This window comes from Nocardia heshunensis (assembly GCF_054782115.1).
Genome location: NZ_BAAGTC010000004.1, coordinates 511,918 through 625,681, shown reverse-complemented (window position 1 = coordinate 625,681; position 113,764 = coordinate 511,918). Strand labels below are relative to the sequence as shown.

The 113,764-nt window shown below is 67.7% G+C and carries 108 protein-coding genes and 1 tRNA gene (3 of these 109 only partly in view); 59 read left to right on the top strand and 50 right to left on the bottom strand.

Annotation, left to right across the window (positions count from 1 at the left end; all coding sequences use genetic code 11):
- The 5 genes from ACYVN4_RS15510 to ACYVN4_RS15490 all read right to left on the bottom strand — a co-directional run.
- Positions 1–164, bottom strand: the 5' portion of a protein-coding gene (locus ACYVN4_RS15510) for a hypothetical protein (protein ID WP_379359375.1). The gene continues 82 nt to the left of window position 1, outside the view; the window shows 164 of its 246 coding nt (coding positions 1–164); its start codon is at positions 162–164; its stop codon lies off the left edge, out of view.
- On the bottom strand, positions 161–1,000 hold the full coding sequence (locus tag ACYVN4_RS15505) for a glycoside hydrolase family 25 protein (RefSeq protein WP_460721575.1): 840 nt from the start codon (positions 998–1,000) through the stop codon (positions 161–163). Before ACYVN4_RS15505 ends, ACYVN4_RS15510 begins: the two co-directional genes overlap by 4 nt.
- A gap of 137 nt (positions 1,001–1,137) precedes the next feature.
- Entirely contained in the window at positions 1,138–1,917 is a 780-nt protein-coding gene (locus tag ACYVN4_RS15500) for a PE-PPE domain-containing protein (RefSeq protein ID WP_460721573.1), read from the bottom strand.
- Positions 1,918–2,272: 355 nt separating this feature from the next.
- Positions 2,273–3,007 (bottom strand): hypothetical protein, encoded by a 735-nt coding sequence (locus ACYVN4_RS15495; RefSeq protein ID WP_460721571.1) that lies wholly within the window; start codon positions 3,005–3,007, stop codon positions 2,273–2,275.
- Positions 3,000–3,227, bottom strand: a complete 228-nt coding sequence (locus tag ACYVN4_RS15490; RefSeq protein ID WP_460721569.1) for a DprA-like winged helix domain-containing protein — start codon at positions 3,225–3,227, stop codon at positions 3,000–3,002. Before ACYVN4_RS15490 ends, ACYVN4_RS15495 begins: the two co-directional genes overlap by 8 nt.
- Positions 3,228–3,358: 131 nt before the next feature.
- Here ACYVN4_RS15490 and ACYVN4_RS15485 point away from each other — a divergent pair, with 131 nt between their 5' ends.
- Entirely contained in the window at positions 3,359–3,625 is a 267-nt protein-coding gene (locus ACYVN4_RS15485; RefSeq protein ID WP_379359645.1) for a helix-turn-helix domain-containing protein, read from the top strand.
- On the opposite strand, the gene ACYVN4_RS15480 is transcribed toward ACYVN4_RS15485, so the two are convergent.
- Together ACYVN4_RS15480 and ACYVN4_RS15475 are read right to left on the bottom strand one after the other, a co-directional pair.
- Positions 3,548–3,796 carry a hypothetical protein gene (locus tag ACYVN4_RS15480; protein ID WP_379359649.1) on the bottom strand — a complete coding sequence of 83 codons (249 nt, stop codon included), beginning with the start codon at positions 3,794–3,796 and terminating at the stop codon, positions 3,548–3,550. The genes ACYVN4_RS15485 and ACYVN4_RS15480 overlap by 78 nt on opposite strands.
- 428 nt (positions 3,797–4,224) lie before the next feature.
- Positions 4,225–5,616 (bottom strand): SpoIID/LytB domain-containing protein, encoded by a 1,392-nt coding sequence (locus ACYVN4_RS15475; RefSeq protein ID WP_460721567.1) that lies wholly within the window; start codon positions 5,614–5,616, stop codon positions 4,225–4,227.
- Positions 5,617–5,935: 319 nt separating this feature from the next.
- Here ACYVN4_RS15475 and ACYVN4_RS15470 point away from each other — a divergent pair, with 319 nt between their 5' ends.
- On the top strand, positions 5,936–8,137 hold the full coding sequence (locus ACYVN4_RS15470; protein ID WP_460721565.1) for an N-acetylmuramoyl-L-alanine amidase: 2,202 nt from the start codon (positions 5,936–5,938) through the stop codon (positions 8,135–8,137).
- Between the two features lie 2 nt (positions 8,138–8,139).
- On the opposite strand, the gene ACYVN4_RS15465 is transcribed toward ACYVN4_RS15470, so the two are convergent.
- Positions 8,140–8,940 carry an HAD family hydrolase gene (locus ACYVN4_RS15465; protein WP_460722687.1) on the bottom strand — a complete coding sequence of 267 codons (801 nt, stop codon included), beginning with the start codon at positions 8,938–8,940 and terminating at the stop codon, positions 8,140–8,142.
- Positions 8,941–9,200: 260 nt separating this feature from the next.
- Between ACYVN4_RS15465 and ACYVN4_RS15460 the strand changes: the two genes are divergently transcribed.
- Genes ACYVN4_RS15460 through ACYVN4_RS15430 form a run of 7 tightly spaced genes read left to right on the top strand, consistent with a single transcriptional unit; the run spans position 9,201 to position 18,728 of the window.
- Complete coding sequence (locus tag ACYVN4_RS15460; protein ID WP_460721563.1) at positions 9,201–10,178, top strand: ABC transporter permease; 978 nt, start codon at positions 9,201–9,203, stop codon at positions 10,176–10,178.
- Positions 10,178–11,104, top strand: a complete 927-nt coding sequence (locus tag ACYVN4_RS15455; RefSeq protein WP_460721561.1) for an ABC transporter permease — start codon at positions 10,178–10,180, stop codon at positions 11,102–11,104. Before ACYVN4_RS15460 ends, ACYVN4_RS15455 begins: the two co-directional genes overlap by 1 nt.
- A complete protein-coding gene (locus ACYVN4_RS15450; RefSeq protein WP_460721559.1) occupies positions 11,101–12,984 on the top strand; it encodes an ABC transporter ATP-binding protein in 1,884 nt (627 codons plus the stop codon). Before ACYVN4_RS15455 ends, ACYVN4_RS15450 begins: the two co-directional genes overlap by 4 nt.
- Before the next feature lie 12 nt (positions 12,985–12,996).
- Complete coding sequence (locus ACYVN4_RS15445) at positions 12,997–14,661, top strand: ABC transporter family substrate-binding protein (RefSeq protein WP_460721557.1); 1,665 nt, start codon at positions 12,997–12,999, stop codon at positions 14,659–14,661.
- Positions 14,662–14,693: 32 nt separating this feature from the next.
- Positions 14,694–16,361 carry an ABC transporter family substrate-binding protein gene (locus ACYVN4_RS15440; RefSeq protein ID WP_460721555.1) on the top strand — a complete coding sequence of 556 codons (1,668 nt, stop codon included), beginning with the start codon at positions 14,694–14,696 and terminating at the stop codon, positions 16,359–16,361.
- A 46-nt stretch (positions 16,362–16,407) separates the two neighbouring features.
- Positions 16,408–18,078, top strand: a complete 1,671-nt coding sequence (locus tag ACYVN4_RS15435) for an ABC transporter family substrate-binding protein (RefSeq protein WP_460721553.1) — start codon at positions 16,408–16,410, stop codon at positions 18,076–18,078.
- Positions 18,075–18,728: a hypothetical protein gene (locus tag ACYVN4_RS15430; protein WP_460721551.1), complete on the top strand. Its 654-nt coding sequence runs from the start codon at positions 18,075–18,077 to the stop codon at positions 18,726–18,728. Before ACYVN4_RS15435 ends, ACYVN4_RS15430 begins: the two co-directional genes overlap by 4 nt.
- An 8-nt stretch (positions 18,729–18,736) precedes the next feature.
- Here ACYVN4_RS15430 and ACYVN4_RS15425 read toward each other — a convergent pair whose 3' ends face one another.
- From ACYVN4_RS15425 to ACYVN4_RS15415, 3 genes are all read right to left on the bottom strand, one after another.
- Entirely contained in the window at positions 18,737–19,987 is a 1,251-nt protein-coding gene (locus ACYVN4_RS15425; RefSeq protein ID WP_460721549.1) for an allantoate amidohydrolase, read from the bottom strand.
- Positions 19,988–20,055: 68 nt separating this feature from the next.
- Positions 20,056–20,415 carry a hypothetical protein gene (locus ACYVN4_RS15420; RefSeq protein ID WP_460721547.1) on the bottom strand — a complete coding sequence of 120 codons (360 nt, stop codon included), beginning with the start codon at positions 20,413–20,415 and terminating at the stop codon, positions 20,056–20,058.
- Between the two features lie 154 nt (positions 20,416–20,569).
- Positions 20,570–21,319, bottom strand: coding sequence for a lysophospholipid acyltransferase family protein (locus ACYVN4_RS15415; protein WP_460721545.1), 750 nt, complete (start codon positions 21,317–21,319; stop codon positions 20,570–20,572).
- A gap of 99 nt (positions 21,320–21,418) precedes the next feature.
- Between ACYVN4_RS15415 and ACYVN4_RS15410 the strand changes: the two genes are divergently transcribed.
- Both ACYVN4_RS15410 and ACYVN4_RS15405 read left to right on the top strand, forming a co-directional pair.
- Positions 21,419–22,285 (top strand): hypothetical protein, encoded by an 867-nt coding sequence (locus tag ACYVN4_RS15410; protein ID WP_460721543.1) that lies wholly within the window; start codon positions 21,419–21,421, stop codon positions 22,283–22,285.
- A gap of 45 nt (positions 22,286–22,330) precedes the next feature.
- Positions 22,331–23,875, top strand: a complete 1,545-nt coding sequence (locus ACYVN4_RS15405; RefSeq protein WP_460722685.1) for a Rieske 2Fe-2S domain-containing protein — start codon at positions 22,331–22,333, stop codon at positions 23,873–23,875.
- A 56-nt stretch (positions 23,876–23,931) separates the two neighbouring features.
- On the opposite strand, the gene ACYVN4_RS15400 is transcribed toward ACYVN4_RS15405, so the two are convergent.
- From ACYVN4_RS15400 to serS, 6 genes are all read right to left on the bottom strand, one after another.
- On the bottom strand, positions 23,932–24,144 hold the full coding sequence (locus ACYVN4_RS15400; RefSeq protein ID WP_460722683.1) for a BP74-related protein: 213 nt from the start codon (positions 24,142–24,144) through the stop codon (positions 23,932–23,934).
- Between the two features lie 86 nt (positions 24,145–24,230).
- Positions 24,231–25,250 carry a MauE/DoxX family redox-associated membrane protein gene (locus tag ACYVN4_RS15395; protein ID WP_460721541.1) on the bottom strand — a complete coding sequence of 340 codons (1,020 nt, stop codon included), beginning with the start codon at positions 25,248–25,250 and terminating at the stop codon, positions 24,231–24,233.
- A gap of 107 nt (positions 25,251–25,357) precedes the next feature.
- Positions 25,358–26,293: a DMT family transporter gene (locus tag ACYVN4_RS15390; protein ID WP_460721538.1), complete on the bottom strand. Its 936-nt coding sequence runs from the start codon at positions 26,291–26,293 to the stop codon at positions 25,358–25,360.
- Between the two features lie 19 nt (positions 26,294–26,312).
- Positions 26,313–27,596, bottom strand: a complete 1,284-nt coding sequence (locus tag ACYVN4_RS15385) for an MFS transporter (RefSeq protein WP_460722681.1) — start codon at positions 27,594–27,596, stop codon at positions 26,313–26,315.
- 109 nt (positions 27,597–27,705) lie between these two features.
- Entirely contained in the window at positions 27,706–29,574 is a 1,869-nt protein-coding gene (locus tag ACYVN4_RS15380) for a putative bifunctional diguanylate cyclase/phosphodiesterase (RefSeq protein WP_460721535.1), read from the bottom strand.
- A 75-nt stretch (positions 29,575–29,649) separates the two neighbouring features.
- Positions 29,650–30,909, bottom strand: coding sequence for a serine--tRNA ligase (gene serS / locus ACYVN4_RS15375; RefSeq protein ID WP_460721533.1), 1,260 nt, complete (start codon positions 30,907–30,909; stop codon positions 29,650–29,652).
- Positions 30,910–31,059: 150 nt separating this feature from the next.
- On the opposite strand from serS, the gene ACYVN4_RS15370 reads away from it, so the two are divergent.
- The 6 genes from ACYVN4_RS15370 (at position 31,060) to ACYVN4_RS15345 (ending at position 36,695) form a co-directional block, all read left to right on the top strand.
- Positions 31,060–32,649: a GMC family oxidoreductase gene (locus tag ACYVN4_RS15370; RefSeq protein ID WP_460721531.1), complete on the top strand. Its 1,590-nt coding sequence runs from the start codon at positions 31,060–31,062 to the stop codon at positions 32,647–32,649.
- A 198-nt stretch (positions 32,650–32,847) separates the two neighbouring features.
- Entirely contained in the window at positions 32,848–33,894 is a 1,047-nt protein-coding gene (locus tag ACYVN4_RS15365; RefSeq protein WP_460722679.1) for a septum formation family protein, read from the top strand.
- A gap of 30 nt (positions 33,895–33,924) precedes the next feature.
- Positions 33,925–34,278 carry a metallopeptidase family protein gene (locus ACYVN4_RS15360; protein WP_460721529.1) on the top strand — a complete coding sequence of 118 codons (354 nt, stop codon included), beginning with the start codon at positions 33,925–33,927 and terminating at the stop codon, positions 34,276–34,278.
- Positions 34,279–34,360: 82 nt separating this feature from the next.
- Positions 34,361–34,672 (top strand): PE domain-containing protein, encoded by a 312-nt coding sequence (locus ACYVN4_RS15355; RefSeq protein WP_452397863.1) that lies wholly within the window; start codon positions 34,361–34,363, stop codon positions 34,670–34,672.
- Between the two features lie 14 nt (positions 34,673–34,686).
- Positions 34,687–35,880 (top strand): PPE domain-containing protein, encoded by a 1,194-nt coding sequence (locus ACYVN4_RS15350; protein ID WP_460721527.1) that lies wholly within the window; start codon positions 34,687–34,689, stop codon positions 35,878–35,880.
- Entirely contained in the window at positions 35,877–36,695 is an 819-nt protein-coding gene (locus ACYVN4_RS15345; protein ID WP_460721525.1) for an ESX secretion-associated protein EspG, read from the top strand. Before ACYVN4_RS15350 ends, ACYVN4_RS15345 begins: the two co-directional genes overlap by 4 nt.
- Before the next feature lie 6 nt (positions 36,696–36,701).
- Here ACYVN4_RS15345 and ACYVN4_RS15340 read toward each other — a convergent pair whose 3' ends face one another.
- From ACYVN4_RS15340 to ACYVN4_RS15330, 3 genes are all read right to left on the bottom strand, one after another.
- On the bottom strand, positions 36,702–37,364 hold the full coding sequence (locus ACYVN4_RS15340; protein ID WP_460721523.1) for a histidine phosphatase family protein: 663 nt from the start codon (positions 37,362–37,364) through the stop codon (positions 36,702–36,704).
- The gene (pheA, locus tag ACYVN4_RS15335) at positions 37,361–38,278 is read right to left on the bottom strand and encodes a prephenate dehydratase (RefSeq protein WP_460721521.1); all 918 of its coding nucleotides are present in this window, start codon (positions 38,276–38,278) and stop codon (positions 37,361–37,363) included. The genes ACYVN4_RS15340 and pheA overlap by 4 nt, the downstream gene beginning before the upstream one ends.
- A 105-nt stretch (positions 38,279–38,383) precedes the next feature.
- Complete coding sequence (locus tag ACYVN4_RS15330; protein WP_460721519.1) at positions 38,384–38,800, bottom strand: hypothetical protein; 417 nt, start codon at positions 38,798–38,800, stop codon at positions 38,384–38,386.
- 108 nt (positions 38,801–38,908) lie between these two features.
- On the opposite strand from ACYVN4_RS15330, the gene ACYVN4_RS15325 reads away from it, so the two are divergent.
- From ACYVN4_RS15325 to ACYVN4_RS15310, 4 genes are all read left to right on the top strand, one after another.
- Complete coding sequence (locus ACYVN4_RS15325; protein WP_460721517.1) at positions 38,909–39,679, top strand: DUF2470 domain-containing protein; 771 nt, start codon at positions 38,909–38,911, stop codon at positions 39,677–39,679.
- A gap of 19 nt (positions 39,680–39,698) precedes the next feature.
- Complete coding sequence (locus ACYVN4_RS15320; protein WP_460721515.1) at positions 39,699–40,493, top strand: CPBP family intramembrane glutamic endopeptidase; 795 nt, start codon at positions 39,699–39,701, stop codon at positions 40,491–40,493.
- A gap of 296 nt (positions 40,494–40,789) precedes the next feature.
- Positions 40,790–42,019, top strand: coding sequence for an LCP family protein (locus ACYVN4_RS15315; RefSeq protein ID WP_460722677.1), 1,230 nt, complete (start codon positions 40,790–40,792; stop codon positions 42,017–42,019).
- Between the two features lie 103 nt (positions 42,020–42,122).
- Positions 42,123–42,671 carry a ferritin gene (locus ACYVN4_RS15310; protein WP_379359306.1) on the top strand — a complete coding sequence of 183 codons (549 nt, stop codon included), beginning with the start codon at positions 42,123–42,125 and terminating at the stop codon, positions 42,669–42,671.
- A gap of 186 nt (positions 42,672–42,857) precedes the next feature.
- Here the strand turns inward: ACYVN4_RS15310 and ACYVN4_RS15305 are convergent, their stop codons facing one another.
- From ACYVN4_RS15305 to ACYVN4_RS15290, 4 genes are read right to left on the bottom strand one after another with little or no spacing between them, the layout of a single operon-like run.
- On the bottom strand, positions 42,858–43,775 hold the full coding sequence (locus ACYVN4_RS15305) for a DUF5926 family protein (RefSeq protein WP_460721513.1): 918 nt from the start codon (positions 43,773–43,775) through the stop codon (positions 42,858–42,860).
- A gap of 54 nt (positions 43,776–43,829) precedes the next feature.
- Positions 43,830–44,597, bottom strand: a complete 768-nt coding sequence (locus ACYVN4_RS15300; RefSeq protein WP_460721511.1) for a glycerophosphodiester phosphodiesterase — start codon at positions 44,595–44,597, stop codon at positions 43,830–43,832.
- Complete coding sequence (locus tag ACYVN4_RS15295; RefSeq protein WP_460721509.1) at positions 44,594–45,667, bottom strand: DUF4328 domain-containing protein; 1,074 nt, start codon at positions 45,665–45,667, stop codon at positions 44,594–44,596. The genes ACYVN4_RS15300 and ACYVN4_RS15295 overlap by 4 nt, the downstream gene beginning before the upstream one ends.
- A gap of 18 nt (positions 45,668–45,685) precedes the next feature.
- On the bottom strand, positions 45,686–46,045 hold the full coding sequence (locus ACYVN4_RS15290; protein ID WP_460721507.1) for a rhodanese-like domain-containing protein: 360 nt from the start codon (positions 46,043–46,045) through the stop codon (positions 45,686–45,688).
- Between the two features lie 311 nt (positions 46,046–46,356).
- On the opposite strand from ACYVN4_RS15290, the gene ACYVN4_RS15285 reads away from it, so the two are divergent.
- On the top strand, positions 46,357–46,968 hold the full coding sequence (locus ACYVN4_RS15285) for a hypothetical protein (RefSeq protein WP_460721505.1): 612 nt from the start codon (positions 46,357–46,359) through the stop codon (positions 46,966–46,968).
- 13 nt (positions 46,969–46,981) lie between these two features.
- Here ACYVN4_RS15285 and msrA read toward each other — a convergent pair whose 3' ends face one another.
- On the bottom strand, positions 46,982–47,662 hold the full coding sequence (gene msrA, locus ACYVN4_RS15280) for a peptide-methionine (S)-S-oxide reductase MsrA (protein ID WP_460721503.1): 681 nt from the start codon (positions 47,660–47,662) through the stop codon (positions 46,982–46,984).
- Between the two features lie 195 nt (positions 47,663–47,857).
- On the opposite strand from msrA, the gene ACYVN4_RS15275 reads away from it, so the two are divergent.
- The 3 genes from ACYVN4_RS15275 (at position 47,858) to ACYVN4_RS15265 (ending at position 50,285) form a co-directional block, all read left to right on the top strand.
- A complete protein-coding gene (locus tag ACYVN4_RS15275; RefSeq protein ID WP_379359299.1) occupies positions 47,858–48,481 on the top strand; it encodes a superoxide dismutase in 624 nt (207 codons plus the stop codon).
- Between the two features lie 250 nt (positions 48,482–48,731).
- Positions 48,732–49,256: a peptidase gene (locus tag ACYVN4_RS15270; RefSeq protein WP_460721501.1), complete on the top strand. Its 525-nt coding sequence runs from the start codon at positions 48,732–48,734 to the stop codon at positions 49,254–49,256.
- Positions 49,257–49,550: 294 nt separating this feature from the next.
- Positions 49,551–50,285 (top strand): TMEM165/GDT1 family protein, encoded by a 735-nt coding sequence (locus ACYVN4_RS15265; RefSeq protein WP_460721499.1) that lies wholly within the window; start codon positions 49,551–49,553, stop codon positions 50,283–50,285.
- On the opposite strand, the gene ACYVN4_RS15260 is transcribed toward ACYVN4_RS15265, so the two are convergent.
- Both ACYVN4_RS15260 and ACYVN4_RS15255 read right to left on the bottom strand, forming a co-directional pair.
- Positions 50,226–50,870, bottom strand: a complete 645-nt coding sequence (locus ACYVN4_RS15260; RefSeq protein ID WP_460721497.1) for a TetR/AcrR family transcriptional regulator — start codon at positions 50,868–50,870, stop codon at positions 50,226–50,228. The genes ACYVN4_RS15265 and ACYVN4_RS15260 overlap by 60 nt on opposite strands.
- A 28-nt stretch (positions 50,871–50,898) precedes the next feature.
- Positions 50,899–51,801, bottom strand: a complete 903-nt coding sequence (locus ACYVN4_RS15255) for an SDR family NAD(P)-dependent oxidoreductase (protein ID WP_460721495.1) — start codon at positions 51,799–51,801, stop codon at positions 50,899–50,901.
- Between the two features lie 236 nt (positions 51,802–52,037).
- Here ACYVN4_RS15255 and ACYVN4_RS15250 point away from each other — a divergent pair, with 236 nt between their 5' ends.
- Complete coding sequence (locus ACYVN4_RS15250) at positions 52,038–52,805, top strand: SDR family NAD(P)-dependent oxidoreductase (RefSeq protein ID WP_460721493.1); 768 nt, start codon at positions 52,038–52,040, stop codon at positions 52,803–52,805.
- A 98-nt stretch (positions 52,806–52,903) separates the two neighbouring features.
- Here the strand turns inward: ACYVN4_RS15250 and ACYVN4_RS15245 are convergent, their stop codons facing one another.
- From ACYVN4_RS15245 to ACYVN4_RS15235, 3 genes are all read right to left on the bottom strand, one after another.
- Positions 52,904–53,104 (bottom strand): cold-shock protein, encoded by a 201-nt coding sequence (locus ACYVN4_RS15245; protein WP_033085228.1) that lies wholly within the window; start codon positions 53,102–53,104, stop codon positions 52,904–52,906.
- 309 nt (positions 53,105–53,413) lie between these two features.
- The gene (gene htpG, locus ACYVN4_RS15240) at positions 53,414–55,369 is read right to left on the bottom strand and encodes a molecular chaperone HtpG (RefSeq protein WP_460721492.1); all 1,956 of its coding nucleotides are present in this window, start codon (positions 55,367–55,369) and stop codon (positions 53,414–53,416) included.
- Positions 55,366–57,015, bottom strand: coding sequence for a TM0106 family RecB-like putative nuclease (locus ACYVN4_RS15235; RefSeq protein ID WP_460721490.1), 1,650 nt, complete (start codon positions 57,013–57,015; stop codon positions 55,366–55,368). Before ACYVN4_RS15235 ends, htpG begins: the two co-directional genes overlap by 4 nt.
- A gap of 178 nt (positions 57,016–57,193) precedes the next feature.
- Between ACYVN4_RS15235 and ACYVN4_RS15230 the strand changes: the two genes are divergently transcribed.
- The 7 genes from ACYVN4_RS15230 to ACYVN4_RS15200 all read left to right on the top strand — a co-directional run bounded on the left by ACYVN4_RS15230 (position 57,194) and on the right by ACYVN4_RS15200 (position 61,689).
- Positions 57,194–57,832 (top strand): DUF6474 family protein, encoded by a 639-nt coding sequence (locus ACYVN4_RS15230; protein WP_460721489.1) that lies wholly within the window; start codon positions 57,194–57,196, stop codon positions 57,830–57,832.
- An 8-nt stretch (positions 57,833–57,840) separates the two neighbouring features.
- Positions 57,841–58,341, top strand: coding sequence for a hypothetical protein (locus tag ACYVN4_RS15225; protein WP_460721487.1), 501 nt, complete (start codon positions 57,841–57,843; stop codon positions 58,339–58,341).
- Positions 58,342–58,391: 50 nt separating this feature from the next.
- Positions 58,392–59,051 (top strand): YcnI family copper-binding membrane protein, encoded by a 660-nt coding sequence (locus ACYVN4_RS15220; RefSeq protein ID WP_460721486.1) that lies wholly within the window; start codon positions 58,392–58,394, stop codon positions 59,049–59,051.
- Entirely contained in the window at positions 59,048–59,584 is a 537-nt protein-coding gene (locus ACYVN4_RS15215; protein ID WP_460721484.1) for a copper resistance CopC family protein, read from the top strand. The genes ACYVN4_RS15220 and ACYVN4_RS15215 overlap by 4 nt, the downstream gene beginning before the upstream one ends.
- On the top strand, positions 59,581–60,546 hold the full coding sequence (locus ACYVN4_RS15210; protein WP_460721482.1) for a copper resistance D family protein: 966 nt from the start codon (positions 59,581–59,583) through the stop codon (positions 60,544–60,546). Before ACYVN4_RS15215 ends, ACYVN4_RS15210 begins: the two co-directional genes overlap by 4 nt.
- Positions 60,547–60,642: 96 nt before the next feature.
- Complete coding sequence (locus ACYVN4_RS15205; protein ID WP_460721480.1) at positions 60,643–61,104, top strand: SRPBCC family protein; 462 nt, start codon at positions 60,643–60,645, stop codon at positions 61,102–61,104.
- Between the two features lie 123 nt (positions 61,105–61,227).
- Positions 61,228–61,689 carry a DUF1707 and DUF4190 domain-containing protein gene (locus ACYVN4_RS15200; protein WP_460721478.1) on the top strand — a complete coding sequence of 154 codons (462 nt, stop codon included), beginning with the start codon at positions 61,228–61,230 and terminating at the stop codon, positions 61,687–61,689.
- Positions 61,690–61,700: 11 nt separating this feature from the next.
- Here ACYVN4_RS15200 and ACYVN4_RS15195 read toward each other — a convergent pair whose 3' ends face one another.
- Positions 61,701–63,905, bottom strand: coding sequence for a serine/threonine-protein kinase (locus ACYVN4_RS15195; protein ID WP_460721476.1), 2,205 nt, complete (start codon positions 63,903–63,905; stop codon positions 61,701–61,703).
- 167 nt (positions 63,906–64,072) lie between these two features.
- Between ACYVN4_RS15195 and ACYVN4_RS15190 the strand changes: the two genes are divergently transcribed.
- Both ACYVN4_RS15190 and rraA read left to right on the top strand, forming a co-directional pair.
- The gene (locus tag ACYVN4_RS15190; RefSeq protein ID WP_460721474.1) at positions 64,073–64,579 is read left to right on the top strand and encodes a nitroreductase/quinone reductase family protein; all 507 of its coding nucleotides are present in this window, start codon (positions 64,073–64,075) and stop codon (positions 64,577–64,579) included.
- Positions 64,580–64,584: 5 nt separating this feature from the next.
- Complete coding sequence (rraA, locus tag ACYVN4_RS15185; protein WP_460721472.1) at positions 64,585–65,076, top strand: ribonuclease E activity regulator RraA; 492 nt, start codon at positions 64,585–64,587, stop codon at positions 65,074–65,076.
- 66 nt (positions 65,077–65,142) lie between these two features.
- Here the strand turns inward: rraA and ACYVN4_RS15180 are convergent, their stop codons facing one another.
- The gene (locus ACYVN4_RS15180) at positions 65,143–65,364 is read right to left on the bottom strand and encodes an RNA-binding S4 domain-containing protein (protein WP_460721470.1); all 222 of its coding nucleotides are present in this window, start codon (positions 65,362–65,364) and stop codon (positions 65,143–65,145) included.
- Between the two features lie 100 nt (positions 65,365–65,464).
- Here ACYVN4_RS15180 and lysX point away from each other — a divergent pair, with 100 nt between their 5' ends.
- From lysX to ACYVN4_RS15165, 3 genes are all read left to right on the top strand, one after another.
- Positions 65,465–68,833 carry a bifunctional lysylphosphatidylglycerol synthetase/lysine--tRNA ligase LysX gene (gene lysX / locus ACYVN4_RS15175; RefSeq protein WP_460721468.1) on the top strand — a complete coding sequence of 1,123 codons (3,369 nt, stop codon included), beginning with the start codon at positions 65,465–65,467 and terminating at the stop codon, positions 68,831–68,833.
- Between the two features lie 120 nt (positions 68,834–68,953).
- Positions 68,954–69,151, top strand: coding sequence for a hypothetical protein (locus tag ACYVN4_RS15170; RefSeq protein ID WP_460721466.1), 198 nt, complete (start codon positions 68,954–68,956; stop codon positions 69,149–69,151).
- A 51-nt stretch (positions 69,152–69,202) separates the two neighbouring features.
- Positions 69,203–69,820: a histidine phosphatase family protein gene (locus ACYVN4_RS15165; protein WP_460721464.1), complete on the top strand. Its 618-nt coding sequence runs from the start codon at positions 69,203–69,205 to the stop codon at positions 69,818–69,820.
- Positions 69,821–69,901: 81 nt separating this feature from the next.
- On the opposite strand, the gene ACYVN4_RS15160 is transcribed toward ACYVN4_RS15165, so the two are convergent.
- The 5 genes from ACYVN4_RS15160 to gltB all read right to left on the bottom strand — a co-directional run bounded on the left by ACYVN4_RS15160 (position 69,902) and on the right by gltB (position 79,287).
- A complete protein-coding gene (locus tag ACYVN4_RS15160; RefSeq protein ID WP_460722675.1) occupies positions 69,902–70,753 on the bottom strand; it encodes a cutinase family protein in 852 nt (283 codons plus the stop codon).
- Between the two features lie 289 nt (positions 70,754–71,042).
- Positions 71,043–72,059, bottom strand: coding sequence for an alpha/beta hydrolase (locus ACYVN4_RS15155; RefSeq protein WP_460721462.1), 1,017 nt, complete (start codon positions 72,057–72,059; stop codon positions 71,043–71,045).
- 57 nt (positions 72,060–72,116) lie between these two features.
- The gene (locus tag ACYVN4_RS15150; RefSeq protein ID WP_379359244.1) at positions 72,117–72,821 is read right to left on the bottom strand and encodes a hypothetical protein; all 705 of its coding nucleotides are present in this window, start codon (positions 72,819–72,821) and stop codon (positions 72,117–72,119) included.
- Positions 72,822–73,072: 251 nt separating this feature from the next.
- A complete protein-coding gene (locus tag ACYVN4_RS15145) occupies positions 73,073–74,542 on the bottom strand; it encodes a glutamate synthase subunit beta (protein WP_460721460.1) in 1,470 nt (489 codons plus the stop codon).
- Positions 74,543–74,613: 71 nt separating this feature from the next.
- Entirely contained in the window at positions 74,614–79,287 is a 4,674-nt protein-coding gene (gltB, locus tag ACYVN4_RS15140) for a glutamate synthase large subunit (RefSeq protein WP_460721458.1), read from the bottom strand.
- An 885-nt stretch (positions 79,288–80,172) separates the two neighbouring features.
- Between gltB and ACYVN4_RS15135 the strand changes: the two genes are divergently transcribed.
- Positions 80,173–82,008, top strand: a complete 1,836-nt coding sequence (locus ACYVN4_RS15135; RefSeq protein WP_460721456.1) for a DUF4407 domain-containing protein — start codon at positions 80,173–80,175, stop codon at positions 82,006–82,008.
- 75 nt (positions 82,009–82,083) lie between these two features.
- Here ACYVN4_RS15135 and ACYVN4_RS15130 read toward each other — a convergent pair whose 3' ends face one another.
- On the bottom strand, positions 82,084–83,652 hold the full coding sequence (locus ACYVN4_RS15130; protein ID WP_460721454.1) for an MFS transporter: 1,569 nt from the start codon (positions 83,650–83,652) through the stop codon (positions 82,084–82,086).
- Between the two features lie 80 nt (positions 83,653–83,732).
- On the opposite strand from ACYVN4_RS15130, the gene ACYVN4_RS15125 reads away from it, so the two are divergent.
- The 5 genes from ACYVN4_RS15125 (at position 83,733) to ACYVN4_RS15105 (ending at position 88,600) form a co-directional block, all read left to right on the top strand.
- Entirely contained in the window at positions 83,733–84,296 is a 564-nt protein-coding gene (locus ACYVN4_RS15125; protein WP_460721452.1) for a TetR/AcrR family transcriptional regulator, read from the top strand.
- 25 nt (positions 84,297–84,321) lie between these two features.
- Positions 84,322–85,197, top strand: coding sequence for a hypothetical protein (locus tag ACYVN4_RS15120; RefSeq protein WP_460721450.1), 876 nt, complete (start codon positions 84,322–84,324; stop codon positions 85,195–85,197).
- A complete protein-coding gene (locus ACYVN4_RS15115; protein WP_460721448.1) occupies positions 85,194–86,246 on the top strand; it encodes a DUF4129 domain-containing protein in 1,053 nt (350 codons plus the stop codon). The genes ACYVN4_RS15120 and ACYVN4_RS15115 overlap by 4 nt, the downstream gene beginning before the upstream one ends.
- A 62-nt stretch (positions 86,247–86,308) precedes the next feature.
- Positions 86,309–87,277, top strand: a complete 969-nt coding sequence (locus ACYVN4_RS15110) for an AAA family ATPase (RefSeq protein ID WP_460722673.1) — start codon at positions 86,309–86,311, stop codon at positions 87,275–87,277.
- Positions 87,278–87,280: 3 nt separating this feature from the next.
- Positions 87,281–88,600, top strand: a complete 1,320-nt coding sequence (locus ACYVN4_RS15105; RefSeq protein ID WP_460721446.1) for a DUF58 domain-containing protein — start codon at positions 87,281–87,283, stop codon at positions 88,598–88,600.
- Here the strand turns inward: ACYVN4_RS15105 and ACYVN4_RS15100 are convergent.
- Positions 88,578–89,384 carry an RDD family protein gene (locus ACYVN4_RS15100; protein ID WP_460721444.1) on the bottom strand — a complete coding sequence of 269 codons (807 nt, stop codon included), beginning with the start codon at positions 89,382–89,384 and terminating at the stop codon, positions 88,578–88,580. The two genes, ACYVN4_RS15105 and ACYVN4_RS15100, sit on opposite strands and share 23 nt — an antisense overlap.
- 74 nt (positions 89,385–89,458) lie before the next feature.
- Here ACYVN4_RS15100 and ACYVN4_RS15095 point away from each other — a divergent pair, with 74 nt between their 5' ends.
- Positions 89,459–90,490, top strand: coding sequence for a stage II sporulation protein M (locus ACYVN4_RS15095; protein WP_460721442.1), 1,032 nt, complete (start codon positions 89,459–89,461; stop codon positions 90,488–90,490).
- Positions 90,491–91,225: 735 nt separating this feature from the next.
- Here the strand turns inward: ACYVN4_RS15095 and ACYVN4_RS15090 are convergent.
- A tRNA-Leu gene (locus ACYVN4_RS15090) sits at positions 91,226–91,308 on the bottom strand.
- 294 nt (positions 91,309–91,602) lie between these two features.
- On the opposite strand from ACYVN4_RS15090, the gene ACYVN4_RS15085 reads away from it, so the two are divergent.
- From ACYVN4_RS15085 to pknB, 7 genes are all read left to right on the top strand, one after another.
- Positions 91,603–93,030: a DUF3662 and FHA domain-containing protein gene (locus ACYVN4_RS15085; RefSeq protein ID WP_460721440.1), complete on the top strand. Its 1,428-nt coding sequence runs from the start codon at positions 91,603–91,605 to the stop codon at positions 93,028–93,030.
- Between the two features lie 208 nt (positions 93,031–93,238).
- On the top strand, positions 93,239–93,706 hold the full coding sequence (locus ACYVN4_RS15080; RefSeq protein WP_033085206.1) for an FHA domain-containing protein FhaB/FipA: 468 nt from the start codon (positions 93,239–93,241) through the stop codon (positions 93,704–93,706).
- Positions 93,703–95,217, top strand: coding sequence for a PP2C family protein-serine/threonine phosphatase (locus ACYVN4_RS15075; RefSeq protein WP_460721438.1), 1,515 nt, complete (start codon positions 93,703–93,705; stop codon positions 95,215–95,217). Before ACYVN4_RS15080 ends, ACYVN4_RS15075 begins: the two co-directional genes overlap by 4 nt.
- Entirely contained in the window at positions 95,217–96,716 is a 1,500-nt protein-coding gene (locus ACYVN4_RS15070) for an FtsW/RodA/SpoVE family cell cycle protein (RefSeq protein WP_460721436.1), read from the top strand. The genes ACYVN4_RS15075 and ACYVN4_RS15070 overlap by 1 nt, the downstream gene beginning before the upstream one ends.
- Entirely contained in the window at positions 96,713–98,188 is a 1,476-nt protein-coding gene (locus ACYVN4_RS15065) for a peptidoglycan D,D-transpeptidase FtsI family protein (RefSeq protein WP_460721434.1), read from the top strand. The genes ACYVN4_RS15070 and ACYVN4_RS15065 overlap by 4 nt, the downstream gene beginning before the upstream one ends.
- A 34-nt stretch (positions 98,189–98,222) precedes the next feature.
- The gene (locus ACYVN4_RS15060) at positions 98,223–99,803 is read left to right on the top strand and encodes a protein kinase domain-containing protein (RefSeq protein ID WP_460721432.1); all 1,581 of its coding nucleotides are present in this window, start codon (positions 98,223–98,225) and stop codon (positions 99,801–99,803) included.
- Positions 99,800–101,695: a Stk1 family PASTA domain-containing Ser/Thr kinase gene (gene pknB, locus ACYVN4_RS15055; RefSeq protein ID WP_460721431.1), complete on the top strand. Its 1,896-nt coding sequence runs from the start codon at positions 99,800–99,802 to the stop codon at positions 101,693–101,695. Before ACYVN4_RS15060 ends, pknB begins: the two co-directional genes overlap by 4 nt.
- Positions 101,696–101,778: 83 nt before the next feature.
- Here the strand turns inward: pknB and ACYVN4_RS15050 are convergent, their stop codons facing one another.
- From ACYVN4_RS15050 to ACYVN4_RS15040, 3 genes are read right to left on the bottom strand one after another with little or no spacing between them, the layout of a single operon-like run.
- Positions 101,779–102,237 carry a dCMP deaminase gene (locus tag ACYVN4_RS15050; protein WP_460721429.1) on the bottom strand — a complete coding sequence of 153 codons (459 nt, stop codon included), beginning with the start codon at positions 102,235–102,237 and terminating at the stop codon, positions 101,779–101,781.
- Complete coding sequence (locus tag ACYVN4_RS15045; protein ID WP_460721427.1) at positions 102,227–102,910, bottom strand: RibD family protein; 684 nt, start codon at positions 102,908–102,910, stop codon at positions 102,227–102,229. The genes ACYVN4_RS15050 and ACYVN4_RS15045 overlap by 11 nt, the downstream gene beginning before the upstream one ends.
- 7 nt (positions 102,911–102,917) lie before the next feature.
- On the bottom strand, positions 102,918–103,559 hold the full coding sequence (locus ACYVN4_RS15040) for an aminodeoxychorismate/anthranilate synthase component II (protein WP_460721425.1): 642 nt from the start codon (positions 103,557–103,559) through the stop codon (positions 102,918–102,920).
- A gap of 149 nt (positions 103,560–103,708) precedes the next feature.
- On the opposite strand from ACYVN4_RS15040, the gene crgA reads away from it, so the two are divergent.
- Both crgA and ACYVN4_RS15030 read left to right on the top strand, forming a co-directional pair.
- Complete coding sequence (gene crgA / locus ACYVN4_RS15035) at positions 103,709–103,975, top strand: cell division protein CrgA (RefSeq protein ID WP_379359200.1); 267 nt, start codon at positions 103,709–103,711, stop codon at positions 103,973–103,975.
- 87 nt (positions 103,976–104,062) lie between these two features.
- On the top strand, positions 104,063–104,506 hold the full coding sequence (locus tag ACYVN4_RS15030; RefSeq protein ID WP_460721423.1) for a PH domain-containing protein: 444 nt from the start codon (positions 104,063–104,065) through the stop codon (positions 104,504–104,506).
- Here ACYVN4_RS15030 and ACYVN4_RS15025 read toward each other — a convergent pair.
- Positions 104,503–105,378, bottom strand: a complete 876-nt coding sequence (locus ACYVN4_RS15025) for a rhomboid family intramembrane serine protease (protein WP_460721421.1) — start codon at positions 105,376–105,378, stop codon at positions 104,503–104,505. The genes ACYVN4_RS15030 and ACYVN4_RS15025 overlap by 4 nt on opposite strands.
- A gap of 27 nt (positions 105,379–105,405) precedes the next feature.
- Entirely contained in the window at positions 105,406–105,933 is a 528-nt protein-coding gene (locus tag ACYVN4_RS15020) for a peptidylprolyl isomerase (RefSeq protein ID WP_460721419.1), read from the bottom strand.
- A 216-nt stretch (positions 105,934–106,149) separates the two neighbouring features.
- Between ACYVN4_RS15020 and ACYVN4_RS15015 the strand changes: the two genes are divergently transcribed.
- From ACYVN4_RS15015 to ACYVN4_RS15005, 3 genes are all read left to right on the top strand, one after another.
- The gene (locus ACYVN4_RS15015) at positions 106,150–106,419 is read left to right on the top strand and encodes a hypothetical protein (protein ID WP_452395160.1); all 270 of its coding nucleotides are present in this window, start codon (positions 106,150–106,152) and stop codon (positions 106,417–106,419) included.
- Positions 106,420–106,433: 14 nt separating this feature from the next.
- Positions 106,434–108,272 (top strand): glutamine--fructose-6-phosphate transaminase (isomerizing), encoded by a 1,839-nt coding sequence (glmS, locus tag ACYVN4_RS15010; protein WP_460721417.1) that lies wholly within the window; start codon positions 106,434–106,436, stop codon positions 108,270–108,272.
- A gap of 77 nt (positions 108,273–108,349) precedes the next feature.
- Positions 108,350–108,529, top strand: coding sequence for a hypothetical protein (locus tag ACYVN4_RS15005; protein WP_460721415.1), 180 nt, complete (start codon positions 108,350–108,352; stop codon positions 108,527–108,529).
- A gap of 3 nt (positions 108,530–108,532) precedes the next feature.
- Here the strand turns inward: ACYVN4_RS15005 and ACYVN4_RS15000 are convergent, their stop codons facing one another.
- The 4 genes from ACYVN4_RS15000 to ACYVN4_RS14985 form a co-directional block, all read right to left on the bottom strand.
- Positions 108,533–109,375, bottom strand: a complete 843-nt coding sequence (locus ACYVN4_RS15000) for an ABC transporter permease (protein WP_460721413.1) — start codon at positions 109,373–109,375, stop codon at positions 108,533–108,535.
- The gene (locus ACYVN4_RS14995; RefSeq protein WP_460721411.1) at positions 109,372–110,367 is read right to left on the bottom strand and encodes an ATP-binding cassette domain-containing protein; all 996 of its coding nucleotides are present in this window, start codon (positions 110,365–110,367) and stop codon (positions 109,372–109,374) included. The genes ACYVN4_RS15000 and ACYVN4_RS14995 overlap by 4 nt, the downstream gene beginning before the upstream one ends.
- Positions 110,368–110,378: 11 nt before the next feature.
- Positions 110,379–110,600 (bottom strand): hypothetical protein, encoded by a 222-nt coding sequence (locus ACYVN4_RS14990; RefSeq protein ID WP_460721409.1) that lies wholly within the window; start codon positions 110,598–110,600, stop codon positions 110,379–110,381.
- A gap of 226 nt (positions 110,601–110,826) precedes the next feature.
- Positions 110,827–111,852, bottom strand: a complete 1,026-nt coding sequence (locus ACYVN4_RS14985) for an adenylate/guanylate cyclase domain-containing protein (RefSeq protein ID WP_460721407.1) — start codon at positions 111,850–111,852, stop codon at positions 110,827–110,829.
- Between the two features lie 182 nt (positions 111,853–112,034).
- Between ACYVN4_RS14985 and ACYVN4_RS14980 the strand changes: the two genes are divergently transcribed.
- Together ACYVN4_RS14980 and ACYVN4_RS14975 are read left to right on the top strand one after the other, a co-directional pair.
- Positions 112,035–112,985 (top strand): ATP-binding cassette domain-containing protein, encoded by a 951-nt coding sequence (locus ACYVN4_RS14980; RefSeq protein WP_460721405.1) that lies wholly within the window; start codon positions 112,035–112,037, stop codon positions 112,983–112,985.
- Positions 112,982–113,764, top strand: the 5' portion of a protein-coding gene (locus tag ACYVN4_RS14975) for an ABC transporter permease (RefSeq protein WP_460721403.1). Its footprint extends 12 nt past the window's final position; 783 of the gene's 795 nt are visible here — the first part of the coding sequence; the start codon lies at positions 112,982–112,984; its stop codon lies beyond the right edge, outside the window. The genes ACYVN4_RS14980 and ACYVN4_RS14975 overlap by 4 nt, the downstream gene beginning before the upstream one ends.
- A protein-coding gene (locus ACYVN4_RS14970) for an ATP-binding protein (protein ID WP_460721401.1) crosses the window boundary here: on the bottom strand, positions 113,754–113,764 show its 3' end. 3,133 nt of this gene lie beyond the right edge of the window; 11 of the gene's 3,144 nt are visible here — the last part of the coding sequence; its start codon lies off the right edge, out of view; the stop codon is at positions 113,754–113,756. The genes ACYVN4_RS14975 and ACYVN4_RS14970 overlap by 23 nt on opposite strands.

The window sequence follows — 113,764 nt, the reverse complement described above, 5'->3', positions numbered from 1 at the left end:
CGCAGGGCCTCCATCATCACCAGCAAAGCGGCTCCCACACCGGCGTATTCGACCGGTGCGAACTGGAACAGCGCGACGGAGACCGCCAGCACATTGACGATTCCGCCGATGACCGAGACCACCGCCTTCGCATTGCGCGCCACGAACGCGCCGGGCACGCTCACGACGCCACCTTGCCCGGATCTGCCTGACCGGCCACGGGGACTTCGAGCAGGTGGGCGACCGCGTCGACCAGGGTCAGGCTCTCTCCCTGCGCATTTCGGCCGAGTTGTGGCCAGCCCTGTCCATCCGGCCCGCGCAATTGCGCCCAAATCTCCAGCACCCTCGAGTAAAGGTCCGTCTGCTGTTCGTCGGTGAGTGCCATGAGAACTCCCTGGGTAGTAGGTGCTGTTCCGAGCAGTGCCCGGAGTTGGTCGAGGGTGCCTGTGAAGGCATTGGCATCCACGCGATGTCCGGCCACGACGGCAGCATCGGTGAACTGGAGAAGGTCGATGGTCTTGCCGCCGAAGCCATCCCAGAATCGAGAGTCGTCGCCCGGATACAGGGCGGACGCGGGGCCGGAGCCGTAGACGTAGCTCGACTGGATCAGGCCGGGCACCCGCGAGAGATCGGGGGAGCCGATCCGCTGCCAGTACCAGCGCGGGATATACGACAGGCTGACGGCCCGACCACGAGCGCGTACCGCGTTCACGAAGGCCCAGAAGGTCTCGATCCCACCGGAATCGGCCTCGAAGTCGACCATGATCGCGGCATCGCCGAGGTGCGCGAGATACAGCTCCGCCTGAGCGTCGACATCACAGTCGTCACGCAGATAGTGGTATCCGGCCACCAGTAATCCGTTGGCGTGCGCGGCATCCCGATACGCGGGCCAGGTGTAGTCGATGAATCCGTCGCCCTCGGTCACCTTCGCGAAGACGAACTGGAATCCCTCGCGGGCGACCTCCGCCAAGTCGACGTCAGGGCCGTTGTTGTTGGATATGTCGATCCCGAAGATTGTCATGGTGTCTCCTCGTGTCCTGCGCCGATGACGAGGGCATGGATATTCAGAGCTCGGTCACAGACCGAACAGCGGCAGGATCAGCGGAAGCAGATCGCCGATGAGCTTGATGAGGTCCTGGGCAATGGTGAGCACGTTGTTCACCTCCTCTCCGGTAGGTCGAAGTCGTTGAGGATGGCCGCCAGGCGATCGCAGTAGCCGCCCTCGAGGTAGGCGATGTTGTGCGCTCCACCCTCGAGGTAGCCGCTCATGAGCGCGGCAGCGCGCGTCCACAGCTCCCACGTCCGCACCGGACGCAGCCACCACCCGAAAGAAGCGGGCTGCCAGCGATTGCGACGCAGACGATCAGCGAGATCGGCGCTCCAGCCGCCGAGTTCGGCGAGACCGAAGGCGGACACCGTGTCGGCGAGCGCACGCAGCGGCGAATCCGCCGGACACGAAGTGATGGCGTCGAGCGGATTCGCGACCTCCCAGATCGGGAACTCGTCGGGCCACGCCGCGCGCTGTCCGTTGATTCCGAATCCAATCGGTCGTTCGTCGATCGAATCACCCTCACGCCGAAGCGGATTCGCGATGTTCGCGGCCCAGGCGATCTCACAGTCGGGGTATTCACCGCGCGCCTTGGCCTCGAGAAACCTGGTCACGACTTGCGCGCCGAGGCTGTAGCCGAGGATTCCGACCTGGTTGGGAGTCGCATGGATTGCCGCCACGAGTGCCGCGACGCCGCGATCGATCGACTGCAGTTCCGAGCATCCATAGAGACCGCGACCCGGGTTGGCGGGCCCGATGGATGCCGGGTAGTCGACATCCGGCCCGATCTCGTACTTGCCCGGATCCAGTCGGCCAGTGACCCTGGTCAGCAGGTTGCGCGGCGACGCGAGCGGTTCCCCGGTGCCGCGGCAGGTCAGGACTGTGATCACACGAAATCACCTTTCGGGCACGCCTTTTCGGGCGGTGGCCGAGGCCGTACCGCCGGGCGGGAGATCGGGAAAGGGACGGCCCCACCCGCGGAAGAAGATGCGGGTAGGGCCGTCGAATGCTTTCGTGGAAATGAAAGCGGCTGAAGCAGTGGGGATCCCGGTGAGTTTCGGGAGAAGGCGCAACTGTGGCGCTGCAATCAGCTTCACGTAAGCGGGTCAGAATGTCAACACCCAAGATCAATCTTCTTGAAACCTGCTGGTAGACAACGATTTATGAACAGACAACGGCCGCCGGATCATGCCGGGAGGCGATGATGCGGCGGCCGTGTCTCGAACAGGGGCCGGTGGGATCGGGTCAGTCGGTCGCCCCGTCCACCACCCGCAACAGGGGCTGATGGACCTCGTTGCGTGAGACGGTGGATTTGCGCCGGCGCACCGGAAACGCGAGGTGCGCATCGAGCACCTCGCCGACGACGAACTGCTCCGGCCAGTCCTTCGCCCACGGACCGGGCACCGGACCGACCCGGCCGGCATCACGCAGCGTCTGAATGCGGCGCACCGTCACGGCACGGAACGGCTCGCCGAGTTCTTTTGCCAGGGTGGCGATTCCCGAAGCATTGAGGCGGGCGCGGCGTGCGGATTCCAGCGCGTCGACGGATACGACGAGCGGCGTCGGGGGTGGGCAGACGATGCGTTCGACCGCGACGACGGCCGCCCGAATCTCGGCCGGAGCGGTTTCTGCGCCTTCGGTCATGGCCAAAGCGATCACCTTGGCGGCCAACCAGCGGGCCAGATCGGGAGTCGCGGTACCTCCCGCGTAATCGATCGCTCGCTGTTCACAGACCAGGCGAACCCAGGAGACCAGCACCCCGTGCAGATGATCGCGCGCGGCGGCCGCGCCCACACTGAAAGGCAGTGGCTGGTCACCGGATCGCGCACTCAGTCGCGTATTGGCGGCACCCAGACGCACCCGTCCGGCGACGGCGTCCTCCAGATCCTCGGCGAGATCCGGTATCCCGCCCAGCAGCGCGACCAGCTCGCGCAATGCCGGCACGTCGATGTAGAGCTGATCCGGGTTGATCTCAGGCATCGGCCGACCCCGATCGCGTCAGCAGCTGCGTGGAATCGCAGTCCAACACCACAGTGACCAACACCAATTCGGCCACGGTGAACGGCGAGGCGGCCGCCAGGCGGGCGGTCAGCACCGCGGCGTCGAGGCCGGTTCGCGCGGCCAACTGCTCGACATCGAGGCCCGCTTGACCCATGGCATGCGCGATGCGGTCGGCCGTCTGTTGATCTAGCAAGTCCATACGGGCCACGCTAAGGTCCAAACGGACCTGTATCAAGTCCGAACGGACCTGTTGCTCAATCGTGACCTTGACGCGACTCCCAGCACATTCACAGCCTGGAGTGTTTGCCCAAATTCCATTTGGACCTCATTATGGTCCGTATGGAACTGCGGGACCTCCACGACGGCATCAACCGCGCGGTGGGCGAGGAGCTGCGCGCTGCCCGGGGGCGGCGCGGCCTGACGAGACCCCAATTGGCCACGGCCTCGGGTGTCGCCGTCAGTACTATCCAGCGCTTCGAGAACGGCGAACGCTCACCGGATATGCATCAGCTCTTCGCGCTATGCGATGCACTCGATGTCTCGCCCATCGAGGTGATGGATCGGGCGGTACAGCTCGTCAAGCGAAGCGGGCAGTAATTCGCCCAGATCCCAGCCGACCGCTTCCGACGCCAGGAAGAGGTCGGCAACGGTGGCCGTGCCGCACACGATGCGCTCGGCCAGTTCGAAATCCAGTCGCGCTGCGACCAGGTCCAACGTTTCAGGATCAAAAATTTGCATGAACCACGCGGCCAATGCATTTGCGGACACGGTGCACTTACCCCTTCCATGAATCCGCCGACAGCGGACCACCAACCATCGACCCGACCGGGTCCTGAAAGACCGCCGACGAGTCGATGGTGGCAAAAGGGCACTACGCCGAGCCTGCTCGACCCCCACGACAGCAACATCCTCCGCGCGGCCCCCATGCCGCGACGGTGCGCACCGACCTACCGCATACATCCACCTGCCCGTGATGCCCTGGGGCACAACACCTTCAATTCAAGGTCAACGACCGGAGTATACACATTGCGACAGGTGGTACTCAGTTTGTCTCTCGCGCAATAAATCCGACTAATACAAGTCGGTGTTATTACCCGCGAGTTCTCGAATGGAATAGCCGGTGGCTCGAATCCGTCATCGGATCCGTCATCCTCTTGCTTTTCGCATTTCCTTGCAGCACAGAGAGACTCGGGGCGCTATTTCTGATTACCAGCGGGCGCGATCTGAACCGTGACGGAGTTCGGGTTAGGGGAGGTGGGCGGGGTCGGGGTGGAGGCGGTACGGGGAGCCGGGGTCGCCGTTGGGATGACCGGCTTGACGGGGAGCTCCGGAGACGCCGGGTCCGGTGCCCAATGCGAGTCGGACAGTAGCGAATTCGGGTCGGCGCTGCCCGGGTTGGGGAAGGCCGGGAGTGGGACATTGACCCGGCTGCGGTTGTTGGGGGTGGGGCGGACCGGGGTTGCCGGGGTGGAATTGCCTGGGACTGCCGGGATTTCGGTGCCGGGGGTCGCGTTGGTGGGGTCGGTATAGGTCGGGTCCGGGGTGACCGCGTCCGGCGCTGCGGGCGTGTTCGGATCCGATTCCGTTGGGGCGGGATTGGTTTGGGGTGGAGTCAGGAAGGGGAGGCCGGGGAGGGCTGGGGTTTGGGCGGCGGGGAAGTCGGTGAGGGCGGGGCCTATTTCCATGGCCGAGGCGGGGGTGGGGAGGCCGCCGTCGGGGGCGGCGGAGTATTCGGCGCGCAGGAGGTGGTTGTCGCGGGTGAGGACCTTGCCGGAGGTGGCCTCGACGGCGGCGGTGGTGCGGGGGTCTTCCTTGTCGGTGCCGAGGTACATCTGACAGTCGGTGGTGTCGCAGGTTTGGGCGTAGGAGTAGCGCTGTTCGGCCAGCGCGTAGGAGCGGGCGGCGATGGCTTGGGCGCGTAGGGCTTCCGCGCCGCCCTGGTCGGCCCAGCCGGGGACCATTTCGGCGGGGACCACGCCCTTGAGGTAGTCGTCGAGGTCGAGGTCGTTGACGGTGCGGGGGGAGCCGTTGTCGAGGGCTACGCCGAGGACGCCGCGGTAGGCATTGCCGCCGCAGATCTCGAGTTGTTCGGCGGCAGGACGGTCGGTGCCGTCGGTGACGGGGTAGGCCCAGGGGTCGTCGGTGGAGCCCTCCCAGAGTTTGGCGCCGTCGCAGCCCTGGGTGATGGTGACGTCCGCGCCCGCGGCGGTGGGCGTCAAATGCGCTGCCTGGCCGGGGATTACGCGCCGGTCGGCGACGTAGAAGACGGAGTCGGAGGCGAGGTCGAGGGTCTTGTCGTCCTGCTCCATGAGGCGGACGCGGACGGTGGTCTGGCCGATATCGGCGAGATCCGCTCCGGCGTAGTAGTTGGCCAGGATGCGATCGGCGGTCCAGCCCGCGACGGCCTTGTCGAAGGCGCCGTTCTGGCTCAGGCCGCGGCCGTGGCCGGCGCCGGCGGTGAAGTGGAAAGCGTTGTCGGGCCAGGCCCAGAGCAGTAGGGCGGTGCCGCCGGTGGTGGCTGCGACAGCGAGGGACAGGGTGAGCAGACCGCGCCTTCTACGGCGCTGCGCTAGGTACCCGTTCGGCATGTCATACCCGTTCTGTCGAGAGCCGAAGCTACATTCGAGTTACCCAAAGCTAAGCCTCAACCATACGTTCAGAGAATGTGACAGTAGGGACTAGTGTGATCGCTGATGCGCCGAGTGGCAAGCTCGCACTCCGGGCGCGGTTAGACGGATTTACCTCGAATGGGAGATGCTCGTGCCGTATCGCAGACCGAAACACGCCATAACGCTCCCGGTTGTCACCGTCCTCGCCCTGGCTGCGCCCGTAGGCATTCTGGCGCTGAGCGATTCCCGAGATGTCCGGGTCACGGACGAAAGCAATCTGGCAGCTATACCTGCACAAATGGCCGAAGTCGCACTTTCTTCGGCACCCGATATCGTCCTGCCGCTGCGCGAACTGACCGGCCTCAACCTCCCCGACCTCCACCTCTCGGATCTGCGGATGCTGCCCCTGCCCAGGGCCATCCAGATCCCGCCGAATCTCATTCCGGGCGTCCAACTACCCAGTGAGATCCCGCTCCCCAGGCTGAATTCCGCGCCCCCGCCGGGAACCGCACCCGCGCTGCCCAGCACGACTCGCCCGGCCGCTCCCGCACTCGCGCCGCAGGCCGCGACGCCCACCACCGCTCCGGCGGCGCCCGCTCTCACGCCGCACGCCGCGACGCCCACCACCACCTATCCGGCCGCGCCCGCCGTCACTCCGCAGGCCGCATTACCCACGCCGGGCAGCACCCCCGCCACCGCCAAGCCGACGGCCCCCGCGGCACCGGCCCTCCCGGGCACGGCGAAGGCGACCGTCCCCGCTGCCGGAGCACCCGGTTTCATTGCCGAGCCCGGCCCCGATGCCGCTCCCGGCGACGAATCACCGGTCGTCCCAGCCGATTCCGAGGCACCGGCCCCGGTCCCCGCCGCCGACGATCCGGCCGCCCCGGGCCCGCACCCGGTGCCCGGTCTGACCGGCGATCTGCGCTCCCCCGCGCTGGCGGCGGGTGCGGTCCCCAACGATCTGGTCGACAAGGTCGGCGCGCAGGTCAAGGAGCTGACCCGCGACACCCCGTTCAGCATGGTGGCCCTCACCGCGCTGGACCTGGCGGGCACCACCACCAAGCTGCGCGCCCAGCGCCCCGACGGCACCTGGGGTCCCTGGTACGACGCCGAAACCGAGAACGGCCGCGACCATCCGGTGCCCGGCCAGCGCCTGGGCACCGAGCCGATCTATGTCGGCAATACCAAGACCGTGCAGATGCTGGTGACCCGCAAGCCGATCGCCGCGCCCGCGGAACCCAAACCGCTGGACGACGGTTCGGCCGATCCGGCGCAGATCAATCTGGAGAAGCTGGCCGCGGTGCTCATCGATCCGGGCCGCGGCAGCATCGACGAGAACCTCTCCACGGTGGCCGCCCCGCTGCCGGGCGGCGGACCGAAGGTGATCACCCGGGCCCAGTGGGGCGCGGACGAATCGCTGCGCTGTGAGGAACCCACCTACGACGACGGCGTCTCCGCGATCACGGTGCACCACACCGCGGGTCGCAACGACTACACCAAGGCCGAGTCCGCGGGCATCGTGCGCGCCATCTACGCGTATCACGCGAAGACGTTGGGCTGGTGCGATATCGGCTACAACGCCCTGGTCGACAAGTACGGGCAGATCTTCGAGGGCCGCTACGGCGGGCTGGATCGCCCGGTCGAGGGCGCGCACGCGGGCGGCTTCAATATCAATACCGCGGGTGTCGCAATCATGGGCGACTACGAGGACGAGGCGCCGACCGACGTCTCCATCCAGGCGGTGGGCAAGTACATCGGCTGGCGGGCGAAGGTGGCCGGCATCGATCCCGAAGGCTCCACCACCATGTACTCCGAGGGCAGCGACTACACGAAATACGCGCTCGGACAGGCGGTCAAGCTGCCGAACGTGTTCGCGCACCGCGATGTCGGCAACACCACCTGCCCCGGTGACGCCGCCTACGCGCTGATGGACAAGATCCGGCAGATCGCCGAGGACGCGGCGGGTGGCGCGAGTGCCGTCGCGCCGACGACGACGCGCACCCGGCCGGGCCAGAACGCGGGCAATACCCAGCCCTCCCCCGCACCCGACGCGAACAGCGGCGGCAACCAGGCGGATCTGGCGGCGCTGGCCGATCTCACCCAGAAGATCATCAACATGCTCGACCGCAGCCCGGTGGCCCGCTACTGGGATGCTCAGGGCCGCGCGAACGGCCCACTGGGACAACCGAAGGCGGCGCCGGTGGCCCTCGCCGACGGCGGCCAGTACGGCGAGTTCTCCAACGGCTACGTGTATTCGAATCCGACCGGCCAGATCTTCTCGGTGGTCGGCCGCATCCTGGAGCGCTTCCTGCAATTGGGCGGCGGCACCGGCATTCTCGGTCTGCCCACCAGCAACGAATATCCCGTCCAGAACGGCATCCGCACCGATTTCAGCAATGGCGCACTGATTTTCAACACCCTGACCGGGATCGTCACCACCGTGTTGAACAACTACGGCGCGGTGCAGGACCCGATCATGCCGAGCGCGTCACCCAAATAGCTTCAGCTCCACCAGCGTTCGAGGGTGCAGGCCACGCCGTCGTCGATATTCGAGGGAGCGACCTCGTCGGCGGCGGCGATGGCTTCCGGGTGGGCGTTGGCCATGGCGACGCCGTGCCCGGCCATGAGCAGCATGGGGACGTCATTGGGCATGTCGCCGAACGCGATCAGCGAGGAGTGCTGCACGCCGAGGCGCTGGGCAATGGTCGCCAGGCCGGTCGCCTTGCTGACGCCGGGGGCCGAAAGCTCGATGAGGCCGTTGTCGGTGGAATAGGTGAGATCGGCGCGCCCGGCCAGCTGCGGTTCCAGCGTCGCGCGCATGACCGCGCTGGAGGTGCCGGGTAGCCGGATCAGCATCTTGATGGCGGGCGCGGAGATCACCTCGGCCCGCGACACCTGGGTGTCGTCCGGATTCAGCCAGGCGTGCTCGTATTCGGGGGAACTCACGAACTGCGGCGTCGCGGCATCGTGCGCGCTGACCCCGACCCGTTCGGCGGCCAGCCCGCAGCCCGGCAGCAGGTGCTCGGCCAGTTCGGCCAGCCAGGTGAGAGTTTCGGTATCCAGCGTGCTCGCGTCCAGCACCCGATCCGCGTCGCTGTCATAGATCACCGCACCGTTGCCGCACACGCACAGGGGCGCGAAACCGAGCTGGTCGACCACCGGACTGATCCAGCGCGGCGGCCGTCCGGTGGCGAGCACGAACGGCACCCCATCGGCTCGGAGGGCATCGATCGCGGCCTTCGTACGGGCGCTCAGCTGCTCACGGTGATCGATGAGCGTGCCGTCCACATCGGAGGCGACCATCTTGGGTTTGGGCAGGTGAAAGAGCGTCACCTACTCCATCCTGCCTCGAGCGCTCACGCCCGCGCCCGTGGATTACGGGCGATGCCGTACAAACGAGACCTTCCGGACACCCACCCCGGTCACCGCGCCCACACCCTGTTGCACTTCGAGAGCCACACGCAATAACACACCGATTGCCGGAGCGTCTCTCATCCGTACCCCGCGTTTACGGTTTCCTGTCCCTATGATCTGGGGTCAGTACTCGACCCCGGAAGGGCATGATGGCCGGTTATCTGCTGCGACGAGCGCTGAACTATGTCGTGCTGCTGGTGCTGGCATCGTTCCTGGCGTTCACGGTGTGCGCGTTCACGTTCACACCGTTGGATCAACTGGAGCAACGCAATCCGCGACCACCCCAATCGGTGATCGACTCCAAGCGCTCCGAACTGCACCTGGACCAGCCGATCCCGGAGCGCTACCTGTCCTGGGCCGGCGGCGTCGTGTTGCACGGCGACTTCGGCAAGACCATGGCCGGGCAGCCCGTGAAGGAGGAGCTGGGTCGGCGGATCGGAGTCAGCTTGCGGCTGCTGGTGATCGGCTCCATCGTCGGCACCGTGCTCGGTGTGCTGATCGGTGCCGCGAACGCCATCCGGCAGTACAAGTTCAGCGACTACTTCAGCACCATCGTGTCGATGCTGCTGCTGTCCACGCCGGTGTTCCTGCTCGCCACCCTGCTGAAATACGGTGCGCTGGAGATCAATCTGGCCACCGGGAAGCAGATCTTCCTCTATACCGGCGAGACATCGGCGACGGCGGTGCACGGCCTGTGGAATCAGTTCGTCGACCGCGCCCAGCACATGCTGCTGCCGACCCTCGGCCTGGCGCTCGGCGCGATGGCGGGATACAGCCGGTACCAACGCAACGCGATGCTCGACGTCCTCGGCAGCGACTTCATTCGCACCGCCCGCGCCAAGGGTCTGACCCGAACCCGCGCGCTGTACAAGCACGGTCTGCGCACCGCCCTGATCCCCATGGCGACGTTGTTCGCCTACAGCTTCGGCGGTCTGGTCACCGGCGCGACCTTCACCGAGAAGATCTTCGGCTGGCACGGCATGGGTGAGTGGCTGGTGGATTCCATCCACTCGCAGGACATCAATGTGGTCCTGTGCGTGACGCTCTTCGCGGGCGTGGTGATCCTGCTGTCGGGCCTGCTGTCCGACATCGTGTACGCGATTCTCGACCCCAGGGTGCGTGTCTGATGACCGAGGTGGAGACCATCATCCAGGGCGCGCCGCAGGTCGCGGCGGCCGGACGCCGCAAACTGGTGTGGCGGCGGTTCCTGCGCAACAAGCTCGCGGTGAGTGCGGGGATCATGCTGATCCTGCTGTTCGTGATCGCGTTCACGGTGCCGCACTTCCTGCCGTACGCCTACACCGATATCGACACCACGGCGAAACTCCAGCCGCCCAATGGAAAACATCTGTTCGGCACCACCTCGCTGGGTGAGGATGTGCTCGCGCAGACGCTGCACGGCCTGCAGAAGTCGCTGATCATCGGTTTCGGCGCGGCCTTCATCTCGGCGATCATCGCGACCATCGCGGGATCGGTGGCCGGGCTGCTCGGGCGCTGGGTCGATCGCGTGATCATGTGGATCGTCGATCTGTTGCTGGTGGTGCCCAGTTTCATCTTCATCGCGTTGTTCGCGCCGAAGACCAAGGGCAACAGCTCGGTGATCCTGCTGGTGGTGCTGATCTCGGTGTTCGGCTGGATGATCTCGGCTCGGATGGTGCGCGGCTTGTCGCTGACCCTGCGGGATCGTGAATTCGTGCGCGCCGCACGGTATATGGGCGCGTCCACCTGGACGATCATCACCACCCACGTGGTCCCGAACATCGCCTCGATCCTGATCATCGACACCACGCTCGCCATCGGCGGCGCGGTCATGTCCGAAACCGGTTTGAGCTTCCTGGGTTTCGGCGTGCAGCCGCCCGACGTCTCGCTGGGCTCACTGATCGGCGACTACTCCAAGAACGCGCTCACCTACCCGTGGACGTTCATGTTCTCCGGCATGTTCCTGGTCCTCATCGTGGTGTCGGCGAACCTCATGGGTGACGGACTGCGCGACGCCTTCGACCCCAGCGCGAAGAAGGCGCGGGCGAAGCAGGCACGAAAGGCCGCGAAATGAGCCAGGATTCGGCCGAAACCCAGGGCCACGAACGGTCCAAGACCACCGCGCCACTGCTGGAAGTCTCGGACCTGCGTGTCTCCTTCCCCGGCGAGGAAGGCCGCGTCGACGCGGTGCGCGGGGTGAACTTCACCGTCAACGACGGCGAAGTGCTCGCCATCGTCGGTGAGTCGGGCTCCGGCAAGTCGGTGTCCTCGATGGCCGTGATCGGCCTGCTGCCCGAACAGGCCCGAGTGCAGGGCTCGATCCGGCTGCGCGGCCGGGAATTGCTGGGGCTGGGCGACCGGGAGATGTCCAAGCTGCGCGGCAGCAAGGTGTCCATGGTGTTCCAGGACCCACTCTCGGCGCTGACCCCGGTGTACCGGATCGGCGACCAGATCGCGGAAGCCCTGCTGGCGCACAAGAAGATGAGCAAGCAGGAGGCGGGCGCCAAGGCGATCGAACTGCTGGATCTGGTCGGGATTCCGGATGCGGCCCAGCGGGCCAGGTCCTTCCCGCACGAGTTCTCCGGCGGCATGCGCCAGCGCGTGGTCATCGCCATGGCCATCGCCAACGATCCCGAACTGATCATCTGCGACGAGCCCACCACCGCGCTCGATGTCACCGTGCAGAAGCAGATTCTCAATCTGCTGCGCAAGGCGCGCGACATCACCGGCGCGGGCGTCATCTTCATCACCCACGACATGGGCATCGCGGCCACGCTGGCCGACCGGGTGGCCGTCATGTACGCGGGCCGGATCGTCGAAACCGCCCCGGCGCAGGAGCTTTTCACCGCACCGCGGATGCCGTACACGGTCGGCCTGCTGGGTTCCATCCCGCGCATGGACGGTCCGGCGCGCACGGCACTGATCCCGATCGTCGGCACCCCGCCCGCCATGCACGCCCTGCCGCCGGGCTGCTCGTTCGCGCCGCGCTGCCCGATCGCGATCGATGACTGCAAGGCGGCCGAACCTCCGTTGCAGGACACCGCTCCGGGGCATCGGGCCGCGTGCATCCGTACCTCGGAGGTGAGCAGCGCGGACCTGTTCACGGCCTACCGCAAGGAGATCGAGCCGCCCGAGGAGGTCGCGTCCGTCGATACCTCGCGGGTGGTCATGCAGGTCACCGACCTGCGCAAGACCTTCCCGGTCACCAAGGGCGTGGTGTTCCAGCGCCGGATCGGTGAGGTGAAGGCGGTCGACGGCATCAGCTTCCGGATTCAGGCGGGCCGCACGCTCGCGCTGGTCGGCGAGTCCGGATCCGGCAAGTCGACGACGCTCACCCAGATCATGGATCTGGTGCGGCCCGAGGGCGGCAGCATCGAAATCCTCGGATACGACATCGCGCGGCTGACCCATCAGCAGCGGCGCGAGATCCGGCGCAAGATGCAGATCGTCTTCCAGGATCCGTCGGCCTCGCTGGACCCGCGGCTGCCCATCTCCGATGCGCTGGCCGAGCCGCTGCGCATCGACGGGCGTTCCCGCGACGAAATCGACCGCCGGGTACCGCAATTGCTCGAGCAGGTGGGCCTGCGCCCGGAGCACTCCGACCGCTACCCGGCCGACTTCTCCGGCGGCCAGAAGCAACGCATCAATATCGCGCGCGCCCTGGCCCTGGATCCGGAGTTGCTGGTACTCGACGAGCCGGTGTCGTCGCTGGATGTGTCCATTCAGGCCGGTGTGCTGAACCTGTTGCGCGACTTGCAAACCGAGCGCGGCCTCTCGTATCTGTTCGTCTCACACGATTTGTCCGTTGTGCGTAATCTTGCCCACGACATAGCGGTCATGTACCGCGGACAGATCGTCGAATACGGACCCGCAGAACGTATCTTCGCCAGTCCCGAGCACGAATACACCCGCGCACTGATCGATGCGGTGCCGGTACCGGTGACAACACGATAGGACGGGTCTCGCATGCGGATTGGACGAGCCTGCACGGCAATGGTGCTGGTGAGCGGTCTGGGGTTGGCGGCCTGCAGTAGCAGTACGCCGGCCCCGACGGGGACCGGCACGCTGGGCATGACCGCGGACGTCAATCCGCATCCGCGCGACGACATCAAGGACGGCGGCAACCTCCGCCTGCCGACGCCGGAGATTCCGGTCAACTGGAACGCGCAGCAGATCGACGGCAATGACGGCGATTACGCGGACATCGAGCGTTTCATGCTGCCGCGCGCCTTCAATACCGACGCTGCGGGCAATCTCAGCGTCAACCACGACTACTTCACCGATGTGCAGTTGACGTCCACGAGTCCGCAGGTGGTGACCTACACCATCAACCCCAAGGCGGTGTGGTCCGATGGCAGCCCGATCACCTGGGAAGACCTTGCCTCCGAGGGCAATTCGCTGAGCGGCAAGAACAAGGACTTCCAGATCGCGATCAGCAACGGTTTCGACCGGGTGGCGAAGATCGAGCGCGGGGTCGACGACCGGCAGGCCGTCATCACCTTCGACAAGGGCTACGCCGACTGGCGGGGACAGTTCTCGGGCAACTCCATGCTGTACCCGAAAGCCGTGACGGCGACCCCGGATTCGTTCAACAAGTCGCTGGTGAACGGGCTCCCGGTGTCCGCGGGGCCGTTCCTGCTGCAGAACATCGACCGCACCAACGGCCTGATCACCCTGACCCGCAACCCGAAGTGGTGGGGCAATACCCCGAAGCTGGACACCGTCACCTTCCGGGCGCTGGACAGCAATGCGTGGACCCAGGACCTGCAGAACAACGAACTCGACGCCGCGCTGCTGCGCACCCTGCCCGATCTGCAGGCGGTTCGCCAGGTGCAGAGCCTGCAGGTTCGGCACGCCGCGTGGAACCGGTGGCGGTACTTCGCCTTCAACGGCGCTCCGGGCTCCATCCTCGCCGATCAGCAAGTGCGCGTGGCCATCTCGAAGGCCATCGACCGGCAACGGATCGCCGACACCCTGCAGAACGGCATCGTCGACAAGCCGCAGCCGCTCAACAGCCAGGTCTTCCTGCGCGGTCAGCACGGGTACCAGGACGACGCCCCCACCTTCGATCCCGCGGCCGCCGCCACGGCACTCGATGCGGCAGGCTGGGTGAAGCAGGGCGACGGCCGCTTCAAGGACGGTAAGAAGCTGACCATCCGCGACGTCTTCGTCCAGGACGACGCGCATCTGCAGGTAGCCAAGCTGATTCAGCAGGATCTGGGCAAGATCGGCGTCGAGATGACCATCGAGCCGCACCCCGCGCAGCGCTTCTTCACCGACATCCTGCAGACGGGCAACTTCGATGTGGCCCAGTTCCTGCTCTCCGGGGACGCCTTCGTCTACAGCAGCCTCCCGCAGGTCTTCGGGTTGTACGCCAACGACATTCAGCTCAACTACGGGCGCGTCGGATCGCAGGACCTGAACGATCTCATCGACCGCACGCTGTCGGAAGTGGATCCCGACAAGGCCATCGCGCTGGCCAACCAGGTCGATCAGCAGGTCTTCGCCGAGGGGCACTCGCTGCCGCTGATACAGGACGAAGGCAACTTCGGGGTACGGTCCGATCTGGCCAACTTCGGGTCGCCCGGACTGGCTTCCTACGACTACACCAGTATCGGGTACCTCAAATAAGACGACAGCCGTCTCGGCGGAAGGAGCGGTCCATGCGGATACGTTCGACCATGATTCGACTCGCGATCCCCATGGTCGCTCTCGGGATGGTGGTGACCGGGTGTAGTTCCAGCGCCAACGAGGGCGGGACCGCGGCACTCGGGATCATCAACAACATCAATCCGCACCCGGTCTCGGACCTGAAGGACGGCGGCAACCTGCGGCTGGCGCTGACCTCGTTCCCCGCGTCGTTCAACGCGCTGCACGTGGACGGCAATGTCGATGACACCGTCAGTGTCATCTCGCCGGCGCTGCCCACGACATTCAACAGCACCGCGGCGGGTGAGCTGAGCGTCAATCACGACTACTTCACCGATATCCAGCTGACCTCGACCAATCCCGAAGTGGTCACCTACACCATCAATCCGAAGGCGGTGTGGACCGACGGCTCGCCCATCACCTGGGAGGACCTGAAGTCGCAGTGGCAGGCCAACAATGGCAGCAACCCCGATTACCAGTCGGCGTCCGTCTCCGGATACGACCACGTCGGCAAGGTCGAGCGCGGCGTCGACGACCGGCAGGCCGTGGTCACCTTCAGCCAGCCCTACGGTGAATGGCAGAGCGTCTTCGGGGTGATCTACCCGAAGGCGGATACCGAATCTCCGGCGGCCTTCAACGATTGGGCACGCAACTCGCTCCCGGTCAGCTCGGGCCCGTTCATGATCACGAACATCGACCGGACCCAGAACCGGATCACGTTGGGCCGCAACCCCAAGTGGTGGGGTGACACGCCGAAGCTGGACAGCATCACCTTCAGCGTCCTCGATTACACCGCGATCGTGCCCGCCATCCAGAACAACGAACTGGACGAGGCCTACGTCTCCGGGCTCGAGGCCGTCACCGGCGCCAAGCAGGCACCCAATGTCGAGATCCGGCGCGCCCCGGAACCGACCTACGGCTTCATCGCCTTCAACGGCGCGCCGGGATCGGTGTTCGAGGACCAGAAGCTGCGAGTGGCCATCGCCAAGGCCATCGATCGGCAGACCATCGTCAACACCAGCCAGCACGGCATCGTCGACGACCCCAAGACCGTGAACAACCACGTCTACATCGACGGTCAGAAGGGCTACCAGGACAATTCGCAGGACGTGGCGTTCAACCTGGACCAGGCGGGCAAGGAACTCGACGCTCTCGGCTGGGTCATGAAGGGTGACGTCCGCGAGAAGGACGGCAAGCAGCTCTCCATCCGCGATGTGATGTACCAGCAGGACTCCTGGGTCGACACCGCCAAGATCATCCAGGCTGATCTGAAGAAGATCGGCGTCAAGATGGACATCCAAACCGTCCCCGGCACCGGCCTTTTTACCAATGTCATCGACCCGGGCAACTACGATCTCGCGCAATGGAGCCGTAGCACCAGCGTGCAGCCGATCGGCGCGTTGAAGCAGTTCTACTACTACGACCCGAAGAACTGGCAGGGCAACAAGTCCCGCATCGGGTCGCCGGAACTCAACGCGGTGATCGATCAGGCTATGGCCGAATTGGATCCGGCCAAGGCCATCGAGCTCGCCAACAAGGCCGACAAGATGATCTGGGACGAAGGGCATTCCATGCTGTTCAACCAGGCGTCCGGCACCCACGCCGTTCGTACCAACCTGGCCAACTGGGGTGCGTTCGGCCTGGCCACCGCCGATTACACCAAGATCGGATTCCTCAAGTAGGCCAGCCCGTCATGACCGCAGCCGGCCGCGGCGAAGGGAGCGTTTCATGTGGATAGGTCCGACCCTGTTCCGACTCGCGATCCCGATCGTCGCGGCCGGACTCGTCGTATCCGGATGTAGTTCGGATACCGGAGGCACCACCGGGAGTGGGGAACTCGGCACCACCAACGACATCAACCCACATCCGGTGTCGGACCTGAAGGACGGCGGCACGCTCCGGCTGCCGCTGACCTCCTTCCCGGCGTCGTTCAACTACCTGCAGGTGGACGGCACCCTCAGCGACACCGCGGCCGTGATCGCCCCGCTGCTGGGTTCGCCTTTCGTGAGCAACGCGGCCAATGAGCTCAGTGTGGACAAGAACTACTTCACCGATGTCCAGCTGACCGGCACCAGTCCACAGGCGGTCACCTACACCATCAATCCCAAGGCGGTGTGGAGCGACGGTTCGCCCATCACCTGGGAGGATCTGCGGTCGGAATTCCAGGCCCAGAACGGTTCCGACAACGCGTACCAGGTGTCCTCGACCGACGGTTACGACCGCATCGACCGGGTCGAGCGCGGGGTCGACGACCGGCAGGCCATCGTCACCTACAAACAGCCCTACAGCGAGTGGAAGGGCATGTTCTCGCCGCTCTATCCGAAGGCGGCGACCGAATCACCGCAGGCGCTCGACAATTGGGCGCGCGATTCGCTGCCGCTGAGCGCCGGGCCGTTCGTGATCACGAACATCGACCGCACCCAGAATCGAATCACCCTGGGCCGCAACCCGAAATGGTGGGGCGACACCCCGAAGCTGGACACCATCGCCTTCAGCGTCCTCGACTACAACGCCATGCTGCCCGCCGTGCAGAACAACGAGCTGGACGTGGCGGCGGCGTCGGGACTCGAAGCGGTCACCACCGCGAAGAACTCACCCGGCGTGGAAGTCCGGCGTGCGCCCGCGCCCGGGTACTCCTTCATCGCGTTCAACGGTGCGCCCGGGTCCATCGTCGAGGATGTGCGGCTGCGCCGGGCACTCGCCAAGGCCGTCGATCGGCAGAAGATCGTCGAGAACTTTCTGCAGGGGGTGGTCGACAACCCGAAGGCGGTCGGCAACCATGTCTACGGCATCGGACAGCATGGCTACCAGGACAATTCGGCACCACTGGCCTTCAACCTCGATCAGGCCGCCAAGGAGCTCGACGAGCTCGGCTGGGTCCGCAACGGCGACGTCCGGGAGAAGGACGGCCGGAAGCTGGTCATTCGGGATGTCATGTACCAGCAGAACTCCTGGGTGGACGATGCCAAGATCATTCAGGCCGACTTCCAGAAGATCGGCGTCAAGCTCGATATCCAAACCGTGCCGGGGCAGGGCCTTTTCACCAATGTGATCGACCCGGGCAACTACGATCTCGCGCAGTGGAGCATCGGCGGTACTTCGTACCCGCTCGGGATCCTGAAGCAGCTCTTCTACTACAACCCGAGCAACTGGCTCGGCAACAAGTCCAAGATCGGATCGCTGGAACTCAACGCGGTCATCGATCAGGCGGTCGCCGAACTCGATCCCACGAAGTCCGTCGAACTCGCCAACCAGGCCGACGCCATGATCTGGGACGAGGTGTGGTCGCTGCCGTTCAACCAGCCCGCGGGCACCGTCGCCGTCCGCAAGACGCTCGCCAACTACGGCGCCTTCGGATTCGCCGACAAGGACTACACCAAGATCGGCTTCCTGAAGTGATCCTGCGAACCGGACATCCGTTGGCCTATCCGGCGTTCGTGACGTTCGGGACCCTGGCGATCATCCTCGTTGGGATCCCGCTCGCCGACGCGGAGCAGGTAGCGGCGCTGGGGACGGTAGGCCTGATCATCCTGGGCTACACCGGTTTTCGGTTCGCCGTCGCGGCGGGGTACCTGCCGACCGGGTTGCCGGGTGGAGAGCCGCGCGAGGCCGCGGTGCGGCGGGTGCGACAGCAGCATCGGCTGCTGAGCCGGTCCTGGCTGGAGTGCACGGTGACGGGCAAACCGGTGTGGCTGCCGGTGTATTTCGATCCGATACTGGTGACATTCACCCAGGAGACGGCCGAAATCTCCGGGCGCACAGTGTCCGTCGACGGAGTTCGGTTGTATCCGGCCGGACGGGTGCGGGATTCGGAGCCGGTGGGGAATCTGGTCGACAATCCGGCGCGGCCCGACCCGGAGGCACTGGGCCGCACCGGAATCGGGCGACGCCTGCTGCTGGACGCGCAGTCGGCGATCGCGGCGCCCTTCATCGGATTGCTGTGGGTATACACGGCGGGCGGAGGCGTGCCGGGGTTCGTGGGTGCGACGGTCGTGGCGGCCGCCGCGTCGATCTGGCTTTCCGCGGTCCGCGGGTCCGACCCGAGCTGACCGCCCGCTTACGGCTCGACCACCCACGCCGCCATCACATCGGCCAGCGCAGACGCACCGGCATGACAGTCCGCCGCCTCGGCGAACTCGGCCGGAGAGTGTGAGACACCGGTCGGGTTGCGCACGAACAACATCGCGGTGGGAACGCGGTCGGAGAGAATGCCGGCATCATGCCCGGCCTGCGTCGGAATCACCGGGATATCGCCGAGATGTGACAGCGCGGCGGCAAGGCGTGCCCGCGGTTCGGCCGGGAAATCGACTATCGGCGTGACAGATTCGGCGCGCACCGCAAGCTCGACACCCTCCTCGCCCGCATGAGTCCGGGCCAACTCGGCGATACGCGCAACCAAGGCATCCAGGGTGGGCTGATCAGCGGCACGAGCGTCCAGCCAGGCCCGCACCCGCGACGGAATCGCATTGGTGCCGTTGGGAGCAACCAGCACCTTGCCGAACGTGGCCACGGCTTCCCGCGCCGCCGCCTCGACCCGCGCGGCCCGCACCGTGGCCGCGAACGGCAACATCGGATCATGCCGATCCACCAGCCGGGTAGCCCCGGCATGATTGGCCTCCCCGTCGAACTCGAACTCCCACCGCCCGTGCGGCCAGATCGCCGAAGCCAACGCCAACGGCCGATCCACCAGATCCAGCGCCCGTCCCTGCTCGACGTGCAGCTCTACAAAGACCCCCACCCGCTCGGTGAGCGTGGCGTCCGCACCCAACGTCCCCGGATCCCGCCCCACCCGAGTCAGCGCCTCCGCCAACGTGATCCCCTCCCCATCCCGCAACCCCAACGCCCGCTCCGGCGCCAACACCCCGGTACTGAGCTGAGATCCGATGCAGGCCACCCCGAACCGCGCCCCCTCCTCATCGGTGAACGCCACCACGGCGACCGGAATGGCGAGCTCGACCCCACGGGCGCGCAGCAGGTCGACGGCGACGAACGCCGACACGATCCCCAACGGCCCGTCGAAGGCTCCCCCGTCCGGCACCGAATCCAGGTGCGAGCCGGTGACGAACGCCCCCTTGGGATCCCCCACCCAGTTGCGGGGCAGCCACCACGCCCACAGATTCCCGTTGCGGTCCTCCTCGACCTCCATCGATCGGTCCGCCGCGCACCCCCGGAACCACTCTCGCAGCGTCAGATCCGCGTCCGACCACGCGTACCTGCGATACCCACCGCTGTTCCCGTCTCGCCCAACGGCCTCGATCTCGCCCCACATCGGATCGAAAACTCGTCCCACGCCCGCCGATTCACCCATGGCCCCGAGTCTGCCCCGCCACGTCCCATCCGACCATGCACCCCGGCCGCCAACGGTCGGTATTCGGGTCAGCGCACGGTGAAGTTCCAGATGCCAGCGCAGGCGCCTTCACGAAACTTGGTATCGAACACCCAACTGCCGTCCGGGGCGTTGAGATTCCAGTTGCCGTCGGGTGACAGCAGGTAGTTCCCGGCGTCGTCCGCGAGGGGCGTAACAGTGCGTGCGGAGATGTCGTAGCCCAAACCGGGCGCGTTTCCGATCGGCGTGCTGTTCACCACGATGTGAATGTCGTTATAGCTGTCGTTCGCAATGGTGAGGCAGGCACCTCGACCAGAAGGGTCGGCGGCGGCTTCCGGAGCGGTTACGGCCAGCGCTGCGGACAAAACCGCGGACACGAGTCCGACACGGGTGACGACGGTCTTCATCATGATATTCCTCTCGAAAGCTCCCCCCGGAGGAGCGCTGAAGTCATTGAGCCCTAAGGTCTTTCGACTTCTGCAACGCTATCCGCGCAACTTTCGAGATCCTCAACGGAAGCTTGGGGTCCCCCAAGCCTCCTGTCGTCGGCCTCGCGTGTCCGCGCTATTCGGGCTGTTGGGCGCGGCGGGCGGCCTTTTCGGCGGCTTCGGCGGCGTCCATGGCGTTGGCCTCGTCGAGGGTGGGGGCGGTGCCGCCGAGGCGGGCGGGGACCCAGTAGGCGCCGGGTTCGTGGGTGTAGTCCTGTTGGAGGTCGAGGAGCATTTCCTGCATGGTCGAGTGCAGTTGCTCGGTGAGGGCGGAGGCGGGTTCGAAAGGCTGGATGGGTTTGCCTACCGCGATGGAGACCGGAGTGTTGGTGCGGCCCAGGCGTTTCGGGTAGCCCTTGGTCCAGACGCGTTGGGCACCCCAGATGGTCATGGGGATGATGGGGACGTTCGCTTCGATGGCCATGCGGGCCGCGCCGGACTTGAAATCCTTGATCTCGAAGCTGCGGCTGATGGTGGCCTCGGGGTAGACGCCGACCAGTTCGCCGGAGCGGAGGCGGCGCACAGCCTCGTGGTACGACTCGGTGCCGGCGCCCCGATCCACCGGAATGTGCTTGAGGGCGCGCATGATCGGGCCGGAGATGGAGTTGTCGAAGACTTCCTTCTTGGCCATGAAGCGGATGTAGCGCTTCGTGGCACGGGCGGGCAGGCCCGCGTACGTGAAGTCCATGTAGCCGGTGTGGTTGATCGCGATGACCGCACCACCGGTCGCCGGAATGTTGTCTTCACCCTTGACGGTGAACTTCAGGCCCTGCAGCGCGAAAATGGTGCGGGCCAGCCCGATGACGGGGTAGTAGACGGGTTCCACAAGTCCGCTAGCGTAGTCGCTGCCCGCGCGGCATCCAGTGATCCAGGTAACAGCAATTCAGTTGATGTGACTTCTCGACACTGAAAGAGGTTCGCAGTAGTGGGAAACGGCCGGACGGCATTGCGTGAACATCTCCGCAAGGGGCTGGTCGGAACGCTGATCATCGGGTTGGCGTGGCTGGCGAACGGCTGTGATTCCAGAGTCGGGATCGAGGGCACGGACTGGGAGGCCGAACCCGACGAGACCGCCGCGACCACCACCCCCGCACCGAGCACGACCGCCACCTCGGTCGACGGAGTGGGAGCGGTGCCGGGTCATCCGGAGGCCGCCGCCGCGGTGGCGCGTTGGGTCGCCGACCTGCGCGGCAAGGGAATCGACGAGGTGGCCGAGCGCTGCTGGACCATGGCACCGCGCAATGTGCGCACGATGTATGCCGACCCGCAGGCCATCCGCGAGGCGCTGACCGGACCCGGCGTGGCCGACGGCACGACCGTGACCTGGCAGAACGCCGCGTTCACCGTCACCGCCCAGGACCGCGACATCGCCACCGGATACGCCTGCCCGCACGTGTATCCGACCGGCGCCGAGCCCGGATCCTCTGCGCCGAATGCCCAGTTCAACGATGCCGATGCACGACACACGGTGCGGCGCTACCTATCCCGCGCGGTCGGCAAGCCGATCGATCCGAGCGACAAGGAGGACGCGTACCCGCTGATCTGCGCGGCGGGCCGCACCTGGGATCCGGACGGGACGGGTAAAGCGATCATGGTGCCGCTGGCGATGAACCCGTCCAAGCCTGGCACGGTAAAGACCTTCGTCGACGATTCCCTCAAGTCGGAGTGGCCGCGCGGCGGCTACATCACGGTCTCCGTCCCGGTCACCACCGGCACGGGAAATCAGACAAAGCAGATATACACCTTGAAGTCCGGCTCCGAGGGTTACTGCATCGGCGACGTCTCGGGCTAGCCAGTACTCTGGGTGGCTGGTAACGGTCAGGGAGGAATGAAGCTCGTGCAGATCACCAGCGTCGGACACGCCGGGTTCCACATCCGAACCGCGGCCGGGACGATCCTCTGCGACCCGTGGGTCAACCCCGCTTACTTCGCATCGTGGTTCCCGTTCCCCGACAACACCCAGCTGGACTGGGACGAGCTCGGCAACTGCGATTTCCTCTATGTCTCGCATCTGCACCGTGATCACTGGGACGCCAAGCACCTGGCCGACAAGGTGAACAAGGACGCCACCGTCCTGCTGCCCGACTACCCGGTGCCGGATCTGAAGCGGGAGCTGGAGCAGCTCGGCTTCACCAAGTTCGTGGAGACCGAGGACTCGGTCAAGACCACCATCACCGGTCCGGGCGGCGACCTGGACATCATGATCATCGCGTTGCGCGCCCCCGCCGACGGTCCGATCGGCGACTCCGCCCTGGTCGTCGCCGACGGGGAAACCGTGTGCTTCAACATGAATGACGCGCGCCCGGTCGACATGGATGTGCTGCACGACGCCTTCGGGCACGTGGACATCCACCTGCTCCAGTACTCCGGGGCCATCTGGTACCCGATGGTGTACGACATCCCGACCAAGACCAAGGCCAACTTCGGCAAGCAGAAGCGGCAGCGCGGCATGGACCGCTGTCGCTCCTACATCGAGCAGGTCGGCGCCACCTGGGTCGTGCCGTCCGCCGGGCCGCCGGTCTTCCTCGACGACGAACTGCGTTACCTCAACGACGATCGCGGCGACGAGGGCAATATCTTCCCCGACCAGATCGTGTTCCTGGATCAGATGAAGATCCACGGCAACGACGGCGGGCTGCTCATGATCCCCGGCTCGACCGCGGATCTGCGTGGCAAGGAACTGACCGCGCTCACCCACCCGGTCGACCCGGACACCATCTACGGCGACAAGGCCGCCTACATCGAGGACATGGCCCAGCGCATGGCCCCCGTGCTGGCCGCCGAGAAGGCGAGTTGGGCTCCGGCCGAAGGCGATCCGCTGCTGCCCGCGCTGAAGGCCAAGTTCGAGCCGATCATGGCGCAGTCCGATCTGATCTGCGACGGCATCGGCTACCCGGTCAGCCTGGTCATGGGCGACGAGACCGTGGTGCTGGACTTCCCCAAGCGGGTCGTGCGCGAACCCGTCGAGGGAGAAGGCAAGCACCGCTACGGATTCCGCATCGCGCCGGAGTTGGTACGCACCGTGCTGCGCGACGACGAACCCGACTGGGTCAACACCATCTTCCTGTCCACGCGCTTCACCACCTGGCGCATCGGCGGCTACAACGAATTCCTCTACACCTTCTTCAAATGCCTCACCGATGAGCGCATCGCCTACGCCGACGGCTGGTTCTCCGAAGTGCACGACGATTCCGCCTCCACCGAACTCGACGGCTGGGAAGTGCAGCGCCGCTGCCCGCACCTGAAGGCGGATCTCTCGAAATTCGGTGTGGTCGAGGGCAATACACTGACCTGCAACCTGCACGGCTGGCAGTGGGACCTGGAATCCGGCCGCTGCAAGACGTCCAAGGGTCACGAGCTGCGCTCGAAGAAGCTGGTCTGACCGGGTGATTCCGGTCGGCACCGCGCGGTGCCGACCGGAAATCCGAGCTCAGCGGGTCAGCCCTGAACCTCGGAGTCCTTCAGCTCACGGGTGAGTCGTGAGGACCACGGACACCACACGCACCCGGGCAGGAATGCGCCGCACGCCTCGTCGAGATTGTCTTCGAGGTATTCGATGCTGGAATCACACACTTCGATCGCCACGGTGAAGAACGAGATGGTGTTCGGGTCGAGCGAGAAATCCCAGCCCGGGTTGTTTCCCTTCGACAGAGCGATCGGGTTAGGCAGGACCTGCTAGTCGATGGTAAGGCTCACAAACCGGATTATTCGTCTAATTCGATTGCGTACCAATGGGTTTAGAGAACCGCCCCGTTTGTTTGCGGACTCGACGGTCGCCCGGTCCGCTTCGCCTGAACTATCAAGTCCCGCACCGCCATCGCACCGCGCGCAACCGGGGCCGCCACCCGGCCCTGCTCATTGATCAGCACCCCCGAGGGCGTGCCCCGCACCCGGTATCGCAGTGCCGCCTCGTTACCCTGCTGCACCAGCATCGGAATCTCACCCAGGCCCTGCTCACGACCCCACGCCGCATGCTCGTCGACATCACCGTTGCCCAGCACCGCGATGGTCAGCGCCGACTCCGACCGCGCCTGCCAGCGCGGCAGCTCCCGCGCGAGGGCGGCACACATCTCACAGTGCGGGTGCACGAACACCAGCAGCAGTGACTTTCCGGGCGAGAGCAATTCATCCAATCCCGCGCGCCCACCGGCGGTATTCAGCACCTCGAATTCCGGTGCGACCGCTCCCGGCGGCAGCCCCTCCCCGCCCAGCGTCGAGAGGACCTGTTCGTCCAATCGCCGCCGCAGCGAACGCAACTCACCCCACAGCGAGACCAGCACCGCCCCGAATCCGGCCGCCACCGCCATCGCGACCGTGTGATCGAGCGGCAGTACCCCGGGTACTTCCGAATCCACCAGCGTCGCCACCACCGTCCACCCGGCCAGGGCGATCAGCACGATATTGCGGATCACGGTGCCGCGCCCGATCGGTGCCGCACTGGCCGCACCGAAACAGGAACAGGACGGCCGTCGGCCCTGCCGCAGCAGCCGCACCACCGCGCCGGTGAACATGCCCAGCAGCAGGATCGCCAGCAGGATCGCGGGCGCGGCCGTCCACGGCGGCAGCATCGCCACCGCCACCAGCGCCTCCACCGCGGGCAGCCCCCAGGCCACCGTCGGTACCCAGGTCAGGGGTATGCCGAACTCCCCCACCGCTTTCCGGGTGCCCGGTCCATCGGCGAACTTTCCCCACGCCGACAGTCCGAATACGACGGCCAGCACCAGACGCGCGGCCCACACCGCGTAGTCGACAGCCATGACCGCACCATCGCACACTCATATGGACGGCGAATTACGAATCCCCCGAACAGCTTTCATACAGAAAGCTGGGAGGTGCCGCCGGACGGGCGATCCGGCACCCGGATTCAGCCTCGTGATCGGGCGGCGGCTGCGACGGCGACGAAGGTCAGCAGGCAGCCGACGACCGCCCAGACGGACAGTCCAGTGCCGGTCGGCGCGACCACATCCAGCACCAATGCCGCCAGCAGTTGGCCTGCCACCGAGGTCAGGCCGAGCAGCAATACTCCGATCCAGCGCACCGTCAGGACCGCGAGTGCCACGAACACGATCCCGATCAGGCCGCCGAGATACAGCCATGGGGCGGTGGGCAATTGCCCGAGTCCGCCGCGATGAACCAGCACCGCGGCCTCGATGACCACCAGCGCGGCGGTGCCGGTCGCGAAGTTCGCGAGCGTCGCTGAGAACGGTCCACCAACCACCCCGACCCGGCCGTTGACCGCCTGTTGCCACGCCACCAGCAGCCCCGCGACCAGCGGCAACACCACCAATAGCACCGACGTCCCGCCATGCCCGAACGAGCCGGATCCATTGCGCCCCACCGCCGCGAGCAGCACCGCCACCAGTCCGAGCGCCGCCGCCGCGATCCGCCACGCCGTCACCGGCGTCCGGCCACCCGGCCCCCACCCCAGCCGATCCACCACCAGACTGCTCACCACCTGCCCCGCCACCGCCGCCACGGTGAAGGTGGTCACCCCGATCGTCGCGACCGTAAGCCCTTGACCCGCAACGAAGAACGCGCCAGAAATGCCGCCCAGCAACTGCCACCACCGCAGCTCGCCCGACCGCAGCGCGACCCGCACTCGTCCCACGCCCGCACGCAGGTGCCCGCTGCAGGCGAACACCACCGCCAGAATCAGCAACCCGCTCCCGAAACTGATCGTCGCGGCGGCGATCCCATCCCCGAGCCGATGCCCCAGCTCACCATTGATCCGCGCCTGCGTCGCCACGGCTACGCCGATGGAACCCCCGAACCCCAACCCCAGCCACCGCCGCAACGCCACCGCCCGATTCTCCCCGGCCCTACTCGCCGCTCCCAACCGACTGCCCGGATTCATCGAAATCCCCGACCGAACCGTGCCGGCCGGGTGCGGGCAGCCAGGTCGGGACCATCGCGGCGGCCAGCAGCAGCGGGATGCCCAGCAGAGCGACCATCACCGGGATCGGGAGCCAGGTGGAGGCCAGGGCCGCGAAGCCGAAGACCAGCAGGGCGATCACCTCCGTGGTGAAGCCCGATACCGAAGTGACCGTGGCGCGAGCCGGACCGGTGATGGCGTCCTGCAACTTGGCCGCAGCGATCACCTCGACGTTGTAGTCGATGCCGTAGGCGACGCCGACCGCCGAGAAGCCCACGGCCATCAGCACATACATCGCGGCCGGATGGTGGGCCGCCGCGCCTGCCAGCAGCGAGCCGCCGATGAACAGGACGCCCGCGACCGCCAGCGCCACCGCCATGGTGCGGTTGCGCATGCCTTCGGTGCGGCCCGCCAGCAGCGAACCGGCCAGGGATCCCGCCACCGTGACACCGACCAGCACAGCGGCCAGCGCGGGTCCGGCGCCGGAGTGCTGGGCCAGCAGCGCGAAATACTCGTCGAAGGCGGTCATGCCGTTCAACAGGGCGACCAGCACGACGCCCCGGCGAATCATCCGTACCCGCACGGCTTCTCGCAGACCGGTGCGCAGCATGGCGAGATAGCCCATCGCCTCGGCCGGTTCCTCCGGCGCATCTCCGTCGCCGTCCGCGGCCTCCTCCAGGTCCTCCACATCGGCCGCGGACACCGACTTCGGCGCGCTGGGCAACGTGACGGCGCAGAGTGTGTGCAGCACCGCCATGCCGACACTCGACCAGGCGACGAGGGCGTAACCGCCCAGGGCGTACAGCGGGGCCGCCGCGAGAATGCCCGCGAGAGCCGCGGATTCGGCGGCGGCACGGGTGTAACCCATCAGCCTCGGATAGGCGTGGGTTGCGGATCGGGCGGTGAGATCGTCGTAGATCAGCGCCTCGAACGTGCCCGAGCGCAGCGAGCCCGATGCTCCCCATAGCACGAAACCGGCGGCGAAGCCCAGGTAGGTCGGGTACAGGGTCCAGGTGAGGAAACCGGCCGCAAGCAGTGCGCCCGACCCGATCAGCAGACCACGACGGGACACCGTGTCGGCCCAGGCGCCGGACGGAATCTCGAGCAGGAACGAGGTCGCCGACCAGATGGCCAGCAGCGAGGAGATCTTGGCGGCGCTCAGCCCGTGCGCGGCGAAAAGCAGTGCGTAGAGCGCGTAGAGCGGGATCAGGTCCGCGGTGAAGGCGAACAGGACCGCGCGCAGGGTGAGGGCGCGCGTCGAGCCCGCACGATCGGGGCGGGCTCGGGAGACTCCCCTACGAAGTAGGGATCAACAGACGTAAACGAGCAAACGCATGTGATCAACCCTGCGCGCCGGGTGCTCCCCCGTCAAGCGGATTGTCCATCGGGATCCAGCCATTGGTGTTCGGCTCGCCGTCCGAGATCGCCGCGCCGACCAGGCCGTGGCGGTCGTTGAGATCGTTGATGAGCTCGGAGACCGGGTGCGAATCGCTGTAGTGGTAGCCCTGGGCCAGCGCGAAACCGAGCTCGGTCAGCACTGCGGCCTGGTACTCGGTTTCCACGCCCTCGGCGATGACCTGCAGATCCAGTGACTTGCTCAGTGCCGCGATCACACCCAGCAGCGGCGGGGCGGGGGAATCGGAGCGGATGGCCGCCACGAACGACTGATCCACCTTGAGGATGTCCGACGGCAGCGTGGCCAGGCGGCTCAGCGAGGAGTAGCCCGTCCCGAAATCGTCGATGGCGATCCGCACGCCGCGCTCGCGCAGCTTGTGCAGGTTCGCGATGGCCGTCTCGGATTCGGCGGCCAGCTCGGATTCGGTCACCTCGAGCACGAGTTGCTCGGCGGGCCAGCCAGTTTCGGTGAGGATGCCGGAAACCCGGTCGGCGTACTCGGTTTCGGCCAGTTCCAGGCCGCTCACATTGACGTTCAAAGTCAGATCCAGCTGGGCGAAGGTCTCCTGCAGCCGGGCCGCGTCCGCGCAGGCGCGGCGCAAAACCAGCTCGTCCAGATCGGAGATGAGGTCGTATTCCTCGGCCACCCGGATCAGGCCCTCGGTGGTCACGTCCGGCTGCGCGTGCGAGGACCAGCGCAGCAGCGCCTCCACCCCGACCGCGCGGGTCGCACCGTCCGACAGCGAGACGATCGGCTGATACTGCACGTCCAGGGTGCCGCGGTCGATGGCCTCGCGCAGCTCCACCGCCAGCGGCAGCTGCCGCGACGACTCCAGCACCGTGCGATTGCGGCCCGCCTGCTTGGCCCGATACAGACCCACATCCGCGCGCGACACCAACAGCGAACCGGATTCGCCCGGCTGCCAGGAGGTCACACCCGCGGAGCAGCCGGTGGTGACCGCCGCGCGCAGCTCCTCGGTCAACAGGATCGCGGCCTGCTCGGTGGTGCCGGGCAGCAACAGCGCGAACGCGTCACCGCCGTAGCGGGCCAGCCGCTGATCCGGTCCGAGCAGCTTCGACCAGGTGTCGGCCACGCGTTGCAGCACCGCGTCGCCCGCTCGGTGCCCGAGGTGATCGTTGATCTTCTGGAAGCGGTCCAGATCCACCAGCACCAAGGCCAGTCCCTGACCGGTGCGAGTGGCGTGCGCGATGGCATTGCTCAGCGCCCGATCGAAGCCGCGCCGATTCAGCAGCCCGGTCAGCACATCGATATCGGCGTCGGAGGCCATGCGGGTCAAAATGCCGACCACGATGCCGATCCCGAAGGTGATGCCCGCCGGAATCAGGCCCGACCACCAGGGCAGCCCGCGCGACGGAACCACCCACAGACAGCAGGCGATGGCGAACGCCAGGTGCGCGCCCAGCCAGCGCCAGGAGAAGAAGATGGCGGCATCACAGGCGACGAACACATAGAACGCCGCCAGGCTGATCGCGCCGACCGTATTCGGAAACCAGTGCACCGCAACGGTCACCAGGACCGTCGCCGTCGCCACATAGGCGTGATGCACCGAATGCGGCAGCCGCGGACCCCAGATGAGCAGGCTGATACCCAACAGCAGCGCGACAAAAGCCGCCACACCCACCAGCGGCCGATTGCCCTCATCACCCGGAGCGACGGCCGTCAGGATCAGGCCCAGCAGCCCGCCCATGACATAGAACGCTCCGGTGGTCCGAGCCATGACCATTGCCGTCGCCAGCGCCGATGCCGCCCGCACCCGGGTTCGGGTATCGCCGCGAGACCCGATTCCTCGCACGCTGCCTAGCCTAGACATAAGCGCAGCCAGCAGTAGACACAACCGCCGGAATAAGCCACGCCGAGTAGCGAATACTCAGCGAGGCTTCAACACGTCGGTACCGACGAAAGGCACCAGCGCAGCGGGCACCCGCACCGAACCGTCGGCTTGCTGATGGTTTTCCAGCAACGCGACAATCCAGCGGGTTGTCGCCAAAGTGCCATTCAGGGTCGCGGCGGTCTGCGGCTTGCCGTTCTCGTCGCGGTACCGGACATTGAGCCGACGCGCCTGGAACGTCGTGCAATTCGAGGTCGAGGTGAGCTCGCGGTAGGTCTGCTGGGTGGGAACCCAAGCCTCGCAATCGAATTTGCGGGCCGCCGAGCTGCCCAGATCACCGGCCGCCACATCGATGACGCGGTAGGGCACATCGATGGCCGCGAGCATGTCCTGCTCCCAGGCCAGCAGCCGCTTGTGCTCGGCGTCCGCCTGATCCGGCGTGGTGTAGACGAACATCTCCACCTTGTCGAACTGGTGCACGCGAATGATGCCGCGGGTGTCCTTGCCGTAGCTGCCCGCCTCGCGACGGAAGCACGACGACCAACCGGCATAGCGCTTCGGGCCCTCGCTCAGATCCAGGATCTCGCCCGAGTGATAGCCCGCCAGCGGCACTTCCGAGGTGCCGACCAGGTACAGGTCGTCCTCCTCGAGGTGGTACACCTCGGCCGAGTGCTGCCCCAGGAAGCCGGTGCCCTGCATGATCTCCGGGCGCACCAGCACCGGCGGGATCATCATGGTGAAGCCGTTGGCGGTCGCCTTCTGCGCGGCCAACTGCAACAGACCCAGCTGCAGCAGTGCGCCGTAACCGGTCATGAAGTAGAAGCGCGAACCCGAGACCTTCGCGCCGCGCTCCATATCGAACAGGCCCAGCGACTCACCCAGATCCAGGTGATCCTTGGGCTCGAAATCGAATTCGCGCGGGGTGCCGATGTGGTCGAGCACGATGTAATCGTCCTCGCCACCGGCGGGCGCGCCCTCCTGCACCACATTCGACAGTGCGCGCTGGGCGGCGACCATGTCGGCGTCGGCGGCGTTCTCGGCGGCCTCGGCCTCCTTGACCTTCGCCGAGAGCTCCTGGCCGTGCTTCAACAGCTCGGTCCGCTCCTCGGGGGAAGCCTTGCCGACCTTCTTGCCCAGCGTCTTCTGCTCGGCACGCAGGTTGTCGGCCGTCGCAACCGCGGCGCGACGGGCGGCATCCGCCTCGAGCAGGGTGTCCACCAGGGACGGATCCTCACCGCGAGCACGCTGCGACGCACGAACCGCTTCCGGGTTTTCCCGCAGGAATCGAAGGTCGATCATGGGTATTGAGCCTAGTCGGGGCCCGCTACCCGATTTCGTGTAGGTCCGGCCAACCACCCCACGACCGGCCGATTTCCGCCCTAGGGTTAGCCGTATGGGACGGCAGGCAGCCCGGCAGTGGCTGCGCCGTGGTCTTTCGGAGGAGTCACGATGACCCAATACACCCCGCATACCGCCGATTTCGTCGTCGTCGGAGCCGGATCCGCGGGGGCGGCACTGGCCGCACGATTGAGCGAACGGCCCGGCACCAGCGTCGTGGTCCTCGAGGCGGGCGGGGAGGACAAGGACAAATTCGCCCACATCCCCGCCGCGTTCAACCAGCTCTTCCAGACCGAATACGACTGGAACTACCGCACCGAGCCGCAGCCCGAACTCAGCGACCGCAAGGTGTACTGGCCGCGCGGCAAGATGCTCGGCGGTTCCTCCTCCATGAACGCCATGATGTGGGTGCGCGGCTTCGCCGCCGATTACGACGAGTGGGGTCGCTACGCCGGACCGGAATGGTCCTTCGAGAACGTGCTGCCCTACTTTCAGAAACTGGAGACCGTCGAGGAGGCCAGCGAGCCCGGCGAGGGTCGCAAGGGTCCGCTGCACATCTCCGGGCAGCGCAGCCCGCGCGCCCTCACCCACACCTACCTGCAGGCCGCGGCCGAGGCCGGATACCCGGTCGAGCGCGCCAACGGCGATCGGCCGCAAGGGTTCTCGCAGACCATGGTGACGCAGAAGCGCGGCGCGCGCTGGAGCACCGCCGACGCCTACCTGCGGCCCGCGCGCCAGCAGGGCCGCAATGTCACCGCCATCACCGACGCGCACGTCACGCGGGTGCTGTTCGAGGGCAAGCGCGCCATCGGGGTGGAATTCAAGATCGGCGGGGAGACCAAGCAGATCAGCGCCAAGCGCGAGGTCATCCTCTCCGGCGGGGCCATCAACAGCCCGCAGCTGCTCATGCTGTCGGGCATCGGCGACGCCGACCGGCTGCAGGAGCTCGGCATCCCGGTCCTGCACCACCTGCCCGAGGTCGGCCGCGGCCTGCGCGACCACCTGGCCGCGCCCATCGTCTACCGCACCCGCGCGGGCAGCCTCTTCGGCGCGGACAAGAACCTGCTCGAACTCGCCAACTACCTGGTGCTGCGGCGCGGGCAGCTGACCTCGAATGTCGGTGAGGCGTACGGGTTCACCCGCAGCCGCGAGGATCTCGACCTGCCCGACCTGGAACTCATCTTCGCGCCCGCGCCGTATATCGCCGAGGGCCTCGGCGATCCCGACGGGCACGCGCTCACCTTCGCCGCGGTGCTGCTCAAGCCCGAATCCATCGGCAGCATCACCCTCGCCTCGCCCGATCCGTTCACCGCGCCGCGCATCAGCCCGCGCTACTGCGCCGAACCGGCCGACCGTGCCGCGCTGCTCGCGGGTCTGCGGCAATGCGTCGAAATCGCCCATCAGCCTTCGCTGAAGGAGCACATCGGCGAACTCATGCAGCCCGCCGTCCCGTCGGACACCCCGATGGAGGAGGTGCTGCGGCGCTGCCTCGAGGACCATTCGCACACGCTGTACCACCCGGTCGGTACCTGTGCCATGGGCAAGGACGAGACCAGCGTGGTGGATCCGCAACTGCGGGTGCGCGGTATCGAGGGCCTGCGCGTCGCCGACGCCTCGGTCATGCCGGTGATCACGCGCGGCCACACCCACGCACCCGCGGTCATGATCGGCGAGAAGGCGGCGGATCTGATCCTGTCGTAAGAGCTTCCGGGGGTGCGAAGATCAGCGGCAATGCCGGTGGTTCGTGGCGTGGGTGGGAGGGCACTGCAATGATGGGCACCGATGCCTGAGCAAAAGATGCCTCCGCAGTGGCCCGCGCCTCCGAACTCGCAGCGCCCCGGGCCGCCCAACCGTCGCAAGCCGACGGCGCTGGATCGATTGCTGACTCCGTTGCGCGCCATGGAGTCCAAGCTCGACAAGAACGGGCCGCTGTCCGCGTCGACGGTGCGGTGGGGGCTGCTGGCGATGGCGGTCGGTGTCACGCTGGCCGTGCTCATCACCATGTTCGTGTCCAACGGCTTCGACTCCAATCGGGTCAAGGCGCACGCGCCCGGTGCGGCTCAGCCCACCGGCGCGGTCGCGGGCGCGGCCTTCGGCACCGCCAAGGAAGGCGACTGCCTGACCTGGACCAAGTCCAATGCGGGCGACCTCACCAAGGTGGACTGCGCGGGCAAGCACCTGTTCGAGGTCACCGCGGACGTCGACCTGAGCAAGTACCCGGGCAAGGAGTTCGGGCCGGGCTCCCGCTTCCCGGACTCGCTGCGGTTCTCCGAACTGCGCGACGAGCACTGCGTCAGCGCCGCCCAGGAATACCTCGGCGGCAAGCTGGACCCGCGCGGCAAATTCGTTGTCGGCCTGATCAATCCGGGTGAGGCGGGCTGGAAGGCGGGCGAGCGCACGCTGCGCTGCGGTCTGCAGGTCTCCGGCAGCCAGGGCGTGGCCACCAAGCCCATTACCGGCAGCGTGCGCGACATCAACCAGTCCAAGGTCTACGACATCGGCACCTGCATCGGCATCAAGTCCAACCTGCCGACGGACCCGGTCGATTGCACCCAGCCGCACGCCTTCGAGATCGTCTCCACCGTGGACCTGGCCACCCACTTCAACGGCGGCCCGCCCTCGAAGGACGATCAGGACAAGTTCATGGAAGACCAGTGCGCCAAGGACGCCGCCGACTACCTCGGCTCGCCGGACGCACTGCGCAACAAGACGCTGACCCTGTTCTGGGATGCCCTCGACGCCCGCAGCTGGCTGGCCGGATCCCGCAGCCTCAACTGCATGGTCGGCAAGGGCGCGGACCAGGAGGGCTTCGCCACCATCACCGGCGGGGCCAAGGGCGACATCCAGATCGACGGCCAGGCCCCGGTGCCGCCGCCCAACAACGGCCGCTACACCCCGCCGCCGCTGCCCGGCGCGGCCCCGCCGGTTATCCCCCAGCCACGTTGAGCCACCGGTGAGTACGGGCATGCTGTAGGCATGCCCGTCACCATGGCCGACGCACGCTTCGAGGAACTGGTCGCAGATGCCCTCGACCGGATCCCGAGTGAATTCTCACAGGCGATCCGAAATGTGGTCGTGCTCATCGAGCCCAGCGATCCCGAAGACCCCGATGTGCTCGGTGTCTACCACGGCGTTCCGCCCAGCGACCCCGACTACTTCGGCGATGCGGGCCGCCTGCCCGACACCATCACCATCTATCGCGACACCATCCTCGAGATCTGTGACAGCGAAGAAGAAGTGGTCGAAGAGGTGACCATCACCGTGGTTCATGAGATAGCCCACTATTTCGGGATTGACGACGAGCGCCTCCATCAGCTGGGATGGGGCTGAACAGCGGCGCTGGGAACCGATCAGCAAACCTCTGCGTCCAAGTCTTCATAACCGGGGTGGAACGTAGAAGGGAACCCGATCCATGGTTGGCCATGTCCTCGTGCAGCCCGAGGTGATCCTCGCGGCGTCCCTCGAACTCGACCTGCTCGCCGAACGCCTGGCCGCCGCCGCGAGCGCGACCGCACCGGCGACCCATGTGCTCCCCTCCGGCACCGAAGAGGTGTCCTTCCTCGCCGCAGCGCATTTCAACACCGCCGCGTTCACCCATGACCATGCGGTCGCCCAGGGCATTCTCGAGCTGCATCACGCGGCCGCCACCCTGCGCAGCCAGCTCGCCCAATATCTGGCCCAGGACGCCATGCGCGCCGCCGGGCTGGCCGCGATCCAGGTGTAAGGGGAGAGACACGCATGACGCTGGGAATCACCGGGGTGTTCTGGCTGCCCCGCATGGCCGAACTGAATTCCGTCACTCTCAATGCCGGTGCGCACGCCATTCCGATCATGGCCGCCAACACCGCCTGGAGCGCGCTCACCGCCTCCTGGGTGGACGCCACCACCACGGTCGCACGCGTGATGGCCGAGATCGGGGTCGGGCTCGAGGGCGTGAACGGACTCAATGTGCTGGCCCGCCTGGGTGTTTTCACCGGCTGGGCCGAACAGCAGGCGGTCCTGTCCGGCATCATGGCGGCCAAGGCCGCCGCCAATGCCACCGCCTACACGGTCGCCTCCATCGCCATGCCGAGCCTGCCCGAGATCGCGGTCGTGGAGACCGCGCGGGTGGCCGCCTACTCCAGCGGCGGCGCGCTCAACGGCACCGCCGAAGCCGCCGAGGCCGCCAAGCTCGCCCTCGACATCCGGGCCGCGCTGGTGATGGAAACCTATGAGGCGGCAACCAGTTTGATGGTGGCCACGCCCGCCCAATTCCTCATGCCGCCGCCCATCGCCATGGGCGCGGGCTCGGCCAATGCGGGCGGCGACGCCTTCGGCAACAGCGGCGATCCCATCCAGGCGGCGCTCGGCGCGGCCGCGGCCCTGGTCCAGAATCCGGCCGTCACCAGCGCCCTGTCCCAGGTCGCGCAGGTGGCGGGGACGGTGGTCACCAGTGGTGCCTCCACCGCGGGAAACGTTGCGACCACGGCGATCACGAGCATCGCCAATGCGGTGACCCAGACCGCCGGACTGCCCGGCGCGGGCGTGCCCGCGATGGCGGGCGCGGGTGTCGTGACCGCCGGTGCGGGCGGCGCGGCGCTGGCCACGCAGGCCGTGTCCTACGGCGGCGGCGCCTCGGTGAACATCGGCAACGGCGGCGGCGCCCTGCGCCTGCCGGACGGCTGGGGTTCGGGCCTCGGCAACGGTCTCGGAAACGTGGGTGGCGCAACGCCTTCCGTCGCGTCCGTGGCCGAACCGGTGGCCGTGGCGACCGCCCCGGCCTCGACCACCCCGGTCCGCTCGTCGGGCACCAGCCCGTTGCTGGGCAGCCAGGGCAGTGACGAGGAAGAGTCGCACCGCGGCCAGGACTACGGGCGTTCGGCGGAGGTGTTCGCCGACGGCCGGGTCATCGCGCCCGCCGTCATCGGCGGCGATCCGCTGGCCGACCGGTGACCGTCCTCGGCGCGGGCGGCGGTCCGTCGCTGCTGCGCTCGGTGACGCTGTCGCTGGACGAAATGCAGTATCTGCTGGAGGCATTGGAGATCGACGAGCTGCCCGTGGTGCTGAATGCCGTGGGCCGCTACGACAATGCCGCCGAGCACGACGCCGCCATGACGGCCGCGGCCACCACCCTGGCCGAACGCGACCTGCTCGACGACGACCAGGTGCATCCCGAACTGGCGCAACGGTTGCGGGTGCTCTACCGGCCGCACTGGGTACTGGCCGTGCGCTGGTACGTGGCGGGCCAGGTCAACCGGTGCTGCGTGGCCAAGGGCGACGACCTCGAGGTGGTGGCGCTGCGCGGACCGGATTCCTATGTCCTCGACGAGGCGAGCCACGATCTGGCCGGGACCGTACTCGCCGCGCTCGGCCCGGCCGAACCGCTGGAACTGAACGGAATGAACGCTCCCACCGCGGATCTGGTGCCCATCTTCGACGACGCGGGCGATGCCGCCGCGACGGCCGCGCGGCTGACCAAGGTGTGCCATCCCGCCCGCGACGCGCAGGCCATCGCATCGGCACTGGTGCAGGTGGATTCGCACGCGGAGATCGTCGGCGTGGTCTACGGGGATGGGTCCCGGGACGTGGCCGACAACCATGTCGCGGTGTACAACACCCGGCACGGGCGGTTCCTCGCCATCACCACCAGCGCCGCCGACGGCGCCAAATGGACCTCGTTCGCCAGCGGCACTCCCGGCCGCTTCCGCTCGGCAATGCAGGGCCTGCTCGAATCCCTGCCGCTGCGAACGGAATTCCCCAACCCCTAGGGGTCGTCAGCCCATCGGGTCGTCGCCGGTGGGGTCGATGGCATCGCCGAACGGTGCGGTGTAGCGGCCCCAGCGGGTGCACTCCCACAGCCCGTCCGCGGACGGCAGCAGTTCGATCGTCTCGGTATTGTCCAGGTGATTGTTGGCGGCGAAAAGCCGTGGCACACCGGTGAGTTCGCGCGACACCAGACGCATGGCCGCGCCATGGCTGACCAGGACGACGTCCCCGGACGCCGGATCGGCGAGATATTCGTCGCGAATGCGTTGCAGCGCGGGGATATAGCGGGCGAGGACTTCCTCACCGGATTCGCCGCCCGGAACCCGGAGCTCCAGATCGCCGAAATGCCAAGCGTGATAGACCTTCTGGAACTCCTCGTGCGCTGCCCTGGTGTTCAGGCCCTCCAGGTCACCGAGCTGCACTTCCTGCAGGTCTTCCAGTACCTCCAGCCCGACACCGGTGGCGGCTTCGATATAGCCGCCGGTCTGTCTCGCGCGCAGCGCGGCGGAGCAGAACACCCGCTGCGGCGGGCTCGCCAGATTCGCGCCGAAGGTCTTCGCCTGCGCCACACCGCGTTCGGTGAGCGGTAGGCCCGGTAGCCGGGTATCGAGGATCTTGGCGACATTGCCCTCGGTCTCACCGTGCCGGACCAGGATGAGTTTGCCGGTCACAGGTCGGCCACCCCCTTCTTCAGATCGGCCAGCCAGGCCGCGGCGGGTGCGTCCGGTGGCGGCGGTGTACCGGTGGCCGAGGTGGCCGGCCAGGAACCGAGGAAACGGATCCGGGCGGCGGTGCGGTGCAATGCCTTCAGGGCCTCGGCCACCGCGGTGTCGTCGATATGTCCGACGCAGTCCAGATAGAAACGGTAGGTACCCATGCCGGTCCGGGTCGGTCGGGACTCGATACGGGTGAGATCGATACCGCGGGTGGCGAATTCGGCGAACGCGCGCATCAGCGAGCCGGGCTCGTTGGCCAGCTCCAACACGATCGAGGTGCGATCGGTGCCGGTGCGGGCGGGCGCGGGACGCGGGGCGGCGACCAGCACGAAACGGGTCACGGCCTGATCCACGTCGGCCACACCGTCGGCCAGGGTGGCCAGCCCCAGGCGCTGCCCCGCCAACGACGTGGACACCGCGGCATCGGCGTGCCCGGCAGCGACATCTTCTGCCGCGGCGGCATTCGAGGCCGACACGTACATCTCGGCCAGCGGCATATTCACCGCCAGCCACATGCGCACCTGCGCGGCGGCGACCGGATAGGCCGCGATGCGCCGCACCTCGTCGATCGCGAGGCCGGGGCGACCGACGATGGTGAAGGCCACATCCAGATCGGTCTCGGCGAAAATCTGCAGCCGGGGGCCGAGCGCCAGCGCATCCAGCGTCGGCGCGATGGAACCCTCGACCGAGCTCTCGATCGGCACCACCGCGCCCTCGGCCTTTCCGGCGCGCACCAACTCGATCGCCGCGCCCTGGCTCGGGGCCGGGACGCGCTCGACCGGCCCCTCGAAGACTTCGAGGGACTCCAGCTTGGCGAGGGCCATCTCCGTAAAGGTTCCCGACGGCCCGAAGTAGGCGATACGCGGCACGGTTACGACATTACTTGCGTGCGCGGGGTCACCCCCGACTTTGGCCAACTCCTGGGTAACTTCGCACCCCCACCGGGGGTTCGGCTACCCGAGTACGGCCGGCGTCTACCCGAGTACGGCCAGGGCCGCGGTGACGCCCGGGACGTCCGCGGTCTCGACCGCCAGCAACACCTCGCGCAGCGCCTCGACCGCCGCCGGTTGCAGGCCCGCGAGGAATGCGATGTCCGGGGTGCGCAGCGCCGCGCCGATGTCGTCGCCGATGAGCGCGGCGACGGTGGCGGCAATGCCCGCCAGCGCCCGCTCGCCGGAATCGGCATGAGCCACGAACCCGCTGTCGCCGTGCACGATTCGCACCAGGAATTCCGCGACCGCCACATCCTCCAGCGACAGGTCCAGCACCTCGACGCCCGCGTCCGGCGAGATCGGGCGGACCAGGTCCTCGGTCAGACCGCGCGCCGGGCGCGGCGGGACGGACAGGCTCAGCGCGACCGGCTCGGGCGCGTGGGACGAATCATGAGGCACGACTTCACCGTAGCGATCCCCCGATCCGGTTCTCCGGTACGTACCACTTGCGCGCGCGATCCACGTCACTTAGCTTAGGTTTACCTAATTCCAATTCCGGAGGTGTGTATGCCACACGCGGCCCAGGTCGTCGCACCCACTACCGCCGAACGCGTGCACAGCGCCTGCGCACACGCCGACAGCGCGATGCTGGCCCTGCCCGGCCTCGACCCGGTACCCACCTCGGTGCATCTGCTGCGGCACTGCGGCGACATCGTGGTCGCGGTACCCATGAACTCCACCGCCGCCGGACTCGTATTCGGCTGCGGCACCGCCGGATCCCCCGCGGTCCTGGAACTCACCGACGAGGCGCCGCTGGCCCTGCGCGAGCGCATCCGCGCCCTGGTGTGGCTGCGCGGCTGGGTGCATACCGTGCCCTCGCACGCCCAGCGCGCCCTGGCGGGAGCTGTCGCCGCGGACCACCCGCACCCGGCGCTGCTCGACGTCGGCCACACCGCCACCCTGTTGCGGCTCGTCATCGATTCCGCCGTGGTCGCCGACAAATCCGGCGCGGACTCGGTCGACCACGACCAACTGCGGGACGCCCGACCCGATCCCTTCTGCGCGCTGGAAGCGGGCTGGCTGCAACACTTGCAGGCCGATCACGCCGATGTCATCGACCGGATGGCCCGCCGCCTGCCGCACGCCCTGCGCCGCGGCGCGCTCATCCACCCGCTGGCCATCGACCGCTACGGCGTCACCCTGCGCGTCGAAGCCGTCGACGCCGACCACGACGTCCGCATCCCCTTCGAGCACCCCGCCGACGACATCGACTCGCTCAGCCGCGCCGTCCACGCCCTGGCGGGCAACCCCTTTCGCGGAGGCGTGCACCGCATCTGAGACCGCCTAGATTGGCGGCATGGTTTCGGCTGATCCTGCGCCCGCGTGGCCCGCGCCCGAATCGTCCGAAAAAGGGCGGCGGGCGATCAAACTCGAGATCGCGGTGGTGCTGGTCGTCACCTTCGGGCTGAGCGGGGCCAATGCGGCGCTGTCACTGCTGGAGAGCGCGCTCTCACCCGAGGGGGTGGGCGGGCAGACGGTGGCGCTGAACGCCTCCCGAGCCACGCAGTCCACCATCGACCTGCTGTTCCAGCTGCTGGGCGTGGCCCGGCTGCTGGGCTGGGCGGCACTGGGGCTGTACCTGTTGTGGCGCAGCGGAATCGCGCCGCGGGCGGTCGGGCTGGTGCGGCGGCTGCGCTGGCGCGCCGACGTGCTGCCGGGGCTGGTGCTCGCCGCGGTGATCGGAATCCCCGGGCTGGGACTGTATTTGACGGCACACGCGCTGGGCGTGAGCGTCACCATCGTGCCCAGTTCGCTCGAACACTGGTGGCGGCTGCCGGTGCTGGTGCTGTCCGCGTGGGCGAACTCGGCGGCCGAGGAGGTCCTCGTCGTCGCCTGGTTGATCACCCGGCTGCGGGCGCTGGGCTGGAACGAGAACCGGTCGCTGCTCGCCTCGGCCCTGCTGCGCGGCAGCTACCACCTGTACCAGGGGCTGGGCGGCGGGCTCGGAAACGTGGTGATGGGGTTGATCTTCGGACGCTACTGGCAGCGCACCAACCGGCTGTGGCCGTTGCTGCTGGCGCACGCGCTCATCGACACGATCGCCTACGTCGGGTACACCTTCCTGCGCGGACACGTTTCCTGGCTGCCGTAATGCAATCGGAATGAGCCACGCGGGCGCCTCGGTCGGTACTGTCGCTAGTGATGAACGGCGACGACCCCCAGCACTTTGCACGGATGCGCCGGGAGCCGCCGCCGGGACGCCCGGGCGAGCCCCCGGCGTACCCGCAGCGCTCCGTGGCGAATTCCGGGCAATCGCCCGATTCCGGACCCGGTGTGGAACCGACACAGGTGATCCGGCGCAACGAACCCGGCGCACCCCTGGCGTATTCACAGGTGCCACCACCACCCCGACCCCCGGGCAATCGGATGCCACCGACCGGCAATCGGATGCCACCACCGGGTAATCGCGTTCCGCCGCAAGGCAACCGGCCGCCCGGCGACAATCGTTTTCCGCCGCAGGACAATCGGGGCCCGGGCCGCGAATCGGCGCCGACCGGATACGCGCCCACCCAGCGGCCGGAACCGTTCCCGGATGCCGCGCACCGGACCGACGCCCCGCCGCGTCCGGACGGTCCGCCCCGCACTCCCCCGCCGCCACCGCCCCCGGGCACACGCCGTCGCGGTGGCGACCGTCCGCCGCGCGGATCACGTCCGCGCAAGAAGAGGCACTGGTTCCGCTGGATCCTGTCGCTGCTGCTGGTGCTGCTCCTGCTGCCGGTCGCCGCGGCCATCTATGTCGACACCCATCTGACCCGGATCGACGCGCTCGCGAACTACTCGGGACGGGTCGGCGACACGCCCGGGACGAATTGGCTTCTGGTCGGTTCCGACAGCCGCGCGGGACTGTCCAAGGAACAGGAACAGCAACTGTCCACCGGCGACGCCTCCGATGTCGAGGGCGAGCGCACCGACACCATCATCCTGGTGCACATCCCCAAGTCGGGGCGGCCGACGCTGGTCAGCATGCCGCGCGACTCCTACGTCAGCATTCCGGGCGTCGGCAAGGACAAGCTCAATGCCGCCTTCGCGGTCGGCGGCGCGAATCTGCTGGTCAAGACCGTGGAGGGCGCGACCGGCCTGCACATCGACCACTACGCGCAGATTGGTTTCGGCGGGTTCGCGAATATCGTCGACGCGGTCGGCGGCATTCAGATGTGCCTGGACTCGCCCATGAACGATCCCTTGGCCGGTATCAACCTGCCCGCGGGCTGCCAGACGCTGTCCGGCCCGGAGGCATTGGGTTTCGTGCGCTCGCGCGCGACCCCGCGCGCCGACCTGGATCGCATGCTCAATCAGCGAAAGTTCCTCAGCGCCTTGCTGAAAAAGGCCGCCAGTCCGTCCACCCTGGTCAATCCGTTCCGGTCCTGGCCGCTGGTGCGGGATCTGACCGCGGCGTTGAAGGTCGACAACGGGGCGCACATCTGGAATCTGGCGACGCTGGGCCGGGCATTGAACGACAATCCGATCGCCACCACGGTGCCGGTCGGCGGCTTCGAGGATGTCTCGGGCAGTGGCAATGTGCTGCTCTGGGACAAGACGAAAGCGAGTGCGTTCTTCGATGCGCTGGCCAAGGATCAACAACTGCCGCAGGATTTGATCACGACCGTCGGGAGTTAACCGAATCACGCAAGAAATTAGGCAATACTTGCCTCAATTAGGTTGTGCTCAATAAGGCTGGGCTTGGATGACACGCGGTATGACCCGGATTAATCTCGTCCGCATGTCCACCCGAACCCAGACGAAGCGCAGCAAGTTCCAGGCCCTGCTCCAGGACCAGATCCGCAACGAATTCAATGCCGAACACCAGTACATCGCGGTCGCGATGTGGTTCGACAATGCCGATCTGCCGGTCCTGGCCAAGTACTTCTACAAGCAGGCCGTCGAAGAGCGCAATCACGCGATGATGATCGCGCAGTATCTGATCGATCAGGACATTGCCGTCGAGATGCCCGGAATCGATTCGGCCACTTCACAGTTCGCGAATGCCAAGGAGCCTTTGGCGCTGGCGCTCGCGCAGGAGCAGTCGGTCACCGATCAGATCGTGCAGCTCGCCAAGACCGCCCGGGAAGAGGGCGACTACCAGGGCGAGCAGTTCATGCAGTGGTTCCTCAAGGAGCAGGTCGAAGAGGTCGCCACCATGAAGACGCTGCTCACCGTCGCCGAGCGGGCGAGCGCCAACCTGTTCGATCTCGAGAATTTCGTGCAGCGGGAAATGAGTGGCCCCAAGGACGCCGGTGGCGCTCCGCACGCAGCGGGTGGCTCGCTGTAATTGCGCACCACAGGCCCGGTCCGTTGCGCTGGACCGGGCCTGTTGCATGTGCATGGTAAGTGCCGACCGAATATCGATTAAAACATATATATTTCAGAATAATTCTGACAAAAACCGGGCCGTTCACCACGTGGATTCAACCACGCGGGAACGGCCCGGGATAAAGAAATCAGCGCAGCGCGAGAATCAGCGCAGCGTGACCTGACGCGAACGCAGCCCGTCGCGGGAACGGCGCTCCTCGGAAGTCAACGGCGCATCCGACTGCAGCGCGGCGGCCAGCTTCGCACCGAATTCGCGTGCGGGAGTCTCCCATTCGCTGGCGTGCCGCTCACGGTCCAGATCGAAGACCGGCACCAGCAGACCGTGGGTGCGGAACGAGCCCGCGAAGCGCGAACCCTCACCCAGATGCAGATCACCGGCCGCGTGCAGGCGGGCCAGCGCCAGCATCAGCTGATCCTCGTCCTCCGGCCGCACCCAGCGCACGTGCGCCTTCTCGCCCGCGTCCACCCACCAGGCCGCGCCGACCGCGTCCGCGCCCAGCTCCAGGCGGGCGGACGGCATGATCGCCTGGTTGGCCTGCTCGATGGTGGCGGCCACCTGCGGGTCCGGGGTGACGCCCTCGGGCACCCACCACTTGAAGTCCTGGTGCACGGTCAGGTCCAGGGCCGCGCCCGGATCCAGCACCTCCGAAAGCCGCGGCGCGCCTGCGACATCCGCGTCGGTCAGCGACTCGCCCGGCGCGGCGGCCTGGGTCCACAGGATCGCGGCGGCCAGATCGGCGGCCGGATCCCCGGACTGGAACTGCACCTGCGTGCCGACGAAACCGACCGGCTCGTCACCGGCCCGCACCAGCGCGGCGACCGCGCCCGGCAGCACCGTGGCCAGGGTGACCGGCCGCTCGGCGGCCACATTCGGCGACAGCTTCAAGATCGCGGTCGCCGACGGCACGAACTCCCGCAGCGCGACCAGATCGCATTCCGCGGCCAAGCCCTCGAACGGTCGCGTCACGCTCTGCGACGCCGCCTCCTGCTCGGCACGGCGGGCGGCCAGCTTCTGCGCCCGATTACTGTCCGGCTTGGGACTGTTGCGCTTGCTCTTACCCATGAGGAGCAAACCTACAGGGTGCCCGGACAGCGTCTCGCGACTGGCGCGGGGGATTTACGCCGTCGTGAGAACGGCTTTGGTGCGGGCCGGGTGGTTGGTGGCGACCCAGTCCACGCCGAGGTCGGCGCAGAGTTGGATGTCCTCGGGATCGTCGCAGGTCCAGACGTAGGTGGCGCGGCCCGCGGCGGCGGCCTTGTCGACCAGGTCGGGGTGCTCGCGCAGGGTGCGGACCGAGGGGCCGATGGCGGTGGCGCCGACCGTGCCCGCCGCGCCGCCGGTCAGGTAGAGCGAGGATTCGCCCAGCAGCACCGTCGGCAGCAGGGGCGCAGCGCGGCGAATGCGCCACACCGCGGTCGCCGCGAACGAGATGACCACGGCGCGCGCATGATCCGCGGAGGCGGGCGCGCCGATGCCGTAGCGGTTGAGCTCTTCCAGCAGCGTGGTCTCCACCAGCGCGCCGTACCGGACCGGATGCTTGGTCTCGATGAAGAGCTTGGTGGGACGACTCTTCCAATCCAGCACCAGCTCGATGAGCTCGGAAAGAGTGAGCACGCCCTCGGGTTCGGCGGCGGTACCGAAGTTCAGCGCCTTCAGCTCGTCGAGGGTCATTTCGCTGACCGCGCCCGACCCGTTCGAGGTGCGGTCCACGGTCCGATCGTGCACGCACACCAGGTGCCCGTCGCGGGTCAGGCGGATATCGCATTCGACACCGTCCGCGCCCTCCTGCAGGGCGAGATCGTAGGCGGCGAGAGTGTGTTCGGGTCGCGCCGCCGACGCCCCCCGGTGCGCAACCACGAACGGCGCACGACTGGCCCGGCTCACTTCGCCACTACCTCCTGTTGTTCTGCGGTGACCTCATCATTCCCGACGGCCGCGCTCGGCGCGCGCCCGGCGGACCCGGTCACCCCCGGCGACACCGGTTCGATCACCTGCCGGGCGGGCCCGGTGGCGATCACCCAGCGACGCAGCGCCTTCGGACGGCCCCGCACATCCAATCCGGCGAAGCCGCGCACCAGGGCCAGCGAGGCGACGGCCACCGCGGCGGCCACCAGATCGGTCCACAGGCTCGCCAGCACGCCGTCGGCCTGCACCTGCAGCGAACTCGCGAATCGGTAGCACACCGTCACCAGCACCAGCACCGCATTGAGCAGCCATGCGCCCCACCAGATCCGGACCTCGCGCAGCAAACGCGGATCCGCGCCCTCGGCGATCCGCAGCCGGGCCGCCTCGGTCAGGAACACGCCGGGCCAGACCAGGTTCGCCACCGGGACAACGCAACCCAGCACCAGCGTGCGCAGCGAGCGCGGATCCGCCTGTCCCACCGCCGCGTACGCGGCCCGGCGGGTCTGCGCCAGCCAGCCGACCAGCGCCACCGCCGCCACCAGCGCGGCCGCCGGGGCCAGCACCGAGGAAACGATCACGGACGCATCGGAAATCCACAGCAGCCACGGCTGGATCAACCGGGTGCGGTTGCGCAGCAGAATCCCGTAGCGGCCCAGTTCGGTCAGGGCTGCCAGCACAAAGAGGCCCGCGGTCGCCATCAGTGCGACGGCGACCCGATCGGTGAGCGCGGCCAGTGGGCGGCGGGGCGCAATCGCCTCGGCAGGCGGGCGATCGTGCAGACCCCACTGCGGAATCTGGTGATAGTGCGGGGTCTCCAGCGCGACAGGACGCCGGGCGGCTTGCGCGGCATGCGTTTTCCGGCCGGGCGGGCGGGCCACCCAGCGGTAGTTGCGGCGGTCGGCGGGCGCGTCGACGGGGGCCGGTGACAGCAGCACGCCGTGGCAGCGTGGACACCAGTGCAGGGGCTTGCCCTGCACCGCCCAGCGCGCGCCGCAGCGGGCACACGGCTGTACGACGGTGGATCGCGATCGCACCTGTCCCCCGTTCATCGCTGCACCTCTCCGCGCCTAATAGATCTTCGCCTCGGGACCGTCACCGGTGAGCGGCCGACCGGTCTGCTGCCAGGCCACCATGCCACCCGCGACATTCACGGCCTCGTAACCGATCTCGTTCAGATACTCCACCACCGCGATGGACCGGCCGCCCTGCCGGCAGACAACGTAGATCTCGGCGTCGATGTCCAGCTCGTCGAGCCGGGCCGGCACATCGGTCATCGGAATGTGGATCGCGCCGGGCGCGCGGCCCAGCTGCCACTCGTCGTCCTCGCGGACGTCCAGGAGCTGGGCGGTACCGCCCGCGACGCCGGCGGTATCGAATTCCGCAGGCACGGCATCGATCGGCACCGAGGGCACAGGGGAGTTCGTCACGGTTTCGATCCTGCCACGCGCGCGGGAGAGCCGTGGAGTTCCGTACCTGCACACGGTTGGTTTCGGGAGTTATCCACATAATCCACAACCTGATCCACAGGTTGATAGACGACCGATTCGTCCGGTCGGCCGATCCGGAAGTCCCCTCCTCGTTCCGGAGCGGCCGACCTGGGCGCCTCTGTCCCAGAAGGCCCCATCCAGTCTGACGCCGCAGGTGGGCGCGCGGTTCCATTCGGCCCCGAAAAAAACGACAACACTACCGAAAAACGGAAATCCTGGGCCGGGCCAGGCAAGATCGGTAGCCTGGCGCTATGACTGTGAGCAGGGGGCTACTCGACGGCCTGGACATCAAGGGACTCAACCTCGCTTTGTCGGAGGCGACCTGCCTCGGCATCGACGTCGACACGGCGGCCGGCACGCTACGGCTGGAACTCGACGTGCTGACCCTGCCCGAGGACGGTCCACCGCCGGAGTACTGCGACATCTACCTGACCCTCACCGGGGTCAGCCGGGTCGCCGCCTCGCTGCGCCGCCAGCGCTGGGACGATCTCGAACCGGTTGTGCTCCCGCTCACCCTCGACGGCCTGCACGACGCCGTCAACAGCTTCGGCGGCGGCGCGCTGCACGGCTGGGACTTCCTCGACCTGTCCGACAGCTCTTGGAGCCAGTGGCGCAAGCTGCTCAGCTTCGACACGGAACTGCGCGACGCCGAGGGCGCGCACATGATGGAGTTCTCCCAGGAAGAGGGCATCGACCCGCGCGAACTCGACGTCCGGGTGTGGTTCGACGGGGCCGTGGTCACCGACAAACAGGGCAATCCGATCCCGTTGCAGGACTTCATCGATGGTGGCGTCCGCTGGTGGCAGGCCCACGACGCGGGCGACCCGCGCGCCATGCGGCCGGACGTGGTGCCGCCGCTCTGACGAGGCGAACGGGCTACTCGCCCAGGCCGATCGGGCAACCGACGCCCGTGCCGTGGTCTGGGCAGTAGCCGCCGGGATTCTTGGCCAGGTACTGCTGGTGGTAGCCCTCGGCGTAGTAGAAGCCGGAAAGGTCGGGCAGCGGCGCGATTTCGGTGGTGATCTCGCCGAATCCGGCCGCCGTCAACAGTTCCTGATAACCGTTGCGGGACTCCTCGGCGACTTTCGACTGCTCGTCGTCGAAGGTGAAGACGGCCGAACGGTATTGGGTGCCACGGTCGTTTCCCTGGCGCATGCCCTGGGTTGGATCGTGGTTCTCCCAGAATTGCCGCAGAATTCCGGCGTAACCGATCACCTCGGGATCGAAGACCACCAGGACCGATTCGGTGTGGCCGGTTCGGCCGGAACAGGTTTCCTCGTAGGTCGGGTTCGGGGTGTATCCGCCCGCATAGCCGACCGCGGTGCTGTAGACGCCCTCGAGTTGCCAGAAGCCCTGTTCAGCGCCCCAGAAGCAGCCCATCGCCACGACCGCGGTCTGCATCCCAGCCGGGAACGGGGGACAGATCTGATGGCCGATCACGTAGTGCCGGTTCGGGACCACCAATGGTTCGGAGCGGCCCGGCAGGGCTTGCTCGGCGGTGACCATGGTCGGTGTCGGTAGTCGTAAACGACCGACGAATTCGTCGTACCACGACATGACTCGATGCTACGGGACCAGCAACGACCGGCGATGATGTTGCGATCACCGCTATTCCAAAGGTTGGGAAAGATATACATCCGCCGGAATGTGGGGGCACGCAGCCCGGTTGCAGACGAGCGGGTGTACGAATGATGGTTGAGTGTCCCCCGGAACTTCCCGGGGGCGCACGGCCCCGACACGGAAAGGGACATCGTGGCTGTTTACACGCTGCCTGAACTCGATTACGACTACTCGGCTCTGGAGCCCTTCATCTCCGGGCAGATCAACGAGATCCACCACACCAAGCACCACGCGGCCTACGTCGCCGGTGTCAACGCCGCCCTCGAGAAGCTGGAAGAGGCGCGCGCCAAGGACGACCACGCCGCCATCTTCCTGAACGAGAAGAACCTCGCGTTCCACCTCGGCGGCCACGTGAACCACTCCATCTGGTGGAAGAGCCTGTCGAAGGACGGCGGCGACAAGCCGGTCGGCGACCTGGCCGCGGCCATCGACGAGGAGTTCACCTCGTTCGACAAGTTCGTCGCGCAGTTCTCCGCGGCCGCCAACGGCCTGCAGGGCTCGGGCTGGGCGTGGCTGGGCTACGACACCCTGGGCAACAAGCTGCTCACCTTCCAGCTGACCGACCAGCAGGGCAACGTGCCGCTCGGCATCATCCCGCTGCTCGGCCTGGACATGTGGGAGCACGCCTTCTACCTGCAGTACAAGAACGTCAAGGCGGACTACGTCAAGGCGTTCTGGAACGTGGTGAACTGGGCCGAAATCCAGGAGCGCTACACCAAGGCCGTCGCGCAGGGCAAGGGTCTGATCTTCGGCTGATGCCATTGGGGGCTACGCCCCCAAACCCCCGGACGGAGTTGAGGACGCAGCCCTCGATGCCCTGCCGGTCGGGTCAGTTCGTACGCCTGAGACCCGCGAACCGCATGGTTCGCGGGTCTTTCGCATTTCCGGGGGTCGGGTGCTAGCACTCTTTGGTACTTGTGTGCCAGTTCGGTTCGGGTACAACCTGGTGTTCACAACAGCAACACCGGGCACAGCCGCCCCCGTGGAGGATTTCGGGAGGCACATCATGGATCGTCAGATCGGCGTCATGCCGTTCCACGCGCGTGGTTCGCTACAGGGCTTCGTGATCTCCGGGCGCTGGCCCGACTCCACCAAGGAATGGGCGCAGGTATTGGTGCTCGCCGTGCGGGTGGCGGGCATGCCGGGGCTGTTGCCCACCTCGACGGTTTTCGGGGCGCGCGAGGAACTTCCGGACGACCCGGATCCCGCGATGGTGGGGCTGGTGATCGCGGAGGGCACGGTGCTCGGCACGGCGGAAGGCTTGCGGCCGGGCATGTTTGCCACACATGTGCCACCCGCGTTGATCATGTTGCATCCGCCGCGCGAGACGCGGCCCTCGCTGCCGGAGTGCACGGGCGCGGCGTCCGGTTGCCTGCTGCTGCCGGGAGTTCCGCATCTGGGACTCGAACATCGGGCGGCGTGGGTGGAAACCGATAGTGACGGCACGGTGACCTCGATGGTTTCGCGGGTGGGGGTGGATCCGATCAGCGATCCCGACACCGCGGTTCTGGCCATGCTGCTGGCTGCGTAAGGGTAACCGAAACCTTCCGGCAGTATCGCCAAACTTATTGCGCGCATTGCGATTTGGGTGACAGTCGTTTGCACGCGCCCGGTTTGCCGGAGTAGAGTGGCGGCGAGCGAAGGGGAGTAGCCCCCAATCACGCCGTCGACATACTGATCCTTCCCGGGTCCGGCGCGTGGACCGGAGATCTTTCCGGTGGGCGAGACCTTCGGCCGAACAAACCAAACCGATTGACCGGTGCGGTGTCGGCTGAAGCGCCCCCGCATTCAGCCGACAGGCCGGAAACCTGGGAGCTGACACTTCATGATCGCCACGATATTGCTGAGCTTCGGCGTGCTCTTCCTCGCCGAACTGGGCGATAAATCGCAACTCATGGCCCTGACCTTCGCACTGCGCTACCGCTGGTGGGTGGTGCTGACCGGCATCACCGTCGCGAGCATTCTGGTGAACCTCATCGCCGTCGGCGTCGGCCACTTCCTCGGTGCGGCCCTGCCGACCGGTGTCATCTCCCTCTTCGCGGCCGCCACCCTGATCGGCGTGGGTCTGTGGACCCTGCGCGAAACCCTGCACACGGGCGACGACGACGGTGATGTCGCGCCGGAACCCAAGTCCCGCAATGCCTTCCTGGTGGTCGTCTCCGCCTTCCTGCTCGCCGAACTCGGCGACCGGACCATGTTCGCCACCATGGCCCTGGCCACCAAGAACGGCTGGGTCGCGGTGTGGATCGGCTCGGTGGCGGGCATGGTGGCCGCGGGCGGGCTGGCCATCCTGATCGGCGTCACCATCGGCAAGCACATTCCGGAGCGGATCATCGCGGTCTGCTCGGGGCTGCTGTTCCTGTACTTCGGCGCGCTGACGCTGCTGGAAGCCTTCGCCGAGGGACTGGGCACGCCGGTCGCCGCGGTGGTGTCGCTGGCGCTTCCTGCCCTCGCGGGTGGGGTGCTGCTCCTGCTGCGCCGCCGGGGTGCCAAGCCGGGATCAGGCGTCGAGCACCGGATCGCCGAACAGTTCTCCGCTGCGCCGCACGAGGTCCAGTAGCGGCGCACGCAAGGCCCGCAGGCCGTCCAGGTCGCCGACCGCGATGCGCGCGGTGACCATGGCCGACAGCGCCGCCACCAGGGTCTGGCAGGCGAAGCGCTGGGATTCGGTGTCCGCGCCCAGCACGTCGGCGACCATGGCCACGAAGGTTTCCTGCATCTGGGTGCGCCGCGCGATGGCCTCGGTGCCGACCGCGTAGACCTCCACCAGGAACAGCCGGGCATAGGCGGGCTGGCCCGCGAGCGCGTCCAGGTAGGCGCCGAGCAGGCGGCCCATCCGCTCGGTGCGGGTCTCACCGTCGAATTCCGCACCCGTCGCGGCCAGCACGCCGGTCAGCATGAGTTCCACGGCCCGCTCGTAGGCGGCCTCGAAACAGTCCTCCTTGGAACGGAACTGCTCGTAGAAGGTCTCGCGGGAGACGCCCGCGCGCTTGATGACCGCGGCCACCGGCGTTCCGACATAACCGTTCTCGGTCATCGCCTCGGCCATGGCCAGCAGGATGCGGTCGCGCTGGGCGGCGACCACGGTCTCGCGCGGCAGGCCGTGGCGGCCGCGGGGCAGTTGGCGAGTTGCCGAATCGGGCATTGCGTGGACTCCATTGGCCTCGGTCGGTTCAGGCGAGCTTTCTCATTCTGCGGGTCCGGGCCGGTTGTTCGGTGGTGAAGCCCGTCGGTTCGGTGCGAGCGATCTCGAGACCCCCGGCCACCCCGCCGCGTAAGGAGTAGTCCACCAGACGTTGCGCCAGCGGGCGACACCACAGCACCATGCTCACCCAATAGGGCGAGACGATGCGGCGGGAACGCCTGGCCAGCGCGCGTTCGCAGGCGTCGATGGCCGGGCCGAGCGGGGCGATGCCGGAGACGGTGGAGCGGCCCAGAATGCTGCGGGCCGCCTCGGTGCCGAAGCCGCGGCTGGTCATCTCGGTGTCGAGTTCGGCGAAATAGGCCATGCCGACCCGGGCTCCGGTGTGGCGCAATTCGATTCGCAGGGTGTCGCCCAGCGCCTCGACGGCTGCCTTGGAGGCGCTGTAGGCCCCGGCCAGCGGCAAATGGATGGCCGCGGCCAGCGAGGAGATGAGCAGGACGTAACCGTCGCGGTGCGCGAGATGCGGTCCGGCGGCACGCAGCGTGTAGTAGACGCCGAGGACGTTGACCGCGAGGGTTTCCTCCAGGACGGCCGGGTCACCGCCGAGCAGCGAAAGTTGCCGGGCGATACCGGCATTGCACACCACCGCGTCCAGCCCGCCGAGTTCGGCGGTGAGCGAGTTGACCACGCGCTGGACCTGCGCCGGGTCGCCGACATCGCAGTAGCGCCAGGGGGCGTCGCCGCATTCGGCCGCGACCTGGGACAGCAGCGACTCCTCGATGCCCAGCAGGGCGACATGCGCGCCGTGGGCGTGCAGCTGACGGGCGAGGGCCGCCCCGATCCCCCTGGCCGCACCCGTGATCAGGATGCGTTGACCTGCCACCCGTGGCGAGTGACGGCGGAATCCGCGGCGCGGACGAGCCACATTCATGTATGCGAAACTACCACTTAGACGAACACCTGTGTTCGCAAACTTTGCGAGCGGTTGTTGCGCAGCGCGCGTCACCTTTGCGAAGTGCACAACAGCGGCGGCATCGGATGCGACAGCCTGCCGGGGTGCCCGAGGCCCCGACCGGACCCCGCGCGGGGCGCCCGCCGCCCCCCGCTATCGTGCCTATTGACGGAGGGCCAGTGAGAGGGCCGTCCACAGTCGAGAGGACCAACACCGTGGAGATTTCGGGCTCCGCCGCCATTGTCACCGGAGGTGCGTCCGGGCTGGGCGCGGCCACCGCCAAGCGGCTCGCCGACGCGGGTGCGACCGTGTTCGGCCTGGATCTGGCGCAGTCGATCGAGCGCGCGGGCGACAGCGTCCCCGCCGGTGTCACCCTCATCCCGACCGACGTCACCAGCGGTGACGAGGTGGCCGCCGCGGTCGCCAAGGTCGTGGAATCCGGTGTGCCGCTGCGCATTGTCGTCAACTGCGCGGGCGTGGGCTGGGCGGGACGCATCCTGTCCAAGAACGGCCCGCACGACCTGGAGCTGTTCCGCACGGTGATCACCGTGAACCTGCTGGGCTCCTTCAACGTCATGCGCCTGGCCGCCGACGCCATCGCCAAGACCGATCCGGTCGACGAGTACGGCTCGCGCGGCGTCATCATCAACACCGCGTCCGTCGCGGCGTTCGAGGGCCAGATCGGGCAGATCGCCTACTCCGCCTCCAAGGGCGGCGTCGCCGGCATGACCATCCCGGCCGCGCGTGACCTGGCGCAGTTCGGCATTCGCGTGAACACCATCGCGCCCGGCATCATCGACACCCCGATGCTGGCCGGCGTCACCGAGGAGTACCGCAAGGGCCTCGAGGCCGGTGTGCCGTTCCCGTCCCGCCTGGGTCGCCCGGACGAGTACGCGCAGCTCGCGCAGTACATCTGCGAGCACGACTACCTCAACGGCGAGACCATCCGCATGGACGGCGCTCTCCGCATGGCTCCGCGCTAGTCGCTGGACAGAATAAGGCCCGCACCGGATTCCGGTGCGGGCCTTACTGTTTCGTAAAGCACAAAGGCGCGGGGGTTGAGGCCCGCGCCTAGGAAGCTTTAGTGGGGGCGGACCGCAGCTGCCTGCGGGCCCTTCTTGCCCTCGGTGATCTCGAACGACACGGCCTGGCCCTCTTCGAGCTGGCGGTAGCCGTTGCCTTCGATCTCCGAGTAGTGGACGAAAACGTCGGGGCCGTCTTCGCGGGCGATGAAGCCGTAGCCCTTCTCCGCGTTGAACCACTTGACGGTGCCCTGAACCATTACCTTCTCCTGACGAGGTGTTTCTTGTGTTGCGTGGGTACCGCGGCCGCGGTACCCGGGGTCGATCAGAAGGCGGCCACCCTGCGCTGCAAGGTGAAGCACGCCCGCACAATGTTCCGCGCGAGCATGTAAAACACGTACACGAAAACTTACGACCAAGACGTACAACGTACGCGTCCCCGTGGAGTTCCCGAAATCGCCGACGGATGCGGATCGTCACATTTGGGACAAATAGCGCATGACCAATTCCCGCTTGCTATAGGTCGGGCTCCTGCGGAAACACCGCAGGAGCCCGATTCAGAGCACTTGTCAGAGCGTGCGGGTCAGTCGGTCCGCCAGGATGCGCGCGAAGTGCGCCGGATCCTTCAGCTCGCCGCCCTCGGCGAGAACCGCCGTGCCGTAGAGCAATTCGGCGGTCTCGGTCAGCGCGTCGGGCTTCTCGGCGTCGCCGGAGACCTTCGCGAACGCGTCGCGCAGGCCGGTGACCAGCGCGTGCGACGGGTTCAGTTCGAGGATGCGCTTGCTGTGCGGCAGCTCCTGGCCCGAGGCGCGGTACATGCGCTCGAGCATCGGGGTGAAGTCGAACACATCACCGACGATGCAGGCCGGTGAGGTGGTGAGCCGGTTGGTCAGGCGCACCTCCTTCACCTCCGCGTCCAGGGTCTGCTGCAGCCAGCTCAGCACCTCGGAGAAGTCCTTGTCCTGCTGCTCGCGCAGCTGCTCGGACGCCTTCTTCTCGTCCTCGGTCTCCAGGTCGACCTCGCCCTTGGCGATCGAGACGATCGGCTTGCCGTCGAACTCGGGGACCGAACCCACCCACATCTCGTCGACCGGTTCGGTCAGCACGAGCACCTCGAGGCCCTTGGCCTTGAACGCCTCGATGTGCGGCGAGTTCTCGATCTGCTGCCGGGATTCGCCGGTCATGTAGTAGATGGCCGACTGGGTTTCGGGCATCCGCTCGACGTACTCGGCCAGCGAGGTCTGCTCGGTCTCGGAATGCGTGGACGCGAAAGACGAGACGGCCAGGATGGTTTCGCGGTTGTCGGGATCCGACAGCAGGCCCTCCTTGAGGACCCGGCCGAATTCCGTCCAGAACTCCCAGTACTTGGTCTTGTCCTCGGCGTTGCGCAAATCCTTGACCGTGGACAGCACCTTGCGCACCAGCCGCTTGCGGATCATCTGGATCTGCCGGTCCTGCTGCAGGATCTCGCGGGAGACGTTGAGCGACAGGTCCTGCGCGTCCACGACACCCTTGACGAAGCGCAGATACTCCGGCATCAGCTCTTCGCAGTTGTCCATGATGAACACCCGGCGCACGTACAGCTGCACGCCGCGCTTGTGCTCGCGGGTGAACAGGTCGAACGGCGCGTGCGACGGAATGAACAGCAGCGCCTGGTATTCGAAGGTGCCCTCCGCCTTCATCGGAATGATTTCCAGCGGATCGTCCCAGGCGTGCGAGACGTGCTTGTAGAACTCCTGGTACTCCTCGTCGGAGACCTCGCTGCGCGGGCGCGTCCACAGCGCCTTCTGCGAGTTCAGGGTCTGCGTCTCGAGCAGCGTCTTCTCGGTCTTGTCCTCGCCCTCACCGTCCATGACGGTGCGCTCGACCTCCATCCGGATGGGCCAGGCGATGAAATCCGAGTACTTCTTGACGATTTCGCGGAGCTTCCACTCCTGCGTGTAGTCGAAGAGGTGATCCTCGTCGTCGGAAGGCTTGAGGTGCAACGACACCGAGGTGCCCTGCGGGGCGTCGGCCAGTTCCTCGATGGCGTAGGTGGAGGAGCCCGCCTCGGATTCCCAACGGGTGCCGGTGGTCTCGCCCGCCTTGCGAGTGGTCAGGGTGACCTTGTCGGCCACCATGAAGGTCGAGTAGAAGCCGATGCCGAACTGGCCGATCAGCTCCTCGGCCTGCTGATCGCCCGCCTTGGCCTCCAGCAGCTGTTTGCGCAGCTGGGCGGTGCCCGACTTGGCGAGGGTGCCGATCAGGTCGACCACCTCGGCCCGGGACATGCCGATGCCGTTGTCGCGGATGGTGAGTACCCGCTGCTCGCGGTCGACCTCGAGATCGATGTGCAGATCCGAGGTGTCGGCGGTCAGGTCCTTGTCGCGGAAGGTCTCCAAGCGCAGCTTGTCGAGCGCGTCGGACGCGTTCGACACCAGCTCCCGCAGGAAGGTGTCCTTGTTCGAATACACCGAGTGGATCATCAACTCCAGCAGTTGATGGGTCTCGGCCTGAAACTCCAGGTGTTCGATGTGTTCGGTCACGACGCGATATTACGACGGCCGAAGTCGGCGATGCCGGGAACCTCGGCGTCCGCGCGGTCGGTCATCCAGTCCCGCAGCACCTTCGTCGCCTGCACGTCGTCCTCGTTGTATTCGAGGATGCGCGTGCGCTGCGACATATCCGGCTCGCCGCCCTCGTAGGCGACGGCCAGGCGGTACCAGGCCATCGACGCCTCTCCCCCGGCCTCGGCGTCACGCCAGTGGAAACCGGCGACCGGCGCGATCTTCTTGAGGCCCTTGCCGTTCGGGCAGATGAACTGCTCCGACACCGCCTGGAACATGTCCACCCACTGCGGGCTGTCGACGAACTGCTGCACCTCGCGCTCGGTGGGAATGCCGGGGCGGCCCGCGAAACGGCGGGCCGACTCGTAGAGCCACTTGTCCTCTGCGGTGCGTGAATAGCAGTAGGCGGCAAAGGTTTTACCCTCGGCCATCGCCTCGGCGCGGATCTCCATGAGCCAGGTCCAGAACTCCGCGAAGGAGCGGCCCTCGTCCTCGGTGGGCAGCGGATCCCAGGTGACGAACGGGCGGTACACGCCGTCGAGCAAGGTGCCCCACAGATACGCGCCGTGCTCCTGGTAGCTCTCCAGGTCCACATCCACCTCGACGTCGGCGCGGGTGACCCGAACCTGCTCGACCCGGCGGACCAGGGGTGCGCCGGTGGCCCAGGCACGGGCGGTGACCACGGTCTCGGTGAACGGCTCGTACTGCCAGTCGTCGGGTTCGTCGCCGATCCAGGCGGCCAGATCGTCGATGGTCTCGACCCCGTGGCGGCGCAACGTCTCCGCGCGCGAACCCGGGGCCACCAGGCTCACATCGCGATGCTCCGAGAGCCACTGCTCGCAGCTGCGGCCGCCCTCCTCGGGCACCCGCGACCACCACGGGCACTGGCGGCACTCGGGGACTTTCGATGCGACGGTGGGGAGTTCGCCGCGCACCACCGCGATGCGGTCGGCGTAGCGGACGTCGTAGTCGGCCAGGATCGGGCCCAGGTCGTGCACCAGGACGCGGTCGAAGTGGTAGCCGACCGCGCCGCCGACCAGCGCCGGGCTGGCCAGGCCGTGCCGCTGCAGCATGCGGTAGAGGTGTGCCAGACGCTGCTGGTCACGCGGCTGCGGACGGGTGCGAACGTGCCTGTCCGGCTGCGGATTCCAGTCGTAGAGGTCGCTGGTCGTGGGATGGTAGTCGGCCGGGTCCGGCTGGCGGGGATCGGTCACCTTGTGGTTCACCACGATGACCGGGATGTACCCGCCGCGATCGGTGTCGCGCCAGAGGATTTCGCAGCCGCCGCGGCGGCCCGTGTCGGGTTCCTGCGGAAGTAGTCCGCCCCAGATGCGTTCGGCCCCGGCCGCCATCGCGGCCATGGTGGCCTCGGCGCGGCGGGTCGCGGACTGCTTCGGCTCGATGACGGTCCAGCGCTCCGGCGCGGCGGCAACCAGCGTGTCCCGCACGTGAAGTCGATGCGCCGCGGCGGCTTCCCGTCGCTGCTGCACCCCGGCGTCCTCGATGACCCCGGTCAACACTCCGGGATGTTCCGCGTCCAGATGCAATCGGTGTCTACAGCCGATCAGCGAACGCGCGTCCAGAAACGCAGCCCGCTCGCCATGGTCACCGATGCCCGAATACACGCCGTTCAGTATGGCCTCACCCCCCGACATTCCTACGAACTGGCACCGAAACCGCCAGGCGCTCGCTGCGTGGCGCGCCCACCCGTTAGGGTGATTCGCAAACTGTGTTTCATGGGCGGACAGGCATTTCCCCCCGGCCCTGTGCTGCCATGGCGAACCAGCATGACGGAGGCCATTTATGGGGTTGTTCGGCAAGCGCAAGAAGCGGGTCAGCCGCCGAGCCGAGGCGAAAGCCCTCAAGCACAAGGCCGGTATGGAGGCCAAGCTCGGCGCGCGCAACGAGCGCAAGCGCCATCGTGTCGAGGCGCGTACACAGAAGCAGGTCGCCAAGGCCGAGATCTCGAAGCTGCAGGCCGAGGAGAAGGCCGCCAACAAGCTGGCCGCCCGCGCGGAACGGGATCCGTTCAGCGCCGCCTCGGTGCGCAAGTACCTGGGTGTGGCGCGGGTGCTGCTGCCGGTGCTGGCGCCGTTGGCCTACCGCGGCGCGACCTTCGTGCGCGGGCAGCTCGACACCCGCCGCGCGGCGCAGCTGGGTGTCGGACTCGATCAGCTCGGCGACTTCGCCGGTCCCGGTGCGAAGTTGCAGGCGCGCATTGCGGCGGTCGAGACCACGCTGTCGCAGATCGAGGCCAAGGGCAGCGATACCGAGACCAAGCAGTTCGTGGCCGCCGGTCGCGATCGGCTCGACAGCCTGTCCGCGGCCGTCCGCACCGCGGCGCAGATGCCGGTGCAGCGTCGCCGCGCCGTGCACGCCTCCATCTCCAACGAGCTCTCCGGCCTGGAAGCCGATGTGCTCGCCCGTCTCGGCGTGAACTGAACCAACCCATGAGCTCGGTGCGCGGAGGATTGGCAGGGGTCGCTACGGCGGCGCTCGCGGTCGCCGCGCACGGGTTCGCGGGCGGCGGCTATCCCGGCTCCTCGGGGCTGATGCTGCTGGTGCTGGTCACCGCCGCGCTCGGGGCGCTGGCCGCGACCGTCCGGCCGCGGGCCGCGCTGCCGGTCCTCATGGTGGCCGGGCAGCCCGCCTGCCACATCGCCCTGAGCGGGCTGGTGGCGCACGGGCATGCCGCGCACGCAATGGAATTCACCGATCACGGCCCGATGCTGGCCGCGCACGCGGTCGCCGGGGTGGGCTGTGCGCTGCTGATCCTCGCGGCCGAACGGCTTTACACCCTCATCTCACGCGCGGTCGCGGTGGTGCTCACCCGGCCGCGCGGACTCCCGGTCACGGCGGCGCGGATGCGGCGGCCGTGGTCGGTTCCGATCCCGAAAACCCTTCTCGTAGTTGGCGCGTCCGGGCCGCGCGCGCCACCGGTTACGGCGTAACCCCTCGCCCTAACTCCCCGTAACCCTTGTCAGAGAAGGCAAACCCTTTCATGCACACCTCTGTTTCGCGTGCCCTCGCCACGACCGTGGCCGCCTCCGGCCTGCTGCTCTTCGGCGCGGGCGTCGCCTCCGCGCACGTCGTGGTCGACGCCCCCGGCGCCAGCCAGGGCGGCTACACCGTCGCCACCTTCCGGGTGCCCGACGAGTCCGACACCGCCTCCACCACCAAGGTCTCTGTCGCGCTGCCGAATCTGGCCAGCGCCCGGACCGAGCCCATCGCCGGCTGGACCTCCACCGTCGACAAGAACGCCAAGGGCGAGATCACCGCGGTTACCTGGGCCGCCAACCCGGGCAACCCGGGCGTGGCTCCCGGCCAGTTCCAGCGCTTCTCGGTCTCGGTCGGCCCGCTGCCCAAGCAGGAGAAGGTGAGCTTCAACGCCACCCAGACCTACAGCGACGGCAAGGTCGTCGAGTGGAACCAGCCGATGAACGCCGACGGCAGCGAGCCCGACCACCCGGCCCCCAGCCTCACCCTGGCCAAGGGCAACGGCGGCGATGACGACGCCCCGGCCACCGCGGCCGACGCCGACAAGAGCGACAAGAGCAGCAGTGACACCACCGCCCGCTGGCTCGGCGGCGTCGGCCTGGCCCTGGGCGCGCTCGGCGCGGCCCTCGGACTCGGCAGCGTCATCCGGGGACGGCGATCGTGACCCGCAGGCTGCTCGCGGGACTGGTGACCGGCCTGCTGGTCACCGGCTTCGCACTGCTGGGCGGGGGTGTCGCCAACGCGCACTCCACGCCCGTCGGCTCCAGCCCGGACAACGGCGCGCAGATCGACACCTCACCCGCGACGGTGAGCATCACCTTCAACGAGAACCTGCAGCCCGCCTACCCGTCCATGACGGTCACCGGGCCGGACGGCAACCTGTGGTCCAAGGGTCAGCCGAAGGTGGAGGGGCCGGTCATCAGCATCGAGGTCGGTGAACTGGGCCCGGTCGGTCAGTACACCATCGCCTACCGGGTGACCTCCGCCGACGGGCATCCCGTCAGCGGCAAGCGCACCTTCACCCTCACCAAGGCGGGCAACGGAACTCCGGGGCCGAAGGCCGACGCCAACGCCAAGTCCGGCGGCGGTTCCAGCGGCGGCGTGCCGCTGTGGGTGTTCATCGTGGCCGCGGTGGTGCTGTTCGGTGGCGGACTCGCGTTCGCCCTGTTCGGCGGACGGGGCAAGCAGCGCAAGTGAATCGGCCCGACCGCACCGATCCCCGTCCCGGCGGCGGGATGACCGGCAGCAAATCACCGAAATGGCTGCTGCTGCTGTTGATTCCCGTCGCCTGGGACGGCGCGGCCGTGGCCTGGGTGCTGGCCGCGGGCGACCCGGTGCAGGCCGAGGCCCCCGTGCGGGTGATGGCCGACTGCGCCGGGGCGGCCGTGCTCGGACTGGCCGCGCTGCCGCGGCTGTCGGAGCGGTTGTCCCCGCGCTGGCGGCTGCTGACCATCCTCGCCGCGGTGTGGGCCGCCCTGGAATTCAGCATGCTGGTGCTGGAAGCCGGTGAGGTGCAGGGCATTCCGGCGGGGCAGCTGGGCGCGGCCCAGTTCGGTGACTTCCTCACGCATGTGAGCGGCGGGCAGATCGGCATCGCGCTGCTGCTCGGCACCGGCACGATCGCGATCTACAGCGCCTTCGGATTCCGCAATCCGGACCGGGTCACCACCGATCTGGTGCTGGTGTTCGCGGCCGTCACGCTGGCGCTGCGGCCGATCACCGGGCACATGTCGCAGCAGACGCTGGGGTCGGTGCTGGCGGCGCTGCACGCGCTGGCCGCCTGCGCCTGGTTCGGCACGCTGCTGGCCCTGGCGCTGACGGTGCGCACCCGGGGCGAATGGGCGGTGCTGCTGCCGCGGTTCTCGAATTGGGCGCTGCCGCTGGTGATCACGGTCACGGTGACGGGGGTGATCAACGGGCTGGTCCGGCTCGGCGGGGTGACACCGCTGGTGACCACCGGGTACGGGCGCATCCTGCTGGCGAAGACGGTGCTGGTCGTCGCGCTGCTGGCGCTGGGCTGGTGGTGGCGGCGCACCTGGGTGCCCAGGGCCGCCGATCACCGCATCCCCGCGGACGGGTCGCTGCGGCGTGCGATTGTGGAAGTGCTGGTGATGGCGCTAGTGTTCGGGTTGGCCGGAACGCTGGCCGTCACCGCGTGATTCGATGGACCGGTTCCGAATTCACGTGCGCTGCCTCATAGATGGCATGCATCACAAGATCTGCAGGTCAAACTAGAACACGTTACAGTTGCGCGCATGACCGAAGTCAAGATCGTCGCAGATTGCGCCGCCTCGGCCGAATCGGCCTTCGCCTATGTCAACGATTATCGGCACCTGCCGAAATTCATCAATGAGATCAGCGCGTTCACCCCGCTGACCGAGCAGATCGAAGGCGTCGACGCCACCTTCGACGGCACCATTCAGCTCGGCCCGATCGCGCTGCACTCCACCATCAAGATCGTGCGGCACGAACCCGGCTATGCCATTGCCGTGAAGTCCATCAAGGGCTTCGAAATCGAATCCACCTTCCTGTTCCACGACAAGGGCGAGGAAAGCTGCACCATCGACGCCATCGTCGATTACCGGGTGCCGGGCGGCATCGCGGGCAAGATCCTCGGCAAGACCATCGAGCCGTTCGTGAAGCTCGCGGTGAAGAGCTCCACCAACAACCTGGTCACCCAGGTCTCGGCGTTCCACGCCACCCGCACCAGCGCCTGACGATCCGGGGTCGTCAACGCAGCCGACCCCCTGTGTCTCGCGTCTCCATTCGAACTCCCTTGCAAGCCAGAGGAATAGTCTCGAACGAAGAGATATTCGGCTTCGGGTTCGATGGAGAACCAGATGGAACCTCACTGGGCGGCAGGGTATTACCTCACGAGCGACGCCGATCGCGAACGCGCGATCGAAGCCCTGAAACAAAACTTTCAGGCCGGGCGGCTCACCGTCGAAGAACTGTCGGATCGAATAGGCCGTGCCCTGGGCGCACGGACTTTCGCGGAACTCGACGTCGTCATGACCGGATTGCCGTGGCAGCGAGCGACTCTGCCCGTGTATCCGAATCTGCCACCGTATTCGCCCACCTTCTACACACCCGCCGTCCCGCAGTCCAAGGGCATGGGAATCACCGCGTTCGTGCTCGGGATCCTCGGATTCCTCTGCGGTCTCACCGCGGTTCCGGCGGTCATCCTCGGACTGGTGGCACTCACCGACGGTGAACGCCGCGAGGATCGGGGCTTCGCGATCGCCGGGCTGGGGGCCGGGCTGATGTGGATGGCGGTCTACGCCTGGGTGTTCCTCCGTTGAGGCGCTGAGGTTTACGACACCGCGCGTTCGAAGGCCCGCAGGTCCGCCTCGGTCTGACGGAACAGCCAGTAGTCGCCGAGGAAACCGAGCACACCGGCCACGCAGAGGCCGTAGATGGGGATCAGCACCAGCGAAACCTCCTGCGCGTCCAGGAAAACCAGGCTGGAGATCACCCCGATCAACGGAATTGCCACCGCCACCGCGAGATACCGCGTGCAGCGGCGGCTCAGGGCCCGCAGCGCGTCCCTATCCTTGGCCGTCTCGCCGTGCGTGAGCAGCCGCGGATAGAAACAGCGCACCACGAAGAAGGTGACCACGAAGAACGGGTAGGCGACCGAGATCGCACCCGAAACCAGCAGCGTCGCTATCAGATTCACGATATGACCGGGCGGGAGACCGGTGTAGACGACCAGCGCGATGGCCGCCAGCGCGGCCGCCAGCACCCACCAGGCGAAGGCCAGCAGCGCCACCCGGTCGCCGTCGATCAGGGTGTCCCGCCGCGCCCGGGACAGGGTCGCCGGATCGTAGACGCGACCCCGGCGCAGCCCACGCCACACGATGAAGGCCCGGCGGCACAGATAGTTGGTGACCGCGATGGCCGCCGGAGTCACGGTCAGCACCAGCGCATTACCGACCACCTGCAGCCGGGCGCGTTCCTCGGGTGCGAACCACAGCGCCCACAGGCCGTGGTTGTGCAGGTTCACGTAGGCCATGCCGAGCAGGTCGCCGAGCACGCTCGCCACCGTGATCAGGGCCAGCAGCGACCACGGGCCGACCCGCGCCCGCCAGCTGTGCGCGGGCGGATCGACCAGATCCCGGGCGCGCTGATCCAGGCACAACTCCAGCTGCTGGGCCAGCGCCGCACCGGTGGACCAGCGGTTCTCCCGGTCGGGGGCAAGGCATTTCAGCAGTACCCGGCGCAGGGTGGGCGGGCAATCCGGCGGCAGTTCGTCGAGGTGACGGGCGTCGATCTCGTGGCGGCGCAGCCGCAGCATGCGCTCCAGCGAGGACTCCGAATCACCTGCCAGGCTCTCGTCGTCGAAGGGGCGGCGGCCGGTGAGCAGTTCCCACAGCACCACGCCGAGTGCGTAGATGTCGCTGCGGCCGTCGAGATCCTCGGCGGTTTCCGGCAATTGGGGATGGCAGGCCGCCAGCTGCTCGGGCGACATGTAGGCCAGCGAGCCGCCGAAGTAGGCGAGCGGGCTGGTGCCCGCCACGTGCAGGCTGAAGCTGATATTGAAGTCCGCGAGTTTCGGGCTGCCGTCGGCGGTGAGCAGCACATTGGCGGGCTTCAGATCCCGGTGCAGCACACCGTTTTCCGACGCGTAGTCCAGGGCGCGGGCCAGCCGGGCGCCCAGCCACGCCACGGTTTCCGGCCAGCTGCGCTCCGGCATGGCGGCGCGCGCCGGGGACTCCCCCGGCACCAGGCCGCCCTTGTCGCGCATGGCCGAATCCACCGCTTCGAGCAGTAATCCGCCGTCGCGCTCCCCCGGTTCGCGGGACCGCACCAGCGCCAGCACCTTCGACAGTGTGCCGCCCGGAAGATATTGCATGTACAGCAGTTTCAGTTCCCGGTCGGCCAGCAGCCGCTGATCGAAGACGCGCACGATGTGCTCGTGGTCGAGTTGGGCCAGGGTCTCGGATTCGGTGCCGTGATTCTGCGAGATCTTCACCGCCACCAGCCGCTGCATGGACCGCTGCCGGGCCAGGAACACCCGGGCGAAGGCACCCGCGCCCAGTTCCACCAGCAGATCGAAATCGTCGATCCGGTCGCCGACCTCGATGCCCTCCAGCGCGTGCTGGGCCTGCGGCCGTGCGATGAGGGTGCTGCGGTAGTCGCGGTCGGCCCATTCGGTGCCCGCGGCCTCGGTCGGATAGCAGCTCACATCCAGGGCGAAGCCGGAGCGGCGCAGCGCGTGGAACTCCTCGTAGGCCAGGTCGGGCGGCAGTGGGCCGGAACGCAGTTCGTCGAATTCGGTGCGATAGTCGACCAGTCGTTTCGGGAAGTCGTAGCGGATCCAGCGGTATTCCAGGTCCACCTTGATCAGCTCGATGAGGGCCAGGCGGCGCAGTTGCGGTGCGCGGGGCAGGAATTCGGCCAGCGGCGGCGGGGCGCCATTCGCCTCCCACGCGGCGGTGAAGCGCGCGAGCGCAGAGGCCAGCAGCGCGCGGGTCTCGTCCACGGCACCCGAGTCGATCGCCGGTTCCACCTTCATGTTCCCCTCCCGATCCGAACTCATCGGGTGTGGCCAGTATGCGCCCGCGAATCCGACTGCTCGGTTGTTTGGTTCATGTGGATAGATCGCTGAGCAAGCGCGGAGCGCATCGTGCGGCCCGCCGCGGGCGCATCGCGGGGCCCGCTCGCGGCCACTACAGTCGCGGTATGAGTGAGCAGTTTCCGGAACGGATCTGGGGTTCCCGCACCACCTTGCTGTCCCGCTTGGCGAGCCGATTTGCCGCCACCAAACCCGGCTCGCTGGTCGTCCGGAAACTGACCCCGCTCGACCGCAAGATCCTCGAGCGCAGCGACGGCAAATACACCGTGCTCGGCCCGATCGGCGCGCCCGTCATCCTGCTCACCACCGTCGGCCGCAAATCCGGGCAGCCGCGCACCACCCCGCTGCTCTACGTCCACGACGGGGACACGCTCTACGTCGTCGGCTCCAATTTCGGCCAGGCCCACCACCCCGCCTGGACCGGGAACCTGCTCGCCACCCCGGCCGCCGAGGTTGCCATTGCGGGACAACACATTCCGGTCACCGCGACGGCGATCACCGACGAGAACCGCAAGCAGGCGATCTACGAACGCTTCGAGGAGACCACCGAGGCGTACACCGCCTATCGCAACCGCACCGCCCGCGACTTGCGCATTTTCGCCCTGACAAGATAGTTCCCGTGACCGAATCAGCCAAAGCCATCGCGACTGCCGACCTAGCCGACGAGATCGGCCCCGGGATCCGCAGTTGCGACACCCAGTTCATTCAGTTCGGCGGGCACGAGGTCTTCGCGGGCCGCATCGTGACCATCAAGACCTTCCAGGACAATCTCCTGGTCAAGCAGACCCTCGGCGAGCCCGGTGACGGCCGCGTGCTGGTCGTCGACGGCGGCGCGAGCGTGCACACCGCGCTGGTCGGCGACATCATCGCCGGTCGGGGCGTGGACAACGGCTGGGCCGGGGTCATCGTCAACGGCGCGGTCCGCGACTCGGCCATCCTGCGCACCCTCCCCATCGGGCTCAAGGCGCTGGGCACCAACCCGCGCAAGAGCACCCAGAAGGAAGGCAACGCCGAAAAGGACGTGCCGGTCGAGTTCGGCGGCGTCACCTTCGTGCCGGGCGAGATGGTGTACAGCGACCACGACGGCGTCGTGGTCCGCAGCGAGAACTGAGCGAACTCTCGGGAAGCTCTCAGCGGCTGAGGGTGATCACACCCCAGAATGAGAACTCGTGTGCCTTCAGCCGCTGGTGACCCGGACCTTGTGCCCGGCCAATGCCACCACATCCCCGGCGTGTAGCTGCCGCCCCCGGCGCAGCTCGACCTCGTCGTTGACACGTACCAGGCCCTCGGCGATAACCGTCTTGGCTTCCGAACCGGAATCAATGAGGTTCGCCAGCTTGAGGAACTGGCCGAGTCGAATGACATCGTCCTCGATCGGGACATCGACTGGATCCGACATGGGGTACATCCTCACCCGCGGCCGCCCCGAGACCAAACGCCGCCCCCACCACCGGCCGCCACAGGCGTCCTCCGAGACACGAACCGGGTTCTGAGTGCACATGGGCAAGGGCAACATTCACACTGGTGCGGTGACTTCCACGCAGGACCGGCCAACCCACGACTCCGACAAGAGATCGGAGCCGCGGTCTCCGGAGGTGCCGCACCGCGGACACGGCCGGCTGCGCGAACTGCCGCACCTGGCCGGCACCGCGCTCGGCGTCTTCTCCGTCCTGTGCTTCACCTGGAGCATCTCGCCGGGCCTACGGTTCCTGACCCAGCACCTACGGCACTTCATCGACAACTACTACTTCGACGCCCCGGACACCTCGCTGGTGTGGGCGCTGGTGGTGGGCCTGCTCGCGGGGGCGACCGCCAGCCGTAAACGCATCGCCTGGTGGCTGCTGGTCGGGTACATGGCCGCGTACGCACTCGCCAACGCGCTCGAATTCGCCGACGCGCGCGATATCAATGCCTTGGTGGCGTTGATCGTCCACGTCCTGGTCATCGGCGTGCTCATCGCGTCGTGGTCGGAGTTCTACACCCATGTGCAGAGCGGCGCGGTCTGGCGCGCGCTCGGTGTGCTGGCCGGTGGGCTCGCGCTCAGCAGCCTGGTCGGCTGGGGACTGGTCGAACTGTTCCCGGGCACGCTGCCCGATCACGAGGAGCGGGCGCTGTGGGCCGTGTCCCGGGTGACCGGCGCGATCCTGGTCTCCAACGAGGACTTCGACGGACACCCGCCGCACCCGGTCAACCTGCTACTCGGCCTGTTCGGCGCGATCGCGCTGCTGGCCGCGGTGATCACGCTGTTCCGGTCGCAGCGCTCCTCCAACGCGCTCACCGGGCTCGACGAATCCGCCATCCGCGGGCTGCTGGAACGCTCCGATGTCGAGGACTCGCTCGGCTACTTCGCCACCCGCCGCGACAAGGCCGTCGTGTTCGCCCCCAACGGCAAGGCGGCGCTGACCTACCGCGTGGAACTCGGCGTGTGCCTGGCCTCGGGCGACCCCATCGGGCAGAAGGAATCGTGGTCGCACGCCATCGACGCCTGGCTGCGGCTGGCCGACCAATACGGTTGGGCCCCGGCCGTGATGGGCGCCAGCGAGCTCGGCGCGAACGCCTACCGCCGCGCCGGACTCTCGGCGCTGCGTCTCGGTGACGAGGCCATCCTCGAAACCCGCAACTTCTCCCTCGCGGGCGCGGACATGAAGCAGGTCCGCCAGGCCGCCAACCGACTCAGCAAGCAGGGCATCACCGTTCGCGTGCGCCGGCACAAGGAGGTCTCCCCCGAGGAGATGCAGGACGTCATGCGCCGCGCCGATGCCTGGCGCGACAGCGAGACCGAACGCGGCTTCTCCATGGCGCTCGACCGGCTCGGCGACCCGCTCGACGGCGAATGCCTGCTGGTCGAGGCCGTCGCCCCGAACGGTCAGGTGCTGGGCATGCTGTCGCTGGTGCCGTGGGGTCGCACCGGCGTCTCGCTGGACCTCATGCGGCGTGATCGCACCGGCCCCAACGGGCTCATGGAACTCATGATCTCGAAGCTGGCGCTCAACTCCGAGCAGTACGGCATCACCCGAATCTCGTTGAACTTCGCGGTCTTCCGCGCGGTCTTCGAGGAGGGCAGCCGGATCGGCGCGGGCCCCGTGCTGCGGCTGTGGCGCGGCGTGCTCATGTTCTTCTCGCGCTGGTACCAGCTCGAGGCGCTCTACCGCTCCAACGTGAAGTACCAGCCCGAATGGGTGCCGCGGTTCTCACTGTTCGAGGAACGCCGCCACCTGGTGCGGGTCGCCACCGCCAGCGCGCTCGCCGAAGGCTTCCTGCCCCGCATCGGCCGCGACCGCGACGCCTCCGCGCACACCGGTCTGCGACCGTCGGTGCCGCCCACCATGACCGGGCTGCACGCCGACGGCAGCACCCCCGACCTGCCGCCCGAGGAACTCGAGGAAACCGGCCCGCGCCGCCCCGAACAGGTGCGGGTGCGCATGGACAAGCTGGAGAAACTGCAGGAATCCGGCGTCGAGGCCTACCCGGTCGCCTACCCGCCGACCCACACCGTCGCCGCCGCCCGCGCCTGCCCGCAGGGCACCACGGTGCGAGTCTGCGGACGGCTCTTGCGGATTCGCGACTACGGCGGCGTCATCTTCGCCGTGCTGCGCGACTGGTCCGGAGACATCCAGTTGCTCATCGACCGCGGCCGCGTCGGCGGCGACCGCAGCGAGGACTTCACCGCCTACTTCGACCTCGGCGACCTCATCGAGGTGAGCGGCCAGGTCGGCCGCAGCCGCCGCGGCGAACTGTCGCTGCTCGCGCAGGACTGGCGGATGATCGGCAAATGCCTGCACCCGCTGCCGGACAAGTGGAAGGGCCTCTCCGATCCGGAAGCCCGGGTGCGGCAACGCTACGTCGACATGGCCATCAACACCGACATCCGCGAGGTGATGACCAAGCGCAGCGCCGTGGTGCGGTCGCTGCGGGACACGTTGCACGGCTGGGGCTTCCTCGAAGTCGAGACCCCCGTGCTGCAGCAGGTGCACGGCGGCGCCAACGCCACCCCGTTCACCACCCACATCAACGCCTACGACCTCGACCTGTACCTGCGCATCGCCCCCGAGCTGTACCTCAAGAAACTGTGCGTGGGCGGCATGGAGAAGGTGTTCGAACTGGGCCGCGTCTTCCGCAACGAGGGCGTCGACTACAGCCACAACCCCGAGTTCACCATCCTGGAAGCCTATGAGGCGCACAGCGATTACGAACGCATGATGCACGCCTGCCGCCAGCTCATCCAGGAGGCGGCACTCGCCGCCAACGGCAAGATGGTGGCGCTGCGGCCCGGACCCGACGGCGGCCTCGTCGAGCACGACATCTCCGGCGACTGGCCGGTGAAGACCGTGCACGGGGCGGTATCGGACGCCATCGGCGAGACCATCACCCCCGAGACCGACGCGGAACGGCTGCGGCTGCTGTGCGAGAAGGCGGGTGTGCCGTTCCAATTGGGTTGGGACGAAGGCCAGCTCGTGCTCGAGATGTACGAGCACCTGGTGGAATCCGCCACCGAGGAACCCACCTTCTACATCGACTTCCCCACCTCCGTCTCCCCGCTCACCCGGGCGCACCGGCACATCGCCGGGGTCACCGAACGCTGGGACCTGGTGGCCTGGGGCGTCGAGTTGGGCACCGCCTACAGCGAATTGACCGATCCGGTGGAGCAGCGCCGCCGCCTCACCGAACAGTCCATGCTGGCGGCGGGCGGCGACCCGGAGGCCATGGAACTCGACGAGGACTTCCTCCAGGCCCTCGAGCACGCCATGCCGCCCACCGGCGGCCTCGGCGTCGGCGTGGACCGGGTGGTCATGCTGCTGATCGGCCGCAGCATCCGCGAAACCCTGCCCTTCCCACTCGTGAAACCCCGCAACCACGATTCCCGCTAGGCACCGCAGGACCAGGGACAACCCTGATTCCCCCGGCCGGATTCCGGATTAATCTGGGATTCGGCCCGGGGCGGGCCGACGGCCACATCGATCGAGGTTCCCATGCACTACCTAGATCTCATGACCCAGGCGACGCTGCTGGACCACCACGTGTGGACCCACCCGGACACCTGGAACGCCGCCCTCGAGAACACCGCGGCCCGCTACAGCAGCAGGCGACGCGGCATGGGCTTCTGGGGCTTCGCCGCGGTCTGCTGCCTGCTCGTCGTGGCGCTCGTGCTCGGCATCGTCTACCTGATGACCAAACGTCGGCGGTGACCGTCGCGACCCCGCCGACGAACTGAGGGCGGGGTACGGCACAGTGGGGAGGTGCAGTTGATCCTCGTCCGCCACGCCCAGCCGCAACGTGTCCTGGCTCAGGCCGGTCCGGCCGACCCGGATCTCACCCCGACCGGTCTCGAACAGGCGAGCCGGGTTCCGGCCGCGCTGGCACAGCATCGGATCGCCCGGGTGGTCAGCAGCCCGCAACTGCGCGCTCGCGAAACCGCCAGGCCCACCGCCGAAAAGCTCGGGCTCGACATCGACATCCTCGACGGCCTCGCCGAATACGACCGCGAACTGCCGATGTACATCCCGATCGAGGACGCGCAGCAGGAATTCCGCGAGACCTACGAGCGCATCAAGGCGGGCCACCTGCCCGAGCAGATCGACGCCGACGCCTTCATCGGCCGCGTCCGCGACGCCGTCGACGGCATCGTCGCGGCCGCCGACCCCGGCGACACCGTGGTGGTCTTCGCGCACGGCGGCGTGATCAACGTGCTGCTGCAGGACGTGCTGGGCCTGGCCCGCCCGCTCACCTTCCCGATCGACTACTGCTCGATCACCCGAATCCTGTACTCGCGCACCGGTAACCGCACCGCGGCCACCATCAACGAGAACGGGCACGTCTGGGATCTGTTGCCGCGCATGCAACGTCCGCGGGCATAGACGCTCAGCCGACTCAGGGACATGAAAAGGCCGCCCCCACACCGTGGGAGCGGCCTTTTCGATGCGGGTTACCCCAAATCGCTACACGTTGGTGGCGATCCAGTTGTGCATCCAGGTGATGGCGGTCTGGCCGCCGCCGACCGAGTAGCTGCCGTAGCTGGTGTGGGTGCCGCTGCGGTAGAACTGCTCGAGCTGGTGCGCGTACTCGCTGTCCGGACCGTCGGCCAGCTGCGCCTGCAGCGTCGGCAGACCGCCCTGGGCGATCAGGTCGTTGAGGATCGACCCGAGCTGCAGCTGTGTCTGCCACGGGTTGAAGTTGTTCGGGTTGCTCGCCTGCGCGAGGAATCCGGCGAAACGGGTCAGGAAGTCGGTCTGCTCGGTGGAGCAGTACAGATCACCGATGGCGCACACGGTCCGCACCTTGTCGCTGATCCAGCCGAACCCGCCGACGCGCGGACCGCCCGCGCCCGCACCGGGCGCGATCGGGCCGACCTGGGCGTCGCTGGGCGACCGGCTCGGATCGGAGATCAGCGCGACGGCCGCGATGCGATCCGGCGGCACCACACCGTGGCCCGAGCCGATCTCGGCGGCGAGATCGCCGGCCGCGTCGGCACCCTGGCTGTAGCCGGTGATGGCGATCTTGGTACCCGGGCAGCGGGCGCCCATGTCCTGGACCAGCCCACGGGCATTGTCGACGGCTTCCTTCTTGGAGGCGGCGTAGACGTCACCCTCCCAGGGGAAGGCGGTGGCCGCGTAGGTGACGTAGTCGACCTCACCCGGCAAACCATTGGTTACGCCGGCCAGCATGCCGGGCTTGGGGTCCTTGTCGTGACCGGTTTCCCAGGTGCCCGGAACGGCCACCGTGTAGAAGCTCGGGCACGCCGCCCCGGGGTCGGCTGTAACAGGTCCGCTGCCCAGCACGATTCCCGACATGAGCACGCTCGCCGCTGCTCCTGCAGCGGCGACAACATTCTTCAACCGCATACTGCTCCAGTTCACGCTTGTGCCGGGACCACTGATACGTCCCGATTCCCGATCATGGTGCGGTCGCCGGATGACAGTCTGGTGCACTCCGGGTTAACCCAGGTAACCACCCCGTAGGACCCGGCCGAAACAGACCGCGTGACGAGATCAACGACACACCGCCGCCTAGCATAAAGGGGGCTATTCAGTGATGCCAGGCGAGTCGGGGAACACGTCCGTTTTCCGGCACAGATATACGTCACACTCCCTGCAATGCCGCCTCGAGCATCGGCCACGAGCGATGCAGCGCGTCCTCCCAATACCGCCACGAGTGCGTGCCGCCCGAGCGGAATTCGATCTGGGCCGGGATACCCAGCTCCCCCAGCCGATCGGCGAGCCGATGGGTGCAGCCGTTGGTGGCGGCCTCGATGATGCCGCCGAGCAGTAGTTGATTGGCCAGCGTCACCGGACGCCCGGCGATCGAGGGCGAATCGAGAGTGTCCAGGTCACCCGGCAGACCCGTCGAACTCGAGATGAACAGCGCCTTGCCGCGCAGACCCTCGGCGTTGAGCACCGCGTCGTGCTGCTGCCAGGCCGGGTCGTCGGGCTCGCCCCACATATTGCGCATATCGGCATTCCCGCGATCCAGCACCAGCTTGATGTATTGGCGGCTGGTCTGATCGGCGGCGGTGGCACAGCCGCTGTAGGACGCGACGGCGCGATACAGATCGGGGGCTTGAATGGCCAAATCCAGGGCGGAACTCGCGGACATCGAAACACCCGCGATGGCATTCACTCCCGAGGTGTGCAATGCGGAATCGATGATCGGGGGCAGTTCCCGGGTGAGAAAGGTCTGCCATTTCACGCGACCGAGTGCGGGGTCGTCACGCTCCCAGTCGGTGTAATAGGAGAATTTACCGCCGACCGGCGATACCACATTCACATTCTTATCGGCGAAGAATTGCACGATATCGGTCTGGTGATACCAGGTGGCCGCGTCCTCGCCGCCGCCCGCGCCATTGAGCAGATAGAGGGTGGGCCGCGGCACGCTGTTGTCGATGGGGGTGATCACCTGCAGGGTGATCACCCGGTCCATCGCGGCCGAATAGACCGCGATCTCCTCCTGCCGCTGCCCGGGCCGATCGATGGAGACGAGATGCGCGCCGGTGGCGTCGTCGGCGGTGGCCGCGCCGATGCCGCCGGGTAGGAACGACAACGCCAGCGCGCAGGCGACACCGCAGACCGAGGCGAGCAGCGGCATTTTCCTGGTGGTCATCGGCGGATCCTCATCGATATCGTCGGCCCGGGTCGGGGCGTGTCAGCGGCCGTGCGATCAGCTGCCGAGGGCCTTGCCGATCGCGTTGGCGATGATGTCGCTGATCGAGCCGGTCGAGCTGAGCTGCCCGTCGGCGGAGCCGAGTCCGTTGTTGCCGAGGCTGCCCAGCAGGTCCTCGCCGACGGTGTTGGCGCGCGCGGTGAAGCATGCGGTCAGGTTCGGCAGCTCATTGCTGACACCGACCGTGCCCGCGACACCGATGCCACCGCTGGTGACCTGCTGACCGGCGGAGAGGTTGGCCGGGACGGCGTACTTGACGGTGTAGGTCACCGGGTTGCCGGAGTTCACGAACCAGCCGGTGTTGGTGACCTTCCAGCCGCCCGCGTTCGGCTCGGGGGTCACGCTGGCGGTCTGCTCGCCGAGGCCGAGGTGGTAGGCGGTGATGGACGCGCTGATCGGCGCGCCGAAGCCGGCCGGCGGGTAGTCGGTGATGGTGTTGACGTACGGGTTACCGATGCCGGTGGTGCCGATGACGATCGTGTAGGTGGCGGTGGTGCCCGTGCCGATCGAGCCGGAGTTGACGGTCTTGTCGTACGTCATGGTGATGCCGACCGTGCTGATGTCGTTCTTCGTGGCGTGCGAGGTGACCGAACAGGTCGAATCCGCTGACGCGACTCCGGTTTCCACGGTGGTGACGCTCAGACCCGCGGATACCAGTGCGGCGGCACTCACGATCGCGGCCGCGCGGCGATTACGCAACATAATTCTCCTCCAAGTGTCCCGGCAGGTTTGCGGGACCTTTACTGAACTACCGAGCGCTGCGGACGACTCGGAGGTTGGGGCTCCACACGGGGACTAAGTAAACAGGTGTAACTGGTCCCCTGTCCAGGGTTTCGGTAAATTAGCCACAGCAACTGACTAGCACACATTTCACACGTGCGGAGAGTTTTCCGGAAATACGAAAAGGGCGCTCCCGGACCGAAGTCCGGGAGCGCCCCTTGCGTTTATTCAGCTCAGCGCTGGGCGACCATGCCCGGGGTGATCGGCGACGGCAGCGCCGTCTCACCCTCCAGGTAGCGGTCCACCGCGGCGGCCGCGGCGCGACCCTCGGCGATGGCCCACACGATCAGCGACTGACCGCGGCCCATATCGCCGGCCACGAAGACGCCGGGCACCGTGGTGGCCCAGTCCTTGTCGCGCATGACATTGCCGCGCTGGTCGTAGCCCACGCCCAGCCCCTCGAGCAGACCGTTCTTCTGCGGTCCCACGAAGCCCATGGCCAGCAGCACCAGATCGGCCTCGAGGGTGAAGTCGGTGCCCTCGACCTTCTCGAAGCGGCCGTTGACCATCGTCACCTCGTGCGCCTGCAGGCCGGTGACCTTGCCGTCCGCACCGACGAAACGCTCGGTGTTGACGGAGAACACGCGCTCGCCGCCCTCCTCGTGGGCCGAGGAGACGCGGTACATCAGCGGGTAGGTCGGCCACGGGGTCGAACCCGCGCGCTCCTCCGGCGGCCGCGGCATGATCTCGAACTGGTGGATCGACTCCGCACCCTGGCGGTGCGAGGTGCCCAGGCAGTCCGCGCCGGTGTCACCGCCACCGATGATGACGACCTTCTTGCCGCGCGCGTTGATGCGCGGCAGGCCGTCCTCGTCGGTGATCTGGTCGCCCAGCTGCACGCGGTTGGCCAGCGGCAGGAACTCCATGGCCTGGTGGATGCCGTCCAGGTCGCGACCCGGGATCGGCAGGTCACGCGCGATGGTCGCGCCACCGGCGAGGACGACCGCGTCGAACTGCTCGCGCAGCTGCTCGGCAGTGATGTCGACGCCCACGTTGACGCCGGCCTTGAAGATGGTGCCTTCGCCTTCCATCTGCGCCAGGCGGCGGTCGATGAAACGCTTCTCCATCTTGAATTCCGGGATGCCGTAGCGCATCAGGCCGCCGATGCGGTCGTCGCGCTCGAACACGGTCACGGTGTGACCGGCGCGGGTCAGCTGCTGGGCAGCCGCCAGACCTGCCGGGCCGGAGCCGACGACCGCGATGCGCTTGCCGGTGAGGCGGGTCGGGTAGATCGGGGTGACCCAGCCCTCGTCGAAGCCGTTCTCGATGATCTCGACCTCGACCTGCTTGATGGTCACCGCGTCCTGGTTGATGCCCAGGACACAGGACGCCTCACACGGGGCCGGGCACAGGCGGCCGGTGAACTCCGGGAAGTTGTTGGTCGCGTGCAGGCGGTCGAAGCCTTCCTTCCACGCGCCCCGGTACACCAGATCGTTCCACTCGGGAATCAGGTTCCCGAGCGGGCAGCCGTTGTGGCAGAACGGGATACCGCAGTCCATGCAGCGGCTGGCCTGCTTCTGCAGGGTCTCGTGGGAGAACTTCTCCTCGTAGACCTCTTTCCAGTCCAGCAGCCGCAGCGGAACCGGACGGCGCTTGGGCAGTTCCCGGCTGGTGTGCTTCAGGAAGCCTTGTGCGTCACCCATTTACGAACTCCTGACTACAGCGCTGCGCGCACGAAAAAACAGAGGTGCAGCGTCGCACCGGGTAGGTGAGGTCAGCCACGAGCCGCCTCCATGATCGCCTCGTCCACGTTCCGTCCGGCCTTCTCGGCCTCGGAGATGGCGAGCAGGACCTTCTTGTAGTCGCGCGGCATGACCTTCACGAACTTGGTGACCTGCTGGGCCCAGTCGCTCAGGATCCGTTCCGCGACAGCCGAACCGGTCTCGGTGCGGTGCTGTTCGACGATGTCCTTCAGGGTCTGGACGTCCTCGGCCGAGAGCTGCTCGAGATCGACCAGTTCGGTGTTGAGGTTGGCCTCGAAGGTGTTGTTCGGGTTGTAGATGTACGCGACACCACCCGACATACCCGCGCCGAAGTTGCGGCCGGTCTCGCCGAGGATGACCACGCGGCCACCGGTCATGTACTCGCAAGCGTGGTCGCCCACACCCTCGACCACCGCGGTGGCACCCGAGTTACGGACGCTGAAGCGCTCGCCCGCGACACCGCGGATGAACGCCTGGCCGCTGGTGGCGCCGAACAGGATCACGTTGCCCGCGATGATGTTCTGCTCCGCCACGTACTCGGCGGGCGCGTCGGCCGACGGGCGCACGATGATGCGTCCACCCGAAAGACCCTTGCCCACATAGTCGTTGGCGTCGCCCGCGACCCGCAGGGTGATACCGGCCGGGACGAACGCACCGAACGAGTTACCGGCGGAACCGGTGAACTGGATGTCGATGGTGTTGTCCGGCAGGCCGACTCCGCCGTAGAGCTTGGTGACCTCGTGGCCGAGCATGGTGCCGACCGTGCGGTTCACGTTGGTGATCTTGGTTTCGATCTTGACCGGCTTGCCACGCTCCAGCGCGTCCGCGGCCTCCGCGATGAGCTTGTTGTCCAGGGCCTTGTCCAGCCCGTGGTCCTGGCTCTTGGTCTGGCGGCGGTCCTGCATCATGAACGCCGTCTCGACGTCGTCCAGGATCGGCGACAGGTCGAGCTTGGCGGCCTTCCAATGCGACTTGGCGGCGGTGGTGTCGAGCAGGTCGACGCGGCCGATGGCCTCGTCGAGCGTGCGCAGACCCAGCGAAGCCAGCAGCTCGCGGACCTCTTCGGCGATGTAGAGCATGAAGTTCTCGACGAACTCCGGCTTACCCGTGAAGCGTTCGCGCAGAACGGGGTTCTGGGTCGCGACGCCGACCGGGCAGGTGTCGAGGTGGCAGACGCGCATCATGATGCAGCCCGAGACCACCAGCGGAGCGGTCGCGAAACCGTACTCCTCGGCGCCCAGCAGTGCGGCGATCATGACGTCGCGGCCGGTCTTCATCTGACCGTCCACCTGCACCACGATGCGGTCGCGCAGGCCGTTGAGCAGCAGGGTCTGCTGGGTCTCGGCGAGGCCGAGCTCCCAGGGGCCGCCCGCGTGCTTGAGCGAGGTCAGCGGCGAGGCGCCGGTGCCACCGTCGTGACCCGAGATCAGGACCACGTCCGCGTGCGCCTTGGAGACACCCGCGGCGACGGTGCCGACGCCGGGCTCCGCGACAAGTTTCACGTGAATCCGCGCCTGCGGGTTCGCGTTCTTCAGGTCGTGGATCAGCTGCGCCAGATCCTCGATCGAGTAGATGTCGTGGTGCGGCGGCGGCGAGATCAGGCCGACGCCGGGCGTCGAGTGCCGGACCTCGGCGACCCACGGGTACACCTTGTGAGCCGGAAGCTGGCCGCCCTCACCGGGCTTCGCGCCCTGCGCCATCTTGATCTGGATGTCGGTGCAGTTGGTCAGGTAGTGCGCGGTCACACCGAAGCGACCCGACGCCACCTGCTTGATGGCACTACGACGCCAGTCGCCGTTCTCCTCCGGCTCGAAGCGCGCCGGGTGCTCGCCGCCCTCACCGGAGTTGGAGCGGCCGCCGAGCCGGTTCATGGCGATGGCCAGGGTCTCGTGGGCCTCGGCCGAGATGGAGCCGTAGCTCATCGCACCGGTCGAGAAGCGCTTCACGATCTCCGCGGCCGACTCGACCTCGTCGATCGAAATCGGGTGGCGGCCTTCGCTCTTGAACTTGAACAGGCCACGCAGCGAGGCCAAGCGCTCCGACTGATCGTCGACGAGCTTGGTGTACTCCTTGAAGACCTTGTACTGGCCCGAGCGGGTGGCGTGCTGCAGCTTGAACACCGTGTCCGGGTTGAACAGGTGGTACTCGCCCTCACGCCGCCACTGGTACTCGCCGCCGATCTCGAGCTCGCGGTGCGCGCGCTCGTTGCGGTTCTCCAGGTACGCGATCCGGTGGCGTGCCGCGACCTCGTCGGCGATGTCGTCGAGGCCGATGCCGTCCAGCGGCGAGCGCAGACCGGTGAAGTACTCGTCGACGAGCTCCTGCGCCAGGCCGACGACCTGGAACAGCTGCGCGCCACGGTAGGAGGCGATGGTGGAGATGCCCATCTTGGACATCACCTTCAGCACACCCTTGCCGGCGGCCTTGTTGTAGTTGTAGACGGCCTTCTTGAAGTCGGCCGCGTGATCGCCGGTGCTGCCCGGCATCTTCAGCGAGCCGCGCTCCAGCATGTCCTCGATGGACTCGAAGGCCATGTAGGGGTTGATGGCCGCCGCGCCGAAGCCGACCAGCATCGCCATGTGGTGCACCTCGCGGGCGTCACCGGCCTCGACGACCAGGCCGACCTTGGTGCGAGTGCGCTCGCGGACCAGGTGGTGGTGCACCGCGGCGGTGAGCAGCAGCGACGGGATCGGGGCGAGCTTCTCGTTCGACTCGCGGTCGGACAGCACGATGATGCGCGCGCCGCCGTCGATCGCGGCCGAAACCTGGCGCTGCACGGCCTCGATGGCCTTGCGCAGCCCCTTGCCGCCCTTCTTCACCGGGTAAAGACCGTGCACGACAACCGAACGCAGCTCGGGACGCGAGCCGTCGTCGTTGATGTGGACCAGCTTGGAGAGCTCGTCGTTGTCCAGGATCGGCTGGGTCAGGGTGATCTGACGACAGGAGTCCAGGCTCGGGTTCAGCAGGTCGGCCTCCGGGCCCACCATGCTGCGCAGCGAGGTGACGACCTCTTCGCGGATGGCGTCCAGCGGCGGGTTGGTGACCTGCGCGAACAGCTGCGAGAAGTAGTCGAACAGCAGGCGCGGCCGCGACGACAGCACCGCGATCGGGGTGTCGGTGCCCATCGAGCCGAGCGCCTCGCCACCGGTCTGCGCCATCGGCGAGATCAGGATATTGAGCTCTTCGATGGAGTATCCGAAGATCTGCTGGCGGGCCAGCACGCGGTCGTGCGACATGTGCACGTGCGGGCGGTCCTGCAGATCGCTCAGCTTGACCGGGCCCTCGTCCAGCCACTGCTGGTACGGGAACTCGGCGGCCAGCGAGGACTTGACCTCGTCATCGGAGATGATGCGGCCCTGCTTGGTGTCGACCAGGAACATGTGGCCGGGCTGCAGGCGCTTCTTGTAGACGATCTTGGCCGGGTCGATGTCGAGCACGCCGACCTCGGAGGCCAGCACGACGAGACCGTCGTCGGTGACCCAGATTCGCCCGGGGCGCAGGCCGTTTCGGTCCAGCACCGCGCCGACGACCGTGCCGTCGGTGAAGCACACCGAGGCCGGGCCGTCCCACGGCTCCATCAGGAAGGAGTGGTAGCGGTAGAACGCGCGCTGCTCCGGGGTCATGGACTCGTGGCGCTCCCACGCCTCCGGAATCATCATGAGCACGGCGTGCGGCAGGCTGCGGCCACCCAGGTGCAGCAGCTCGAGCACCTCGTCGAAGCGAGCGGTGTCGGACGCGCCGGGGGTGCAGACCGGGAAGATCTTCTCCAGGCGGTTGTTGCCCTCGTGGTCGGTGCCGAACACGTTGGAGTTCAGCAGCGCCTCACGCGCGCGCATCCAGTTCTCGTTGCCCGAGACGGTGTTGATCTCACCGTTGTGGGCGACGCGCCGGAAGGGGTGCGCCAGCGGCCACGACGGGAAGGTGTTGGTGGAGAAGCGCGAGTGCACGATGCCGAGCGCGGACTCGACCCGGTCGTCCTGCAGGTCGATGTAGAACGCCCGCAGCTGCGGGGTCGTGAACATGCCCTTGTAGACGAAGGTCTCGCCGGACAGCGACGGGAAGTACACCGACTCCTTGCCGGTCGCACCCTCACCGGCGCCCGCCTTGCCGAGCTCGTGCTCGATGCGCTTGCGGATGACGTAGGCGCGACGCTCCAGGTCCATGCCGGAGAGCTGCTCGGCACTGTTCTTGGGCGAGGCGATGAAGATCTGCCGGAAGGTTGGCATGGCGTCGCGCGAGAGCGCGCCCAGCGACGACTCGTCGATCGGGACCTCGCGCCAGCCGAGGACCTCGAGGCCCTCCTCGCGCACGATCTTCTCGACGCCGTAGCCGGCGCGGGCAGCCTCGCGGCGGGCCTGCGGGAGGAACGCGATACCCGTGGCGTACGAACCTTCGGCGGGGAGCTCGAAGTCGACGACCGCACGGAAGAACTTGTCCGGGAGCTGAATCAGGATGCCCGCACCGTCGCCGGAGTTGGGCTCGGCACCGGCAGCGCCACGGTGCTCCAGGTTCAGCAATGCCGTAATAGCCTTGTCGACGATGTCGCGGCTGCGGCGGCCGTGCATGTCGACGACGAACGCGACCCCACAGGAGTCGTGTTCGTTCGCCGGGTCATAGAGCCCGATGGGGCCGCGTCCGTAGCCGGCACCGCCGGTGGGGGACCCGTGGCCAGGAAGTTGCGTCATGCCTCTGCCTTCACAAAAAACAGGCCTTCGAAGAAATAAGGGCCTTCGTCGAACGCCTCCGGTAGGGACTGCGCCCGGACGTTTCGGAGACCAGCGGCGCTGATGGTCACTCCGTGCAGTCAACTTTGCAGTTGTCGACCCGCTTCGATTACCTAGTCGGGTGCTCGGTGGTAACGGAACTCTTACGCTTTCGCCACACACCGCGCCGTTCTCGCCCGCTAGGCTGACACCGATCGGGTGCCTTGGCCATATGGGGAGATCTGCCGAATTGTGTAGTTCGGCGTAAGAGCAAACGATAAGTCAGGACTGGAGCCCAACCAACTTAGGTTGCGCTAATTCCAGCTTCTAGCTGGGCTTCTTCATCGGTCCTCCAACACACGCGCGTTCTCCAGTGTAAAGCAGGGGTGCACGTGCGTTTCAGTTGAGTTCACCACTGCATCGCCCGTGCGCGCGGGGATCGGCCGGAACGTCCAGCGCAGCTCCAGACGGCCTCCCACCTGCAATGAATCAGATTTCCCCACAATGAGATCCGGCAAACCGGGCGTTAGGCGGCTAACTTTCCGGACAACTTCCGTCGCCGCCGGGGCCGCCGAGCGGACATGGCCAGGCAACCTGCCGACCGTACGGAATTTTTCCTGAATGTGGGATTCAGCACACGTTCAGCAAACCGAAAATCCGTCTTTTGCCCACCGTTTCGGGCCTGTTCGAGCCGGTCCGGGCGTGATCAACACCACGTCACACGCCGGAAACGTGCCGGTGTGAGGCTGGCCACATCCCAGCCGCCACGGTCGATGGAACAGCTGTACGCCTGTCACGCTGAGACAACGAATCAGCGACGGTTGCGATAAGCCGAATCACTGGGGACTTAGAGGGATGTGAGCTCCCATGACTGAGAGAACCGCCGGACTCGGAGCGCTGCTGGTGTGGCTGGGCGGGGCGCAGCCGCGGCTCACCGATCCGGACGAACACGGGGGTTATACGGTCACCGGAACGGTGGTTGCGCTGGTCGCGACCACCGCGGGGGCCGTGACGGCGGTCGCGACCGCGACCGCGCGCTGGCCGATCCTCGCCGTGATCGCGGTGGCGCTCATCGCCACCCTGTTGGCGGGAGCCATCTCTCGCGCGCTGGCCACCGCCGCCACCCCGGACCGGCGCGAGAATCGCCGGGCGATAGCCGAATTCGGCGGTCGCATTGCCGTGGCGGCCCTCTCGGGCCTGGTGATCGCCGAATTGGCCTGCACCGTACTGTTCTCCGGCACCGTGCACCGGCTGCTCGACGAAACCGCCCAGCGCGCCGTGGAATCCGCGCCCGCCGTGGTCACCGCGCGCACCGAGGCCGATCAGGCCAAGGCCGACCGCGCCACCCTGGACCAGCAGATCACCAAGGCGCAGGGCGATGTCACCACCGCGCTGAAAATCGCACGCTGCGAATACAACCCGGACCAGGACTGCGCCGGGATCCCCAAGACCGGCGTGCCCGGACGCGGACCCGAGGAACGCACCGCCAACCAGATGCTCGACGACGCCCGCGCGCAACTCGCCGTGGCGCAGGGCAAGGTGGACGGGCTCGACACCAAGGTCACCCAGAAGGACCAGGCCCTCGCCACCGCCCGCAAGGACGCCTACACCGAGGGCGACCGCGGGCTGGGCGCGCGCTGGGTGGCCATGAACGACTACACCACAGGGCATTTCGGACCGCTGGCACTGCGCCTCGCGGTCGCCCTGCTGCTCATCGTGCTGGCCCTGCTGCCGCTGCTGCTGCGCTGGTGGCGCGGCGAGACCGCCTTCGACCGCAATGTCGCGGTCCGCACCAGCACCGATCGCATCGACCAGGCCGCCACCACCGCCATCGCCGTCAAACAGGCGGAGGTGCGGGTGGAGACCGAAAAGCTGCGCGCCGAACAACAACTCACCGCCGCGCGGCTGGCCGCGCACGCCGACACCGCCATCGACCGGGAACGGCAGCGCACCCGCATCATCGCCGCCATCGGCAATTTCGAGATCGGCATCACCGAGCCCGCGCAACAGCGGGCGGTCGCCGAATTCGACTCCGCCGCCAGACTCGAGCTTCCGGAGGGGACCTTGACCCAGTCGCCCAACCTGCCCGCCCCGCTGACCTCGGGGCCGCTCGCCCCCCTGCCGCCCGCCGGTGCGCTCGCACCGCACGTACCGGCCGCTGCCCCGATCGCCGCCCCGGCCCCCGCCCCCACGAACAAGGGTGGCGGCCTGGAACTTCCGATCATCGGCACGGTGCCGTTCACCGATACCGCGGCCCGCTGGATCCGGCCGCTGGTCCCGTCCTTTGTGGCCAATGCCATCGATACCGCGACGCATCCGCTGCGCACCGTGCGGCAGGCGTTCGAGGAGGCGGAGGAGATCACCTTCACGCTGCGTCGTACCCGCAAGGTGACGGTGGATTCCGAGGATTCCGCGCAGCCGCAGCAGCAGGTGTACGGCCAACCGCAGGCATACGGCCAGCCACAGTACGGCTATCAGCTGCCGCCGGGCGCGCCGCAGCATGTGCACGCGCAGCGGGTCGCGTCGGTGGTGGATCAGCCCTACGCCCAGTACCCGTCCTACACCGCGCTCCCCCAGGGCCAGGTGGTCGATCCGAGCTACCCGCTCCCGGCCGCCCCGCATCAGGATGCGCTGGCCGCCCGCCGCAATGCCGAACTCGACTACCGGGCTCCCCGCGAACTGCCGCCGGGGAGCGGTCAGTAACAATCGCCCGAAACGAGCTGTGGCCCGGGTTGTTTCACGTTGAACACGGAAACTCCCGGGCCACAGCTGTATCCGCTACGCGGCGGCTCGCTTGCCGCGCGCCGCGCGGTAGGCGACGACCGCGGTCAGCAGCAGGATCGCCGCTGTGGAGGTGGCCGCCAGGTGGATGCCGCTGACGAAGGCGGTGTGCGCCGAGTTCAGCAGTTCACCGGCCGCGGGTTGCGGTAGGGCACGGGCGGTTTCGACCGCACCGCCCAAGGATTCACGGGCCGCGTCGGCGTGCGCCGACGGGACGTGGGACAGGTCCAGGCCCCGGCGGAAGGCCGCCATCACGGCACTGCCCAGCACCGCGACACCCAGGGCGATACCCATCTCCATGGCCGTCTCCGAGATCGCGGCGGCATTGCCCGCGCGGGCTTCCGGCGCGGTGCTCACGATCATGTCGGCCGAAACCGTCAGCGCCACACCCTCACCCAGGCCGATCAGCAGGAAGCCCACGATGAACGGCGTGACCGAGCCCTGCGGATCGGTGGGCAGCAGCCAGTACAGGCCCGCACCGAGGGCGACGGTCACCAGCGAACCGGCCAATACCGTTGCCGGACGCCACCAGCGGACCAGCCAGGCCGCGGCGAGCGCGCCCAGCATGGAGCCGACGGTGCCCGGAATCAGCAGCAGACCGGCCTCCAACGGGGACTTGCCCAGCACCAGCTGCAGGTACTGCGAACCGAAGAACAGCACACCGGCGAGCGCGAACACCGACAGCAGGTTGGTGAACACGGCGGCCCGGAAAGCGGGCAGCCGGAACAGGTCCAGGTCGATCAGCGGAGCCGCGAGGCCGCGCTGCCGACGCACGAACACCACGCCGGAGACGATGCCGATCGCCGCGATGAACACCAGGTTCAGGCTCGCGCCGTGGGCGGCGAATTCCTTGACCGCGTAGACGATCGGAATCAGGGCCGCCATCGAGAGCCCGGCGCTGATCAGGTCGAAGCGACCCGGGTTCGGATCCTTCGACTCCGGCACCAGGACCGGGGCCAGCAGCACCAGCAGCGCCATGACCGGCAGGTTCACCAAGAACACCGAGCCCCACCAGAAGTGCTCGAGCATCCAGCCGCCGAGCAGTGGGCCGAAGGCGGCACCGGAGGCGGCCATCGCGCCCCAGACCGAGATGGCGAGGGTGCGCTGGCGGGCGTCGGCGAACATGGTGCGGATCAGGCCCAGGGTGGCGGGCATCAGGGTGGCACCGGCGAGACCCTGCAAAACGCGCGCGGCAATGAGCATTTCGGGATTGATCGCCCAGGCCGCGAGGGCCGAGGCGGCGGCGAAGCCGACCGCGCCGATGAGCAGCAGGCGGCGACGGCCGATGCGGTCGCCGAGAGTGCCCATGGTGACCAGCAGACCGGCCAGCACGAACGAGTAGACGTCGATGATCCACAGCAGCTGCGGGGTGGTGGGTGCGAGATCGGCGGTGATGGAGGGGACCGCGAGGTCGAGCACGGTCGCGTCGACCGCGATCAGCAGCAGCGCCAGCGCGAGGACGGCAAGCCCGGCCCAATCCCTGGGCCGAGCCTTCGGTATCGCGGTGATGGTGTGCCGGTCGGTGGTCACGGGAGTTCCGGATCGAGCGGTCGGTTTGGTGGTCATCGGCTTTCTCTCTCGAAGTCTTGAACCGTCCAGACGGTACAGTAGTAGTCTGAACCGTCCAGACGGTACAGTCAAGCCTCGTGACCACCCGTGACCCCGCCGGGACCCGCGATCGGATCCTCGACGCCCTCGAAACCCTGCTGCTCGACAAGGGCATGTCCCAGGTGACCCTGGAGAACGTGGCCGCCACCGCCGGCGTCTCCAAGGGCGGCCTGCTCTACCACTTCAAGAGCAAGGACGCGCTGCTGGCCGGACTGCTGCGCCGCGTCGGCGAACGCTCGGAGCACCAGGTGCAGACCGCCGTGGACCAGGGCCGCTCGGTGGCCGAGTGGTACCTGCAGGCCCCGCACCCCGCCGACGAGACCGACGCCGTCGAGCTCGCCCTGTATCGCTCGATGCTGGCCGCCATGCGGACCATCGAGGCGCCCGCCGACGGCGGCCCGGCCGAGACCGACCGCGCCCTCACCGAAGTGTGGAGATCCTGGAAGACGGCCCTGGACAACGAGATCGACGATCCGGTCCGCGCCGAGATCGTCGGCCTGGTCGGCGACGGCGTCTACCTGCGCGCTCTGCTCGGCCTGCCGCCCATCGAACCCGACCTGTACCGCCGGGTCGTGGCACGACTCTTATCGGGCGACCGATAGCACCTGTCCGGATAGACTCGGGCGCGTGTTGCCGACCGCCGCCGACTCTGTCGGTTCGCCGACCGGCTCGGTGGGGGGACCGACTTCTACCGAACCGGTGGTTGTTCCGATTCGTCCCCTGCAGTTCCGCGAACTGCTGGACTCGCCGTTCGCGCTGATCCAGGCCCGGATCAAGACCCTGGCGGCGCTGCTCGGCGGGGCGGTATTCGTGGCCGCGGTAGTGGCCGTCGCGGGCACCGCGCTGGCCGCGCTGCTCACCGAGGACTCCGACACCGGCACCTTCTGGAGTGCCCTGCTGGTGAGCCTGCTGTGCGCGTGGTTGCTGCGGCTGTTCGTGCGCGGCGTGACCGTGCCGATCGGGCTCGCGGTCGTCTACCGCAAGCCGCTGAGCGGACGCGCCGCCCTCGGGCAGGCGGCGTCACATGCCGGTCCGCTGCTGGGCTACCAGGTGATGTACACCCTGATCGGCGTCGGCGTGCTGCTGCTGGGCGCTCCCCTGATGTTCACGCTCCCGTTCGCGGCGATCTGGCTGGCGTGGTTGCGCGGGCGGCGATTCACGCTGGTGCCCACCATCGTCGACCGGTCGCTCGGCTACGGCGATGCGGCCCGGCGCGCGAAACTGCTTGCCACCGGGACGGAATGGCAGCTGGTCGGGCTGTGGCTGTATCTGCGCACGCTGCTGGTGGTGCTGATCGTGCCGCTGATCGCGCTGCCGCAGTTCATCGCGGAATTCTCCGGCACCCACCGCTGGACGGTGACGGTGCTGGTCATCTCGGTCGCCATGCTGCTGGTGGCGTTCGGTGAACTGGTGGAATCCGCCACCCAGGTGGTCGTCTACGTGGACCGGCGCTGCCGCCGCGAGGCCTGGGACATCCCGGTACCGGCGGGAGGCGGTCGATGACCGAGACCGATCGGAATCCGGTCCCGCCGCCACCGGCGCTGGGCCCGGCCGCCGCGCACCTGGCCGCGGCCGAGGATGCCGCGCGCCGTGGGGATTTCGGTTCGGCGCTGCGGGAGCGCTATCGCGCGGTCACCCGCGGGCTCGAACAGCGCGGCCTACTCGCGGAGGAGCGGGCGCGCACCGCACGGGAGACCGCCGACGCCGCCACCACCGCCGTCCCGGACGCGGGCGAACTACCCTCGGCCGCACACAGTTTCGACGAGGTCGTCTACGGCGGGCGCTACGGCACCGAGGCCGAGTACCGACTGCTCGAGCAGGCCGACCGGTATTCGACCGCGCCGCCGCCCAAGGCCGGACCGGTGGAGCTCACCGAGCAGCGCCGCAAGCGCAAGACCAAGGCCGTCAAGCAGAAGAAGGTTCGGGAACGACCGGATTTGCCGGCACTGCTGCGGGATTGGCGATTCTGGGCGGCCGTCGGCGCCGTGCTGGCCATCGGACTGCTGATCTTCGTGCTGACCCAGCTCGGGCCCGCGCCGTCGGTGACGCCGCCGGATCTGCCGTCCCCGCCCTCGAACCCCAGCCCGCCGCCGAAGCCGCCGAAGGTGGACGCGCCGAACTTCGGTGCGGGCAGCGACTCGATCTTCCAGACCATGCCGAACTGGCTGGCCTTCGGCGGACTGCAGTTCCTCATCGCCTGGGTCACCGTGCTGTGGTGGCGGGGTCGCCGCCGCGGCACGATCGTGCGCGAGCCGCTGCCGGTGGAGGCCCCGGCCCTCGAGCTGCTGGCCGGACAGGCCGGGCTGTACCGGAAATCCCGCGATCACGAGCACGTGGCGGACAAACTGCGAGCGGCGGCGCTGCGGCGGCTGCGGCCCGCGCTCGGCGTCACCGCCGAGACCCCGGCGGAGCTGGTGACCGCGGCGGTGAGCGCCCGCACCGGCACCGACCCGGCCGTGGTCCGCGCCGCCCTGTACGACCCGGTCGCGGATCGGGGCACCTTGGAACTCGTGGCCGCACAACTCGAATGGATCGAAGCGGAGGTCTTGTGACCGATCTGACCCAGAACACCGATCTCACCAAGAAAATCGAGGACGGCAACCACACGCCCTCGGTGGTGGACGGACCGACCGCGCAGGACGCGCAGCAGGCGTTGCTGGCCCTGCGCGCCGAGATCGGCAAGGCGGTCGTCGGCAACGACCACGCCGTCATGTTCCTGGTGCTGGCACTGCTGTGCCGCGGCCACGTGCTGCTGGAAGGCGTTCCGGGCGTGGCGAAGACGCTGCTGGTGCGGGCGCTGGCCACCGCGCTGGACCTGGAGCACTCCCGCATCCAGTTCACCCCGGACCTGATGCCGGGCGATGTGACCGGCTCGCAGATCTACGATCCGCATTCGGCCGAGTTCACCTTCCGCCGCGGCCCGGTCTTCACCAACCTGCTGCTCGCCGACGAGATCAACCGCACGCCCCCGAAGACGCAGTCGGCGCTGCTGGAATCGATGGAGGAGCGCCAGGTTTCGGTGGACGGCGTGCCGCAGCCGCTGCCGGATCCGTTCGTGGTGGTGGCCACCCAGAACCCGATCGAACAGGAGGGCACCTATCCGCTGCCGGAGGCGCAGCTGGACCGGTTCCTGTTCAAGGTCGACGTCCAATTGCCCGGGCGCGACGACGAATTCCGCATCCTGCAGCGGCATGCCGCGGGCTTCGACCCGCGCGATCTGAACGCGGCCGGACTGCGCCCGGTGGCCAACGCCGCCCACATCGCGGCCGCGCGGGCCGCGGTCGCCCAGGTGGCCATCAGCCCGGAGGTACTCGCGTACACGGTCGATATCTGCCGGGCCACCCGCACCTCCCCCGCCGTCGCGCACGGCGCGTCCACCCGTGGCGCGACCGCGCTGATGGCGGCCGCGCGGGCCTTCGCCTGGCTCAACGGGCGCGCCTACGTCACGCCCGACGATGTGAAAGCCGTTGCGACGGCGGTACTCCGGCACCGGCTGCACCTGCGGCCCGAACACGAGGTGGAGGGCGTCACCGCCGAGGGCGTCATGGCCTCGCTGCTGATGTCCGTCCCCGTCCCGGTCTAGCCCGTGATCGTCACCGGCCGGCTGGCCGCCGCGGCGGTGCTCGCGGCCCTGTTCGTCGCCATCGTGCTGCCGTCGTGGTTGGGCGTACTGATCGCCACCGCGCTGCTGGTGGTGCTCGTCGCGGTCGATCTGCTCGCGCTGGGATCGCCGGGCGGGCTGGAGTTCTCCCGGGAGCCCATCACCACGGTGCGCAGCGGCCGTAGCATCGACGTCGAACTGGCCGTGCTCAATGCCGGGACCCGGCCGGTGCACGGCACGCTGTGGGACGACTGGCCGCCGAGCGCACACGCCCGGCACCGCACCCACGCCCTGAAACTGCCGCCCAACACCAGGATTCGCCTGCACACCGAGCTGACCCCGGACTATCACGGCGACCGGGTCGCCGGTCCGGTGACGGTGCGGCTGCTGGGCCCGCTGGGCGTGGCCGGACGACAGGTGCGCCGCGAGGTCCCCGCTCGGCTGCGCGCACTGCCGCCGTTCCGCAGCGAACGACTGATGGCCTCGAAGGTGAAGCAGTTGCAGCATCTGGAGGGCCGCAACACCACCACGATTCGCGGGCAGGGCACCGAATTCGATTCGTTCCGTGAGTATGTGGCGGGCGACGACGTGCGCACCATCGACTGGCGCGCCACCGCCCGCGCCAATGACGTGCTGGTGCGCACCTGGCGGCCGGAACGCAATCGGCACGTGGTCATGCTGCTCGACTCGGGCCGGGTCAGCGCCGGACGCGTCGGCGGTGCCGACAATTCACACAGCGGTGCCGGTACCCGACTGGACGCCACCATCGAGGCGGCGCTGCTCCTGGGCGGGCTGGCCGCCGCGGGCGGCGACTCGGTCGATCTGATGGCCTACGACCGCCGCGTGCGCACCGAGGTGCGCGGGGTCGGCGGAAAACGCTTGCAGGTCAAGCTCATGCACGCGCTGGCCGGTCTCACCCCCGAGCTGGTCGACACCGACTATCAGGGCCTGCTGCGCGCCACCCTGCAACGCGCCCGCCGCCGCAGCCTGGTGGTCTGGTTCACCCATCTCGACGCCGCCACCGTGCAGGAAGGCCTGCTGCCGGTGCTGCCCGTGCTGGCCGACCGCCACCGGGTGCTGGTCGTCTCGGTGACCGATCCGGAGGTCGCGGCCGCCGCGAGCCGCCGCAGCGGCCTGGACGACCTCTACGCCGCGGCCGCCGCCGAGAACGTCATCGCCGAGCACGCGGTGGCCCGGGAAACCCTGCGCCGCATGGGTGTGCGCGTCATCGCGGCCGCACCCGACCGGCTGCCGGAGGCACTGGCCGACGAATACCTGGAACTCAAGCGGACCGGAGCGCTGTAGCGGGCTGTGCCGCCGGGTGCCGGGAGAACAGCGCCGCGGGCGGCGGCGGAATGGCCCGCCGCTGTCGCTCGGCCAGTACCGCGCCCAGAATGTGCAGTGGCGGATAGCCGTTCGGCGGTGGTGTGCGCAGCTTCTCGCACACCGCGATCACCAGCGCCCGCCCCAGCTGATCCCCGACCTCCGGGGTGAGGGTGCGGAAGCGCAGCAGGTACTTGCGCAGGGACAGCACCAGATCATCCGGCAGTCCGGACAGGTCGAGTTGCCGTGCCCACCCGGTCAGCCACGGCGGCGGCGCGGCCAGTTGCGCGAACGGCAATCTACTGCGGTCGTGCACCACCACGGTGCCCGCCAGCGCGTCCCCGACCCGGCGGCCCTGCGGCGAGCACAGCGACACCACCACGGCGATCAGCCCGGTGCCCAGGACCCAGAAGTCCACGATGCCCGCCAGCCCGCGCGTCACCGCGTGCCGGAAGTCGATGGGCCCGCCGTCGGCGCGCACCACCCGCAGCCCGAGCGCCATCTTGCCCAGCGAGCGGCCCCGCGAAAACGTCTCGAACAACACCGGATACCCGATCAACGCCCCCACCAGGCCGACCAGCGCCGCGGCGTCACGCCACGCGGAATCCGCGTCGGCCCAGGCGAGAATCGCCTCGAACAGCAGGACCAGCAGCAGGGCGACGACGATCTGCACAATGAGATCGAGCAGGAAGGCCGCGGCCCGGGTCGGTACCCGGGCGATCGGAAGCTCTACGGCAACGGCCTCGCCGGTGGTGAAAAGTGCCATGAGGGTCGTCTTCCTCCGCCGGGTGTGATCGCGATGGATAGCATTCTGTCAGCGTTAGCGCAGGAGGGGTACTCATGGATCTGGACGCCTACACCTTCGTGCACAGGCCGTCCTGGGATCGGCTGGATCAGTTGGCCTCCCGGAGCAAGCGGCTCGATGGCACGGAAGCCGACGAGTTGGTCCGGCTCTACCGCGTCGCGTCCCAGCAGCTGGCTCGATTGCAGACGCGGGAGGCGGATCCGGAGCTCATCGCCGGGCTGTCCGCGGTCCTGACCCGGGCGCGCGGACGCATACTGAGCGCCCGCATCGACACCCTGCGTGAGATCGGCTACTTCTTCACCCACCGCTTCCCGGCCGCCGTGTACCGGGCCTGGCCCTGGTGGGTGTCGGTGGCGACGGTCTTCCTGCTCGGCTCCGCGGTGCTGGCGGCCTGGGTGGCGAATTCCCAAGCCGCCCGGCGGCATCTCGGGTTGGACACGGATACAGATGCCTTGACACGCCCCGGTGGCGAATTCGAGACCTACTACTACGAGCATCCGCACGATGCCTTCGCCGCCAAGGTGTGGACCAACAATGCGTGGGTGGCGGCCATGGCGCTGTTCCTCGGGGTGCTCATCCTGCCCGCGGTCTACCTGTTGTTCATGAACGCGCTGAACCTGGGGATCAGTGCGGGTCTGATGGCCGGGGCGGGGCGGCTCGGCCCGTTCTTCGGTTGGATCCTGCCGCACGGAATGCTGGAGCTCACCGCCATTTTCGTGGCGGGCGGGGCCGGGCTGAAGCTGGGCTGGACCCTGATCGATCCGGGCCGGGAGAGCCGCCCGCAGGCAATGGCACGGCAGGGCCGGGCGACGGCCGTGATCGCGCTCGGACTGGTGGGCGTGCTGCTGGTTTCCGGCTTCCTGGAGGGCTTCGTGACGCCCAGCGGACTGCCCACCGCACTGCGGGTCGGGATCGGGGCGCTGGCCGAACTCGGCTTCCTGGCCTACGTCTTCGGACGCGGGAGGGTGGCGGTGCGGGAGCAGGAGGCGGGGATCGGCCCGGAGCACATCGCGGGCTATTCGATCGAGAAGACTCCGGAACCGGTTGTGGGAGTGGCGACTTCGTAGTCGCAAACCAGTCGGAATTGATTTCCACTGGCCGCAGCGAGTCCGGCTCAGCTGCGGCCAGCGTTGCCGATGACTCTACACAATCGTTATGGCTACGCAACCTCCGACTTGCCCGCCGGGCGTATAACGCGACCAGGCGAAATACCCCTTCTCCGTAGGGAACCCGACAAGATCGCTAATTCCGGGCATCCGCTTTGCGGACGGTCTGCGGAGGGCCCTGAAACTATCCCCGCGGTCGCGTTTCCGAACCCGTTTCGACCCCTTGTGTGCGATGTGTTTCGAACCCCGCCGGAGAGTTTGCGAAAAGTTCGTAATTTTTCCGCTAACCACCGGTTCAACCCACGTTAAGCTGGCGTTTCGCCCCAGCTCAGCCCGATTGCTCGGCGGTCGCCAGAAGTCAAACAAACCCAGAGTTTGTTTACCCGCGACTTAGCTAAATGATCATCAGGCAATGGCCGCCAGTAATCGGGCGCATACCCCAGACGCCATCCCCCGGCAAACGATTTTCACCCCGCAGAACCGCCCGAAACGGCCGCTGGCAACGCCCCCGCCGGGTCACCCCGACCAGGGCATGCGATCTTCGTCACATCCGCTTTGACCTGGGAATTTCCGAGTCCCGCCGAGCGGGTGGCCCAGAGCGAGGACTCGACCCGAACGCGGACGGAGACTGCGCCCGAACCCGGACAAAGAAGAAGGCCCCCGATCCGATGTGGATCGAGGGCCTTCCTCTTCAAGTGGGCGAGGGGGGACTTGAACCCCCACGTCCTTACGGACACTGGCACCTGAAGCCAGCGCGTCTGCCATTCCGCCACTCGCCCGAGCGACGAGAAGAAAACTATCACGAGGTTTGCGCCAAAACGAAATCGCCTGGTTACCGGGGGTTCGGGCACGGAAACGTGATCCACGGCGGACACGGGAACCCGGGGTTGCCGCCAAGAGTTACAGGTGTGGACGATCGTGGATATCATGCAATCAACGTGTCCCTGCGGCGACACGCCATGTCCGCGTGTTGCTTTGTAGGACGCACCGCGCGCCACGGTCGGTCGGCACACACGACACGACGCACGCGCTCCCTCGCGGGAGTGACAGAACCCGAGAAGGGAGGGGGCTATATGGGGATCGTTTCCCGTTTCGAACGCCGCCTCCAGGGTGCTGTCGGCGATGTCTTCGCTCGCGCCTTCGGCGGGAGCGTCGTCCCCCAGGAGGTCGAGGCCGCTTTGCAGCGCGAGGCCGCCGACCACGTCCAAGATCTCGGTGGGGGCCACCTCCTGGCTCCCAACAGCTATGTCATCACCGTCAACGAGTCCGATCTACGGCATCTCGTCCAAGGTGAGGGACAGCCGGATCGCGATCTCGCCACGCAGGATTACGAGCTCACGAAGCGCGCTTTCGCCAAACATCTGCAAGACCACATCCGCGAGCAAGGGTGGCAGACCTACGGCGAAGTGCACGTGGAGTTCGAGGCATCCCCTACGCTGCACACCGGACAGTTCAGGACGCGCGGCCGGGTAGACCCCGACGCGGGTGGGCGGGCAGGCCCGTCACCGGGACCTGAACGCCCACAACGACCCAACCCGCAACCAGGAGCTGGCCCCATGACGCAGAACTCAGGCTACGACCCAAGCCGTGAGCCCGCGGAGTCCGATCCGCGGAGTCGCGGGTACGCGCCCCCGCCTGCGGGCCGTCAAGGTCAGCAGGGTTACGGCGAGTACGGCCGCGGTGGCCAGCAGGGCTACGAACAGGGCGGCTACGCCCAGTCCGAGCAGGGCTACGGCGAATACCAGAACGGCTACGACTACCAGCAGCAGCCGGGTGCTGCCGGGTACGGCCAGCAGGGCGGCTACGAGCAGCAGGCCTACGGCCAGCAGCAACCGGGCTACGGCGCATCCGAGCAGGCGTACGGCCAGCAGGGCTACGCCGAGCAGGGCTACGGCCAGCAGCAGCACGGCTACGAGCAGCAGGGCTATGCCGACCAGGCCTACGGTCAGCAGCCGGGCTACGCCGATCAGGCGTACGGCCAGCAGCAGCCGGGCTACGGCCAGCAGGGCTATGCCGAGCAGGGCTACGGACAGCAGCCGGGGTACGCCGAGCAGGGGTACGGCCAGCAGCAGCCGGGCTACGGCCAGCAGGGCTACGACCAGTACGCCGAGCAGGGCGGCTACGCCGACGATCAGGGGTACGGACAGCAGCAGGCCTACGGCCAGCAGGGCGGCGGCTACGGCGCGGCAGCACCGGCCGCCCGCGCCGGGTCGAGCTACTCGGCCACGCTGCAGCTGGACGACGGCTCCGGTCGCACCTACCAGTTGCGCGAGGGCAGCAACATCATCGGTCGTGGGCAGGACGCGCACTTCCGACTGCCCGATACCGGAGTTTCGCGGCGGCACATCGAAGTTCGTTGGGATGGTCAGACCGCGATGCTCTCGGACCTCGGTTCGACCAATGGCACGCTGGTCAACGGGTCGCCCGTCCAGGACTGGCAGCTGGCCGACGGGGATGTGATCCGCGCCGGACATTCCGAGATCCTGATCCGGATCGTCTGATCCCGTAAGCTCGCGATGCAGGTCACGATATGGCTAGGAATTCCTCGGTCGTATCGTGATCGCAACCGGTCTACGGCCCTATGATGCTGCCAATACTCGCGGCGGACTCTGGCCGCGCTGACCAGCAACACACCGGTTGGGGGTCACGGAGTTCCACCTCCGTAACTGCCCTGTACCTACGACACGGTCGAACAGGAGGTGGAGCGCCGTGCAGGGACTGATCCTGCAATTGACCCGTGCGGGGTTCCTGCTGCTGCTGTGGCTGTTCGTGTGGGCGGTGCTCCGGACGTTGCGCAGCGATATCTACGCGGCTTCCGGCCTTCGGGTCGCGCCTCGGGCCGCAGGCGGTTCCGCGGTGCTCCCCTCTTTTCGCCGGGGCCAGAAGGGCGCCAAATATCTCGTGGTGACTCAGGGTTCTCTCGCCGGCACCCGCATCTCGCTCGGCACACAGCCGGTGCTGATCGGGCGGGCCGACGACTCCACACTGGTTCTCACCGACGACTACGCCTCCACCCGCCACGCGCGCCTGTCGCCGCGCGGTGAGGATTGGTACGTCGAGGATCTCGGTTCCACCAACGGGACCTACCTCGACCGGTCGAAGGTCACCACTCCGGTCCGAGTTCCACTCGGGTCCCCAGTCCGTGTCGGCAAGACAGTGATCGAGCTGCGATCGTGACACTTGTTCTCCGCTACGCAGCGCGTAGCGACCGTGGTCTTGTCCGAGCCAATAACGAGGACTCCGTTTACGCAGGTGCGCGATTGCTCGCGCTCGCGGACGGCATGGGCGGTCATGCCGCCGGTGAGGTCGCCTCCCAACTGATGATCGCCGCGCTGGCGCATCTCGACGATGACGAGCCCGGCGACGATCTGCTCGGCAAGCTGAATCGTGCGGTGCACGAAGGCAATGCGTCGATCGCCGATCAGGTCGAGGAGGAGCCGGAACTCGACGGCATGGGCACCACGCTCACCGCCATCCTGTTCGCCGGGCGCAAACTCGGCCTCGCGCACATCGGCGACTCCCGCGCCTACATGCTGCGAGGCGGTGAGCTGGCCCAGATCACCCGTGACGACACCTTCGTGCAGTCGCTGGTGGACGAGGGGCGGATCACGCCGGAGCAGGCGCACACGCATCCGCAGCGTTCGCTGATCATGCGGGCGCTCACCGGCAACGAGATCGACCCCACCCTGGTGGTGCGGGAGGCTCGCGCCGGGGATCGCTATCTGCTGTGCTCCGACGGGCTTTCGGATGTGGTCTCCGACGAGACCATCGCCAACACCCTGCGCGAGGGCACCACCGACGAGTCGGCCGACCGGCTCATCGAATTGGCCTTGCGCAGTGGCGGTCCCGACAACGTGACCGTGGTGGTCGCCGACGTCATCGATCTGGATTACGGCCAGAGCCACCCCATCGTGGCGGGCGCGGCCTCCGGTGAGGACGAGGACACTCCCCCGCCGAACACCGCCGCGGGCCGGGCCGCCGCCATGAGACCGCCGCGCGCCACCCCGCGCCGCGCGGTCGCGCAGCCGGAACCCGAGCCGCCGAAGAAGAGCCACAAGCTGCGCTGGCTGGCGCTGTCGCTGGCCCTGCTGGTGGCCGTCGGCGCGGGTCTGACCGTGGGCTACAACATGATTCGCAGCAACTACTACGTCGGCGTGGACGGCGAGAAGGTGGTCGTGCTGCGTGGTCTGCCCGGTTCGGTGCTGGGCTACTCGATCCGCGACGTGGATCAGGTCGGATGTGTCACGCGCACCGGCGAATTGACGCTGTCCGGCCCCGACGACAAGTTTCCGTCCGGCTGTGTCCAGCTGACCCGCAGTGATCTGCGGGCCAGTGGCCGCGACTCGGTCGACAAGGGGCTGCCGCCGGGTTCGCGCGACGACGCCGTCAAGCAGATCCGCAATCTGGTGCAGTCCGAACTGCTGCCGCCGTGCGAGAAGGCACAGCCGCAGCAGCCGGTCACCACCCCGGTGCCGACGCCCCCCGCCGACCCGAACCAGCCGGGCACCCCGGTCACCACGACTCCGGCCGCGCCGACCACTCCGGTCGCGCCCGGCGGGCTGACCGGCGGTGAGCGCACCGGCGAGAACCACACGCTGGAGCCCCACAAGAGCGACCAGCCGACCACCCCTGTCACCACCACCACGGCACCGCAGACTCCGGGGCAGAACTGCAGGATGGCGGACTGATGTCCGCACCGGCACCGCCGTCCACTGGGGCCTTCCCCAGTCCACCCGGCGGATTCGCTCCTGCGCCGCCGCCCGCCACCCGGCGCAATGTCGAGTTGCTGTTGCTGGGGTTGGCGGCGTTGATCACCACGGTGTCGTTGGTGCTGGTGGAGGCGAGTCAGGAGCAGGCGATCACCTGGGAGATCGCCAAGCTCGGTGCCGCGTATATGGCGTTGTTCGGTGTCGCGCATCTGGCGGTGCGGCGGTTCGCGGCCTTCGCGGACCCCCTCCTACTACCGATCGCGGCACTGCTGAACGGGTTGGGCCTGGTGATCATTCACCGCATCGACCTAGCGCAGGCCCAGGATGCCGCCTTCGCCTCCCTGCCCATCCCCTCCCCCGACGCCAACCAGCAGGTGCTGTGGACGGGGTTGGGGATGGTGGTTTTCATGGGGTTGTTGATCGTGCTGCGTGACTACCGCAGCCTGGCCCGCTACGCCTACACCCTCGGCCTGATCGGGTTGATCGCGCTGGCCCTGCCCGCGCTGCTGCCGGACCGGTACTCACAGGTGAACGGCGCGAAGATCTGGATTCGCCTGCCCGGCTTCAGTGTTCAGCCCGGCGAGTTCGCCAAGATCGCGCTGATCGTGTTCTTCGCCGGCGTGCTGGTGAGCAAGCGCGACCTGTTCACCGGCGCGGGCAAGCACGTGTTCGGCATGGAACTGCCGCGCATGCGGGACATGGGTCCGGTGCTGCTGGTGTGGGCGGTGTCGGTGGGCGTGCTGGTGGTGGAGAAGGATCTCGGCACCTCGCTGCTGATCTTCTGCACCGTGCTGTGCATGCTCTACATCGCGACCGAGCGCGTGGGCTGGGTGGCGGTCGGCACGGTGCTGCTGATCATCGGATTCGTGTTCGCCTACAACGTCTTCGGGCATGTGCGGGTGCGGGTCGAGACCTGGCTGCACCCGTTCGCGGACTACTCCAACACCGGCTATCAGATCTCGCAGTCGCTGTTCGGGCTCGCTACCGGCGGACTGGCCGGGACCGGGCTGGGTTCCGGGCGGCCCTCGCAGGTGCCGTTCGCCAAGACCGACTTCATCATCTCCGCCATCGGGGAGGAGCTCGGCCTGATCGGGCTGACCGCCGTGCTGATGTTGTTCTGCGTGTTCACCATTCGCGGCATCCGCACCGCGCTGGCCATTCGCGACAGCTTCGGCAAGCTGCTGGCCGCGGGCCTGGCCTTCACGATCGCCATCCAGGTGTTCGTGGTGGTCGGCGGTGTCACCAAACTGATTCCGCTGACCGGTCTCACCACGCCGTACATGTCCTACGGCGGTTCCTCGCTGCTGGCCAACTACATTCTGCTGGGGCTGCTGATCAAGATTTCCGACGCCGCCCGCCGACCGGCCCCCGCCCGCAAGCGGGTCGAGCCGATCGTGGAAGCGTCGACGCAACTGCTGCGCAAGGTGGAGACGGATACAGCCCGGGTGAACATGAAGGTGGAGGGGGGTGCCGTGTGAACACGCCTCTGCGCCGCGTCGCGCTGGCGGTCATGGTGATGATCGTCGCGCTGCTGGCCAACGCCACCTATGTGCAGGTGTTCAAGGCCGACAGCCTGCGCAACGATCCGCGCAATGTGCGAGTCCTGTTGGACGAGTACGCGCGTCAGCGCGGCCAGATCTCCGCGTCCGGCACCGTGCTGGCCAGTTCGGTCGCCACCGACGACCGCTACAAGTACCTGCGCACCTACCCGACCGATCCGCTGGCCTACGCGCCCGCCACCGGCTACTACTCGATGCAGTACGGCAGCAACGGGCTCGAGCACGCCGAGGACTCGGTGCTCAACGGTTCCGACAACGCCCTGTTCGGGCGGCGGCTCATCGACATGATCTCCGGCCGCGATCCGCGCGGCGGCAATGTGGTGACCACCCTCAACCCGGTCATGCAGAAGGTCGCCTACGACCAGCTGACCGCCAAGAACCTCACCGGATCGGTGGTGGCCATCGAGCCCAGCACCGGCCGCATCCTGACCATGGTGTCCACGCCGTCCTACGACCCGAACCTGCTGGCCGGGCACGACGGCGCGGCCACCCAGAAGACGTGGGAGCAGTTGCAACAGGATCCCCGCCAGCCCATGCTGAATCGCGCTGTCTCGCAGACGTATCCGCCGGGCTCCACCTTCAAGGTGATCGTGACCGCGGCCGCGCTGTCCAACGGCATCGCCAAACCGGACGACCAGTTCACCGCCGCGCCGCGCATCACGCTGCCCGACACCACCACCACGCTGGAGAACTACAACGGCAGCCACTGCGGCCCGGGCGACGCCCAAACCGCTTCTCTCACCGACGCTTTCAAATACTCGTGTAACACCGCGTTCGCGGAGCTCGGTATGAAGGTGGGGGCCGCGAAGCTCAAGGACGAGGCCAACGCCTTCGGCATCGGGACGCAGCATCCGAACATTCCGATCCCGTGGGCGGACAGCACCGTCGGCACCATTCCCGACAGTGCGGCCATGGCCCAGTCCAGCATCGGGCAGCGCGACGTGGCGCTCACCCCGCTCGACAATGCGGTCGTCGCGGCCACCATCGCCAATGGCGGCGTGCGGATGAAACCGTATCTGGTGGACCAACTGCAGGCGCCCGACCTGAGCACCCTGGAGACCACCAAGCCGACCTCGGTCGGCCAGGCGGTCACCCCGCAGGTGGCCACCCAGATCACCAACCTGATGCTGGAGTCGGAGAAGAACACCCAGGGCGGGACACAGCCGCGCTCGTACCAGATCGCGTCCAAGACCGGTACGGCCGAGCACGGCGACGATCCGCGCAACACCCCGCCGCACGCCTGGTACATCGCCTTCGCGCCGGCGCAGAACCCGAAGATCGCGATCGCGGTCATCGTCGAGAACGGTGGTGACCGGGCGCTGGCCGCGACCGGCGGATCCGTGGCCGCGCCCATCGCGCGCGCCGTGCTGGACGCCGGGCTCGGGGGCTGAACGACATGAAAGTGCAAGGTAGACAGGGTCTCGAATGCTGAACAACGGTGCGATGATCGCGGACCGGTACCGGCTGCAGCGGCTGATCGCCACCGGCGGCATGGGCCAGGTCTGGGAAGCGTTGGACACCCGGCTGGATCGCCGGGTGGCGGTGAAGGTGCTCAAGGCGGAATTCTCCACCGATCCGACCTTCCGGCAACGCTTCCGTACCGAGGCGCGGACCACCGCGCAGCTCAACCATCCCGGCATCGCGAGCATCTACGACTATGGCGAGACCCAGGATCCGTCCGGCGGCGAGATCGCCTATCTGGTCATGGAATACGTGCAGGGTGAACCGCTCAACGCGGTGCTCTCGCGGCTCAACCGGCTCTCGGTGGCGCAGGGCCTGGACATGCTCGAGCAGACCGGCCGCGCGCTACAGGTCGCGCATCTCGCGGGCGTCGTGCACCGGGATGTGAAGCCGGGCAACATTCTCGTGACGCCGACCGGTCAGGTGAAGATCACCGACTTCGGCATCGCCAAGGCCGTGGATGCCTCCCCGGTGACCAAGACCGGCATGGTGATGGGCACCGCCCAGTACATCGCGCCAGAGCAGGCCACCGGCGAGGACGCCACCGCCGCCTCGGACGTCTACTCGCTGGGAGTGGTCGGCTACGAGGCGCTGTCGGGCGCCCGGCCGTTCACCGGCGACGGCGCGCTGACCGTCGCCATGAAGCATGTGCGGGAGGCCCCGCCGCCGCTGCCCGCCGATCTGCCGCCGAACGTGCGGGAGCTCATCGAGATCACCATGGCCAAGGATCCGACCCAGCGCTACACCGACGGTGGCGAATTCGCCGACGCGGTGGCCGCGGTGCGATCCGGCCGCAGACCCACGCCGCCCGGCGGCATCCCCGTCTCGCAGTCCATGACCGGCGCCACCCGGGTGCTGCCGCCCGGGCCGACCATGATCATTCCGGGGGCCCGGGCCGATCAGGCCACCACGCGGTATCAGACCCCGTCGCAGCAGATGCGGCAGGCGCCGGAGCCTCCGGCGGCCTCGACCACCGTGCTGTCGGGACCTCGCACCCCGGTCGGGCCGATGACCTTCACCGGTCCCGCCGCCAACCCGGAGGACGAACGCTTCACCCCTCGGCAGAAGGCGATGGCCGGGCTGGCCCTGGGCGTGCTGATCCTCATCGCGGGTGTCGGATTCATGGTGGCGAGCAGCAACTCCAAGGACACGACGCCGCCCGCCCGTACCAGCGCGGTGGTCGCGCCCACCGCGCCGCCGACGACCACCACCACGGTGCCGCCGACCACCACCACGCGGGAACGGCCGGTGCCACCGCCGCCGACCACCTACGACCCGCCCCCGACCACCACCCCCGAGCCGACGACGACACCGCCGCCGACCACGACCACCCCGCCGCCGACCACCACGTCGACGCGACCGACCACCACACCGGGTCGACCGACCACTACGAGCCGCTGGCCCTGGCAGCAGCCGGGCGACTTACCATCAGTTCCAGTTGTTCCCGGTGTGAGTCCCGGCGGTGTGAGCCCGGGTAGTGATCGCAGTCCGTTGTACGGCCAGGACCCCTATTCATCCACAGTCCCGCAGCAAGGATTGCCATGACGACCCCGAAGAACCTCTCCTCCCGCTATGAGCTGGGTGAGATCATCGGGTTCGGTGGCATGTCCGAGGTGCACAAGGCCCGGGATCTGCGGCTGGGCCGGGATGTGGCGATCAAGGTGCTGCGCGCCGACCTCGCCCGCGATCCCACGTTCTACCTGCGGTTCAAGCGGGAGGCGCAGAACGCGGCCGCGCTCAACCATCCGGCCATCGTGGCGGTGTACGACACCGGTGAGGCCGAGATCGACGGCGGCCCGCTGCCCTACATCGTCATGGAGTACGTGGACGGCGACACCCTGCGCGACCTGGTGCGCGGCAAAGGTCCGTTTCCGCCGCGCCGTGCCATGGAAGTCATCGCGGATGTGTGTGCGGCGCTGGATTTCTCGCATCGCAACGGCATCGTGCACCGCGATATGAAGCCGGCCAACATCATGATCAACCGCGCGGGCGCGGTGAAGGTGATGGACTTCGGCATCGCCCGCGCCATCGCCGACAGCTCCAACCCGATGACGCAGACGGCCGCCGTCATCGGCACCGCCCAGTACCTCTCCCCCGAGCAGGCCCGCGGCGAGCAGGTGGACGCGCGCTCGGATGTGTACTCGGTGGGCTGTGTGCTCTACGAGATCCTCACCGGCGAACCGCCTTTCACCGGCGACTCCCCGGTCGCGGTGGCCTACCAGCATGTTCGGGAGGATCCGCGGCTGCCGTCGCAGGTCTATCAGGGCGTGCCGCGCGAACTCGACTCGGTCATCCTCAAGGCGATGAGCAAGAACCCGGCCAACCGGTATCAGACCGCGGCCGAGATGCGCGCCGACCTGATCCGGGTGCTGGGCGGGCAGAAGCCCACCGCGCCGCTGATCATGACCGACGAGGACCGCCTCGACGACGAACTGCCGCCGCCGCGCAGCTACCGCACCGTCGAACGCCGCGACGACACCACCGAGCAGGAGATCGTCGAGGCCGATCCGCGCCGGCGCACCGCCCTGATCGCCGTGCTCGCGGTGGTCGCGATCGCCGCGGTGGCCGGGCTGCTGTGGATGGTGATCGGGCCGGGTGCGCGACCGGACCAGGTCGCGGTGCCCGACGTCGCCAATCAGACCTATCAGGTCGCGCAACAGAATCTGCAGAAGGCCGGTTTCACCGTCTCCATCCAGCAGAAGAACGACCCCAAGGTCGCGCAGGGCAATGTCATCTCCACGCAGCCGCTGGGCGGTTCGCGCGTCGACAAGGGCAGCAATGTCACCGTGCAGGTCTCCGCGGGCCCGCAGCAGGTGCCGGTGCCGAAGCTGGCCGGACTCAGCCAGCAGCAGGCCGAGCAGCAGCTGAATTCGGTAGGGCTGCGGCTGAATCCGGACGTGAAGAAGCAGACCTCGAGCGTCGACGACAAGGACAAGGTCGTCGCGCAGAGTCCCGACGCGGGTCAGAAGACCGACTCCGACGGGCAGGTCACCATCACCCTCGGGTCCGGCCCGGACAAGGTCCGGGTGCCCGATGTGGTCGGGCAGTCCATCGATGTCGCGCAGTCGACGCTGTCGGATACCGCCGGATTCCAGGTGACCGTCCAGGAGGTGCCGAACAACCAGCCCAAGGGCACGGTCATCGCCACCAATCCGGCCGCGGGCACCAATGCCGACAAGGGCTCGACCATCACCGTCCAGGTGTCCAGCGGCGAACAGCTGACCATGCCCGACCTGCGCGGCATGACCCCGGCCCAGGCCGTGGACATGTTGCGGCAGAAGGGCTGGAACGGTCAGGTCAGCCAGAACACCATGAGCACCCTGAACGCCGGTGAGGTCGGGCGGATCCTGGCGCAGCAGCCGACCGCGGGGTCCGCGCTGAGCAAGACGCAGACGGTCACCATCACGACCGGCATCCTGTCCCTCGGCCCGAATTGATCGGGACCGGACATCGATAACAGGGGTTCGCGGCCTTGCCGCGGACCCCTGTTTCATGTGAAACCTTGACGGTCGGGTGAAACCTAAAGGCGCAGATGCCGGTTCATCGACATCGCCTCGTCGGCCAGATCGGCCAGTTCGACGACCTCGACGCCGTGCTCACGCAGCTTTTCCACGCCCACACAGTTCTCGACGAAGGTGCCCGGCTCCCGCCAGGCGATGACCACGCGCCGAATCCCGGCCGCCAGAATGCGATCCGTGCACGGCGCGCGGTCCTTGCTCCCGCGCTGTGAGCAGGGCTCCAGCGTGCTGTAGAGGGTGGCGCGCCGCAGCCGCGGATCATCACCCAGCTTGTTCAGTGCCGACTCCTCGGCGTGCACCTTGTCGTCGGTCTCCCGCGACCACCCGTGCTCGATCTCCACGCCGTCCGCGCCCACGATGACCGCACCCACCGCGAAGGCGGTGTCGCTGGGCGGGCACAGCCGCGCCAGCCCGATGGCATGCCGCATCCAGCCGCGATCTCCGCGCGACTCATCCGACATCGGAATCCTCCTTCGGCAGATAGCGAAGCAGCGCGATATCGCCGATCCGCCCCACATCGGCCAGTTGCATGCGGTGCTGCGGGCCGCCGGGGAAGGCGGCGGGCCCGAGAAAACGCGGTGCGGCCGGATCGCCGACCACCACCGGCGCGACGGCCATCCAGATCTCGTCGACCAGTCCGGCGGACAGGAACGCGGTGTGAATCGACCCGCCGCCTTCGACCATCAGCCGTTCGACACCTCGTTTGCCGAGGTCGTCGAGTAGCGTCTCGAAATCGATTGCCGCGCCCAGCGATACGACCGCGGCGTACTCGTCCAGCCGATCACCGAGGCGGTCCGCCCCGGAATCGGTGGTGTAGACCAGTCTTTCGCCGCCGGTGTGCCAGAACCGCAGCGCCGGATCGAGATCGCCGCCCGCGGTGACGATCACGCGCAGCGGGTACTCCGGCCTGCCCGCGGCGATCCGGTGCAGGCGCCGATCCGGGTTGTTCACGAGCAGCCGCGGATTGTCGCTGCGCAGGGTGCCCGCGCCGATGAGAATCGCATCCGATTCCGCGCGCAAGGTGTCGACGCGATCGAAATCGGCCGCGTTCGACAACAGCAGCCGATCCCGGCTCGTGTCGTCGATGTACCCGTCGATGCTGACGGCCACCGACAGCATGACGTGCGGCCTCATGCGGCGCTCATGACGCGAGGGCCGCGACCTCCGCCTCCAAGGTCTGCACCAGTCCCTCCGCCGGCCGCTCGCCGCAGACTTCCAGCCAGTTGGCGAGCATGCGGTGCCCACCCTGGGTGAGCACGGATTCGGGATGGAACTGCACACCGTGGATGGGCAGATCGCGATGCCGCAAAGCCATGACGATGCCGGATTCGGTGCGGCCCAGCACCTCCAGCTCCGGCGGCATGGTCTCCTCGAGAACGGTCAGCGAGTGGTAGCGGGTGGCGATGAACGGATCGGGCAGCCCGGCCAGCACGCCCGCACCGATGTGGAAGACCTCGCTGGTCTTGCCGTGCAGCAGTTCGGGGGCCCGGGTCACGGTCGCGCCGAACGCCTCACCGATGGCCTGGTGCCCGAGGCAGACGCCGAGCAGCGGGGTGGCATGCTTGGCGGCGGCGTGCACCAGCGGAATGCTCGCGCCCGCGCGGTCCGGGCTACCCGGTCCGGGGCTGATCAACACGCCGTCGTAGTCCTGAACCACCGCATCGACATCCGCGAGCCGCTCATCGTCATTGCGCCAGACCTCGGCATCCACACCCAGCTGTCCGAGATACTGAACCAGGTTGAACACGAAGCTGTCGTAGTTGTCGACGACCAGTACACGCATGATTCGAGAGTAGTGGGCGGGCCCGGCCTCGTCGCATGCAATACCGCCGAACCGTGTCGCCACAATCGCGCCAACCCTCCCCGACGACACTTTCCCCAGGGTTCCCGGGATAATGTCTACGCAGACAGCACGCCGAAAACGAGGACGTCATGCCGAAGTCGAAGGTCCGGAAGAAGACCGATTACACGATCAACCCGGCCAGCCGCACGCCCGTGCGGGTGAAGTCGGCTGGTCCGTCGCCGATCTGGTACGTCGGCATCATGCTGGGCTTCATGCTCGCGGGGCTGGCCTGGCTGCTCGTCTACTACCTGGCCAATGAGCACATCGGGTGGATGAGCGACCTGGGCGCGTGGAACTTCCTGATCGGATTCGGCCTCATGGTCGTCGGGCTGATCATGACCATGCGCTGGCGCTAGCCGCATGCCGGCGTGTGCCTTACATCATTGTTATTCATACACACCTGTGGATGAGCCTGTGGACAACTCGAGGAGGGAGTGGGGAGAGTGACCTCGTCCGATCCCTCCTCCCGCCTGGCGTGGTCCACACCCCTGGGCGCCCTCGTGGTGTGCGGCATCGGCGGCGTGGTGCTGGCCGGGGCCGCCTTTCTCGCCACCGACGGTCCCGGCCGCCTGCTCATCGGGCTGGCCGCCGCGGGACTGCTGTTCCTGACCGTCATGGGCCTGCGACAGCGGCCGCGGATCGCGGTCGAACCCGGTGATCCCGTGCAGGTGGTGGTCCGAGGACTGGCCGGGCCGCAGCGCTACACACCTCAGCAAGTCCTGCGCGTCCGCGTGGTGAACTACCGGCGACTGGGTCGCCGGATGCCCATGCTGGAAATGGATGTGGATCACCACGGGGACGAGAAGCTGCTGATCTTCGGCCGCTGGGATCTCGGCGCGCACCCCGAAGACGTCCTCGAGGTGCTGCGGATTCACCTGGCGCGCTAGCCCGTCAGGGCCGGGGCGGCCAGCGCCGTCACGAGCACCGCGACCACGGCCACCGCCGCGACCGACGCCCAGCCGACATTGAGGGCGGTGCGGTTTTCGCGTATCCCCAGCCAGCGCGGCAGATACAGAATTCCCACGGCGGCCACCGTGCCCGCCAGCAGTCCGCCCAGGTGCGCCCAGATCGAGATGCCGGGCACTGAGAACGTGATGACCAGGTTGATTCCCAACAGCACCGCGATCTGGGTGAGGTTCTGCCGGGTCCGCAGCATGATCACGCCGACCGCGCCGAAAATGCCGAAGATCGCGCCCGACGCACCCGCCGAGGCGGTGAGCGGATCCGACAGCGCGGTCACCGCGGCCGAACCGCCGAGCAACGCGGCCAGGTAGACGGCCACGAAACGGCCGCGGCCCAGGGCCACTTCGCAATACGGGCCGAGCACGTAGAGGGCGAACATGTTGGCCAGCAGGTGAATCGGGCCGTAGTGCAGGAAGCCGGAGCCGATGACTCGCAGCCAGCCGCCGCTCTCCCCGACCAGGCCGGGCACCAGCACCCAGTCGTAGAACAGCCGGGAACGGTTGTTGTCCATCAGGCTGTGCGCCTGCAACGCCGTGATCGCGAAGACGATCACATTGATCGCGATCAGCGAGTAGGTGACGTACGGCTTGGGAATCTGTGACACCGGTGTCCCGGCGGCGTTGCGGACCGGTCGAACATCATTGCGGCCCTGCTGGACACATTCCACGCAGTGCTGCCCAACCGCGGCCGCGGTGAGGCACTCCGGACAGGAGGGACGCCCGCACCTGGTGCAGGCCAGACCGGTGGGCCGGTCGGGGTGGCGGTAGCAGGTCGGTGCGGGCGACTGGGGCTGCATGTGAATTCTCTTCGGCTCGGGCCGGATTCAGGAGATGGTGATGCTGTTGATCACGATCTCGTCCTTGGGCCGGTCGTTGCGGTCGGTGGCGGTGTGGGCGATGGCGTCGACCACCTTGCGCGAGTCCGGATCGAGGACCTCGCCGAAGATGGTGTGCTTGCGGTTGAGGTGCGTGGTCGGACCCACGGTGATGAAGAACTGGGAGCCGTTGGTGCCCGGCCCGGCATTCGCCATGGCCAGCAGGTAGCCGCGGTCGAAGCGCAGCTCCGGGTGGAACTCGTCCTTGAATTCGTAGCCGGGGCCGCCCCGGCCGGTGCCGGTCGGGTCGCCGCCCTGCAGCATGAATCCCTCGATCACCCGGTGGAAGATCGCACCGTCGTAGAACGGGCCGGAGTCGGTGCCCGACGCGTTCTTGGTGGTGTAGGGCGCGGACCCGTCGGCCAGGCCGAGGAAGTTGCGGACCGTGGCAGGGGCGTGGTTACCGAAGAGCGAGATCTTGATGTCGCCCTGATTGGTGTGCAGGGTGGCGACGGCGGTCTGGTTCGGTGAGGTCACGCCCGCCAGCCTAAGCTCCCCCGCCTCCCCGAGCCTTTAGCGGGCGGCTGAGAGCCGTTGGCGTCATGCATCCGTGCCTGCGTTGGGAGCCGAAACAACTCTGGACGTACCCGGTGAGTTACCCTCACCTCGCGAAATCAGTAGTTCCTTTCACAATCTGCCCGAATTCGGGCACAGAAGTGGCGGAAATGGTCGCGGCATGGCAAGTTCGGTCGAGTGAATGACGGGGTTCCGGCCGATCTGGTCCGCCATGTGGCGGCCTCCACCGGCCTGCCGCCCGCCGTCGCGGCCCGCGTGGTCGCCGACGTCGTCGGATACTTCGACGAGACCGCCGAACAGTTCGTGCGCCGCAGACATGCCGAACTGCAGGGCCGCCAGCTCCGCAATGCCGAGATCTGGCAGCGCCTGGCCGACGAGCTCGCGCAGCGCCCGGTGGCCGCCCCCGAATTCACCGAACGACAACTGCGTCGCCTCGTCTACGGGTAGGAGTCCGTCCCGCAATGTGTGGAATCGTCGGTTACATCGGGCATCGAGAGTCGGTACCGGTCCTGTTGGAGGGCCTGCACCGGCTCGAATACCGGGGCTACGACTCCGCCGGCCTGGCCGTGCCGCACCGCGGCCGGTTGCGGGTCACCAAGACCCAGGGCCGGGTCCAGGACCTGCGCGACAAGGTGGACGGCGAGGGCACCCGACTCAAGGGCAATGTCGGCATCGCCCACACCCGTTGGGCCACCCACGGCGAACCCTCCGACGCGAACGCGCACCCGCACCTGGACGGTTCCGGGCGGATCGCCGTGGTGCACAACGGGATCGTGGAGAACGCGGAAGAACTACGCGCGGCCCTGACCGCCGAGGGCGTGGAATTCCTCTCCGACACCGACACCGAGGCGATCGCGCACCTGGTGGCCGCCGCCCTGGACGGAACCGACACCCTGGAAGACGCCGTGCGCACCGCGCTGCGCCGGGTGCAGGGCACCTTCGGCCTGCTGGTGCTGGACGCCCGCCGCCCCGACGAGCTGGTGGTGGCCCGCAACGGCTCCCCCATCGTGCTCGGCGTCGGCGACGGCGAGATGTTCGTGGCCTCCGACGTGGCCGCCCTGGTGCACCACACCCAGCGCGTGGTGTTCCTCGACGACGGCGAGCTGGCCACCGTGCGCGCCGGTGAATTCCGCACCAGCACACTGGGTCTCGAGGCGCGCCGCACCGACAAGATCCCGACCACCATCGATATGGCGGCGGAGGATTACGCGCTGGGCGGGTACCCCGACTTCATGCGCAAAGAAATGGCCGAACAGCCCGACGCGGTGCGCCGGGCCCTCCGCGGTCGCCTCGACGAACGCTTCGCCACCGCCGTGCTGGGCGGACTCAATATGGACGCGCGCGAACTGCGCGGCATCAGCAAGGTGGTGTTCCTGGGCTGCGGCTCGGCCTACTACGCGGGCCAGCTGGGCGCGCAGCTGGTCGAGGAGCTGGCCCGGATTCCCGCCACCGCCGAACCCGCCTCGGAGTTCCGCTACCGCAACCCGGTGGTCGACCCGGACGCCCTCTACATCGCCATCAGCCAGTCCGGCGAAACCCTGGATACCCTTGCGGCCGTTCAGGAATTGCAGCGTAAGGGCGGCCGCGTCATCGGCGCGGTGAACGTGGTCGGCAGCGCCATCGCCCGCGAATGTGGTGCGGGCGTGTTTCTGCACGCGGGCCCCGAGGTCTCGGTGGCCTCCACCAAGGCGCTCACCAATATGACCGTCTCCTTCGCCATGCTGGCGCTGCTGCTGGGCCGGGTGCGGGATCTGTCCGCGGCCGGTGGCGAACGCATCGTGAGCGGACTGCGCGCACTGCCCGACGCCATCGACGCCGTGCTCGCCGCCGAGGCCGATATCGCCGATATCGCCACCCGATATGCCAAGGCGCGCAGCATGTTCTTCATCGGCCGCGTCCGCGCCTGGCCGGTGGCGCGCGAGGGCGCGCAGAAGCTCAAGGAGATCTCCTACATCCACGCCGAGGCGTACCAGGGCTCCGAGCTCAAGCACGGCCCGCTGGCGCTCATCGATCCGGATATGCCGAGCATCGTGCTGGTTCCCGACGACGAGCTGCTCGCCAAGAACATCACCACCATCGAGCAGATCAAGGCGCGCGGCGGCCCGGTCATCGCGGTCACCAATGCCGAGCTGCCGGACAGCTTGGCGGACGCGGTTATTCGCGTTCCGGCGGTGTGCGCGGAATTGGACCCGATCGTCCTCACGATCCCACTGCAATTGCTGGCCTATCACACCGCAATGGCTCTCGGGCGGGACATCGACAAGCCCCGCAACCTTGCGAAGAGCGTCACTGTGGAGTGAAGGGGTGTGGGGGCTGGGCCCCCACACCCCCTTACCCCGTCCGTGCACGAATCCCATTGCTGTGCCAGCATGGTCGGATGGAGCTGGGGAGCATTCGTAACAAGGTCATCGTGGCCGCCCTTTTCGCGATTGCGGGCGGCGTCATAGCGTTCTTCGTGAGCAAGCGCCCGCAGCCGCCGGCACCGGCCGCGGAGCCACCGCGCCTGGGCTATTCGCGCAACGGCTCCGCGCCGACACCGGATCTGGTTACCCACTGACCGTCAGCGGCTGACGGACCGCTTGTACTGCTTCAACGCCAGCGGCACGAAGATCGCGAGGATCACGACGATCCACAGGAAGGTCGTCGCGACCGGATGCTGCATCGGGAAGACGTCCTGCGCCGGTCCCATCGGGCTGGTGTTGCCGAACAGGTCACGGGTCGCCTGCGTCACCGCCGACACCGGATTCCATTCCGCCACAACGCGGAGCACCGTGGGCAGGTTCTGCGACGGCACGAAGGTGTTGGCGATGAACGTCAGCGGGAAGATCACCATGAAGTTCGCGTTGTTGTACACCTCCGGCGCCCGCACCAGCAGCCCGATCACGGCCAGAATCCACGACACCGCGTACGCGAACAGCAGCAGCAGGACGTAGGCGAGCACGGCGTCGAAGAACGAGCCGCGGATGCGCCAGCCCACCACCAGGCCGGTCAGCGACATCACCACCAGGCTCACCACATTCATCACCATGTCGGCCACGGTGCGCCCGATCAGCACCGCGGACGGTGCCATGGGTAGCGAGCGGAAGCGGTCGATGATGCCCTTCTGCATATCCTCGGCCAGGCTCAGACCCGTGTAGGTGGCACCGAACACCACCGTCTGCGCGAAGATGCCCGCGATCAGGAATTCGCGATAGGACGTGCCCTGCAAGGTGATTGCCGAGCCGAAGACGTAGGCGAACAGCAGCACGAACATGATCGGCGACAGGGTGGAGAACACCAGCACGTCCGGCACGCGCCGAATCTTGATCACGTTGCGCTTGGTGATGGTGATGCTGTCGGTGACGACCATGGCGAGTCGCTGTGCGGCCGAGGGCCTTTCGGCGACCGCGAGACCGGCGCTCATCGGGCCCCACCCCCGACCTTCTCGTCGGAATCCCGGTTGCCGTTGATCAGATCCTCGGCCTCGTGCCCGGTCAGTGTCAGGAAGACGTCGTCGAGCGAGGGCTTGCGCAGACCCACGTCATGAATCTTCACCTCGTGCTTGCCGAGCAATCCGATGGCGTCGACCAACGCCTGCGAGCCGTCCACCACCGGCACGATGATGCGGCGCATGCCCGGTTCGAGCCGAATCTCCCCGTGCGCCAACCCTTCCAGCGCCTGCCGGGCGAGGGCCAGATTGTCGGCGTGATCCACGACCAGTTCGATGCGGTCGCCCCCCACCATGGCCTTGAGCTCGTCGGAGGTGCCCTCGGCGATGACGCGGCCGTGGTCGATGACGGCGATGGAATCGGCCAGCCGATCGGCCTCCTCCAGGTACTGGGTGGTCAGCAGTAGCGTGGTGCCGCCCGCCACCAGTTCCTCGATCACATCCCAGAGATCCAGGCGTGCACGGGGATCCAGGCCCGTGGTGGGTTCGTCCAGGAACAGCACCGGTGGATTGGCGACCAGCGCGCCCGCCAGGTCGAGGCGGCGGCGCATACCGCCGGAGTAGCCCTTGACCGGCCGGTCGGCGGCATCGGCGAGACGGAAGCGGTCCAGCAGTTCCCGGGCGCGCTCCTTACTGCGTTGCACGCCCATGTGATACAGCCGCCCGACCATTTCGAGATTCTCGAAACCGGTGAGGTATTCGTCGACCGCCGCGTACTGGCCGGAGGTGCCGATGCGGGAGCGCAGCAGCTGCGGATCCTTCAATACGTCCACCCCGGCCACGGTGGCCCGCCCGGCATCCGGGACCAGCAGGGTGGTGAGCACCCGTACGGCGGTGGTCTTACCCGCGCCGTTCGGGCCGAGCAGGGCGGTCACGGTGCCTTCGGGGACGGAAAGGTCCAGGCCGTCGAGTGCGACCAGTTGGCCGTACTTCTTGACCAGACCCTCGGCGACTATGGCGTCGGGCATGATTCTCCTGACTACACGCTGGCTTTGAACTGCACAGATGAGGTCGAACAGGACCAAACGCTCTCGGCCAGTATGGCGCGGCGCAAAAGTGGCCGCATCCCATCAGTGCGCCGGCGGTGCTCGGGGTTGCCGGTATGGGATGCGGCCGATTCGATGATCCGCCCGGTCACCGGCGTCGATCGCGAGTAGTGCGCTACTCGAATCGAATTCGACGAAGGACGCAATTCGGTCACGATGGCATCGTGCCACTCGGGTACGACATTTTTTCCTCAAAAAATCTTCGAACGCGATGCCCCGATAGCTACACAATCCCCATTCGTCGCGTAGGATCGTTCCCGTCGGCCCCTCCCCCCCGGGCCGACCTAACGCGGGCCTCGGCTAACTCCCCCCCTTCGCCGAGGCCCGCTCCTATGTCCGGGGTAGGTTGCACCGCGGCCCGGACCGCGCGTGCATCCGCACTTACACCAGCGGGCGAATCACATTGCGGCGCAGCACATGCCCGTGCAGTCGGTTGATGCCCTTCACCCGTACGGTGGCCAGGTGCCGCAGCGTGAATTGCGGGTCGTCGTAGAGCGCCTCGGCCACCCCGTCATCGACCAGGACGGTGCCCGGACGGGCCACACCGGTGAGGCGCGCGGCGGTGTTCACCACCGAGCCGTAGAGGTCGCCGAAACGTTGCAGGACCTCCCCGTAGGCCAGACCCACCCGCAGTTCCTGGGTGACACCGTGCGAGGCGATGGCCGCCTCCTGCACCGCGAGCGCGATCCGCGCGCCGTCGGCGGCGGACGCGGCGGCGAACATGACCTCGTCGCCGACATTCTTGATCACCCAGCCGCCGTGGGCCACGATCGCATTGCTGGTGGCCGTCTCGAACGCCTCCAGCAGCGCCGACAGCTCGTCGGGTTCCAGGTGCCGGGTCAGGCGGGTGTAGCCGACCATGTCCGCGAAACCGACGGTCAGCAGCCGCAGCGTGTCCCCCGCCTCCGCGCCGCCGTCCAGCGAGCGGGCCAGGGCGGCGTCCAAGTGGCGGCGGAAGGCGTAGCGCTGCAACGTCTCGAACTCGGTGACCACATCCTCGGTGGCGGCGCGGGCCGCCTCCTTGGGATCGGCGTCCGGATTCTCCCGGGTGATGGTGGCGATCCGGTCCAGGATCTCCTCGGTCACCAGATCGACCTGCCATTCGGCGAGACGGGCCATGGACCGGCCCAGCGTGCGCGCCGCGGTGGTCTGCCGGTGCACATCGGCCGAGGCCAGCACGTGCAGTTTGGCGAAGGTCTGGGCGGCCTCGATATCCGATTCGCTGTACTCGACCGCGTTGTCGTCCGGATCGGCCGGGAAGCCCAGGGCCACCCACAGTCGACGGGTCATCGAGTTGGGCAGTCCGGTGAGTTCCGAGACCTGCCGCCGGTCGTATTTCCGCGGCCCGCCGAGCAGGTACGGCTCCACCACGGACTGCACCAGTGCGGAGATCTCAGGGGACGCCATCCCTCGACCTTACGACGTGAATCGGGCCGCAAACCGCCGCTTGTTCCGTGTCACAGTCGAGAACTTTCCGGTCGGTTTCACCGGTGTCACGGCGTGAAACCACGGTGATACCGCGGTGAATCCGCGCCCGCGCACTCTTCTCTCAGCGGCGGCCACCACGGCCGCGAACAGAGGGAGACACCATGACCACCCACCCCCGCCCACCGGCGATCACGGTGACCGGGCTGCGCAAGTCCTACGGCGACCACCACGTCCTCGACGGCATCGACCTGACCGTCGAGACCGGAACCGTCTTCTCGCTGCTGGGCCCCAACGGCGCGGGCAAGACCACCACCGTGCAGATCCTGTCCACCCTGATCGGCGCGGACGGCGGCGAACTGCGGGTGGCGGGCCACGATGTCCGCACCGAACCCGACGCGGTGCGGGCCGCCATCGGACTCACCGGACAGTTCGCGGCGGTCGACAATCTGCTCACCGGCGAGGAGAACCTCGCCATGATGGCCACCCTGCACCACCTCGGCCGCGCCGAGCGCAAACGCCGGACCGCCACGCTCATCGAACAATTCGACCTCGTCGACGCGGCCCGCAAGCCCGCCTCCACCTACTCCGGCGGCATGCGGCGGCGACTCGACATCGCCATGGGACTGATGGGCCGGCCGCAGGTGCTGTTCCTCGACGAACCCACCACCGGACTGGACCCGCGCAGCCGCCGCGCGGTCTGGCGGCTGGTGCGCGAACTGGTCGCGGGCGGCACCACCGTCTTCCTCACCACCCAGTACCTGGAGGAGGCCGATCAGCTGGCCGACCGCATCGCGCTGCTGGACGGCGGCAAGGTGGTCGCCTCCGGCACACCCGAACAGCTCAAGCGACTGGTGCCCGGCGGGCACGTGAACCTGCGCTTCACCGACCCGCGCGCCCTCGACGACGCGGCGCGGCTGCTCGGCGCGAGCACCCGCGACGATGACGAACTGACCTTGCAGGTCGCCAGCGACGGCGGCGTCGATTCCCTGCACACCCTGCTCGACCGGCTCTCCGCCGCCGCGCTGCACGCGGCCGAATTGTCCATCCACACACCCGATCTCGACGATGTCTTCCTCGCCCTCACCGGCCAGCCCAAGGAGTCCGTGCGATGAGCACCACCACCCTGCAGAACGCCGTCACCGATTCCACCATGATGGTGCGGCGCAGCCTCAAACACATCCTGCGCTACCCGTCCATGACGGTGCCGTTGGTCATCGGGCCCATCGTGTTCCTGCTGCTGTTCGTCTACGTCTTCGGCGGCACCCTGGGTGCGGGGCTCGGAAAGTCCGGCGGGCGCGGCGATTACGTCAACTATGTGACCCCGGGCGTGCTGTTGCTGGCGGTGACCAGCGCGGCCACCGCGACCGCGGTCGCGGTGTGCACCGACATGACCCAGGGCATCGTGGCGCGCTTCCGGACCATGTCCATCTTCCGGCCCGCACTGCTGGCCGGACACGTGGTCGGCAGCATGGTGCAGACCTTCATCAGCGTCGCGGCGGTGCTCGGTGTCGCCTTCGCGGTCGGCTTCCGGCCCGACGCGACCCCGCTCGAATGGCTGGGCGCGGCAGGCATTCTCGCGCTGCTGACCCTGTCGATCACCTGGATCGCCGTGATCATGGGTCTGGTCAGCGAGAACGTCGAGATGGCCTCCAATCTGCCCATGCTGCTGATGATCCTGCCCTTCTTCGGCAGTGGTTTCGTGCCCACCGATTCCATGCCGTCCTGGCTGGCCTGGATCGCCCGCAACCAGCCCTTCACCCCGGTGATGGAGACGCTGCGCGGCCTGATGCTCGGCCACCCGGTCGGTCACCAGGCATGGCTCGCCGTCGCCTGGTGCCTGGGCATCGCGGCCGCCGCTTTCTGGGGCGCGACCGCACTGCTCAAGCGGGAA

What these genes read in the sequence shown, in the direction of transcription:
- ACYVN4_RS15505 (WP_460721575.1), bottom strand. Translation starts at nt 1,000, where the DNA reads ATGACAATCTTCGGGATCGACATATCCAACAACAACGGCCCTGACGTC.
- ACYVN4_RS15495 (WP_460721571.1), bottom strand. Translation starts at nt 3,007, where the DNA reads ATGCCTGAGATCAACCCGGATCAGCTCTACATCGACGTGCCGGCATTG.
- ACYVN4_RS15490 (WP_460721569.1), bottom strand. Translation starts at nt 3,227, where the DNA reads ATGGACTTGCTAGATCAACAGACGGCCGACCGCATCGCGCATGCCATG.
- ACYVN4_RS15485 (WP_379359645.1), top strand. Translation starts at nt 3,359, where the DNA reads ATGGTCCGTATGGAACTGCGGGACCTCCACGACGGCATCAACCGCGCG.
- ACYVN4_RS15475 (WP_460721567.1), bottom strand. Translation starts at nt 5,616, where the DNA reads ATGCCGAACGGGTACCTAGCGCAGCGCCGTAGAAGGCGCGGTCTGCTC.
- ACYVN4_RS15470 (WP_460721565.1), top strand. Translation starts at nt 5,936, where the DNA reads ATGGCCGAAGTCGCACTTTCTTCGGCACCCGATATCGTCCTGCCGCTG.
- ACYVN4_RS15465 (WP_460722687.1), bottom strand. Translation starts at nt 8,940, where the DNA reads ATGGTCGCCTCCGATGTGGACGGCACGCTCATCGATCACCGTGAGCAG.
- ACYVN4_RS15460 (WP_460721563.1), top strand. Translation starts at nt 9,201, where the DNA reads ATGGCCGGTTATCTGCTGCGACGAGCGCTGAACTATGTCGTGCTGCTG.
- ACYVN4_RS15455 (WP_460721561.1), top strand. Translation starts at nt 10,178, where the DNA reads ATGACCGAGGTGGAGACCATCATCCAGGGCGCGCCGCAGGTCGCGGCG.
- ACYVN4_RS15450 (WP_460721559.1), top strand. Translation starts at nt 11,101, where the DNA reads ATGAGCCAGGATTCGGCCGAAACCCAGGGCCACGAACGGTCCAAGACC.
- ACYVN4_RS15445 (WP_460721557.1), top strand. Translation starts at nt 12,997, where the DNA reads ATGCGGATTGGACGAGCCTGCACGGCAATGGTGCTGGTGAGCGGTCTG.
- ACYVN4_RS15440 (WP_460721555.1), top strand. Translation starts at nt 14,694, where the DNA reads ATGCGGATACGTTCGACCATGATTCGACTCGCGATCCCCATGGTCGCT.
- ACYVN4_RS15435 (WP_460721553.1), top strand. Translation starts at nt 16,408, where the DNA reads ATGTGGATAGGTCCGACCCTGTTCCGACTCGCGATCCCGATCGTCGCG.
- ACYVN4_RS15425 (WP_460721549.1), bottom strand. Translation starts at nt 19,987, where the DNA reads ATGGGTGAATCGGCGGGCGTGGGACGAGTTTTCGATCCGATGTGGGGC.
- ACYVN4_RS15420 (WP_460721547.1), bottom strand. Translation starts at nt 20,415, where the DNA reads ATGATGAAGACCGTCGTCACCCGTGTCGGACTCGTGTCCGCGGTTTTG.
- ACYVN4_RS15395 (WP_460721541.1), bottom strand. Translation starts at nt 25,250, where the DNA reads ATGGCTGTCGACTACGCGGTGTGGGCCGCGCGTCTGGTGCTGGCCGTC.
- serS (WP_460721533.1), bottom strand. Translation starts at nt 30,909, where the DNA reads ATGATCGACCTTCGATTCCTGCGGGAAAACCCGGAAGCGGTTCGTGCG.
- ACYVN4_RS15370 (WP_460721531.1), top strand. Translation starts at nt 31,060, where the DNA reads ATGACCCAATACACCCCGCATACCGCCGATTTCGTCGTCGTCGGAGCC.
- ACYVN4_RS15365 (WP_460722679.1), top strand. Translation starts at nt 32,848, where the DNA reads ATGGAGTCCAAGCTCGACAAGAACGGGCCGCTGTCCGCGTCGACGGTG.
- ACYVN4_RS15360 (WP_460721529.1), top strand. Translation starts at nt 33,925, where the DNA reads ATGCCCGTCACCATGGCCGACGCACGCTTCGAGGAACTGGTCGCAGAT.
- ACYVN4_RS15355 (WP_452397863.1), top strand. Translation starts at nt 34,361, where the DNA reads ATGGTTGGCCATGTCCTCGTGCAGCCCGAGGTGATCCTCGCGGCGTCC.
- ACYVN4_RS15350 (WP_460721527.1), top strand. Translation starts at nt 34,687, where the DNA reads ATGACGCTGGGAATCACCGGGGTGTTCTGGCTGCCCCGCATGGCCGAA.
- ACYVN4_RS15325 (WP_460721517.1), top strand. Translation starts at nt 38,909, where the DNA reads ATGCCACACGCGGCCCAGGTCGTCGCACCCACTACCGCCGAACGCGTG.
- ACYVN4_RS15320 (WP_460721515.1), top strand. Translation starts at nt 39,699, where the DNA reads ATGGTTTCGGCTGATCCTGCGCCCGCGTGGCCCGCGCCCGAATCGTCC.
- ACYVN4_RS15315 (WP_460722677.1), top strand. Translation starts at nt 40,790, where the DNA reads ATGCCACCACCGGGTAATCGCGTTCCGCCGCAAGGCAACCGGCCGCCC.
- ACYVN4_RS15310 (WP_379359306.1), top strand. Translation starts at nt 42,123, where the DNA reads ATGTCCACCCGAACCCAGACGAAGCGCAGCAAGTTCCAGGCCCTGCTC.
- ACYVN4_RS15305 (WP_460721513.1), bottom strand. Translation starts at nt 43,775, where the DNA reads ATGGGTAAGAGCAAGCGCAACAGTCCCAAGCCGGACAGTAATCGGGCG.
- ACYVN4_RS15295 (WP_460721509.1), bottom strand. Translation starts at nt 45,667, where the DNA reads ATGAACGGGGGACAGGTGCGATCGCGATCCACCGTCGTACAGCCGTGT.
- ACYVN4_RS15285 (WP_460721505.1), top strand. Translation starts at nt 46,357, where the DNA reads ATGACTGTGAGCAGGGGGCTACTCGACGGCCTGGACATCAAGGGACTC.
- msrA (WP_460721503.1), bottom strand. Translation starts at nt 47,662, where the DNA reads ATGTCGTGGTACGACGAATTCGTCGGTCGTTTACGACTACCGACACCG.
- ACYVN4_RS15270 (WP_460721501.1), top strand. Translation starts at nt 48,732, where the DNA reads ATGGATCGTCAGATCGGCGTCATGCCGTTCCACGCGCGTGGTTCGCTA.
- ACYVN4_RS15265 (WP_460721499.1), top strand. Translation starts at nt 49,551, where the DNA reads ATGATCGCCACGATATTGCTGAGCTTCGGCGTGCTCTTCCTCGCCGAA.
- ACYVN4_RS15260 (WP_460721497.1), bottom strand. Translation starts at nt 50,870, where the DNA reads ATGCCCGATTCGGCAACTCGCCAACTGCCCCGCGGCCGCCACGGCCTG.
- ACYVN4_RS15255 (WP_460721495.1), bottom strand. Translation starts at nt 51,801, where the DNA reads ATGAATGTGGCTCGTCCGCGCCGCGGATTCCGCCGTCACTCGCCACGG.
- ACYVN4_RS15245 (WP_033085228.1), bottom strand. Translation starts at nt 53,104, where the DNA reads ATGGTTCAGGGCACCGTCAAGTGGTTCAACGCGGAGAAGGGCTACGGC.
- ACYVN4_RS15230 (WP_460721489.1), top strand. Translation starts at nt 57,194, where the DNA reads ATGGGGTTGTTCGGCAAGCGCAAGAAGCGGGTCAGCCGCCGAGCCGAG.
- ACYVN4_RS15225 (WP_460721487.1), top strand. Translation starts at nt 57,841, where the DNA reads ATGAGCTCGGTGCGCGGAGGATTGGCAGGGGTCGCTACGGCGGCGCTC.
- ACYVN4_RS15220 (WP_460721486.1), top strand. Translation starts at nt 58,392, where the DNA reads ATGCACACCTCTGTTTCGCGTGCCCTCGCCACGACCGTGGCCGCCTCC.
- ACYVN4_RS15205 (WP_460721480.1), top strand. Translation starts at nt 60,643, where the DNA reads ATGACCGAAGTCAAGATCGTCGCAGATTGCGCCGCCTCGGCCGAATCG.
- ACYVN4_RS15200 (WP_460721478.1), top strand. Translation starts at nt 61,228, where the DNA reads ATGGAACCTCACTGGGCGGCAGGGTATTACCTCACGAGCGACGCCGAT.
- ACYVN4_RS15195 (WP_460721476.1), bottom strand. Translation starts at nt 63,905, where the DNA reads ATGAAGGTGGAACCGGCGATCGACTCGGGTGCCGTGGACGAGACCCGC.
- ACYVN4_RS15190 (WP_460721474.1), top strand. Translation starts at nt 64,073, where the DNA reads ATGAGTGAGCAGTTTCCGGAACGGATCTGGGGTTCCCGCACCACCTTG.
- ACYVN4_RS15180 (WP_460721470.1), bottom strand. Translation starts at nt 65,364, where the DNA reads ATGTCGGATCCAGTCGATGTCCCGATCGAGGACGATGTCATTCGACTC.
- lysX (WP_460721468.1), top strand. Translation starts at nt 65,465, where the DNA reads ATGGGCAAGGGCAACATTCACACTGGTGCGGTGACTTCCACGCAGGAC.
- ACYVN4_RS15170 (WP_460721466.1), top strand. Translation starts at nt 68,954, where the DNA reads ATGACCCAGGCGACGCTGCTGGACCACCACGTGTGGACCCACCCGGAC.
- ACYVN4_RS15160 (WP_460722675.1), bottom strand. Translation starts at nt 70,753, where the DNA reads ATGTCGGGAATCGTGCTGGGCAGCGGACCTGTTACAGCCGACCCCGGG.
- ACYVN4_RS15155 (WP_460721462.1), bottom strand. Translation starts at nt 72,059, where the DNA reads ATGACCACCAGGAAAATGCCGCTGCTCGCCTCGGTCTGCGGTGTCGCC.
- ACYVN4_RS15150 (WP_379359244.1), bottom strand. Translation starts at nt 72,821, where the DNA reads ATGTTGCGTAATCGCCGCGCGGCCGCGATCGTGAGTGCCGCCGCACTG.
- ACYVN4_RS15145 (WP_460721460.1), bottom strand. Translation starts at nt 74,542, where the DNA reads ATGGGTGACGCACAAGGCTTCCTGAAGCACACCAGCCGGGAACTGCCC.
- gltB (WP_460721458.1), bottom strand. Translation starts at nt 79,287, where the DNA reads ATGACGCAACTTCCTGGCCACGGGTCCCCCACCGGCGGTGCCGGCTAC.
- ACYVN4_RS15135 (WP_460721456.1), top strand. Translation starts at nt 80,173, where the DNA reads ATGACTGAGAGAACCGCCGGACTCGGAGCGCTGCTGGTGTGGCTGGGC.
- ACYVN4_RS15130 (WP_460721454.1), bottom strand. Translation starts at nt 83,652, where the DNA reads ATGACCACCAAACCGACCGCTCGATCCGGAACTCCCGTGACCACCGAC.
- ACYVN4_RS15115 (WP_460721448.1), top strand. Translation starts at nt 85,194, where the DNA reads ATGACCGAGACCGATCGGAATCCGGTCCCGCCGCCACCGGCGCTGGGC.
- ACYVN4_RS15100 (WP_460721444.1), bottom strand. Translation starts at nt 89,384, where the DNA reads ATGGCACTTTTCACCACCGGCGAGGCCGTTGCCGTAGAGCTTCCGATC.
- ACYVN4_RS15095 (WP_460721442.1), top strand. Translation starts at nt 89,459, where the DNA reads ATGGATCTGGACGCCTACACCTTCGTGCACAGGCCGTCCTGGGATCGG.
- ACYVN4_RS15085 (WP_460721440.1), top strand. Translation starts at nt 91,603, where the DNA reads ATGGGGATCGTTTCCCGTTTCGAACGCCGCCTCCAGGGTGCTGTCGGC.
- ACYVN4_RS15070 (WP_460721436.1), top strand. Translation starts at nt 95,217, where the DNA reads ATGTCCGCACCGGCACCGCCGTCCACTGGGGCCTTCCCCAGTCCACCC.
- ACYVN4_RS15060 (WP_460721432.1), top strand. Translation starts at nt 98,223, where the DNA reads ATGCTGAACAACGGTGCGATGATCGCGGACCGGTACCGGCTGCAGCGG.
- pknB (WP_460721431.1), top strand. Translation starts at nt 99,800, where the DNA reads ATGACGACCCCGAAGAACCTCTCCTCCCGCTATGAGCTGGGTGAGATC.
- ACYVN4_RS15050 (WP_460721429.1), bottom strand. Translation starts at nt 102,237, where the DNA reads ATGTCGGATGAGTCGCGCGGAGATCGCGGCTGGATGCGGCATGCCATC.
- ACYVN4_RS15045 (WP_460721427.1), bottom strand. Translation starts at nt 102,910, where the DNA reads ATGAGGCCGCACGTCATGCTGTCGGTGGCCGTCAGCATCGACGGGTAC.
- ACYVN4_RS15040 (WP_460721425.1), bottom strand. Translation starts at nt 103,559, where the DNA reads ATGCGTGTACTGGTCGTCGACAACTACGACAGCTTCGTGTTCAACCTG.
- crgA (WP_379359200.1), top strand. Translation starts at nt 103,709, where the DNA reads ATGCCGAAGTCGAAGGTCCGGAAGAAGACCGATTACACGATCAACCCG.
- ACYVN4_RS15025 (WP_460721421.1), bottom strand. Translation starts at nt 105,378, where the DNA reads ATGCAGCCCCAGTCGCCCGCACCGACCTGCTACCGCCACCCCGACCGG.
- glmS (WP_460721417.1), top strand. Translation starts at nt 106,434, where the DNA reads ATGTGTGGAATCGTCGGTTACATCGGGCATCGAGAGTCGGTACCGGTC.
- ACYVN4_RS15005 (WP_460721415.1), top strand. Translation starts at nt 108,350, where the DNA reads ATGGAGCTGGGGAGCATTCGTAACAAGGTCATCGTGGCCGCCCTTTTC.
- ACYVN4_RS15000 (WP_460721413.1), bottom strand. Translation starts at nt 109,375, where the DNA reads ATGAGCGCCGGTCTCGCGGTCGCCGAAAGGCCCTCGGCCGCACAGCGA.
- ACYVN4_RS14995 (WP_460721411.1), bottom strand. Translation starts at nt 110,367, where the DNA reads ATGCCCGACGCCATAGTCGCCGAGGGTCTGGTCAAGAAGTACGGCCAA.
- ACYVN4_RS14985 (WP_460721407.1), bottom strand. Translation starts at nt 111,852, where the DNA reads ATGGCGTCCCCTGAGATCTCCGCACTGGTGCAGTCCGTGGTGGAGCCG.
- ACYVN4_RS14980 (WP_460721405.1), top strand. Translation starts at nt 112,035, where the DNA reads ATGACCACCCACCCCCGCCCACCGGCGATCACGGTGACCGGGCTGCGC.